Here is a 115343-nt window from a genome sequence, read left to right on the forward strand (position 1 = left end):
TAGGCGCGCGGCGAAATCTTGGAACAGCGTGGTCAGAACGGACATGGCAGGCAGGGATAGTAAAAATCCATGCTGGACGCCGCAATTTTAAAGTGATGTCAAGTGTTATTGTGAAAACATTGATAATAATTTACTGAAATGCACGCCAACTGCTAACTTGGGTGGATTGATGGACGCATTCCCTTGCCAAAAATCTTGTGCATCTCAGTATTACTCGATCATGCAACGTGGTCAGGAAGGCCGGGTACGAAGGACAATCGACTTTGATTTTCTCAGCGGTAGCCCAGTCGGGGAAAAGACCCGTAATGACTGGACCGAGCCTGTGATATCGGAAAGTACATTCAAAAGGATGGGGAAATTTCCGCTCATCTCAACGCACCAACCGGTGTCTGTCTTGTGCTTGGCGTACAGCTTCGCCGCTGCCTTTGCCGATAGTATGGTCTTGGTGGCAGACTTACCTGCTGTTGGTGTTGCTGCGATCATGATTTTCCTTTTTTGAAGTAACAGCGCCGGACGTGGCGAAGGTTGCGATTTGCTGCGAGACGGACGTGCCTGCAACGCGTGCTTTTTCCTGAAGCGCTGACCACGCGGACGGCAGCATCAGCGACTGCTGAACTTCCAGCGCCATCTATCGCTGCACATCCAAGCCGCCGGCTGCAATGGTGGGGCATCGACTTCCCCCATGCGCCGGCTGCCCCTCGCGCTACTGCACCGCAATCACGCCCTTGATCACCTTGCGCTCGGCCGCCTTGTTCCCCTGGCCCTGGTTATCGTATGCCACCATCTCAGCACCAGACATCGGATCCACCCGCCATATCTTCAAGCTGAAGTTGCCAGCGCCGTCGCCTTTCCCATTGCCTGCCTTCGCTCCCATGCTGAATTGATAGTTTCCCGCGCCATTGATCGTACCGTTGCCTGCGAATACACCCTGCATCCCGGTCGGGCGCAGTTCCTTGCTGCGGAAATTGAGCCCGCCGACTTGAAAGTCCAACTGACCGGCCACCAACACCTTCTCCCCACGGGTGACGGCAGGCGCTATAAAACTGAATGTGGCCAAGCCCGCCTGGAACGGCGCCTTTTTATTTGGCACGTGCGGCGACGTGAACGACCCCGCGCCGCCCGCAAAGCCGCGCGACTGGTCATATACGATGATCTTGCGGCTCACCGCAGCACTGTTACCAGCCAGATCGGCCACCCTGGCCGACACGGTATACATTCCCGGCGACCCAAACGTATGGCTGCCCGTTGCGCTTCCGCTGCCGTTGCGCGCCATCGTATTACCCGCGCTGTCGCCACTACCGTCACCCCACGACCAGATCACGTTGTGCCTGGCGGCCCGGTCCTCGCCCGCAAAGCTGACTGAAACGTCGAGCGGCGTGCCGACTTTTACCAGCTCGGCAGCTGCGATCGGACCCACTGCGTGGCGGCATCCACAAACGCGCTCCGGCACCAGCAACACCAGTCCGGCATTTGAAATCGCCAAGATCGCGCCCTTGTCCGAGACCGCCTGGGCCGAATGCAAGGTCAGCCCCGCCGGCGCATGCCTCAGCCGTGTGTTCAGGTCAACCAGGCCTTCTTTCGCCGTCCAGACAAAAGCGCGCCAATCGTCGTCAACCGTTGCCGCGCCGCCGACCACCTGGCCCTTATTGTTGGCGCCAATGGCGAACGAGGTTGCACCGCCAAACGTGCCGAGCATGACAATCCCAGTAGCGCGCGTCCACGTCATCGCACGCTGGGCGACGTTGGTGGAAGTGATGACGCCGGTCATGCGGCCGCTGGCCGTCATGCCTACGATCCAGTTGCCTTCGCCGCCGGCCGTGCCGATATCGCGCATGCCGCCGCCGCGCGTCCAGATGAACGCGTGCGTATTGCCATTATCGACGAAGAAATTGCCGCCAATTTGTCCGTTGGCGTCCACCCCCACCGCGTCCGAATAGCGGTTGCCAAGTGTATCGATATCAACGATGCCGGTGGCGCGCTCCCACGCAAAGGCGTGGTAGTCGTACGCTGGCGTCAACGAGTTACCCGCGATTAAGCCGTTATCATTGATTGCCCTGCCATAAGCGATGGTGTCGGCCCCGCTGGCCAGGCCGCCCAGGTCTTCCATGCCGCTGGAAAGTGTCCAGCGGAACGCGCGCGGATACGGCAGCGGATCGCCATTCGACTCGCCGGTAATTTCATCACGATTATTGATCGCCGGTTCCCATGTCGATACGGCACCAGGGAGCGCGCCGAGATCGATCATGCCGCGCCGTTTGCTCCACACAAATGATCGCACGATGCCAGCCTTGGTTTGCGAAACGCCGGTGACGTGGCCATGATCGTTCAGTCCCGTCACCCGCGCAAAATCGGCGCCGAGCGTGCTTATATCCTGGACGGTTTTTCCGTCATAAAAAAACGAGCGCAGCGGACCATCGCGGCCGTTAGCCAGCGAAAACGCCACTTGTCCGCTAGCGTTGATCAACGCTGGAGCAATGTAATCTCCATTGGCAAGATTGATGATGCGATAGGTCGTGCGTTGCAGCGCGGCATGCGCGCTGTCGGCGCCTTGCTCCAGCGCTGCGGCTTGCCGGGCAGACGCCGCAGCGGCCAGCGTCAAGCCAGCTAACAGACAGGGCAGCCACACGGCAACTGCCAATTTTTGGGACGGCGAGGGTTTAATAAAGTTCAGCATTTTTTGCTCCAAGGACGGATGGGAGAACGGCGCGCGACGCTTTTTTAATCGCGGCGCAGAAGTCCATCATCAGGTGCGGCTCGGCAGTGGAGCATGGGGGAGATCATGGGGAGTTCGTTTGACGCCAAAAGGGCGCCGTGCCTCTATCGCACGCGCATCACCAACGCCAGCCCGGTCACCCACGCCACCGAAGCCATCCACCCGGCCAACACATCGGAGGGATAATGCACACCCAGATACACCCTGGACGCTCCCACCAGCACGACAAATACGGCGCCGCAAGCAAGCGCAATCCCACGCCAGCGGGTGCTGTGCCAAAGCAGACACACTACCGCCGCAGTGACCGCCATGCTCGCCATGGAATGCCCGCTCGGAAAGCTGTAGCTAGTGTCCTGCGTTGGAAATTCGTTGTATAAATATTCCGACAATCCCCACGATGCTGCGTCAAAAATGCTCGCAAGGCCCCGGCCTTGCTCCGCTTTTGTTCCTTGCCTCATGGCGATTTAGGAACATTTATAAACAACGAACTTCCAACGCAGGACACTAGTTTCAGGCAACATCGACGTCCATAAACTTGGTCGCGCCCGCGCAAAGCTGTATTTCGCAAGCAGATTGAGCAGCGCCGCGCCCCCGGCCGCCAGCAGCCAGAACCACAATCGCAAGCGTTCGCCGCGCCTGTACAGCCAGCCTGCCACCAGCACAATGCACGGCACCAGGCCCAGCGCTGATCCGGCGCGCGTGCTCGCCACCATCACCAGGTCCAGGACCGCGCCGGCATGTGCGTGCATGAACTGCAAAATCGGACCATCGAAGAAAAAAGCGCTTTCTCGATCACGTCTTCAGCCAGCATGCCAAAGCCAAACAGCGGCACCAGCACGCACGCGAACAGCACCAGCACGCGCCTGGCTGCAAACGGCGCAATACGGGACCAGCGACTCATCGTGCATCCGCCGAGACGGCTGCAGCCCGTTGCGGCGCCATGATGATGCAAGCGATGATGAACGCGGCCAGCCAGGCCGTGGCGCTGTAGCGGCTCAGTGCCAGGCCGCCATTGCCGATCGGCTTGTCGAGGTAGTCGCCAACTGTCGCCCCCAGCGGGCGGCTCAAGATAAATGCCGCCCAGAACAGTGCGGTACGTGAAACGCCGGTCCAGAAGTACGCTGCCGCAATGGCCAGCAGCGCCGCGGCGAACACCAGCGCGCTGCCTTGATAGCCCAGGCCCAGCCCGGCGGCAGGATCGGCAAACCAGTCGCCCAGCGCGGTTCCCAGTGTTTGCGAAAACATGATCGTCACCCAGTAGAAAACTTCCGCCCTGCGCGTATCGAGGCGTTCCAGCGCGACCGATCCCAGCGACATGTGCCAGCAGGCCAGCGAAGCGAGCAGCAAAACACCCAGCGCGGCGGCGCCGCCGGCGTAGCCAATTCCCAGTGAGCGGTCGACATAATCAGCCAGCGTGGTCCCGAAGGTGGTGGTGGCCACAATGACCGTCCAGAACAGCGCCGGGTGAAAGCGCCTGGCTACGATCTGCGCCGTCACTGCCGCCAGGAACAAGGCGGCAAACACGACACTGCCAACCAGGTAGCCCAGCTTCATCGACATGGTCACAGCGTCGCCCGCGGTTTCTCCCAAAGTGGTCGCCGCGATTTTGATGAGCCAAAACATCAATGTCAGTTCCGGGACTTTGCCCAACTTGTTGCTGCTAACGCCAGGCATCTGCATCCTCCGGTAAATTTCCTTAACGCGAGGATAGCGGCTGGCTAGCCGCGCACGCTTAAGATTACGAAAATGTAATCTCCCGTTTCCCTATGCCAGCCGAATTGCGGTCACAATGCGGTATCGCTTTTTTATGCCTGCCCATGTTCCTTTCCAAGCCTCCCATGGCGTTATCGCCATGACCAAGATCCTGTTGGTGGAAGACCAGCCCACGGCCGCCGCCTACCTGGCGCAAGGCTTGCGCGAGGCGGGCATGGTCGTCGATGTCGCCCACACCGGCCCCGACGGTTTGCACCAGTTGCTGACCCAGGCCTACGACTTGGCCATTCTCGACGTCATGCTGCCCGGGTTGGACGGCTGGTCCATTCTGGCAACCGTGCGCCGCGCACACAGGCCAACCCCGGTGCTGTTTTTGAGCGCGCGCGACGACATTGAAGACCGCGTGCGCGGCCTGGAGCTGGGCGCCGAAGATTACCTGGTCAAGCCATATGCTTTCAGCGAACTGCTGGCGCGCGTTCGCGTGATCTTGCGCCGCAATGATGGCAGCGCGCAAACGCACGAAGCCTCCCGGTTTACACTGGCCGACCTCACGCTCGACCTGCTCAAGCACCGCGCCACCCGCGGCGCCGACAGGCTGGAGCTAACGCCGAAAGAGTTTGCGCTCCTGGCTTTCTTGCTGCGGCGCGCCGGCGAGGTCCAGTCGCGCACCGTGATCGCCGGCCAGGTCTGGGACATGAATTTCGAGTCGGATACCAATGTCGTCGACGTTGCCATCCGGCGCCTGCGCGCCAAGCTCGACGATCCGTATCCCGTCAAGCTGCTCCACACCGTGCGTGGCGTGGGCTATGTTCTCGATGTCCACAATTAGCCTGCTTGACGCGCGGCGCTGGTCGCTGACGGCGCGTTTGACGGTGTTTTTCGGGACCGCCATTGCCGTGATCCTGGTGTGCGTGTCGGCCATGATGTACGCCGAATTGGTGCGCCAGGTGCACGAGAAGCAAGAGGTCGAACTGCTGGAAGACGTGCACATCCAGCAAGAGGTGCTGAGCGAGCTGCAAAGGAAGGGCCGCCAGTCCGACTGGGAACATGAATGGCGCGAACAGCAGGATGAAATCGGCGAATTTACATGGCAACTGATCGGGGCGGACGGCAAACTCGTCGCCGCTTCAGGCAACGCGGCCAACCTGGCGCCGGCGTTCGCCCACGCCGCTCCGGCCAACCGCTTTTACCGGGTGAGCGTCCCCGGCGCCCAGGGCGAGCGCTACTTTCTGGTGTTCGACGCCACCGGCAGCGGCGCCGACGGCAGCAAGCTGTTGCGCGGCATACTTGACGTCGCGCAGGACGAACAAGTGCTGCGGCGCTACCTGGCCAAATTGTTCAGCGTCGTCATGCTGGCGATCGTCGTCGCGGTCCTCACCGGCTTCTTGCTGGCGCGGCGCGGCCTGGCCCCGGTGCGCGCCATCAGTGCCGAGATCGCCCGCATGAGCGCCGAGCGGCTCAGTGCCCGCATCGCACAAGATGGCTGGCCGTCCGAACTGCGCACGCTGGCCGGCAATTTCGACGAGCTGATGGGGCGCATCGAACGTTCCTTCGAACAGTTGTCGCGCTTTTCCTCTGAGCTGGCGCACGAATTTCGTTCACCGATCAATAATCTGGTGGCGGCAGCGAGCGTCACGCTGGGCCGCGCACGCTCGGCCGAGGAATATCAAACCACGCTGGCGGTGGTGGTCGAGGAGGGCGCTCGCCTGTCGCGCATGGTCTCGAGCATGCTGTTCCTGGCGCGCGCCGACAATGCCAAACAATTGGTGCAGGTCGAAGACTTGTCCACGCAAATCGAATTTCAAAAGCTGCTGGAGTTTTTCGGCATCCTGGCCGACGAGCAGGGCGTGGCGCTGGAAGCGGACGGCAGCGTGCATCTGCGGGCCGATCCGCTGCTGCTGCGCCAGGCCTTGTCGAACCTGCTGGCCAATGCCTTGCGCCACAGCGCGCGCGGCGGCAAAGTGCGCCTTTGCGCGTTCGACCGGGCCGACGCCATTCTCATCGCGGTTAGCGACAATGGTTGCGGTATCGCCCCCGCGCACCTGCCTTTCCTGTTCGACCGCTTTTACCGCGCCGACGCGGCGCGCAGTGCGACCGACAGTACCGGGCTGGGCCTGGCCGTGGTGCGTTCGATTGTCGAGCTGCACGGGGGCACGATCGAGGTCCGTAGCAGGCCGGGGGAAGGCGCCACATTCACGCTGCGGCTGCCAAAAGACGCGCCTGGCATGTCCAGATGACAGAAATGTAATCAGCCCATCCGTATTCCGTCACGGTGCACTTGTCACAATGCTGGCATTCACCGGGAGACGGACATGCAGATCAAATGCGCAATAGGAACCTTATTATTGACGGCAACGTGTTGTGGCACGGCTTTGGCGGGCAGTGGACCCTTGGGAATAGATTCCAAGCTGAACTACGACAACCAGGGAATCTGGAAACGCAGCAATCAAAAAGCGCTGGCCGGCGTGCTGATCGGGGGCGAAATAGTCGGCGCGCTGTGGGAAGGGAGCGACACGCGCCTGGGCCGCACGTTCTACCAGGCGATCGACGCCTCCATTGTCGGCGCCGTTTCGTCCGAAGTCCTCAAGCGCACTTTCAGGCGCGAGCGGCCTTCTCAGACGGACGACCCGAACGACTGGTTCAAACGCGGCGGTCGCAGTTTTCCCAGCGGCGAAGTCACGCTGGCGGCATCGGTGGTCACGCCCTTCGTGCTTGAGTACGGGCACGACCATCCCGCCGTGTATGCGCTCGAACTGATTCCCCTGTACGACGCGCAGGCGCGCATGAAAACCCACGGCCACTGGCAAACCGATGTGCTCGCCGGCTGGGCGCTCGGCACGCTGGCCGGCTATTACGCCCATTCACGCAGCGAATCGTTCACCGTCGGGTTCGTCCCGCGCGGGATCAGCGTCGGATGGAAAAGCAAGTTCTAGGAGAACGTCATCCGTCACCATGCATATTGATATGCTGAATGCCACCGCGCCCGCCAGGCCCAACAAGGTCCCGGCGGTGACGCTTGTGTTTTGGATCATCAAGCTCTTGTCGACCACGGTCGGCGAAACGGGCGCCGATTACCTTGCGGTCAACGCCGGCTTCGGGCAGTTCGTCACCGTCGCCATGATGGCCGCCGCGCTGGCCGTGGCGGCAGTGTTGCAATTTCGCGCGCGCCGTTGCATTCCGGCTGTGTATTGGCTGACGGTGATCCTGGTCAGCATTGTCGGCACGCAGATTACCGATGTGCTCACGGACAGCCTTGGTGTCAGCCTGTATGCAAGTACTGCATTTTTCGGCGTCGCATTGGCGCTGGTCTTTATAGGGTGGTACCGCTGCGAACGGACGCTGTCGATCCGCTCTATCGACAGCGTACGCCGTGAATGCTTCTATTGGTCTGCCGTCTTGTGCACCTTCGCACTCGGGACCGCAGCGGGCGACCTGGCAACCGAAGCCTGGGGATTGGGGTTCAAATTTGGCGTGCTGGCATTCGGCAGTCTGATCGGCATGGTGCTCGTGGCCTGGCATCTGGGCGCCAACGCGGTCCTGATGTTTTGGCTGGCGTATATCCTGACCCGGCCGCTGGGGGCCGCCCTGGGGGACCTGCTGACCCAGTCGCCCGACTATGGCGGCATGGGCCTGGGGTCCACACTGACCAGCGTTATTTTTCTGGCGGCGATCGTCGCTCTGGTCGCGCTTTCTCACCTGCCGGGAACGCGGGCCCAGGCAGCGTCCAACTTGCCTTTAAAGGAATTGCCATGATGTTGATATCGAAGACGTGGGGCCTGGCCGGATTGTTGCTGGCGGCGCTGATAACGCAGGCGGGGTGTTCGAAACCTGGCCAAGGCCAAGCAAGAGCACCAGTTGCCAGCGCGGCGCCGGCCACAAAACATGCATCCAGGCTAGGCGAACTCGGGCATTTTCGCGTGATCGCGGCTGACGTGGCAAAGATGGTGGAACGTGGCGATTTAGCGGCGGCAAAGGCGCGGATCAAGGATCTGGAAATTGCCTGGGACGAGGCGGAATCTGGATTGAAGCCCCGCGCGGCGGCCGACTGGCACACGCTGGACAAGGCCATCGACCAGACACTCGACGCCTTGCGCGCCGAGCCGCCCAACGCCAGCGCGTGCCGGCAAAAATCAGCTGATCTGCTGAAAGTATTCGCGCTGATGGACTGACACGGCGCGCCATTGAAGATCAAGAATCTTGCCCAGCAACCGGGGGACACGCGCCAGCGCTGACCTTCACACGATAGCGAGAAAGTCTTCGGGTTCATGCGGGTAATGGTGCCAATCCGTTCGCGCAGGTGCTTGCGCGGCCTGTTCAGCGCGCTGGACGGGATCAGCCACGATGGCCGCATAGGGCAGCTTGCACTGGCTGCGGGGCGCCAAGGTGCAAATGGCGCCGGCCGTTGTTGAAAAGCCCATCGTGCTACTTCTCGCCAAGCGCCACTGTTCCTTGCGCCGGTCCCTTGGGCATTGCCTTGCCGGACGACTGGACGTCAACAAGCGCCGGGACGCCGGAACGTGCCTTCAAGCCCGCAGCCTTGTCTGGCGCACGTTCGGCCGGGTAAAAAAACGCCGCCCAAACGACTGCAACGAAGATGCTAATAATGGGATACTTTTTCTTGGTCATGCAAAACCCTGGACCAAAGGAAGCCTTGCCTCGTGTTGAGACAATCTGAAATAACATGGTGGGAAGTCCTCACGTGGCGCCGCGCTGTGCGCCAGGATTTACCCGCGCAACGCCATCGGCATACGAACAGACAAGATTGTTTTCTAAACTGCAGCTATCGTACGATGGGCTTGGCCGCGCGCGATTCGATTAGTTGCAAGTGTTTGTATCAATAGTAACGAATCTGCTATCTTGCACGAATCGGATTGCACAGGTGCTTTCCGACGCGCGTATTCGCGTCGCATCGACGCAGGAGAGAAGCCATGGAAATGAAACGCATCAACGCAGGCAAGCTGCGCGCTATCGGATACGACCAGAAGGAACGCATGTTGCGCGTCGAACTCGACGACGGCAATGCGATCGATTACGCCGGCGTGGGACAGGAGGTGTGGCGCAAGTTGTCGACGTCAGCTTCCGCCTGGAGCTATTACCGCGACAATATTGAAGAGGAATTTTCTGGCAAGCGCGGTATCGCGAACAAGCAGCAAAACCGCGATGCACTTGACGCACTGTTCAGGTCAAGCGATACCGACGAAACGCCTTGACTGCACCAGCTTGGCACGGCCGGCGTGGCGCCAGCCGTGCGCCAACATTAGATTACGCAGGCAACGTACGAAGCGGTCGATTCAGCATCGTCGCTGACCGCACCGTCACTAAGCCGCACGCCTTTGCGCTGAGCGGCGAGCAAGCCGGCGGTGGACGACCAGGTCCGCGACAACGTCCAGCCGTGGCCCGCCATCGCGCCAGCGGCGCGCAGGTCGCTCAGTTCAAGCTCGGTGGGCATGCGCCAGCCTTTGGTGCCATTGATGGTCGTCGTGGTGCAATAGTTGTTGGCGTTTGCCCAGGTATCCACGAAGGTAACGCCCATCCACGTGCGCCCGGCGAACGTGACGGGCGTGGCGCTGGTGGCTGGTGCGGTACAGGTGTTGTTCTGACGGGTTGCCGGCGCGATGCATGCCTTCATGCTGACGGTCAGTACGGCGCTCGTGCTCGAGGCGTTATAACTGCCCATCGCTGCCTGCTGGGCCGTGATGGTGCTGGTGCCAGGGCCGACAATCGTGACCGTGTTGCCGGCGATGGTGGCCACTTCCAAGTTGCTGCTGCTAAACGTGAACGCGCCCGGGCCCTTGCTGCTCGGCGCCGTCAAGGTAAATGGGGCATCGCCTTCAGCTTTGCTTGTTGCGGGAAATGCGCCCAGGGTAGGGCCGTCTCCGCCGCCACAGGCAACCAGGAACATGGTCAGTAATAAAGCAAAGGGAAACAAGCGTTTGAAGGTCATATCGATCCATCGGTAATGAGCAGGATTGCAGACCAATATTGTCTCATGTATAAGTAAGAAAACGCAGACTGAGGAGTTGATTTTGAACATTTTTTCTTTTAGAAATACCGTCGTGCTGTCCATGCTGAGCTTGAGCGTTGGCATCAGTGCGTGCAAGCGTACCGAGCCAGCCAAACCGCCGGCCCCGCCCACCGAGGCCCCGGCGCAAGCGAACCAGCCTGCTGCGCCGCCTGCAGCCGTGCCCGCGCCTGCGGAACCGGCGATGGCGCCGGCGCCTGCCAGTGCCGCGGGCGGCAGTGCAGCCCCGACGACCGGGCATTCCAAGGGCAAGGCCAGCAGCCACTCGCAACGTGCGCCGGTGCTGCGCGCCGTTCGCAGCGCCACCCAGGCCGGGTTTGACCGGCTCGCGTTCGAGTTCGATACTGTCGGGCTCCCAGCGTGGGATGTTGCCTACGTCGACAAGCCCGTGCTCGACTGCGGCAGCGGTGAGCCGGTCAAGGTGGCGGGCGAAGCCTTTTTGCAAGTCCGCTTCACCGGAGCCCAGGCAAATGCGGGAAAAGGGGGCGTGCCGCGGCGGCGCGCGCTGGCGCAACCGAATGCGCGCGAGCTGGTGCGAACCTGCAGTTTTGAAGGGGAGGTGACCTGGGTAGTGGGCCTTGCGCGTGCCAATGCGTATACGCCGCGCATCATGACAGAGCCGTCGCGCCTGGTCATCGATATTGCTCACTGACAAGCAAAGCTAGAGTAAGACCTCTACGGCTGTGTCGGTTACCGAACGGAGCCGGCGCCCGTTCGGCTCTAATCTAATTGTTCTGTCGAGCGGCGCCAAGCCTTGGCCCGTATTCAAACAGTACCAAGGGATAGCCATGCAAACCAAAGAAACCTACATCGCCAAAATGAAACTCCAACTCGACGAGCTGGAAGTCAAAATGCATGCACTGGAAGCGAAAGCCAAAGACGCCAAAGAAGCGGCCCACGACAAGTATGTGGAAGACATGGCCAAGCTGCGCGAGCAGTCCAAGCTGGCAAAAGCCAAATTCGACGACCTGGTCGATGCCGGTGAAGACAAGTGGGACAACGTCGTCGTCGAAATGGAAAAAGTGCGCGATGCTTTTGCCCATTCGTTTAACTACTTTAAGTCGCAGCTGTAATACCCGCGCTTTAGGGAAGCACTGATTTATTCTGGCGGATGGAATCGGTCACGCAAAAAGTGCCCGGCAAGGCGCAACACTGCAGACATGCCGGGGCATAGCGAAGATTTGCAACGCAGCTGGGCGCTTTTTTCGTGCGCCGAGTCCGCCGCCATGAATTAATCAGTGCTTACTTAGCACGTCATGTGCTGAACGCCTCGCTGGAAACAGGGTGATACAAGTTTCTGTTGTGGAGTCTGGATCTTCTATATAGTCCACACTTGTATTTCACACAGAAACACCCTGTTAACGTTTTCAAGCCAGCACATGTCCAATCTTTCCTCATTTCCCCGGCTCAGCGCTGCCACTGTCGTTGCCGGCACCTGTATTCTCGCGCTGCTCCATTTCGGCCGCGATTTTCTCGAGCCGCTATCGCTGGCACTGATCCTGAGCCTCGTTATCGCGCCGCTGGTGCGCATGATCAGCAAGACCGGCATGGGGCACTTGCCCGCCACCCTGGTATCGGTGCTGCTTGCCACCATCGGCGTGATCGGCATTAGCGCCATCCTCGCTTCGCAAATGGTGTTCGTCACGGCCGACCTGCCGCAATACCGGGTCGCCATTCAATCAAAGCTGGAAAAAGTGCGGGAATTGACCGAGCGCCCATTTGCCCGGTTCGAGGCCGAACTGCGGGCGGTAACACCGGGCGTTCCCAAAACCGAGCGCGTGCCCAATCGCCCCGGCTTGAAACTGGCTGTCGGCCAGGTCCAGCCTATTCCCGTCGAAATCCACACCCCGCCATTGACCGCGTCCAAGACCTTTAGCCGCTTGCTCTCGCAGGTGCTCGGGCCGATCGGGGAGGCCGGCCTGGTGCTGGTGCTGATGATCTTCATCCTGCTCGAACACGAATCGCTGCGCGACCGCGTGGTGCGCCTGACAGGCAACGCCGATGTGGGCCGCACCATGAAGGCGCTGGCCGATGCGACCGCGGGTGTGTCGCGCTTTTTCTTTTCGCAATTCGTGGTCAACGTCATTTTTGGCTGCGTGGTCGGCGTGCTGCTCTGGGCGGCCGGCGTTCCGCACGCCATCTTGTTCGGCGCCTTGAGCGGCCTGTTGCGCTTTGTGCCGTATCTTGGTGCGCTGGTCGCCGGGGCGGCCATCGCGCTGTTTGTCGCCGCCACCGACACTGGCTGGACGCTGGCAATTTCCTGCGTGACGATTTTCATCGCCCTCGAACTGCTGGTGGCGAACGTGGTCGAACCGAAGGTGTATGGCCACAGTTCAGGCCTGTCAGCCCTCGGGGTAATGGTGTCGGCGCTGTTCTGGGGCGCGTTGTGGGGCCCGGTCGGGTTGCTGCTGTCGACGCCGCTTACGCTGTGCCTGGTCGTTGCCGGGCGCCACGTGCGCGCGCTGGAGCCCATTACCATCCTGTTTTCCGACGCGCCCAGCGTTGACGCTGCCCAGCGGTTTTATCACCGCATTTTGCTGGGCGACTCCGACGCGATCATCCGCGACGCCCATGCCTACTTGCGCAAGTTTAGTTTTGCCAGTTATTGCGACAACGTGCTGCTGCCAGGCTTGGCGCTGGGTGTCGATGAATTCGATTCGGGGAAGATTGAACAAGCGCAGCAGCAAAATATCCGCTTCGCCATTGCCGCCCTGGCCGATACCTTGATTCCGGCGGCGGGCGCTCTCAAAAAGCGTCCGAGGCGCAGGCGCGTGGCCGTGATTGATGCGAATGTCGGCGCCCATTTGCGCCATATGCGGCAATTGCAGCTGGGCAGGTGGCAGGGCTCGCTCGATGTACCGGCCCGGTCCATCGTGCTGTGCATCGGCTTGCCGACCGAGCGTGACGAGTTGCTCAACGAATTGTTCATCCTGGCGCTGCGCGAGGCCGACGTGGATGCGCGCAGCGTATCGGTTGAAGAGCCGCAGATCAGGCCGGACACCGCGCGCACCGATCTGGTGGCCACCGTCTTTGTCGCTTATCCACTGGAGGAAATGCTGGAGCAGTGGCTGGCGGTTGTGGGCCAGTGGCGCATCAGGTTGCCCGATTCGCTGTTCGTGTCGATACGTTTGCTGTCCGAAGGCAAGGACGCGAAGCAGTCGGTGGTGGAAAAGAGCGTCGACATGGTGTTGCGCACGTTCGAAGAAGGGCTGGAGTTTGTCGCGCCCGATCGGCCTGCCTGATTTGCCAATATATTTGAACGGCCGCGCTATTTGATGGCCCGGGGAAGTGCGCTAGGCAGGGCGGTTGTACTGCCGGCCGGCTATGTTGACGCGGTCAGCATCGAGCATGGCGCTCACCTGATGCACGTGGTCGATGCCCATGGCGCGACGGCGGCGACGGGGCGCATTGTGCTGCGTGCCGGCACTGCGGTGTTCGACCGCATCGGAACGCTTGCGCCTTATCGCGGCAAGGGGCTGGCCACGGCATTGATGTGCGCGCTCGACGAACTGGCAGCGCGCGCCGGGGTAACGGAGCGCTTGCTCGTTGCGACCGAGGCGGGGTGCGCTCTGTATCGCACGCTGGGCTGGCACGTCGTGTCAGCCTACTCGACGGCGGTGCTGGCCGCGCCGTAAAGCATCTGGAGCGCGCTGGTCGTCTGACCAGTCACATCTCCTCGCCATCTCCTCGCCATCTCGCGCCAGTGCGATGTATCTGCTCGCGCATTCACGGCAAAACACGTTCAACCCGCTGCCCGATACCGGCAAGCTCATGAAAAATGTCATCCAGATAGGTCACGATTTCCTCTTCTTCCAGATGACTTGGAATGACCACGTCGTTCATCCGGCCCCGCTTGCCCAGCGCGATTCGATAGACCTGCCAGCAGTTGTCCTCGCGCCTTACCTCAACTTGAAACCGGCCGTAAATATTGAATTTCATGTTGTCCGCTTCCTCATATTTCGCATCATATCCTGCAATCACCTTCCAGGCAAAAGTACGTCCGGTATTAGTTAATCCCAATTTTGGTACTTAAAAATATTGAATTGGTGCTATATTGGTATGGCGAGCTTTCTTTCTCGTCATTTTTTTCCCTTGGACAAGAGTGAGAGATGCACGCACCGGTTGACCGTCGTCTGGCTCGACCTGCTGATCCGCGCTCTGCGGGCCTTTCAACACTTTCGCTATGGAGTCACTCTTGAACAGAACCATCATCAACAGTCTCATTGTCGGCCTGCTGGGCGGCTCGCTGGTCGCCTGCGGCGGTAGCACGCCCGGCGCCGCCGCTGCAGCGCCTCAACAAGCCAAAATGCTGGCGAGCACCACCGTGTGCTACGCAGCATGGGTGGCTACTACCGCCTATACAGGCGGACAAAGCGTCAGTTACGCCGGCGTAAATTACACGGCCGCCTACTGGACGCAGGGCGACAACCCATCAACCAACAATGGCGCAACAGGCAGCGGCAAACCGTGGCTGGTGACGAGCACTTGTGGATCGACACCGACGCCGACGCCGACGCCGACGCCGACGCCGACGCCGACGCCAACGCCGACACCGACGCCGACGCCGCCCCCAACGCCAACCCCTACGCCACCGCCAGCGGGATGTGCCTTGTGGGCCGAAGGCAAAACCTATACAGCCGGGCAGGTGGTCAGCTACCTCGGCGTCTCGTACACGGCCCTGGTCACGCACACCGCCCACGTCGGCGCGAATTGGAATCCCAAGGATTCGCCAACGCTGTGGTCTGCGAGCGGGAACTGCACCACGCCAACGCCAACGCCAACGCCAACACCAACGCCAACGCCAACACCAACACCAACACCGACGCCAACGCCAACCCCGACACCAACCCCAACCGGCTTGGCCAAGCACGCCCTGGTAGGCTACTGGCACAACTTCACCAACCCAAGCGGCAACACCTATCCGATCAGCCAGGTAAGTAACGACTGGGACGTCATCGTCGTCTCCTTTGCCGACAACGCGGGCGGCGGCAATGTCAGTTTTACTGTCGATCCAGGCGCCGGCAGCGAAGCCCAATTCATCGCCGACATCAAGGCCAAGAAAGCCCAGGGCAAGAAAATTGTGTTGTCGCTCGGCGGCCAGAACGGTTCCGTCTCTGTCGGCTCCACCGCCGAAGCCACCAACTTCACCAATTCGCTCTACGCCATCATTGTCAAGTACGGGTTCGACGGCATCGACCTCGACCTTGAAAATGGCGTTGCCCAAGGCGCGGCCATCCAGACCTACCTGCCAATCGCCGTCAAGAACCTGAAAGGCAAGGTTGGCGCCGGCTTCTACCTATCCATGGCGCCGGAGTGGGTCTACGTGGAAGGCGGCTTCACCAGCTATGGTTCGATCTGGGGCGCGTACATTCCCATCATCAACGCGCTGCGCGGCGAACTGACGATCCTTCATCCCCAGTACTACAACAACGGCGACATCTACACGCCCTATGCGAGCGGCGCTTTGAAGGCCGGTTCCACCGATCAACTGGTAGCAACAGCGCGCATGTTGATCGAGGGCTTTAGCTACGGCGGCAATACCTTTGCCGGCTTGCGTCCGGACCAGGTAGGCTTTGGCGTGCCGTCCGGACCGAGTTCGGCCAACTCCGGCTTTACCACGGCCGCCAGTGTCAACAACGCGCTCACGTGCCTGACGCGCCTGCTCAATTGCGGCACCATCAAGCCGCTGAAAGCCTATCCGGATTTCCGCGGCGTGATGACCTGGTCGATCAATTGGGACAAGCACGACGGCTACAATTTTTCCGTGCCAGTGAAGACGACCTTGAAATCACTTCCCTGAGCAATCCAAAAACAGCCCGGGATCTCTGCCGGGCTTTTTATAGACAGGCAAAGTGGCCGGGCCGGCATTGGTGTGGCGCGCACTTTGGCTTACACTATCGTCACCGTTGCCACCATGGCCAGACATCCTGTCGCATTGTGAGAGCAATGGCTTGCACGAAGGGGGTAAGATGAAAAAAGTAATCTTGTTTTCCGCAGCAATCCTGATCGCCGCCAGTGGTTCGGCCTTTGCCGACCATCACCTCAAGGGTGAGGGCGGGATGAAAATGATGGACGCCAATAGCGACGGCATGATCTCCAAGGATGAATTCATGAAGCACCACGAAATGATGTGGGACAAAATGAAGAAGAACAGTGCCGGAAGCGTAGACATGAAGGACATGGAAGCGATGCACAAAGAAATGACTGCAAAGCACAAAGACATGATGAAAGACGATAAAAAGAAATAAGCGCTGGCAGCCGGGCACTGATCGACGCTGCAGGTGCCCGGCTGCTTTATTTTTCCCTTGCAGTAGCACTGGCAAGCCGTGCTCACGCGACCTGGCTGTCGAGCGACTTGATTGCGTTCCCGCCGGCTCGTCATTCCCATCCTTCAGTTCCATCAACTCACTTTCCTGCATGTACTTGACGACGGCCACGCCGCCTGTCTTGCGGCACCTGTGCATGGCGGAATGCATCCGCCGTATGAGAGTCACGGCCCGTAGGGCGGATGCAATCCGCCATGAGAGTTGCGGCAACTGTGCATGGCGGATTGGCATCCGCCCTACGAGTCACGGCCTGTAGGGCGGATGCAATCCGCCATGAAAGTTGCAGCACCTATGCATGGCGGATTGGCATCCGCCCTACGAGAGTTGATTTGAACGAGCTAAAGTGAACCTTGCTCATATACGTGGTGAGCTTGGCCGGTGCGAAGGCAAATCCGACGGTTCATTTGGCTTGCCTGATGGGCTGAGTAATATTGTCAAATATTAAATCATTTCTGTGGTGAATAGGTCGCAAAATGAAAAGTTGCAGAAATAAAATCTTAGCAAATATATACATTGGGCTATCATGTCAGAAACTTGCAACGGGTAGCCACCAAAGACAATGAACAAGAAAAAGCTGGGAATTATCGCCGCCGGCGGCGTCGTCTGTGTCACCGCGATCGCAGCCTACGCCGTCTTCGGCTGGAAGGGCATGGGCAAGGTCAGCGGCCTGCACCTGGACCTGTCCAGCCCCGACGCCATGATCGTCACCAAGAGCTTGTCGTCGCTGCCCAAGGACCTGCTGACCATTCCGCTCGCGCGCGACGTGCTGCGCGAAGATTTTTTGTTCTACTACGAGCAAAATGAAGACCGACTCGGCATCAGCGGCGCGCTGCGCCGCATCGCCTACGAACATGAACTGCTGTGGGGCGACCAGCTGATCCGCATGGTGCTCGACGAACCGGCCGACGTGGCCCTGTGGCGCGACGCCGACGGCTCGCTCAAGCACTTCGCCATTGCAGTCTCGCGCAGCAGCTTTACCCGCCTGCTCGAAGAAAGCGGCAAGATCGCGCTCAAGGACAGCCAGATGACGGTGGCCGGCAGCCTCAAGGTCGACGGCGACAAGGTGCCGGTCTACGCGCTCGCCTACGGCGCCAACCGCACGCTGCTGTTTGCCGCGCACGGCAAGCGCCTGGTGATCCTGTCGCACCCGGGCATGCTGTACAGCGGCGCCGACGGCAAGGACGCCGACAGCAAGGCCGTCGACGTCGTCGCCAACATGCTCGAAGAAGACCCCAAGAAAAACCAGGCCTTGCGCCAGCAGTTCCACCTCGACGGCCAGGCACCTAGCGGGCACAGCGTCGCCGTCAAGGCCGATTTTTTATCCTTCGGCTACCAGCCGTTTTTTGGCGCGCTGGCGGCGCTGCGCTTCGACTTCAGCAAAGGCCACTGGAGCACGCAGGCCCTGGTCGACGCGGCGCGCCTGCAAAGCGGCGGCTATGACAACAAGGCGCTGTGGCCGATGCTGCCGCATAACCCGGCCGCCTGCTTTGCGCTGCCGGCCGACTGGGCCGCGATGGCGCCGGTCTTCAAGCGCGTGGGCGACAAAGCCAACGCCGATCTGTCCAAACTGGGCGAGCAGCTGAGCGGCCCGGCCGCCGTCTGCTGGTACGGCAGCTCGCGCCTGTACACGCCGCTGATCGTGGCCACCCGCAAGCCGGGCGCCTCCGGCGACGAGCTGCTCGGTGCGCTCTACACGGCAGCGGTGGGCAACGTGGCCGCCGGCGCCGTCAGCAAGCGCGCGGGCAAGAGCGGCGAAACACTGTGGCAGCGCGCCGTGACCACCCCCATCGGCGAGCAAACGCCGACACTCGCCATCAAGGGCCAGACGGTGCTGTTTTCGCCGGACGCCGCACTGGTGGAGCTGGCGCTGGCCGTGGGCCGCAAACAGTCGCCGGCCATTGCCGACCGGCTCGACGACGCCAGCCGTACCGTCGGCCTGATTGCGCCATCGTCGCTGTCGGACCTGATCCGCAAGGAGACCTTCGACGCGCTGCCGACCAGCCGCGAACCGGTACTGCGCGCCGCCGCCGACGTGCACCTGGTGCCGCGCCTGGACGCATTGAAAAAATATCCGCCCTACCGCCTGGTGCTCAAGTCGCTGCCGAAAAGCGGCGCCGCGTGGCAGAGCGTCGAGTGGCAAGCGCTGGACCGGTGACCGGATTGACGCACCGTCGCCGCATGCTGCTGGCGCTGGCCGCTTGCGCCGCGCTGCCGCATGCACGCGCGCTGACCGGCGCGCCCGATGCCAGCGTGCGCCTGGACCAGGCGCAAACGCGCGCCTTCCAGGCCTGGATGCTGCGCATCGTCAGCGCCCAGGTCGAGCGGGGCCCGTCGCCGCGCTGGCAGCACCGCGACTGCGCCGGCCTGGTGCGCTTTGCAGTGAACGAAGCGCTCACCGTGCACGACGCCAGATGGCTGCGCGCAAACGGCATCGGCACGGACCGCCAGCTGCCGCCCGAACTGGAACTCACGCCGCTGCAGGCAACACTGCGCAACCGCTGGGTGCAGACCGGCGGCGCGGTCGGCAATTACGTCTCGGCGCTGGCGCTGGTGCACCACAACAGCCGCTTCATCGCGCGCGAACTGACGCAGGCGCAGCCGGGCGACCTGCTGTTTTTCGATCAGGGCGACGAACAACACTTGATGGTGTGGATGGGGTCGCGCATCGCGTACCACACCGGCACCGTGACATCCATCGACAACGGACTGCGCTCCGTGGGCGTTCAACAACTTAAAACCTGGAAGGACACGCGGTGGCAACCAGCGGTCGACAATCCCAACTTCGCCGGCATATTCCGGCTCGCGTTTTTATCATGAACTTGATCATGAACCCTCGTATGAACCGTATCTTCTCAAGCGTCCTGCTGCTGGCCGCACTGGTGGCGGCCATGCCGCCGGCGCACGCGCAACCGGCCCAACAGCCGCCGCCGGCGGCTGAAAAGGCATTCGCGCCCGAGCCGGCGCGCGAGCCAGACGCCAGCAATTACACGCCGTTCAAGGGCGAGCCGTTCTTCCTACTCTCGGACGCGGCCTATGGCAGCGCCGACGTGGCGCGCGTGCGCCTTGAAGTGCCAGGCCGCGACAATGCGCGCGCCGGCCTTGCCAGCTACGGCGGCGTCGACATCATGGTCTACCGCGTGCCGCAGCCGCTTGAATTTTTGAAAAAGCAGCGCAACCTGCACCGCGTCGACGTCACTGCCAACTACCAGGGCGAAGGCTTGATGAATGCCCTCTCCATGCTGTGGGACAGCTGGTGGAAAAAATCGCGTCTGGCATGGCGCCGGCTGTTTACGGCCGAAGCGCGCCTGGCCGTCACCGATGCGCAACCCGCGCTGGCGACCAATGAAGCGATCCGCCGTCCTACCGTTTTCAAGAACCAGCGCCAGTTCAAGCCGCTCAAGGGTTTTGAGCTGGTCGAGCAGTTCCGCTATCCGCTGTGGCAGGCCGAACCGATCAAGGCGCCGAAAGAAGTCAAGCTGGAAGGCTCGAGCAGCGAATGGACCGTGGCCGGCGCCGGCAATTTGATGATACCGGTCGGCAAACGCGCACCGGGCCTGTACCTGGTGGAAGCGATCATCGGCGAACACCGCGCCACCACGCTGGTTTTCGTGTCCGACACCATGGCCGTGACCAAGGTCTCGTCGCAGCAAATGCTGGTGTGGACCGCGCGCCGCGACAACGGCGCCGTGGTGCCGGGCGTGGACGTGTCGTGGACCGACGGCAGCGGCGTGTTGCAGTCGGGCCGCACGGCCGCCAACGGCGTCGCCAGCCTTGAGCGCGGCAGTCCCGAACACACCTACGTGATGGGCGAAGACAGCAAGGGCGGCGTGTTCGTGTCCGAGAATTTTTATTACGACAGCGAAATCTATAACACCAAGATCTACGCGGTGACCGACCGTCCGCTGTATCGGCCTGACGACGTCGTCAACGTCAAGTTCATCGCGCGTGAATTTACCAGCGCGCGCGTGTCGCAAAGCGCTGCGGCGTCCCCCCTGGTGCTGACCGTGTTCGACCCGAACGGCACGCCTTTGCTGACGCAAACGCTGCAACTGAACGCTGACACCGGCGCCGAGGCGCGCTTCAAGCTGCCCGCCATTGCCACCGCTGGCGGTTATGAGCTGCGCTTTACCTACCGCGAAACGCCATACGGCGCCGCCTTCCGGGTGGCCGAATATGTCAAGCCGCACTTTGAAATGAACATCGTACCGGCCAAGACCGACTTCAAGACGGGTGAAAAGGTCAAGGGACGCATCGAACTGCGCTACCCGGACGGCAAGCCGGTGGCCAACGCCAGCGTGGCGCTGACGCTGCGCGCGCAGCAAAACAGCATGGTCGAAGGTGAACTGTTTTATTCCGGCGCCTTCCCAGTCGAGATGAAGAGCGAAGAGCTCGACACCGACGGCAGCGGCAATGTGGACTTTACGCTGCCCGAGGCGAAGGAGCCGTCGCGCTACATTCTGACGGCGCTCGCCTCCGACGGCGCGGCCTTTCGCGTCAAGGGCACCAAGGAACTGCTGATCGAGCGCTCGGCCAGCCAGTATCGCCTGAGCACGCAGACGCGCTTTTCAACGCCCGGGCAGACCGTGCGCTTTAGCGTGACGCCGGAAGGCGTTCCTGGGCCAAAACCCGTGAAGTGGGAGATGATTCTTCTTGAGAAAAAGACAAAGACAGAAGGTTCTTTCGACGGCAGCAAAGCCACCTGGGACCTGCCCTTTGCCGCGCCCGGGTCATACCAGATCAGCCTGCGCGACGCCAACGGCACCATGGTTGCCTCCACCAGCCACTGGGTGGCGGGCGAGGGCTTGAAAGGCACGCCGGGCAGCATCGAGATCGTGCTTGACCGCGAACGCTATCGCGCCGGCGAAACGGCCGAAGCCTTGATCACGTTCTCGGACCCGGTGGACCAGGCTTTGCTCACGCTCGAGCGCGACAAGGTGGAGCAGGTGGGCCTGCTGGGCGGCGGCGCCGACTGGATCGTGCCCAAGCGCGTGGCGCCCAACCAGTGGCGCGTAAAAATCCCGGTCAAGGACGAGTACGGGCCGAACATCACGTTCTCGGTGGCGTACACGCGCCAGGGCGACTTCGTGTTCCAGAACGCGGGCTTGCAGATCATCGAACCGCGCATCGCGCTTACCTTCAAGACCGACAAGGAAGTCTACCAGCCGGGCGAAAAGGTCACGCTCGACGTCACCGCGCAGCTTGACGGCAAACCCGTCTCGACTCTGGTTGCGCTGGGCGTGGTGGACGAAATGATTTACGTGCTGCAGCCGGAGATTGCGCCGGACATCGGCGACTTTTTCTACCACCCGCGCCGCAACAACGTGCGCACCACGGCCAGCCTGTCGTTCATCAGCTACGACCTGGCTGCCGGGCGCACCGCCGGCGCACCGGCGCGCCACAACTACAATGAACGCGGCGTAAAAGTGCTTGAGCGCCCGCGGCGCGACAATATCGACACGGCCTTGTGGGCGCCAAGCCTGAAGACCGACGCCTCCGGCCGCGTGCAGGTCAGCTTCAAGATGCCCGATTCGCTCACGCGCTGGCGCATCACGGGGCGCGCGATGGATGCGCAGGGCCGCGTGGGCCAGCGCACCGGGTACGTGCGCTCCGAGAAGAACTTCTACGCCAAGTGGACCGCACCAACCTGGCTGCGCGCCGGCGACACGCCGCAAGCTGCCATCGCGCTGTTCAACCAGACCGCAGGCGAGCAAGACCTGGAAGTGACCTTGAGTGGCGGCGGCGTCGTGGAAACCCAGAAGACCCACGCCAGGCGCGGCGTCAATTACATCAACTTTGCATTGACGCGCGGCGGCGGACCGATGCACCTCGAAGTCAAGCGGGGCGCCGTCGTGGTCGACATGCTCGACACCCAGATCGAGTTTTTGCCGCAAGGCTGGAACAGTCCGCGCTCGCTGGAACTGCCCTTGAACGGCGCCGTCGCCGCGCTGGCCTTGCCGGCCGACGCGCGCAATATCCGCGTCGCCTTCGCGCAGGGCGGGGCCAATCACTTTGCCCGCATCGCAGACGACCTGATCGACTATCCGTATGGCGGCGTGGAGCAAACCGCCAGCCGCCTGATACCGCTGGCGCTGGCGCTGCAAAGCGTGGGCCTTGACGCCGATCCGATGCGCGACCGCCTGCAAAACGCGCTGCAGTCCGAACGCCTTCGCCTGGTATCGATGGCCGGTCCCGCCGCCGTCTTTGGCTGGTGGGGCAATGCCGCCGAAGGCAATGCCTTGATGACTGCCTACGCTTATTACGGCGACTGGTATGCGGCGCGCGCACTGGGCATTGTACTGCCGGCCGAGCACTGGCAAAACCTGCTGACCGTGTATACCAAGAATGGCATCAAGGAGCCCTTGCTGCACCGCGCACTGACGCTGTGGATGGCGCAGGAGATGGGTTTGCCGGTCAAGACGCTCGCTTCCGGCCTGGCCGACGAACTGGCAAAGATGAATTTGGCCGGCAAGAGCGCGCCGCTGGCGCCGACCAGCAGCATGCTGATGGCGCCGCAAGACGCCAACGCCAACGCGCTCACGCTGGTGCTGCTGTCGGTGGTCTCCAGCAAGGCCGAGCAGCCGCTTGCGCCCGAGCTGCAAGGCGCCGTGGCCGCCGCCGTAGCGACGCTGCAGGCCCATCCCGCGCCCATGCCGCAGGCGCTGCTGATGCTGGCCGGGCAGGCGCCCGTCACGTCAGCGGACGCCATCCTGGGCGCCGTGCGGTCCGACATGCCGACGATCGATCGCGCCATGACGCTGGTCTGGATCCAGAAAAAGCTTGCCTCGCCGCGCACCGCACGGTCGCTGGCGCTCAAACCGTCCGGTACCTGGCTTGAAAACACCAGCATGTTCGGCCAGCAGTTATGGCAGTGGCGGGGCGCCGCAGGCGGGCCAAAGCAGCTGCAACTGGCCGAAGCCGCACCAGCGGGTGCGGTGGCGACAGTGCGCTATGAAAGCAGCGTGACCGAAGTGCACGCGCTGCCGGTGCAGGTGGCGCGCCGCCTGCTGCTGCTCACGCAGGAGCCGGACGGCTACAAGGGCACGCTGGTCAAGGACGGCGACGCGCTGCGCACCGATGCGCTGTATCTGGACGAAATCACACTCACGCCGAGCGCGAAAGCCAGCTACTTCTTCGGCATGCTCGACGTGCCACTGCCGCCTGGCGCGTCGGTGGAAGCGGGCACCTGGGGCATCAAGCTGCTGGGCGAGAAAGAGTCGCTGGAACGCGCCAGCCATGCCGAACGGCGCGACGGCTATTCGGTGCCGGTGGACTCCCTGAGCGAGCCGCAGCGCGTGCGCCACCTGGTGCGCTTTTCGCAAAAGGGCAAGTACGTACTGCCGCCGGCGCGTTTTTACCGCATGTACCAGCCCGACAAAAAAGCGCTGGAAAACGAAGGCAAGACCGTGCGCAGCATGCGCGTGGAGTAAAGCGATGCGCGCTTCGCTTTTGCTGGCGCTGGCCTGGTTCGCCTGTGCCCACGCCCCCGCCGCGTGCGCGGACACGCTCGACTTGGCGTGGTGGCAGGCGGGCGCGCTGACGGCGCGGCGCATCAACGAAGACGGCAGCAGCCGCGCGCAAGCCTTTGACGGCGCCCGCCTGGTGCCGCTGGGGAGCCTGTGGAAGCTGTTCGTGTACGTGCACGCGGTGGAGCGCAAACTGCCCACGCCGGACTACACATGCACCGGCAAAGCGCCGCATGAAGAAGTGTATTGCTGCGACAAGGGCGGCAGCATCGCGCGCGACGCGGCGCTGGCGCAGTCGTGCGGCTTGTTCTTCGCGCCCGCGCGCCTGATGCTGGCGCGCCGTCCGTGGCGCGACTACTGGACCGAGCGGCTGGGCCACGCCCCGAGCGGCGAAACCGACTGGCTGGCCGACCCGGCGCGCCTGACGCCCGAGCGCCTGGTGACGCTGCGCAGCCTGCTGCAAGCGCTGGCCAGCGTGCCGGCGGCCGGCCGGGTCGAGGCGCAAGCCGCGCTGCTGCGCGTGGTGCTGGGTGCGCGCGGCGTGAGCACGGTTGGCTGGTTCGGCGCGCGCTTGCGGGTCAAGACATTTTCATGGCACGAGGCCAAGCGACCGACCGAGCGCTTTGGGGGCGCGGCCGGCTGGCTGGCCGACGGCACGCCGGTGTGGTTTGGCGGTGCGGGAACCAGCAACAGCGTCTTGCAGAAGTGGGCGCCGCGCCTGGCGGCGGTGCTGCCGGCGTCGGCGCCGGCGCGTGATGCCGGTTGCGTGCTGGTCGACTATTTTGCGCGCTATCCGCTCAAGCGCGTGGAAGCGGGCGGCGTGGCAGCTGTACCGGGTTCGCTCAACGGGCGTTACGTGGTGCAGTTTGAAAATGGCCGCAGCCTGGCGCTGTTTAGCCAGGGCGAGCTGGCGCTGGGGCGCGACGCGCACGGACGCGCCCAGGTCAGCGGCCGCTTTGGCGTGAACGAATACGTGGCGCGCGTGATTGACCGCGAAGGCAGCGCCGCCGAGCCGCAGGCGGCGCGGGCGCTGGCCGTTGCCATTCGCACCTACCTGCAGCAAAACGCGACGTGGAAGGATGGCTGCCAGCGCATTGCCGACAGCAGCGCCACGCAGCGGGTCAGTCCCAATCCGGCCACGGCCGCGGCGCGCGCGGTGGCGCAGTGGACCGATCAGCTGGTGCTGGCCGGCGTCAACGTGCGCTACCACTCGACGACGCCGGGCAAGGATACTATGGCGTGGTCAGCCGCGCTGGAGCAGGCGCGCCAGGGACGCCGCTTCGACGAGATTTTGGCCGCCGCCTATCCGCGCGCCGAACTTGGCACGCTGGGCGGCGTGGGTGCGCTGCAGTGCACGCGCCTGGCCGGCGCCGAAGCGTGGCTGGCGCGCGAGGTGCCGCGCTGGGAGCGCGCATTGCGCCGCGAAGCGGGGTATGAAACGCCGCCGCAGCTGCCCGCAGTGTGCCAGCTGGCGGCCGGGATGCCGTTCTCGGAGCAGTCGCGCAACCGGATTTTCGTGCGCGGCTTGGTGACCCGGGAAGACCGCATCACGCTGGCGCACGAATTTTTACACCTGGGCCTGCGCAACCATCCGCGCGGGCAGGACGAAACACTGGTCGAACAGCTGGCGCGCCGGCTGGTCGATGTGAACCTGGACTCGCGTCGCTGACGCCGAAAGCAATCATGAAAATACTGTTGATCCCCGCCCTGCTGCTGTCCCAATCGGCGCTGGCCCAGACCAGGATCGAGGCGCCGGTGAACGGCTGGCGCAACTCGGCCGGCCAGCAGGAGCAGTACACGCAGCGCGTGAACTATCCCGCCGCGTCGGTCAATATGCAGGACGGCCAGAGCGCAAGCGCCCAGATTCGCGGCCGCATTGCAGGAGCGGCCAAGGGCAAGCCCGGTCTGCTGATCGTGAACGGCGTGCCGATGCCGATCGAGCTCGATGAGAAGGGCCGCTACGAGCGGCCGTACGCATTCGGGCGCAATTCGAACAGCGTCGAAGTGCGCTCGCCCGACGGGCAGTCGCGCGCGCGCGGCCAGTTCATCGAGTCGTATGCGGGCAAGACGCAGGCGCGCTTGCGCGTGGTGCTGTCGTGGGACAGTCCCGGCACCGACATTGACCTGCACGTGATCGCGCCCGATGGCCAGCACGCCTGGTACGGCCAGCGCGTGATGAACAATGGCGGCGCGCTCGACGTGGACGTGACGACCGGCTATGGGCCGGAGATTTTTTCCAGTCCGGCGCCGGCCAAGGGGATGTATCACGTGTATGTGAATTATTTCGGCAGCGGCGAGACCAAGGAGCTGGTGACGATCGCGCAGGTGACGATCATCGCCAACGAGAATACGTCCAATGAACGCCAGCAGATGTTCAGGGTGCCGCTGCGGGCGGCGGGGGAGCTGACGCTGGTGAAGTCGTTCATGTATCCGTGAGAGGCAGGGCCTGGGAGGCTATTCCGTCGCGGCCCGCTGCCCCAGCCATGCATTGAGCGTGTCCTGCCCGTCCTGGTCGATATGCGCCAGCATGGACGCATACCACGCGTTAGCCTGCGCGCCACTCATGGCCGCATCCACCACCGGCGCGCTCTGGTCCAGGAACGATTCGAAGAACGGCACGCCGCGCAGCGTCAGGAAGGTTGCGTCGGTGCTGTGGGCCGCTTCATACACTTGCTTCACCCATTCCATGTAGGGCAGCGCCGCGGTCATAAAGCCTGCTTGTTTCAGTGCGCTGATGAAGTTGGTATGCAGGAGGATGGAACTCACGTCACCCGTCTCTTCATTGACCGCTTTGGCCGTTGCAAACCATCGCTCGCCTTGTGCCAGCGCGCCCGCCATGACTGTGCTCGTTGCTACCTGCAAGGCGTTGTGCGCACTGCGCTCGGTGGCGAACACCGCTTCAAAATAGGCGGCGGCCTGCGGCCACTTGGCAAGCTGCGAGCAGCTGATCGCGCACAGGCGGTTGGCGTCGGTACGCAGCGCAATATCGGCAGCGCCCGTGAAACCGCTTGCCCCTGCCAGCGCCTTTTCAAACTGGCCGGCTTGCATGGCGGCCAGTGCTGCTTCCAGTTCAACCGGGGTCGGCGCTTCCTGAACGTTGTCCACTTCGACGGCGCCGGCAATTCGGGCCTGCTGCGCGCTCGCCGGGGAAATGCGCACATGCGTCACCATTTCCTTCCAGGTGTTGTTTGGCTTGCCATCGACAAATTTCACTTTTTCTTTGCGGATCGTGAGCCATGCATCCTTGCCGCCTGGCGCCAAATAGATGCCCAGGCTGGTGTAGTGCGCCGTCCCGGTCGAATACGGCGGCAGTAACTCCAGAAAGCGATCCGGATCGGCTTCCAGCGCACGGATAAACTGCGCCGTGTCGGCGTCGGCAATCGGGCCAAAGCGGCCCGCTGGTTTTTCTTCCTTGACCCACGTCTTGCTGGTTTCGCAGAACGGCTCGCGCGCCGCACTGCGGGCCATAAAGGCCGGCAAGATGACGAACATGGCAAATTCGGCGATGGCGCCGGCGAGGTTGGCGCCCGTCCAGCGCTGCGGCGCGCTCGCGACGGCGAACAAGGCTGCCGGGTTGCCCAGGTAATCCATGGCGCTTTGCCATGCATCTTTTCCGACCGGCGCGGACAGTGCGGCCCAGAACGCCCAGTGGCAGTACCATGCAAACATGGTCAGCAATAAGGCCAGGCAAAACATCAGCACGGGATTGCGCACGTCCGCTTGTTTGCAGCGGAACACGCCGGAGCCGATCATAATCACGGTAAATATTAGCGGCGCAAAAAACCGGATGATCGCGTGAAAATGCAGCGCGCCATACGCGTACAGCCATGCGAACAGCACGGCCACCAGCGACGTCACGACAAGGCGCGGCAAGAGCGTGGGCGAAAAACGGCCGGAAGGGCGGTAGTAAAGTGAGGTCATGGGATAGCTGCTGCGCTCGGTTGGAATGGTGTCTATATTAACATTTATACAATGAACTCGATTGCCAATCGGGTGCTTTTCTCATACACTTCGGCTCGTGCTATTCATCAACTGAGTTCCCCCCATTGAAAACCCCTAAACGAATTGTCCCGCTGGTCGAAGAAGGCTTGATCGATGAGGTCATGCGTCAACTGATGAGCGGCAAGGAAGCGACCGTCTATGTCGTGCGCTGCGGCGACGATATCCGCTGCGCCAAGGTCTACAAGGAAGCGGACAAGCGCAGCTTTCACCAGGCGGTCGCTTACCAGGAAGGGCGGCGCGTGAAGAACAGCCGCCAGGCGCGGGCGATGGAGAAGGGCACCAAATACGGACGCAAGATGGCCGAGGAGGTGTGGCAAAACGCGGAAGTCGAAGCCTTGTACCGGCTGGCGGCGGCGGGCGTGCGCGTGCCGACGCCTTTCGTCTGCTTTGAGGGTGTGCTACTGATGGAACTGGTGACCGGGGCCGACGGCAATGCCGCGCCGCGCCTGAACGACGTCGAATTGACGCGCGAACTGGCGCTGGCGTATCACAAAGCCTTGCTGCGCCAGGTGGTGCTGATGCTGTGCGCCGGAGTCATCCACGGTGACTTGTCCGAATACAATATTTTGGTGGATGCGGAAGGGCCGGTCATCATCGACTTGCCGCAGGCTATCGATGCGGCCGGCAGCAGCGTTGCCGCGTCGATGCTGGATCGCGATGTAACGAATCTGGCAACGTTCTTCTCGGCCACGGTGCCGGAACTGGCAGCCAGCCAGTACGGCAAGGAGATATGGCATTTGTACGAGGCGGGTTTGCTGACGCCCGAGACGCCCTTGACGGGCATCGTCGCGCTGCCCGATGTGCCGGCCGATGTGGGCGCCGTGATGCGCGAAATTGCGCTCGCGCGCGAGGAAGAAGCCGAGCGCGTCACCTACCAGATGACGGTCGACAGTTAATTAATCTTCAGGCGGCGCGTGCGCCTGGCGAGCCGCAGCCGACCTTGACGCTGATGCGCTGGCCAGCGCGCGACAGCGAACCGTTGTAGTGACTTGCCCAGCCGATATGGTCGACCTGGCCGGCGAGCATATGGCGGGCGCGCTTGACCGAACCCATCACGCCGGTAATGCCGGAGGGCCGGACAGCGCCGACGCCATTCTGGCCGCGTGGCGACTCGGGGGCGATTTCCCGGCACTGCCCGGCATCTGCACCGGCGTTGCCGGCATCCACGTGCGCGCCGCTCGGCTGCTGGGTGCCAGGATTGCTGCCCGCGATACCGTCAACCGGTTGATTGTTTTCTGCGCCAATCGATTGCTCATGGTTTGACATGGTGGACCTCTTTGAATAAGAGCATCCATAGTAGGCCAGAGGAAACATCGGCGGAATAGGCGCAGGAGAGGGCGCGTTGTAGGACAACACGCCATGCAGCAGCTTTGCTCGCCGTTGGTTTGGCCCCTTATGCAGCCTTCAGATCCAGCGACGGTTGCGCATCTTTCACCTTGCCGCGCGGCGGCATCGGGTCGGCCACGGCAATCAGCCGCTCTGCGGGATAAGGCGCGTAGACCGCCGGGTCATTCACCAGCGCCCCTTCCAGCCAGCCCTGGTACTGATCAGGTTCCAACAGCACGAGCATGCGCTTCTCGTCACCCGGCTTGTGAAACTGGCTCATCAAGGAATGGCCGTCCGCGTTGATCGTCAGCATCGAAAACGATAGCACCGGCAAGTCGCCCGGCCCGTTGGCCTTCCACTCCCAGATCCCGGCAATGCTCAGCGGCCGCGCGTCGGCGTGGGCGATGCGCCAGCGTACCGGCTTGCCCGATTCATAATTAGGTTCGTAAAAATTTTCAGCAGGAACAATGCAAAATTGATTGCGCTTCCATGCGTTGCGAAACGATGGCTTGGTGGCCACCGTTTCGGTGCGCGCATTGTAGGTCTGGCGCGACAGCTTCATCTCGGCCCAGTGCGGCACCATGCCGAACACGGCCGGGATGCATTCCATGCTGCCTGCCACCTCGCGCGACTCGCGCAGGACAGGCGCGAGATAGCCGGGAAACGATTCGGCGGGATGGTCGAAAATGCCGCGATCGAGCCCGTAATGGTGGCTGAACGCTTCGCGTTTGCTGGGGGTATAGTTTGCGCACATGGCGCCAATTTTACCGGTTTTTGGGCACTGCACGACCATTCAAGCACTGGCGCGCAGGCGGCCAAGGACGTTGCCGGCCAAATGACCGGCCGTGGCGAAAGGGTGGCGCATGCCGTAGCCTTGGCGGCCCAGGTTTTGCGGCATGAAAAAGCGGCCGAAACGCTGCAGTGCATCCGGACTGGCAGTGCGGAAGCGGCCGTTGATGAAGGTGGTGCTGAAACCGTATTCATTGCTGAACAGGAAGACCGCGCTTGGCGAACTCATGGAGATATCGAACGAGGTGCCGATTGGCACCTGCTGATAGCCGTTGATGTAGGAAAAGCGGGCGGTGAGGGCGATGTCGGGAATGTACATGGTGAGCGGCTTGATCAGGCCGAGTTTTTCCAGCAGCCATGGCAAGCCGGGCAGGTTGGCGCATACGGCAGCGTGGTGCCTGGCAAAGGCGCCGGCGACGTCGGCCACGCTGGCCTGCGGCTCGGCCGGGAGTACTTCGCGCGGGGCGTCGCCCAAGCTTTCCCAATGGTCGACGGCGGCCTGGCTCATGCGCACGGTGCTGGCCGGGGTTGCGCTGTCGAGGTCGAGCACGTCGCGCGGCTTCATGAAGCGCACGGTCTCGGTTGAGGCCGACAGGCTCGACCATTGGCGGATGGTGTAGGCCGAATTTTGATAGTCGTTCAGGTAACTGTTTTCGATGCTGGAAAAGGCGACGAAGGAGGCAAAAGGGATTGTCAGCGCCGGCTTAAAGCACGCCATTTGCAAGCTGATGCGCGTGCGCCGGTCGGCTGCGGCGCGCCGTCGCAGGCCCGGCTCGAATGGGTTGCCGACCCAGTTGGCGTAACCGAACTGGGTAAACAGAAAGTCGATTTGCGGCGCCAGCGGCGCGATGGCGCTCTTGACGGCGCGGCAGGCGCCAGCGCTGGCGAGCGCGCAATCGTTCACGTTGAGCACGGTGCGTCCGCCCGAACGGATCAGGCAAAACGAGTTGCCGTCGGAGTAGGGAAAGACCGTGATGTCCATGCTGGCGTCAAGTTTCATGACAGCGCCGGGTGCGCATTCGATGGCGTCAAAACCATTTTTTTTGAGAAAGGCGAGTACGCGCTTGTCCTTGGTGCTTTGATACAGGATGGTGGCCTTGCCGGCGTAGTCTTGCTTGAGCTTTTTGAGAAAGGAGACGGAAAAGTGATCCGGATGTTCGTTTGAGAACCAGATATAAGTGTTCAGCTTGCGCGTGTTCAGGTCGCGCACCAGGGCGGCGTTCGAGGTGGCATTGTCGAGCAGGGTCCAGCCATGGTGGAATACCGCGCCCTCCAGCCATGGATCGACCAGCAGCAAGGTGCTGTCGTTGGCGATGTGAAAACATGCGTGGTTGAGGAAAGTTAGCGCATTGGTGGGCATGATCGCATCCGTTCGTAGAGGTGGGCAGATGGCGTGGTTCGAATCTCAGAGGGCGATGAAGCGGCCGCGGTGAAAGCCGAGCGTGCGTTGCGGATGGGAGTGGCAGGATTCGACCTCGCCGACAAAAATGACGTGCTCGGCTTCGGTGTAGCGGCTGCGGTGGCGGCATTCGAACCACGCCACGCAGCCGGGCAAGATGGGCAGGCCGCGGCGCGACAGCGCGAACGGCAGCGCCCCGAAAAGGCCAGGGTCGGCAAGAGCAAAGCGTTGCGCCAGATCGATCTGGTCGCCGGCGAGTACGTTGACGACGTAACCGTCGCCGGCGGCAATGCCGGCCATGCTGCCGGCCGCGTGCGCCAGGCTCCACAGCACCAGCGGCGGCTCGAACGAGACGGCATTGAAGGAATTGCTGGTGACCCCGATCGGCTCGCCGTCGGCCTGACGGGCGGTGATGACGGTAACGCCGGTGGCGAACTGGGACAGGGCCTGGCGAAATTGCTTGGTGGCGAACTCGGGAGCCGAGCCGCACGCCGTGGGAGCGGACATGGGAAGCCTGCATGCATGGGTGGAGTTCAATCCATACTAAAGGCGGCCCGTTTGCTGGTCTTGATTCAAAACAATCGCCCCGGCGCGTTTGCCATCGCGCGGCGCGCACTTTTTCATTGCTGTATTCACATCAACGATAAAGTCAACCGTACGCTATCTTTTCGCTTAGAATTCACAAGCTTACCCTCAACTCATAAGGCAGCAATGGTGACACCGGCAGGCCAGCGCAAGGAGACGGCCGCATGACATTGGGCGCGTCGCCGCCGGACGCGGCCGACCGCGCCGACCGCCGCCTTTTGGGCGGCTTGCTGGCGTCGCTGCTGTTGCACGCAATTGTGCTGCTACTGCAGTTCGGCGTGCCGGGCATGGGGATGTCGGGCGCGACGGCGCCACCTTCATCTTTAACAGTGCGTATTGCCGCAACCGAGCCCGTGCCCGCTCCCATGCCGCCCGAACCGTCGCCGCCCGCGCTACCCGATTCCCCGCCAGCGCCGCCAGCGTCGCCAGCCGCGACCGCGCCGGTGGCAGGCATGCGGCTGGTTGATCCGGTGCCGGCCGCCGAGCCGCTGCCAGCACCACCGGCACCACCGGCCAAGGCCAGGCCCAAGGTCAGGAAAGATGCGCCGCGTCGCGCGCGCCGCATCAGCCCGCCGTTGCCGGCGCACGATATGCTGCAGGCAGCGACCAAGGTCATTGCGCAGGACGCGACCTTGAATGAATTTACGGTCCCGCTCGTACGGCCTGAGGAAGCAGAGCAAAAAACCGTCGATATCAAAGATGCGCAACTGGGCGACGACGATGGCGACGCCCAAAGCGCCGCCGACCTGAAAGCCGAGGCCGCGCAGGCGGGACGCACCAAGGCGGAAGAAGATGCGAAAGCGGCCAGGCTGGCCGAGGAGCTAGCACGGGTGGCGGCGGCGGAGTCGGCCGCGCAGGCGGCGCAACTGGAGAAGCGCCAGGCGGCCATGGAGCAGGATGCCCGCAAGTTGCTTGAGGCGCAGCAACTGGCGCAGCAGCAAAGCGAGCAGAAGGAGCAACAGCTCAAGCAGGAGCAACAGAAGGCCGCGCAGCAGAAGAGCGAGCAGCAGAGAGCCGAACAGCAGAGAGCCGAACTGCAGAGAGCCGAGCAGTTACGCGTTGAACAGCAAAAACTGGAACAGCAGCGCGTCGAGCAACAACAGAACGAACTGCTGCGTGTGGAGCGGCAGAAAACGGAGCAACTGCGTGCAGAGCAGCAAAAGCTTGAACAGCAACGGGTCGAACAGCAGAAAGCGGAACAGTTGCATGCGGAGCAGCAGAAGATAGAACAGCAGAAGATCGAACAGCAGAAGATCGAACAGCAAAAAATTGCTCAGCAAAAGATCGAACAGCAAAAGCTCGCACAGCAACAGCTCGAACAGCAAAAGAACGCACAGCAACAGCTCGAACAACAACGTGCCGAACAGCAGAAACGGGAACAACAACGCGGCGAGCGCGAACGCGCCGAGCGGCAGGCTGCGCAGTCGGCAGGGCGCGACCGCGACGCGTTGCAGCCTGGCAGCGCCGGCACCGGCGGCCGCAATGCCGGACTCGGCGGTTCAGGCGCGACCGGTCAGATTCCCCGCAACATGCTGGGCAGCGACCTGGCTAATCGCGCGCGCGACCTGGTCAAGGGCATCGACGTGCTGAGCGGCGATCCTCCCGGGCCGCGGTCGCGCGATGGACGGCGCGTTGCGGTCGGCGCCAATGAACGCGATTTGCCACTGCGCATGTACGTGGAAAGCTGGCGCCAGAAAATCGAGCGCAATGCTTCCGTGAACGTTTCGCGCAACTGGGTTGACGAGGAAAAGAAAGATCCCCTGGTCAGCGTTGCCGTTCGCAGCGACGGCTCGGTGGAAGAGGTGACGATTATCACTTCGAGCGGACGCGCCGACATGGACGAGGCAGTGCGCCGCATTGTGCGCGTCAACGCGCGCTACTCGCCGTTCCCGCCGGCCATCGCGCAAAAATACGATGTGATCGACATTCGCCGCGTGTGGCGCTTCGACGAAGCGCTCAAGCTGATGGAAGAAGTGCGCTAGCGGGCAATCGTCCGCAGCACCGAGCTTGACTAAACGCAAAGAGCACAGCTATGCCTGAGCTCGCTACAACCCTCCCTTGCTTGCCATCGCCATGCCGGTAATAGCGGTCCCGTTCGGCACGTTCCCCATTTGATATGCGGCAAAGCCGAGCCGGTGGGCGTCCCTTACTCTGGATCAGACAGTGTTTAGATTGGCAACCATCATGAAAACTTTTTCGCGTCATCTATGTACACAGGGCGCCGCCCTGGCCTTGTGCGCCGTTCTTGCCGGTCTGGCCGGGTGCGCCAGCCATGTCGTGGGCGGCAGGTCCGGGGTGTCCGAGAATGTCGGCGGCCCGGCCACGGAGCAAATTACCGAGGAGCTGATCAAGGCCGACCAGCTACAGCGCGAAAAGCGCATCAACCAGAACATCAAGCACCTGATGGTGGGCGATCCGCCGCCCTACACCATCGACCGCGGCGACGTGTTGTCGATCGTGGTGTGGGACCACCCCGAACTGGCCGGGCAGGGCGCCGCCGCCGGCGCCAACATGGCCGACACCTCCACCCCGTCGGCGCCGGCGCCCGGCTTTGTAGTAGACCACGAAGGGCGCGTGCAGTTCCCGTTCGCTGGCGTGCTCACGCTGGCCGGGCTGACCGAGGAGCAGGCGCGCAGCCTGCTGACCAAGCGCCTGGCCAAGTACATCGCCGAGCCCAACGTCACGCTGCGGGTGCAGGCTTACCGCAGCAAGCGCGTCTACCTCGACGGCGAAGTCAAGAGTGCCGGGCTGCAAGCCATCAACGACATTCCCATGACGCTGATGGAAGCGCTCAACCGCGCCGGCGGCATGCTGCCCACGGCCGACCAGAGCCGCATTGCGCTCGACCGCGGCGACGTGCGCTACATGATCGACCTGCGCGCGCTGGTGGCCAAGGGCATCAATCCGGGCAACATTTTGCTGGCCCACGGCGACGTGGTGCGGGTTCATTCGCGCGAGGAAAGCAAGGTGTTCGTCTCGGGCGAAGTGGTCACCCCCAAGGCGCTCACGATGCACAACGGGCGCCTGACGCTCAATGAAGCGCTGGGCGAATCGGGCGGCATCAGTCCGATAACGGGCGACGCGCGCCAGGTGTATGTGGTGCGCAAGGGCATCGACGGCACCCACGTGTACCAGCTCGACGCGCGCCGCAGCGGGGCGCTGGCCATGGCCGAAGCGTTCGAGCTGCATCCCAAGGACCTGGTCTACGTGGCCGCCTCGCCACTGGCCAACTGGCAACGCAATCTCTCAATGATTTTTCCCGGCGCCCTGTCGCAGGCAATCGGCGTTTCGCGTCCCTGAAACCCAAGGAACTGACATGAACCACCCTGGCGAACCGCACCAACTGTCGAACATCCAGCACAATGTGCCGATGCTGCAAATGCCGCTGGCGGGACACCAGCAAGATGTCGAGCGTGACGGGCATGATATCGACCTCAAGGGCTACTTCAATATCCTGTACGACAGCCGCTGGCTGATCGGCACCGTCACGCTGCTGCTCACCGCCATGGCGATCGTGTATGCGCTCATCGCCAGTCCCGTGTACGAAGCGAACCTGATGATCCACGTTGAAGAGGAAAGCCCGAACGCGTCGAAAAACATTTTGTCCGAAGTGTCGTCGCTGTTCGAGACCAAAAAGGCGGCGATCGCCGAGATGGAACTGCTGCGCTCGCGCATGGTCATTTCGCATGCGGTCGACAACTTGCAGCTATTCGTCGACGTGCGTCCGCGCTATTTTCCCGTGGTGGGCTTTTGGTTTGCCAACCGTAACGCCACCGAGTTGTCCGAACCCGGCATTTTTGGCTATGGCGGTTACGTGTGGGGACCGGAACGGGCAGACGTGTCGGTGTTCGACATTCCCGAGGCATGGCTGAACCGCGAATTTACCATCACCGCGCGCGGCGACGGGCGCTATTTGCTGGGCGGCGCGGGGCTGCCAGTGATCTACGAGGGCATTGTCGGCACCACGCTCAAGGCCGCCGCGCGCGGGGGCAACATTGAATTGCGCATCGACCGGCTCGACGCGCGCAGCGGCGCCCAGTTCACGCTCAAGCGCAGCTCGCGCCTGGGCACCATCGAACGGATCCAGACGGCGATGGTCATCACCGAGCAGGGCAAGCAGTCGGGCATCATCGAAGTGCGGCTGCAAGGCGACGATGCGCAGCGCATCAACAGCCTGCTGAGCGAAATCGGGCGTGAATACATGCGCCAGAACCTGGCCCGCAAGACCGAGGAAGCGGAAAAGTCGCTCGCTTTCCTCAATGAACAGCTGCCGGCGCTCAAACGCCAGCTCGAGCAATCGGAAGAGAAATACAATAACTTTCGCAACAGCCACGGCACCATCGACATGCGCGAGGAAGCCCGCATGAGCCTGCAACAAGCGGCGTCGGCGCAAACCCGGCGCTTCGACCTGAACCAGAAAAAGACCGAGCTGCTGACGCGCTTTACCGAAGACCATCCCATCGTCATTGGCCTGGACCGCCAGCGGCGCGAAGTGGACGCCGAAATTGACAGCGTGGCCAAGCGCATCAAGACGCTGCCCGTGCTCGAGCAGGACGAGGCGCGCCTGGTGCGCGAAATCAAGGTCAATACCGACTTGTATACGGCACTGTCAAATACCGCGCAACAACTGCGCCTCATTTCCGTGGGACGCGTGAGCAATGTGCGCTTGATCGACGCGCCCATGGCGCCCGAACAAGCGCTGAAACCGAATCGCCCGCTCATTGTCGTGCTGGCGGCGGTGACGGGCATGTTCCTGGGCACGCTGATCGCGTTTTCCCGCAAGGCTTTGAGCGGCGGCATTGACGATCCGCAACGCATCGAACGCTTGCTGGGCGCGCGCGTCGTGTACGCCAGCATTCCGCACAGCAGCAACCAGGACCGCTTGCTGCGCAAGGCGCGCAATACCCCGGGCTACCTGCCGCTGCTGGCGCAAGCCTTTCCCGAGGATATCGCCATCGAAAGCTTGCGCAGCTTCCGCGCGGCGCTGATGTTCGCCATGCCGCACCTGAAAAACAATATCGTGATGTTCGCCGGGCCCGGGCGCGATATGGGCAAGTCGTTCTTGTCGGCCAATTTTGCCGCCGTGCTGGCCGCCAGCGGCAAGCGCGTGCTATTGATCGACGCCGACTTGCGCAACGGCCACTTGCACCGCTATTTTGGCGTCAGCCGCGAACAGGGCTTGACCAAGGGTATCTCCGGTTCCATGCCACTCGAACACATCATCCATCGGCGCGTGCTGGAAAACCTGGACTTCATTCCCACCGGAGCACTGCCGCCGAACCGCGCCGAGTTCCTGCAACATCTCAATTTTGCCAATTTGCTCGACGCCGTGAGCGACCAGTACGACGTGGTGGTGATCGATCCGCCGCCTATCCTGGCCGTGTCCGACGTCTTGATCATTGGTGCGCACGTGGGCGCGGTGTTTATTTTGGCGCGCGCGGGCGTGACGACCGAAGGCGAGATCACCGAATCGGTCAAGCGCCTGAACCACGCCGGCATTTCTCCGCAAGGCGTGGTGTTCAACGACACGCCGCTGCGGCTGGGGGGCTACACCTACCATTTCCAGTACGGCCACGTGCCGCAACTGGGCCACGAAGATTGAGCACGCAAACCGCGCAATCTGGATGGCAACAAGAGGTAACCTGACGTGTGTCTGGCTGCCTGCACCTGTTTGCTGGGCCTGTGCGTCGCGACGGCCGGCCAGCGCGCCGAGAACGAACTGCTGTGCGCGAACATCGAGGCGGCCATGCCGCACAGGATTGATGCGCCGGCCTCGCGCGGGCTGGACGAGCCGCCGCGCAGCCCGGCCGCCAAAGCCTCCAATTTCACCAATTTCACCAGTTTCACCAATTATTATGTCGCCCCAAATGGCTGGGACAACAATCCCGGCACGATCGAAGCGCCGTTCCAGAGCATCGCCCGGGCCGCGCGCGCAGCGTTGCCGGGCACAACGGTGTACGTTGCGCGGGGCACGTATGCCGGCGGCTTTAAAACCACCGTTAGCGGCACCGCCGATGCGCGCATCGCCTTTGTGTCAAGCACCAAGTGGGGGGCGCGTATCGTGCCGCCGGCCGTGTCGGTCAACGACACCGCCTGGGACAACCGCGGCAGCTATGTCGATATCGTCGGCTTTCAGATCGATGGCAGCGCACCGCAGGGCGGGGTCCACTGGCTGCACGGCATTTACAACGGCGGCTCGTTCGACCTGATCAAGCATAACTGGATCCACCACATCGCCAAAACCGTTCCCTGCACCGGCGCCGGTGGCTCGGCGATCGGCGTAGACAGCTATTACCGCGGCGTCGACAGCGAGGTCATCGGCAACCTGGTGCACGATATCGGTCCGCTCGGATGCCGCTTTATCCATGGCATTTACCTTTCGACATCGGGCAGGGTCGCCAACAACGTGGTGTATCGCGTGGCGGAAGGGGCAATCCACCTGTGGCACGACGCGAACAATGTGATCATCGCCAACAATACAGTGACGTCATCGCATACCGGCATCATTGTCGGCGGCGGCGACTTTTACTTTACGTCCGGCGGCAACAATCACACTGTCGTGGTCAACAACATCGTGTACGACAATGTGATGGGCATTTCGGAGCAGGGCGCCACCGGCAAGGCAAACCGCTACAGCAATAATTTAGTGTATGGAAACCCCGCCTATAACTACCGCCTGAACAATGGCCTGGTGGCGGCCAAGGATGTTGGCGCGCCGCCCGGCTTTGCGCGCTATACGCGCACGGGCACGCCGGATCTGCATCTGACCGGCGCCTCGCCGGCAATCGGCAAGGCAAGCGCGACTTATGCACCGGCGCTCGACTTTGACGGCAAGCCGCGCAATGCGGCCACCGGCTTCGATATCGGCGCTTACCAGCACTAAAGCTTACCAGCGCTAGATGATCAGTCCAAAGCGGCCAGCCGGCCTCGCGCTAGCGTTCCACTGCCGCGCGCCGGTTCGGTAGCGGCGTACTGGACAGCATGCCCTTCAGCCAGCGCCGACCCTGACAGGTGCGCGCCTCGAACAGCCGGTAAAAGCCGTAAGCAAACAGCACCATCATGGCCAGCATCGCGCAGTACATGCCCAGGTTGGCCGGGCTGTCGGGGGCCAGCTGGCGCTTGTCAAACAGGTGCACGCCCAGCCAGCCGAGCATGCCCAGCACGGGAAGATGCACCACATACAGCGTGAACGAAAAACGCGAGAAGCAATGTGCCGCGGCGCGCAGCGGTGCAAGCAAGCGCGCATCCGGATTGGGCTTGATCACGGTGCTGGACAGGAACAGCAGGAACAGCACGCTGAGCAGCAGACAGGATGGGTAAGATGCCGTGCTCAAGCCCTCATTGCTTCCCGTGAGCCGGCCAGTGACGCACAGCGTTCCCAGCGCCGCCAGCAGGACGACCCGGGTCAGGGCCGTGCATTCCAGGCGCACGCGCGAAAACCCCGCGCCCAGCAGCCAGAGGGAAAAGTACAGCACGATGGGCGAGGGCAGCCACAGCGCGGCGAGCAGCAGCAGCGCGCCCGGCAGCAGGCGCTTGCCGGCGCGCCCGGGCCGCACGCACAGCACCAGCAGCGGGAACAGCAGGTAATACCAGCTCGTGTAGGACAGGCTCCACAAGGGTGCATTATTGCCGAACGGGGGCACGCTGATGGTTTGCAAACCGGCCAGGTTGCCGGCGAACGCGGCCACCGAATAGGGATTGGCGGGCGCAAAATCGGCGTGGCGCGCCGCCAGCGTGCCGGTGACGATGCCAAAGGCGAGGATCAGCACGAAGGCGGGAATGAGCACCGTCCACAGGCGCGTGATGCGGTCTATCGCGTACAGCTTCAGGGCATCCGGCTGGTCCAGTTTGTCGAGCAGGCTGCCGCCGACCAGGTAGCCGCTGATCAGGAAAAACACCAGCGCCGCCTGGTGCGCAAAGCCGGTAAAAAATAACAATGCCTGATACCACAGTGCCGGATGGTCCAGGCTGCGCAAGCTGGGGAAAAATTCGGAGCGCAGGTGCGCAGCGGCGACCTGCAGCGCGGCCAGGCCGCGCACGGCCGCGATCAGGATGAGGTGCCAGGAATCGTTGCCGCGCTCTTTTTCAGAAAGCAGGCGCAAGCGCAGGCGCAAACGAGGCAGGGCGGCGGCGTCCATGCAAGCATCCGCTTAGTCGAGACCGAGGGGGAACAGCTGGGTGTTGCCCGACAGCACCCGCGCGGCGCCGAGCATCCAGTAACCCACGTGGGCCGATTGCATCAGCCAGGCGGAGCCGGCGAACACCAGCGCGAACCAGACCAGGGCGGCCAGCGGACGCGCCGGCGGCAGCGGCCCGGACGCGACGATGGCCGTCACGCTGACCAGGGCGCCGGTGATCCAGCCGGCCAGCGCTTCGGCGGCGCTGTGCTCCTGCCTCAAGACCAGCAGCACGGCCACCAGCGCGCCCAAGGCCAGTCCGGCTACGGCGCCGGCCGTGCGCAGGCGCGCGCCGGCGCCGTACAGCAGCAGGTAAAACAGCATCGGGAACACGGCCGCCACGCCCGCCGCGTGCCCGCTCGGCGCCTTGAACGATAGTACCGGCCAGCCGGCGCCCCAGGCCAGATAGGCGATCTTGCTCGCACCCACCAAACCAATGCCCAAAGCGAACAGCAAGGCCCACGCGGCGGCCGGGCGCTGCGCGCGCCAGGCCAGCAGCCAGGCGCCGATGGCCGCCCCGGCCGGCAGCGTGAGCGCCAGATCGCCCAGCTGCACCAGTGCCCGCCACGCCGTCATGGCAAGGTCTTTCGGCTCATCAGCGCACCAGCGTGGCCAGCGTGGTGAAAATGATGCGCACATCATTCCAGAAGCTGCGCTCGTGCACATAGCGCAGGTTGTACTTGAGCTTGGCCGGCAGGATGGTCTCGAGGTAGGCTGCTTCAGGATTCGACGAGCGGCTCAGCAGCGAGTTCTCTTCCTTGTAATAGATCGAGGCCCAGTCGGTAATGCCGGGCGCCACCGACAGCACCACCGAGCGCACCTCGGGCGGATAGCAGTCGACATAGCGCGGTACTTCGGGACGCGGTCCGACCAGGCTCATGGTGCCGGCGATGACGTTGAACAGCTGCGGAAATTCATCGAGCTTGTGACGGCGCAGGAAACGCCCGGCCGGCGTGATGCGGCGGTCGTGGCCGATGGTCAGCAGGCCGTCGTGCGCTTCGTCGAACATGGTACGGAACTTGACGATGTCGAACATGACGCCGTCCTTGCCCACCCGCGGCTGGCGAAAGAACACCGGCCCGCGCGAATCGAGCTTGATCCAGATGCCGACCAGCAAAAACAGTGGCGACAGCAGCAGCAAGCCAACCAGGGCGGCGGTAAAATCGAAGATGCGCTTAGTCATGACAGTAACTCCCTCAGGTGATCGATCGTGCGCTGCTGGTCGGCATCGCTCATTTTGGTGTACAGCGGTAACGACAACATGCTCTGGAAGGCCGCCTCGGCCACGGGGAACTGCTCCGGGCGCAGGCGGCAGCTGTCGCGCCAGATGGGCTGGCGGTGCAGCGGAATGAAGTGGACGCTGGTGCCGATGCCCCGTTCGGACAGCTTGCTGATCAGTTCATCGCGCCCGATCGGCGCCTCGTCAAGCAGGCGCACCACGTACAGGTGCCAGGCGTGGCTGCTGTCGCCGCTGCCCGTGGCCGGCAGGCGCAGCGGCAGCTCGCGCAGCGCCTCGTTGTAGCGCGCCGCCAGCAGCACGCGGCGGCGCAGGAAGGCGTCAATCTTGCGCAGTTGGGCGATGCCCATGGCCGAGGCCAGGTCGGTCAGGTTGTACTTGAAGCCGGCCGCGACCACTTCGTAAAACCAGGCCGGCGTGCGCGAGGTGTAGCGCGCGAACGCATCCTGGCTGATGCCGTGGATGCGCATGACGCGAATGCGCGCGGCCAGCGCGGCGTCGCGCGTGACGACCATGCCGCCTTCGCCGGTGGTCATGGTCTTGTTGGCGTAAAAGCTGAACACGGTCACGTCGCTGCCCAGCGTGCCCACCAGCTTGCCCTTGTACAGCGTGGGAAAGGCGTGCGCCGCGTCTTCCACCACTTTCAGGCCGTAGGTGGAAGCCAATTCGAGCAAGCCGTCCATGTCGCACGCCAGACCCGCATAATGGACCGGCAAGATGGCGCGCGTGTGCGGGCCGATGGCAGCTTCCACGGCGCGCAAGTCGACGCTGAGCGTGTCCGGGTCGGCGTCCACGAACACGGGCGTGGCGCCCAGGTAGCGCACCACTTCGGCGGTGGCCGTGAAGGTGAGGGTGGGCACGATCACTTCGTCCCCGGGCCCGATGCCGAGCGCTTCGAGCGCCAGGTGCAAGCCGGCGGTGGCCGAGTTGACCGAGATGGTTTCAACCCCGCCGCCCAGGTAGGCGGCGAAGTCTTGCTCGAACTGGCGTGTCTTGGGGCCGGTGGTGACCCAGCCCGAGCGCAGGCACTCGACGACGGCGGCAATTTCCTCGTCGCCGATGTCGGGCAGCGCGAACGGCAAAAAGGCCGGCGGCGCGCTGTTTTTGATATTGTCGTCAAGCATGGTATGTCCTTGATGGTGAGCGCCGGTTCAGGCGCAAGCTTGCAGGAAGCGGCGCCCGAGCACCGGATAGCTCAGGTTAGCCATGGCGAAGGCGCGTCCGCGCTGGCCGAGCGCGGCCCGTTCGTCCGGGCTCAGCATGAACAGGGCCAGCAGGCCGCGCGCGACCGCTGCCGGGTCTTGCGGGGCGACGGTCAGGCCGCAGCCGGCTTCAAGTACCGGGTCGTTGCCAGCCTCGACCGAATGGAGGATGGCGCAGCCGGCCATCATGTAGTCGATCAGCTTGTTGGGCGCGATGCCAAAACGGTACAGGCGCTGGCGCTGCCAGCCGATATAGGCGACGTCGAAGCATTCCAGCAGGGCCGGCACCTGCTGCTTGGGCACCGGATCGAAGAAATGCACGTTGCTCAGCTTGCGCTCGGCGGCGATTGCTTGCAGGCGCGCCTTTTCGGGGCCGCCGCCCACCAGCACAAAGGCGAACCGTTCGTCGCCCACCACGCTGGCGGCCGCCAGCAGCGTGTCGAGCGCATTGGCCACGCCGTGGGTGCCGGCATAGCCGACAATGAATTTGCCCTGGCGCCGCAGCGCGGCAAGGCGCGCGCCGGCCAAGCCAGGCAGCTGGTCGGCAACGCCCAGCCACTCGGCCGGATCGGCGCCATTGGGCACAATATGCAGCTTGTGCGGCGCCATGCCGTGCGCTTCGAGGTGCTCGCGCACCTTGGGCAGGATCGAGACGATGGCGTCGGCGTGGCGGCAGGCGTAGTTTTCGGCCGCCTGCAGCAGCATGATGAACGGGTGCCAGCTGGAATAGCCCCCCAACTCCATGGGCGAGAGCGGCCACAGGTCGTGCAGTTCGAACAGCAATCGCGCACCGGACAGGCGCGCGATGCGGTGCGCCGGCCAGATGTCGAGCGGATAGGTGGACGAAGCGATGACGACGTCGGCGTCGAACTCGCGCGCCAACTGGCGGCCCTGGCGGTACAGCTGGCTGACGAAGGCGAACATATTGAGTACGCGCGCAGCGCCATTGCCGCGATAGGCGGGGGTGGCGATCCAGCGGTACTGCACGCCGTCGATGGTTTCGTCGAGCCGCGCGCGCCCGTCCAGGTGCGGCGCCAGGGCCCGGATGTGCGACTGGGACGAGGCGATGATGCGCACCTGGTGCCCGAGCCGCACCCATTCGCGCGCCAGATAAAACGGGCGGTATTCCATGCCGTGGCGCAGCGAGCCGGCGTAATGGTTGATCAAGAGAATGTTCACGATCGCTGATCCTTTGAAAGAAGGGTTACCAGGCCAGGTCTTCGACCAGGCGGCGCACATTGCACCTGGTGCTTTCGCGCCAGTTGGTTTCCCATTGCACCGGATGGGTCAGCAGGCAAATGCAGCGATAGCGCCCGAGAGCGGCGAGCGGCGCCATCGGGTGAAAGTAGGCCGGGTACGGGCGGTCGCTGATGTACAGGTCGAATTGCGACATCAGGGCCGCGTCGTAGGTTTCGCAGGCGATGCCGCAGCGGGCCCGGAACGCCTGGTCGTCCAGGATTTCCTGGTTGACCACTTTCAGGCGCCGGTTGGCAAAGTCGCCGTGGCTGGCGACGGTGCATAGCTTGCGCGCCAGGGCTGCCTCGATGCGTTCGAGGTTCTGGCGGAACTGGGCGCGAATCAGGGGAAAGCGCACGCGCACTTCGTCCGGGTCCTTGATGTGGTGGCGCTTGGCGAAGTCGGCCACTTCTTCAAAGTGGTAGCTCGCTTCGCTGCCGTACGCTTCGATCTCGCGCATCAGGCCAATGTCGAGCGTGGAGAGGCGAAAGTAGTAGCTGGCCGTGATGCCGTGACGCGCTTCGATGGCGAACATTTTCGCTGCGGTGCGCACGTCGCTGTCGATGTCGTGCCGGTGCACCAGCGTCGGCGCGCGGCCGGCGGCGGGCGGCGGCAGCAAAAAGTCGCGCACCGACTGCTGGCGGTAGCCGGCCTCGGCGGCGGCCTGCAGCAAATGCTCGTACTGCGCCAGGCGCGAAGGCATCAGGTAATCGCTGTAAATGCGGTTGAGCAGGGTTTTCATTGGACGGAAACATGCACGCGTTGGTCGATCGTCTGGCTGATCCGCCAGGGCCGAAATTCCTTGTGACTTTTGAAACATTCCAGTCTTGACTGTAGCGAGATAATCGACCGGGCTATTGAAGCTGCATAAGGAATCGGGAATATTGTGTTTGTTTGTCATCGGTGCCGGGCACCTGCGCCAGGCACCGTCAGTCGGTCGGCAGCGGCGCCGGCGCGATGGGGCGCGCCGGAAGGGGCAGCAGCGCGCGCTTGAGCCAGCGCCGCACGCTGGCGGTCTGCGATTCGAACAGCTGGTACGACAGGTAAGAGGCCGCCAGGATGATGGCCAGCATGCCCAGGTAAAACATGAAGTGCAGCGGCCGCGCTGGCGCGAACTGGCGCAAGCCCCAGAGCGCTTCGCTCCAGTGCTGCAGCAGGCCGATCAGGGGCACATGCAAGACGTACAGGCTGAACGAAAATGCAGCGAGGAAGTTGCCGGCGCGGGTCAGCGGCCGCAGCAGCGTCGACGTGGCGGCGGCCTTGAAGCGCAGGCTCGATAGCAGCAGCAGGAAGGCCAGGCTGCACAGCATATCGGGGAGCAAGGTGGCAAGCCCGAACGTATCCATGTCGCCGGTAAGGCGGTAATACGCCCACATCGCGAGCAGCAAGGCCGACCAGCACCAGCGCAGGGCGGCCCCGCAGCTGATGGTGATGCGCGAAAACGCCACGCCAAGCAGCCAGATGGCAAAGTAGCTCATCAGCGCGAGCGGCAGCGCCGCGGCCAGCAGCAGCAAGGCCGCGCCACAGGCCAGGCGCGCTGTGCGCCGGCGCGCGCCGAACAGCATTGCCAGCAGCGGGAACATCAGGTAGTACCAGGTCTCGTTGGCCAGGCTCCACAGGGGGAAGTTGCCGCCATATTCAGGCAGCGCGATGTGCTGCAGGCCGAGCAGGTTGGCGCACAAGGTCAGTGCCGAGTACGGATTGGCGCTTGAAAAAACGATGCCTTGGGTGCTGACGGCGCCAGTGGCCAGGCCGAACAGCAGCGTCAGTGCGAAAGTGGGTAGCAAGACGGTCCACAGGCGCGTGATGCGGTCGATCGCGTAGCTGGCGATGGCGTCGCGCTGGCCGAATTTGTCGAGCAGGCTGCCGCCGACCAGCCAGCCGCTGATGACGAAAAACACCAGCACCGCGTGGTGCGCAAAACCGGTCACGAACGAAAAGCCCTGGAACCAGAGCGCGGGATCGGCCACCGTGCGCAAACCCGGGTACATGGCCGCGCGCAGGTGCGCGCAGGCGACTTCGATCGCGGCCAGGCCACGCAGCAGCGAGATCAGCACTGCATGCCAGCTGTCGTCGGCGACCTGCCCCTGTGCCTGGAAAGTGATTCGTGGCATGGTCATGGCGTTTCCTCATCGGTTGTGCCGCGCTGGGGAAGAATATCCCCCTGCGACACTAGCAACCGCACACGCCGGCTCATTGAGTGTGCGCAAAGGAAGCGGGGCGGCGGGCGAACACTGACGTTGGTCAATCCGCCCATCATGCGGAGCATGATAATCAAGCAAGTAGCTTGACCTTCCGACATCCATCTCCGGGCCCCTCTCCGGGATGCAGCCAAAGATTTTCTGCAAAGACTACATATGACCGCGAACGTGCCTGTCTTCTGGAAACATGCCGCCACGGTTCTCTCTGGCACTGTTGCCGCGCAAGCGTTGCCGCTGCTGGTCGCGCCGCTCATCACGCGCTTGTGCACGCCCGCCGACATGGGCGCCTTCAGTGTCTGGATGGGCATCGTGGCCATTGCCGCCACCGTGGCCACCTTGCGGCTGGAGGCCGCCATGATTCTCGATCACGACACGGCGGACCAGCAAACCTGTTTTGGCGTGGTGGCCTATGCATCGACCGTGCTGGCCGTGGGCCTGACCTTGTGCGCGCTACTGGCGCGCCTGTGGGACCTTCCGCAAGCGCGCGACATGAGCTGGTTCGCCCTGCTCACGCTGGGCGTGGCGGCCTGGCTGACGGCGTACACCCAGACGGTGCTGGCCTATGCCACGTCCAAGCATGCTTTTGGCAAAGCCGCGCTGGCCAAGGTGTGCGGCGCCGGCACGGTGGCGCTGGGCCAGCTCGCGCTGCTGCTCGCCGGCATCGGCGGCAATGCGCTGCTGTTGGGACAGGTGATCGGACTGGCCAGCGGTCTGGCGGCCGGCATGCTCCTGCTGGCGCCGCCGCGCGCGCGCATCAGCATCAAGCCGACGCTGGCGCAGCGCAACTACCTGCACAAGCATGCATCGTTCTGGCGCTTTTCTTTGCCGGCCGGCCTGCTCAATATCGTCGCCGGCAAGTTTCCCCTGTTCCTGATCGGCGTGAAGTACGGCTTGCCCGCCGCCGGTCTGTATGCCTTGACCGAACGGATGCTGACCGCGCCGATATCGCTGCTCGCCGCCTCCGTGCTCGAAGTGTTCAAGCGCGAGTCGGTGCACCAGTTCCAGACACTGGGCAATTGCAGGCAGGCCTTTCGCGGCACGTTCAAGGCGCTGGTCTGGCTTGGCTGCGGACCGGCCTTGCTGATCCTCGCCTTCGCACCCGATTTGTGCGCGTGGATCTTCGGCCAACCGTGGCGCGAGGCGGGCGAGTTCGCCCGCATCCTCGCGCCCCTGTACTTCATGAATTTCGTCGCCAGCCCGCTCAGCTACGTGTTTTTCGTCGCCGGAAAACAAAAGGTGGAACTGATGTGGCAAGTGGCCTTGTTCGTGACGACGATCGCGGTCTTCCTCATGCCCGTCACGCTCAAGCAAATGCTGTGGAATTACACCATGTCGTACTCGGCGCTGTACCTGGTTTATCTGTATCTCGCGTATAAATTTTCCATCAACGACGCGCTTGCCGCATGAGAAAGCCGGCGTTGGTATAGCGCACGCAACGTGCTGGTGTTGGCACCCTTACAGCGGACTTTGAATCATGCAAGCAATCAATCTGCGTCCACAGCGCTCGTCAAGAACAAAGCACGAGCAGCGCCTCGTTCAGCTTGCATTCTTGCTGCTGTTTCCGGGATTTTTTTTCTACCAGACACTCCTTGGCCTGGGCATGATCCGCGCCTACCTGGGCGGATATTTTTCCATCGTCGCGCTGGCCTTCACACTGCCGCTGGTATTCTTCTATTACATTGCGCTCAAGCGGCATCGCAATTTCGTCTCACGCTTCGACCTGGTCCACGTCATGTTCATCGGCTATGTCGTGCTCGTTCTCGTGATGAATTTCGTGGCGGGGGCAAATCCCATCATCGTGCAGCGCTACGTGCAAAGCCTGGTTTTTTGCGTCGATCTGTACATCATCTTCCGTCTGATCGATATTCACGACAAAAAATTCATTTTGATGGCGACGGCCTCGCTGGCCGTGATGTCGGCCATCACCATTCATTTTTCCATCAATGGCTTCTTTTACTTGCAAGCCTTGAACGACGCCAAGGATCCGGACAGCCTGGCCACTTATCAAGGTTTCGCGCGCTCGTACATCTATACCTTTATGATCGTCATTTCCTTGACAAAATTTACCAGCGCACGGCTTTTTCTTTACGGCTTGGCCATCACGACCTTGTTCTTGAATGGGGCGCGCACCGAGTTTTCGGCCATGCTGCTCCTGGTTCCGCTGTTGGAGTTTTATCACACGCGCCACAAACTCTATCTGACGCTCCCGCTCATTTTCGTCGCCATCCAGTTCGCCGCCAATGCCGGGGCCATCGCCGCGCTGCTGCCTGAAAACCGGACGCTGCAATTGCTCGATTTGTCGCATTCCAGTTCGGCCGTTGCGCGCGACCATTTGACCAGCAACGCCTTGCGCACCATCAGCCAAAACCCGATCTTCGGCGACTTTGCCAGCTATCCCGATGGCCACTACGCGCACAATATACTGGTGGCGTGGGTCGATTTCGGCCTCATCGGTTTTCTCGCTTTCTCGGCCATCTTGCTGTGGGCCGCATTCCGGCTGTTTAGCGATGGATTCTTCCTGAAAGCAAGGTCGGCCGAGTTCGTGCTCGCCTGCTCATTCGTCTGCGCGACCATTCTGTGGGTGGTGGCCGCCAAAAGCATTCCGGACATGAGTGTCGGTGCCGCGTTGGGCGCCTTTGCCCGGTATCGCTACGTGCGCCGCTATGCCAAACCCGGCCCGGTAAAACCAGAGGCCGTAACGTCGTACGGGGGCGGTGCGCCGCCTGGCACACCGCCCCCGCATTCCTGCACGTTGCCTTAGTAAGCGCCGATGTCCGGCGTGGCGTCGCGTCCGCTACCCTCAAAGTTGGTGCTTGGGGCATAGGCCGCCGCAGCCTTGTTCAAGGCCGGCGACGTGCCCTGCAGACGGTAGTTTCCATTGCCGTTCGCCAAGTAACTGACGAAGAGCGGATTGGCCGCGAGCGTGCCGCTGACGGCGCCCTTTACTTGCAATGCCGTCCCGCTGGCATACACCAGGTTGTTGATATAGCGGTTATTGCCGCCGACCGCGCCGCCTTCGACAATGCCATAGCTGATGTGGTCATGAATAATGTTATTGGCGACCACATTATTTTGCGAACCGCCCGCTGCGGAGCTACCGATCCAGATGCCGATCTTGGAGTGGAACATCGTATTGTTGACAATGGTCGAGCTGGTCGCGCCGCGGTATTGCAAGATACCCACGGCAGCGGCGCCCGATACCATATTGTTGGCGACCACGACGCCTGGACCGGCAATGTAGATGCCGTGGACGGAGGTGCAGGAACCGAGCATCGCCACGCCGATATTCCTGACGATATTGTTGGACACTGCTGCATCGCCGACGCTGCTTTCAACCTGGATCGCCGCGCCAACGCTACCGTTGCAGCCGCCACTGATCGTGAAATCATGGATGGCATTGTTTAAGATGGTCAGGTGAGCGCCACTTGCCAGCAAACCGACGCGTCCCGTTCCCGCGATATCGAAGCCGCTGATATCGACATAGCTGCCCTTGGAATTCCAGGCAATTCCCGTTCCCTGCATGACGATCCTGGCGCCGCCCTTGACGGTGGAGACGAACCTGATGCGGGCCGCCGCCGTGCCGCTTTTCGATGTCAGCAAGCCGACCGCGTCAGCGCCCGGCGCGGACACGTTGTAAGTGCCGGAAGCGACGTTAATGGTCGAGCCGGCAACGGCAGCTGCGTCCGCGCGCGCAATGGTCAGGAAGGGACTGGCCTGCGTGCCCGCATTGGTATCGGACCCATTGGGCGCCACATACAGGTTTGGGCCACTTGGCTGAGGCGGCGGGTTCGCCGGCGGTGGTGGTGGTGGTGGTGGTGGTGGTGGTGGCGGAGGCGGCGGATTGGTGGATGATCCATAGTTGTAGGCGCCAAGATCGATGGCCGAACCGGCGCGCGAGGCGCCGTCAAGGTCGGCCGCCGGGGCCAAGGACGTGGTGCCTTTGTCGATCGACGGCGACGTGCCCTGGACGTGATAGTTGCCCGAGCCATTGGCCTGATAGTTGACAAACATCGGGTTGCCGGTCAGCGAGCCGCTGACGGCGCCGGCAACGCGCCAATTGGTGCCGCTGGCATTGACGAGGTTGTTGACATAGCGGTTGTTGCCGCCCATTTTGCCGCCTTCGATGATGCCGTTCGCGGTGTTGTCGTGGACGATATTGTTGGCAACGTAATTGTTGGCCGAACCGGCGCTGGTGGCGCCGCCATCGCCCTGGCCGAGCAGGATCCCCATCTTGCTGCGAAAGGTTGTGTTGTTGACGATGGTCGACGAGGTCGCGCCGTGCCATTGCTGGATGGCCACTGCGGCGATGCCCGAAACGATATTGTTCGTGACCACGTTGTTGGCGTTGGCAATATAGATGCCTTGCACCGTATTGCACGAACCGATCATCGAGGCGCCGATATTGCGCACCACGTTCGCATTGATGACGACATTGCCGACCGGGCCATACGTATCGATGGCCGCGCCGCCGCCGCCATTGCAGCCGCCGCTGATGGTCAGGTCATGAATAAAATTATTGTTGATGGTCAGGTTGGCGCCGGCGGCCAGAATCCCGTGGCGGCCGGTTCCGGAGATGTCGAAGCCGTCGATATCGACATAACTTCCTTTCGAATGCCAGGTAATGCCGGTGCCGGAGACGATGATTTTCGCGCCCCATTTCACGTCTGAGACAAACCGGATCCGGGCGGCGGAGGTGCCGCTTTTGGCGGTGGTCATGCCGTAGCTGCCGGCAGCCGGGGCCGCGACGCGGTAGACGCCGGGGGCGACGTGGATGGTATAGCCGGCGCTGGCCAAGGCATCGGCGCGGGCAATGGTTTTCAGCGGCGCCGCCTGGGTGCCTGGATTGCTGTCGGAGCCGTTAGGCGAGACGTACAAGGCACCGCCGGCGAGGGCAGTCATTGTCGCTAACATTTTGGTTGGTGGCGCTTGGGCCGGCACTGCTTCGGGACTTGAGCCGCCGCCGCAGCCAGCTACCAAAGTGGCAACTACGCTGCAGAGCAAGAGTGGGGGATGGAACGGGTGTCGAACAGAAGTCATCACTTAAAGCCTCATCATTGGGAATGAGCAAGTTATGACCCGAGGAAAATATTTAAGTTCACCAATTGTTTATAATTAATTTTGCGCGTGATTAATTGACCAAAGTTATTTCTGTTACATTCGGCAGGTAAGAAATGACAAGTCACGACACAATTTTGCAACGGAAATTGCGAAGTACTGATAGTGAAAGGCAGCCCCGCCTCGCCTGTTGGGACGCGCCTCGCAGCTGAAGGGAAAGGTGAAAGGCCGTTAAGGCCAGACGGTCGCGCAGGCAACAGGCAGTGGGTCGATACAGGATGCCTATTCCAGACAAAGCGGACGGCAATGGCTCAGTGCAGTCAGCAGCGGCGAAGGGGCGCGAACTGCGCGCCCTGGGGTGAAGGCTGGGGTGAAGGCCGGGGTGAAGCGCTTGACTGCATGGCCGGAACGGCAATGGAGATGGGGGCGAACGCGAGCTCGCCAGCGCCGTACCGACTGCGACTCTAGTGCAGGTCGCGCGCCAAGCGCTGCACGATGCGCTGCGCCGCGTCCCCCGCGCCATACGGGGCCACATCGGCGCCCACGCTGCCAAGCGCGGCGCGCAGGCTGTGCAGCACGCTCGCCGCGTCGCGCGGGCTCGCGAGCCGGTTCCAGCCGGCCTCTACCAGCTCGCTCCACTCGGTCTCGTCGCGCAGCGTAACGCAAGGGACCCGGTAAAAGAAAGCTTCCTTTTGCACGCCGCCTGAATCGGTGGCGATCAGCGCCGCATGTTTTTCCAGCTGCACCATGTCCAGGTAGCCCAGCGGATCGACCACGACGGCAGCCTGGAGCAGCGCGTCGAGTTTGCCTTGTGTGGCCAGCGCGGCCCGCGTGCGCGGGTGCAGCGGACAGATGACCTGGATCTGCCCGGCAAAGGCCGTGAGCGCCTCCACAATGGCCGCCAGCCGCGCCGGGTGGCCGGTGCTTTCGGCGCGGTGCACGGTGGCTAGGCAATAGGCGCCAGGCACCACGCCATGGCGCGCCGCAAGCTCGCCGAGCATGCCGCCGTGCGCGCCGACCCGCTCGCCATGGCGCAGCGCGACGTCGAACATCACGTCGCCCACCTGCTCGATACTGCGGGGATCGACCCCTTCGCGCAGCAGGTGCGCGCCGGCCGCAACGGTGGGCGTAAACAGCCAGCGCGATACGCGGTCGGTGACGATGCGGTTGATCTCTTCCGGCATGGCCATGTTGAACGAGCGCAGCCCGGCCTCGACATGCGCCACCGGCATGTGCAGCTTGGCCGCCGCCAGCGCGCCGGCCAGCGTGGAATTGGTGTCGCCGTATACCAGTACGGCGTCCGGCCGTTCGGCCAGCAGCACTTGTTCGATGTCGACCAGCATGCGCGCCGTCATCGCACCGTGTTCGCCGCCATGGATGCCGAAGTGGTAGGCCGGCTTGGCCATGCCCAGCTCGTTAAAAAAGACGTCCGACATATTGGCGTCGAAATGCTGGCCCGTATGCACCACCACTTCGCGCAGCTGTTCGCAGTGGGCAAGGCAGGCGGAGACGGCGCTGGCCTTGATGAATTGTGGGCGCGCGCCGATCACGGTCAGAATTTTTTTAGTGCTCATCGGGTTTCCTTGCCGCTGTTGAACGGCGTTACTGGATTGAAAACTTGGCGCGATGCGGCGTAAAGCCGAGCATGGTTTTGAACTTGAGCATGCCCGGGCTGGCGCCGAAACAGGTGTCGTACATCAGGTAGCGGGCTTGGCGCGCTTCGATCAGGCGCGAGACGACCTCGGTCAGCATTAGGTGCATCACGCCATCGTTGTTGCGCAAGCCAATCAGGCGCTCGATGGCGAAGAAATTGCCGTACAGGCCAAAGTCGATGTAGCTCACCAGTTTGCCGGCCGGGTTCAGTACGCCCATATAGGAGTAATTTCTCTCTTTCGGGAAGTGCGTGACCTTTTCCCGATAGGTGGCATCCATCGGCCGGCCCTGGCGCACTTCCACCGACGTGTTGATCTCGTGAATGGCGTCTATATACTGGTTGCGGTCGATCTCGACGACCTGGTAGCCTTTTTTTCGCGCCTTCCTGGCATGGTCGGCCGCCAGGTTGCGCCCTTCGAGGGTGAGCATATACGCATCGCGGCTGTCAAAGCCGGACAAATCGACCAGCGCGGCGCCCAGCGCCTTGTTTTGAAACACCAGGTAGCGCGGATGGCGCTTGGTAAAATGCCGGTGCATTCTTGCCACGTCGGCCGGATTGAGCGCGCGTTGAAACTCCAGGCGCGCCACCGGCAGCCGGGCGATCGTCCCGGCCAGTTCAAACAGGTGCGACAGCTTGCTTGGCATGGGGAATGGCTCCATAAAAATCGGTCAGTTTCCTGGCCTGTACCGACCAGTTGTATTTTTCCAGCACCGCCTTGCGGCCGTTCTCGCCCATGCGCCGGGCGATCTCGGGATGGGTCACCAGGCGGTCAATCGCCGCCGCCAGCGCCCCGGGGTCGCAGGGGTCGATGCACACGCCGCACTCGTTGCCCTCGATGATGTCGCGCCACAGGGGAAAGTTCGACGCGATCACGGCAATGCCCGACGACATGTATTCGAACATCTTGGTCGGGTGCGCGTCCAGATGGTTGGGCAGCGGGTGGAAGGTGACGACCCCGGCAATCGAGCGCATCATCAGCGCGCGCACGCCGGCCCGGTCGAGCACGCCAAGCTGGTTGACGCGCGCCCAGCCGGGCGCCGCCTTCACCTCGGCCTCGAGGGCCGCTTCCGAAAAGGCGCCGGCCAGGTTGATGCGGGCCGCCGATTGCAGCGCGGCGCCGGCGCCGACCAGTTCGCGAATGCCGCGGATGGCGCCGATGCCGCCCACGTAGCACACTTCAGCCTGCTTGCCGGCCCAGGACGCCGGCGCGTGCAGTTCGCCCACCAGCGGGAAATTGTTGACATCGACCGTGTTCGGGTTGATTTTTAGGAAGCTGTCGCGAATGAATGGCGTAGCCGCGATGATGCCGTCAAAGCGCGCGCAGGCGTAGCGCTCGAACAGCGCATACGCCTTCGACAGCGCATGGCGCGACAGCGCGCCCAGGTAGGGCTTGCCCAGCAACTGGCGCGCGACGTCTTCGTGCGAGTCGAAGATGACGGTCTTGCCGAGGCGCTTGAGCTTGAGTCCGGCCGGTATCAGTTCCGGGTCGTGCAGGTGATAAATGTCGGCGTCCAGCGCGAGCGCCTGGGCTAGCACCCGGCCGGTGGTGGTAACGATCCGGTTCAGGCGTCCGTCAGGGCGCCCGACGTCGACAATGCGTACGCCGTCGCGCAGTTCGGGGCCTTTGCCGTCGGCCACGACCAGCAAGACATCGTAGCCATACGCGGCCAGCGTACGGCATTGCTTGATGAAGATGCGCGTGTCATTGCGCGGATGGGCGGAGGTGAGGTGGGCAATGCGGCGCATGTTCAGCTTTCGGCAATCGCCCAGGCGGACGGCGCGGCGCAGTCGCCGGGCACAGGCATGCCGGTTGCCGTCAATAGCGCAGTGGCGACCTCGTGTACGGACTGCTCGCTCAGGTAAGGGCCCATTGGCAGGCTCATCACGGTGGCGGCCTTTTCCAGCGCCACCGGACAGCGCCCGGCGTCAGTCAGGTGGGCGTAGGCCGGCTGCACATGGATCGGCACCGGGTAATGCACGGCGGTGGGAATGCCCGCCTCTTGCAGGCGAGCCTGCACTTGCTCGCGCTCGTCCACTACCACCGTATACTGCGCAAAGGCGCTGGTGCGGGCGCGCGGACGCGCCATCAAGCCCAGCTTGCCCGAGAGCAGAGCGTCGTAGGCGGCGGCGACTTTGGCGCGTTGTTCGAGCTCCCATTCAAAGCGTTCCAGCTTGGCCAGCACGATCGCGCATTGCAAGGTGTCCATCCGTCCGCCCACGCCAAGGCGGGTGTGCACATAGCGGCGCGACTGGCCATGCACGCGGATTTCGCGCATGGCGCCGGCCAGCGCATCGTCGCTGGTAAAAATGGCGCCGCCGTCGCCGTAGCACCCCAAAGGTTTGCTGGGAAAAAAGCTGGTGCAGCCGATCTGGGACAGGTTGCAGCTCTTGCGGCCCTGGTAGGTGGCGCCGAAGCTTTGCGCGGCGTCCTCGATCACCACCAGGCCGTGGCGCCAGGCGATGGCGTTGATTTCGTCCATGTCGGCCGGCAGGCCGTAGAGCGAGACGGGCATGATGGCGCGCGTGCGCGCGCTGATGCGCTCTTCGATCTGCAACGGGTCGAGATTGCAGGTGGCCGGCTCGATGTCGACGAACACGGGCGTGGCGCCCACCAGCACGATGGCTTCGGCGGTGGCGATGAACGAAAACGGCGTGGTGATGATTTCGTCGCCCGGCTTGATGCCCAGCGCCATGAGCGAAATGATCAGCGCCTCGGTCCCGGACGACACCGTGATGCAGTGGCGCGCCCCGGTAAAGGCGGCCAGCCGCTGTTCGAGTTCGGCCACTTCAGGGCCCATGATGTACTGGCCGTGATCGAGCACGGCCTGCATGCGCGCGCCGATGTCAGTGCGCAGGGCCTGGTATTGCGATTTCAGGTCGATGAATTCCATGATGGGTTCCCGGTTCGATGGCAGTCGGCGTCAGGCGGGCAGGGCAGCTTCAATGGTGCACACGCCGCCGCGCACGGTGTAGACGTCGCCCGTGTGCGCGCACGTGGCCGACCCGTCGACGCCCGGTTCGAGCGCCAGGCGTTCGCCGTGGCGGCTCATCCAGCCGCTGTGGCGCGCCGGCACGCCGGTCATCAGGGCAAAGGCCGGCACGTCGCGGTTGACCACGGCGCCGGCGCCGATAAAGGCGTACTGGCCGATGGTCACGCCGCATACGATGGTGGCGTTGGCGCCGATGGTGGCGCCGCGCTGCACCAGCGTGCGCCGGTATTCGTCCTTGCGCAATACCTCCGCGCGCGGGTTGTAGACGTTGGTAAACACCATGCTGGGGCCGCAGAACACATCGTCCTCGATGGTGACGGCGTCGAACACCGAGACATTGTTTTGAATCTTGACGCGCGCGCCGATGCGCACGTCGTTGCCGATAAAGACGTTCTGGCCCAGCGAACAGGCAGGTCCAATGACGGCGCCGGCGCACACGTGCGAGAAGTGCCAGACGCGGGTGCCTGCGCCCAGGGTGGCGCCGGCGTCGACGACGGCGCTGGCGTCGACGATGGCGCCGCTGTTGGCGCCGCTGTCAGCGGCGGTGTCGGTGTCGGGTTGCCCCATGCCGGCGGAGGCGAGCAGGTCGTGAAATGCAGAAAGGTCGGTCATGTCAGTACTCCAAAGGCAAGGCCACGCGCTTGCCGTCGCGCGCGGACATGTAGGCCGCGACTAGAATTTCGAGCGATTTGAGGCCTTCGCGCCCGTCGGTTTCGGGTTCGGCTTCGCCGCGCAGCACCTTGATCACGTTGTCGTAGTACAGCGGGTGGCCAAAGCCGTACACCGACGTGGTGGCGTAGCTGGCGTCGCGCACCAGCAGGTCGTCTTCGTGCGCAGTGGCGAACTCCCACTGCTGCACTTCGTTGACCGCCACGCCGCCAATGCGCACGCTGCCAAGTTCGCCCAGGATGGTGATCGAGCCTTCCAGATTGCGCGGGTAGGTCAGCATCGTCACATTCATGGAGCCGAGCGCACCGTTGCGCCAGCGCAGGCTGATCACGCCGGTGTCTTCGACCTCGATGTCGCGCGCCAGCGTGGCCGTGTAGGCTTGCAGGCTTTCGACCGGACCCACGATCCAGTCGATCAGGTCGACGTAGTGGCTGGCCTGGTTCATGAAGGCGCCGCCATCGTATTCCCAGGTGCCGCGCCACTTGGCGCTGTTGTAGTAGGCGTCGGGGCGGGTCCAGAACACGTTCAGGTTGACCATGTAGATGCGCCCGAAGCGCTTTTTGTCGACCGCGCTTTTGAGCAGCTGCAAGGTGGCGTTGCGCCGGTTTTGCTTGACGACGAACATGCGCACGCCGGCCGCGTCGCAGGCCGCCACCATGCGCTTGCCGTCTTCCCAGCGCGTGGCCATCGGCTTTTCGGTGATCACGTGGCGCCCGGCGGCGGCGATCTGGATCGCCTGTTCCGGGTGCAGGCCGGACGGGGTGGCGATGATGTAGGCGTCGGCGTTGCAGCGCGCGAGCATCTCGGCCAGCGTGCGGTAGGGGCGCGCGCCGGTGGACAGGGCGGCGGCCGCCAGCGCCTCCTGGTTGATGTCGCACACGCCCACCAGTTCGCAGCGGTCGGCGTGGGTGGCGATGGCGTTGAAGTGATTGGCGGCGATGCGCCCGCAGCCGACCAGGGCAAAGCGGATTTTGCGGTCAAGAACGGCGGGTGGAAAGTAGCGCATGGTGGATCCTTGGGATGAGGGCGGGTCGGAGGCGATGTGCATGGACAGAGGCATGGGCCAGGTTCAGGCTTTGACGACGTTGGGCAGCGGATCGAGGTAGACCCCGCGCGTATCCACAATCAGTTGCGCGTGGCGGGCAATGAGCTGGTAGTCGAAAGCGCTGTGGCTGGTGGCCAGCAGCACCACGTCGTAGCTGGCCAGCGTCTCGGCGGTCAAGGGCACGCTGTCGAGCGCGAAATGGTGTTCGCGCATGGCCGGGAACACCGGCACGTGCGGGTCGGAGTACTCAACCAGGGCGCCCTTGTCGCGCAAAATTTCCATCAGTTCGACCGAGGGCGACTCGCGCATGTCTTCGACATTTTTTTTGTAGGCGATGCCCAGCACCAGCACGCGCGCGCCCTTGACCGAGCGCGAACGCGCATTGAGCGCGTCGGTCAGTTTGCCGATCACCCAGTGCGGCATATCGCTGTTGATTTCGCCGGCCAGTTCAATGAAGCGGGTGTGCAGGCCGTACTGGCGCGCCTTCCAGGTCAGGTAAAACGGGTCGATCGGAATGCAGTGCCCGCCCAGGCCCGGACCGGGGTAGTAGGGCGTGAAGCCGAACGGCTTGGTGGCGGCGGCGCGGATGACTTCGTGAATGTCGATCGCCATTTTGTCGGCGATGATTTTCATCTCGTTGACCAGGCCGATATTGACGGCGCGGTGGATGTTTTCAAGCAGCTTGGTCAGCTCGGCGGCGCGCGTCGAGCTGACCGGCACCACCCGGTCGATCGCCGGGCTGTAGAGCGCAATGCCGGCCTGCAGGCAGGCTGGCGTGTCGCCCCCGCACACCTTGGGAATGGTGCGGGTGGCATAGTCGGGGTTGCCCGGGTCTTCGCGCTCGGGCGAAAACACGAGGAAGATGTCCTGGCCCACGGTAAAGCCGCGCGCTTCCAGGCGCGGGCGCAATTCTTCGTCGGTGGTGCCGGGGTAGGTGGTGCTTTCGAGCGAGAGGATCTGGCCGGCGCGCATGTGCGGCAGCAGCGCGTCAGCGGTGGCCAGCACGAACGACAGGTCCGGTTCGCGGTACACATTGAGCGGCGTGGGCACGCAGATGATGAGTGCGTCCGCTTCGGCGGCGCGCGCGAAATCGGTGGTTGCCTCAAAGCCTGCGGCGACGGCGCCGGCCACGGCGCTGGCGGCAATATGCTCGATGTAGCTGGTGCCCTGGTTCAGGCGCGCGACCTTGGCTGCATCGATGTCGATGCCGAGCACCTTGAAGCCGGCCTCGGCATAGCGCAGGCTGAGCGGCAGGCCGACATAGCCAAGGCCGATAATGCCCACCACGGCGTGCCGGGTTTCAAAGCGGTTAATAAGCCGGGTGAGGTAACTGCTGGCATGATGGTCGCGCATGATGATTATCTCCGCGTTTCGGAAAGTGATATTTAAATATTATTGGATGACGGTGTTAAATGCGCTTGAACTAAATACGGAATGGAATGATTCTGGTTAGTGCCGGGTGATTGACGGTTTTGGCCGGCAGCGAATGCGCGATGGATGGCATTTGCGGCGTATATTCCGTCACGATGGCTTTCACCATCGATTCGATCATCCCGCGGTCATTGGTATCGCAAGCCATCATCAGGAAAGTGATATAGGTTTCCAATACGCCCGCATGCAGCGCGTTTTCCTTCATGCGCATGATGCGCGGATGCTCGCTGGGGTACACCAGGCCGTCGGTCAGCAGCTCTTCGTTAAGCTTTTCGCCGGGAAACAGGCCGACGAACTTGATCTCGATGTCGCCGTCCGGCTTGGCGGGGGTGCGCTCGGTCAGGCCCGACATGACGATCATGGTGCGCGCCAGGTCGACGATTTTGATCGGCTCGCCCATGTCGAGCACGAACACGTCGCCGCCCTTGGCCATGGCGCCGGCCTGGATCACCAGTTGCGCCGCCTCGGAAATAAGCATGAAGTAGCGCGCCACCTCGGGGTGGGTGATGGTGAGCGGGCCGCCGCGGGCAATCTGGCGCTGGAACAGTGGAATGACCGAACCGGACGACCCGAGGACGTTGCCAAAACGCACCATGCAAAACGTGGTTTCCGTGGGCGCCTTGGACGCTGCCGCCTGGAAAATCAGCTCGGCGATGCGCTTGCTTGCGCCCATGATGTTAGACGGGCGCACCGCCTTGTCGCTGGAAATGAGCACGCAGGTGCTGACCTTGAACTTGGCTGCGGCCGAGGCGATGACTTGCGAGCCGAGCACATTGTTGCGCAAGCCTTCGACGATATTGGTCTCGACCAGCGGCACGTGCTTGTAGGCCGCTGCATGGTAGATGGTGTCGACCTGCTCGTCTTGCAGGATGCGTTCGACCAGCGCGGCGCTGCAGACCGAACCCAGGTGGGCGATGATGGGCAGCTCGGGGTGGCGCGCCATCAACTCTTGCTTGATGGTGTACAGCGCGAATTCGGAATGGTCGAGCAGGTGCAGCTGGGCCGGGGCGAGCGTGACGATCTGGCGGCACAGTTCGCTGCCGATGGAGCCGCCGGCGCCGGTTACCAGCACGGTCTTGCCATGCACGCAGCGGGCGAACAGGTCGATCCGGGGCGGCACCGGGGCGCGCCCCAGCAAGTCTTCGAACTTCAGTTCGCGGATCGCTTCCATGGGCGCTTTTTCGTCGGCCAAATCGAGCAGGCGGCTGAGAATTTTGGTGGTGACGCCCGCCGCCGCCATGCGCTGCATGATGTCGCGCAACCGTTCCGGCGAGACCGATGGAATGGCGATGATGATCGAGCGAATGCACAGCGAGTTGACCATTTCCACCAGGCGGTCGGTGTGAAACACGCGCAGGCCGGCGATGGTGCGCTCGTTGAGCAGGTGCTTTTCGTCAAAGAAGCACACGGGCCGGTATTCGTCGCTGTTGCGCATGGTTAACGCCAGTTGCGCGCCTTGCTCGCCGGCGCCGTAGATGGCGACGGCATGGTCGGGGGGCGGGCTCTTGCGGATATGGTTGCGCAGGAAATTGCGCACCGTCAGGCGCGATGTCACGACATAGGAAAATGCAATGAACCAGTAGATGGCCAGCGCGCTGCGGGGAAAGCGCTGATCGTTGAGCACCAGCAGCACGAAATACACGCACAGCACCGCCAGCGCCAGCGTGAGCCCGGTCACCACCAGCAAGCGCTGGTCGATGAAGCGGATCACGGCGCGGTACAAGTCGGACATGGAAAAGGCTGCCACGGTGACCGCCGCCACCACCAGGTAAGACACGAGGCCGTAATTGAATGCGAGACTCAGGTCGCCCACCCGCAGCAGCATGGCCATCAAGATGCAGAATGGCAGGGCCAGCAGGTCGACGCCGACCATCAGCGCGATTTTTGCATTGCGGTTGAGGGACACCAGGTCGGTGCAAAATTGGGCAAGGGCGGGAGCGAGTGGCGTCTGCATGGCGGTGACTATTCAGAATAAAGGTTATCTTCAATAGCTTCTTTTAAATGCCGCCGATAAATAATAATCGCGCCGGTGAAAGCAGGTGCCCGATTATGTGCGCTTAGATGGCTTATCGTTGTGTAAGTTTATTATCAGGCGCGCTTAAGGTGGTTGATTTGACAGTTATCAATGGCCGAGATAAGCATTATTTCCCCAGGGTTTTAAATCGTGATTGAATAAATACGCGCGGAAATATTATGTCGATTTAGCGTAGTGATTCGGGGTGATCGCGAAAGGCGTAGCTTTCCCCGTGCTTGAGATAGGTGATCCTGTTTTCCAGCCCGGCCGCGCGCACCGCCAGCGCAAAGTCGGCCAGTGGCGAGGTGAAGACGTCGTAATCGTTGTAATGGATGGGGATGGCGCGCGCCGGCGCGATAATGCGCAGCATGTCGGCGCCGTCCTGGCCATCCATGGTGACCTTGAGTACCTTGAGAATGCGGGTGCCGCCCAGGTGCAGCAGCGCCAGGTCGATGCCCGGATAGCGCTGCCCGATGTGCGCGATGTCGTCGTACAGCAGCGTGTCGCCACTGATATACATGCGGTAGTGCTGGCCTTGCTGCGGCCCGGCAAAGTCGAGCATGGCGCCCATGACTGCGGGCAGCAGCGCGGCCACGCCGGCGGGGCCGTGGCGAGCGGGCATGGCGGTGATGGTCAGGCGCGCGTCGCCATGGGCGACCTGGAGCGCCTCCCACGGTTGCAGTGCCACCAGGCGTTGAAAGCCCAGCGCCTGCAATTTGCCCGCCGCCTGCGCCGTGGTGACGATCACGGTGTTGCGGTCCAGCTGCTGCTGGACGAGGCGGTCGAAATGATCTTCGTGGAAGTGCGACAGCAGCACCAGGTCGATGGGCGGCAACTGCGCCAGCGTCAGCGCCGGCTCGGTCAGGCGCTCGCTGTGCAGGCCGTAGCCGAGATGTACCAGCTGGCCCTTGTGCAAGAAATTGGGGTCGGTCATGATGGTCAGGCCCAGGTAGCGGATCAGTACCGTGGCCGTGCCGATGAACTGCACCGAGCCGCCGGGCGCTGCCGCTGCCCCTATCGTTTGCGGGGCGACCGGCAAGGTGAGATGCTGGGTGGGCGCGGTGGCGGCCGCTGCGCCCGCCCCGGCCGGCGGTGCCTGGGCCAGGGCCGCGTGATCGGCCAGGCAGACAGCGATGAGTAGCACGACTGTGGCGAACAGGGCAGGTTGGCGCATCGCGGTCTCCGAGCCGGCGACAAGGGCCGGGCATGCAGGTTGGAGTCGCCTGGCGCACGACAGTTCAATATCTGCTGGGGGCTTGGCGCGCCGGAAGATGTATTTTGCGAAGGTTTGACATCGGTGGATACTGTCGCGCTGCGAAATTCATAACATCAAAGAGCGAACTGTGAAGGAAACCACCATGTCCGTTGTCGTCACGCTCGACCAGCTTGCCAGGCTCGCGCCACAGTGCAGCGCTAATTACCGCGCCGCTTTCGTCGCCGGCCAGCCGGTGCTGGCGCGCTACGGCGTCTCGGCCAGGCGTTTGCGGGTGGTTCATTTCATGGCGCAGGTGCTGCATGAATCTGGCGCGCTGACGCTGCAGTTCGAAAATTTGCGCTACAGCGCCGAAGGCCTGGTCAAAACGTGGCCGCGGCGCTTTCGCCCGCAGGGGCCGCTCGAGCCCGAGGAGTATGCAAACAACCCCGAAAAACTGGCCAATGAAGTCTATGGCGAGCGCATGGGCAACGACCGCCCGGGCGACGGTTACCTTTACCGTGGTCGCGGAATGCTGCAGCTGACTGGAAAGGACAGCTATGCGCGTGCGACCACTTTCTTACGCCAGGGCGCGGCCGACGCGCCCGACCTGACGCGCGAACCGGACGCCGTGGTGAGCGCCGCCTGGTGCCTGCACGTGGCCGCCGCCGAATGGGCCGCGCGCGGCTGCAACCAGGCGGCCGACCAGGACGACGTCGCGCGCGTTACGCAATTGATCAATGGCGGCGAGATCGGCCTGGCCGAGCGCATCATGTGGACCGCGAAAACGCGCCGGGTTTGGCGCTGAAAGCTGGTATCGACCGAGGATCCGGCTAGTTCCTGGGAACCGCCTCGGCGCTGGACGGCACCGGGCGCGGCTGCGGCGCCATCGGCGGCACCACGATATTGTCGTTCAAGCGCAAGAACTTGAATCCCGCCAGCTTCTGGCCGTTGCGCCCTTCCTTTGCGTTCTTGAGCTCGCGCTCGGCGGTGCGCTGGAAGAACGCCGTGAAGCTTTCTTCGCGCACCTGCGGCTCGGCCGAATTGAGGAAATTGCGCTGGCCGTCGGCGCTGATGACGATCAATCCCACATGCGAGACCCAGAACGCGCCGTCGCGCGTCGACACCACGTTGACCAGGTCGCCCTCGCGCAGTTGCGGCAATACCGGGGCCAGCTTGTCCTTGCCGACATACCATTCACGGCTCGTTTGCACGGGAATGTCGCGCAGCGTCTGGTGGCGCATGCGCAAAAAGCGCGCGCGGTCGACCTTGAGCTCATAGCTCATCGCATCGGCGCCGCCAAGGCTGGCGCTCACGTCCGTCACCAGCCAGTTGTTGTTCGCGTTCCAGTCCACCTCGGTGTAATGGTTGCGCGTGGCTACGCCAATCACGCCATCCTTGTAGCGGATGCGCTGCAGCATCCAGAAAAACTCTTCCCACGAGCGGCTCAGCGCCATCGCGTAGGTATGTTCGGCAAACACCACGCAATCGCTTTGCTCAAGGCTGAACATCGGCAGTGCATCGTGCAGTTCGTACGGATATTCGCCCAGCAAATTGAGCATGTACGGCTGGCCGATGTTCTGGCGGCCGATGGCGGCGATGCGCTTGCGCAGATCGGGCTCGGCCTGCGCCATATGCGCAATGTAGCGGTTCACTTCCTGCGGCGTCATTTGGTAGACCTGCTTGTGCAGCAGTTCATCGGTGGTGAGCGTGCCGGCCTTGCAGGCGGACAGGATGAAAGCAAGAAACAGCAGGGAGACAATGCGCATGGGGACATTTTCAGCAGGGATGTGGCGCCATGGTAGCTGCTGGCACAGTCCCGGACAACCGAATTTACATGCAGTTGCGAAATTTAAAGCTGGCGATGCGCGTGCGCCACGCCGCGTGTCCCGTCAGCGGCAAATACTGCTGGGTGTACCAGAAGGTGCAGCCGTCGGCCGGGTCGAGCGTTAGCGCACCGGTGGCGGCCAGCTGGCGCGCCGCGCCAAGCTGCACGCCGCTGCCATTGACGACGACTTCCTCGGATTGCATGCGGCCCGGTGGATCGCTGCGCTGGCGCCCGGTATAGCGCACGCCGGGTGGCGTGTCGGGTCCGGCTACGCCGTAGCCAAGCGCGATATTGCCGGCCCGGTCGATGCCGATGCTGCCCTGGGCGCCGTGCGCGGCGTCGGGCGCGTGGGTGCCTTGCTGGTACACGTGCACTGCGCGCAGCGGAGCGCGCAATTCGTACCAGCGCAAACCGGTGCCGCCATCGCGCTGCTGCACCGCGTGCGCCAGCAGCAGCGCGCCGCGGCCCGCGTCGTCGCCGACGTTGCCGACCCGGCCAAGGTCGCCGGCGTCGTGGCGATAGACGGCGCGCGGCATGAGCCGGTCGCCCGGCGCAAATTGCGTCAACCCGGGCCGCGGCTGGCCGATGCATGGCGCTGCGCCGACGTCGGCGCAGGCGCTCTGAAACGGCGCCACGGCAATGGCGAGCGGCTCGCCCATGCTGGCGCTGGCAAACGCAAAGCGCCACAGCAGCAATCGCGCGCCGGTACCGTCCTCTGTAAAATCGAGCGACAGAATCGGCGCCGGCGTGCCTTTCGGCGGCGCCGTCTCGCCTTCCAGGCTGGCCGCAACGGCGGGACCGAAGGCGGCGCCCGGATCCTGGCAATGGAGCGCCGCATCGCGCCCGCGCAGCAGCGCCGCGCGATCGATGCCGCAGACGCGCGGGCCGCGATAGCCGCCCTGCGCATTGTCGAACAGGCTGAAGGTAAGGTAGTAGGCGTCGGGCCACAAGGCAATGCGCGCGTCGTCGACCTGCAGTGCTGCGCCGCCCGCGCCAACCATGTTGATCGCATAGCGGTAGTAGCTGCCACCCGCGTCGGCGCTGGTCGAGACGGCGATGCACTGCACGTGCCGTCCCGGCGCGCCAGCCAGCCAGGAGAGCAGCCAGCGCTTTTCAAGCTGGTCGTACAGGACCGACGCTGCGCCGCCGCCAGGGGCCGTGCAGGCATCGGCGCCGGCGCCGGAAAACAGCGCATGCAGGTTGACGGGCCCGGATTGCAGGGCGCCGTCATGCTTGCCGTAGACCGCCATCGCCGCGCCGACCACTTGCACGTATTGCTGTTCGCCAGCCGCGCCGCTGACACCCGAGGCGCCGGCGGCGGCCGCCATGCCGTCCACATTGACCGGGGTGCCGCCGGTGCTGACGTGGGGCAGTGGCGGCGTGGCCGGTCCGACGGGATGCGCGTGCACCGGCGCGCCCGCCTGCGCCAGTTTGCGCGGCGCGTGGCGCATCTGCGCTGTCACGCTGCGCACGCTGGTGTCCGCTGCGTCCGCTGCGTCCGATGTGTTTGGAGTGTCAGGCACAGGGCCACTGGCGGACAGAGAAAACAGCGCGCCGCTGACCCCGAGCTGGCGCACCGCCGCGTCGCTGGCCACTGCAGGCGCTGCGATTGCCAGGACAATTATCACAAGCGATTGCGCAAGCTTTACCATGTTTTCTCCCGTCGTTGTAGGACAGGAGGCAGTAATCATGCCTGCATGCGCTGACGAGGAGGGCGCGTGAAAGTTAGCCGCGTCAGTGCTGGTCTTCTGCGATGTTGTAAAAAATATCGACAGCGCAAAAACAGTGTGCGCGTAGTGTGTGGCAACGTACGGTTGACTTGCGTGCGCAGCCTTATGATGAAGCCGTGTGAATGAGGAGCCGCAGAAGCAAAACCTGCGGAAAGACTTCTTCAGCAGGTTAGCCGGTCGCCTCGAGTATCGGCACCAATTTTGCAAGCCAGCGCAAGCCACCGCGATGGACCAAACTACACTGGATAAGAATGGAGGTTGTCATGGCTAGCTTTAACCATCCGCCAAAGCAGGTCGTGCGCGCTTACCTCGAACGTCGCTCACGCGACCCGAAACCGCCGCCGTCGCCCGAAGAAATTCGGCGCCAGCTTGGATGGGGCCTGGCTCCTTCCGACTTCAAAATGGCCACCAGCCGTTCTTGATGTCCAGTGCCACGTAAATAAAATCGACAACAGGAGAAACCACCATGACCAAGCGTATCGGAAATAAAGACGAAGCCCAGCAACGCGGCAAAGCGGAAAAAAAAGACATTTAGCGCACCAACATCGCGCGTGAAGCCGTCAAGCAGGCAGTGGCCAGAAGCAAATATTTCAAACAGGTGAAGAACCAGCCTGCGATGAGCGCGTAATTCTGCCTCGTCCTGGCAAAGCCCGCATCGGCAACGATGCGGGCTTTTTTGCGTCGATCGATGCCGTTTGTGCTCTGTCTGGCGGCTGTTTGGCAGCTGTCAGTGCGTCTTTCGCCGAATTGCCCGTCATTCACCGGCAGCTTTACGCCATTCGCCGAATCCCGGTTTCCCTTGCCATCCTGTCCATGTATCTTGATCCTGTTCTTTCAACAGGAGGTAGCGTGAAACCCGAAACTTCGTACGAATGGCGCAAGCAATTGATGTGGGGCGTAGTCCTGATCTGCTTTGGCCTTGGCATTTTCCTGGACCAGATGAATTTGGTCGAGTTCCGCGGCATGTGGCATTATTCGCCGCTGCTTTTGGTGGTGTTCGGCATTAACAAGATGATCGGCTATCCGACGGCCAAGCATTTCACGAGCGGCTTGTGGGAGCTGTTCATCGGCTTGTGGATCTTTGCCGTGTTTGAAAACATGTACGGCCTGACCTGGGGCAACAGCTGGCCCTTCGTGATCATCGCCAGTGGTGTGACGATGGTGCTCGAACCGATCATCAGGAAGCGCTTTGCCCCCAACGAGGAGTATGGCAATGAAAAGTGATATCAACAAGCGTGACGGCAAGCGTGACGGCAAGCGCAGCATCCCAAGCCAGGTGATCCTGGGTGCGTTCGTCATCGGCATGGGTGTGTTGTTCCTGCTCGATAATCTCGACATCTTCGACTTCCACCGCGCCGTGGCGTTCTGGCCGGCAGCCTTTATTTTGTTCGGCGTCATCAAGCTGCTCGACACTCAGTCTCCCAACGGTGCTCTGGTCGGCACGATCCTGATTGGCGTCGGTGCCGTCATGACGATCAACCGGCTCGGTTTCATGCATATCAATATGCGCGCCTTGTGGCCGTTGCTGATCATCTTCCTCGGCGCGGCCGTCATTTACAAGGCGGTGACGGGGCGGCGCATGCTGGGCATGCAGTCGAAGGACGACGACGCCACCGATGCGGTGGTGGACATCACGGCCATCCTCGGTGGATTTGACCGGCGCATCACGACGCCCGCTTTTCGCGGCGGCGAAGTAACGGCGGTGATGGGCGGCTGCATGCTCGACTTGCGCGGCTCGTCGATCGAAGGCGAAGCGGTGCTCAATGTATTCGCCCTGATGGGCGGCATCACCCTGAAGGTGCCGCCCGATTGGACGGTGGCCCTGAACGGCACGCCCATCATGGGCGGTTTTGATGAAAAGACCATCACCGCGCCGCACAACAACAAGCGCCTGGTCATCCGCGGCTACGCCATCATGGGCGGCGTGGAAGTGCGCAACTGATGCAAGCGGTGCCAGCTCTGCCAGGCCTGCAGACGGTGCACGGCGCGCAGGGGGCAGTGTCCACCCGGCGCGGCGCCGCGCTGTACCTGCTGGCGTGGCTGATGCTCGGCATCGCCTTTGCCGCTTTGGTGGTCAGTGCCACTGGCGCCGGGTGGGTCAATGGCCTGGTGTTTGCGATTCCGACGACGCTGCTCTATGGCTGCGCCGCCGGTTTCTCGTCGTACTATCTGTGCCGCGCCTATCCGCTGGCGGAAAAAAATGCCTTCGCCATCGTGCTGGTGTTTGCATTCTCGGCCATGGTGTCGGGCGCCATGTGGACCATGCTGTGCGTGCTCTGGAACAGCCTGTGGCGCGAGTTGCTGGTGCCGCTCGGGCCGGCGGCGCGCTTTACCGTGTTTGGCCTGGGCGTGATCCTGTACTGCCTGACGTCGGTCGCGCATTACCTGGTCATTGAATTTCAGCGCGCGCGCGCCGCCGAAAGGCGCGAGCTCGAATCGCAACTGGCCGCGCAAGAGGCCGAACTGCGCATGCTGCGTACGCAGATCGACCCGCACTTCCTGTTCAACAGCCTCAATTCGATCAGCGCGCTGACGTCGCAAAATCCGGCCGGCGCGCGCGAAATGACGCTGCAGCTGGCCGAATTTTTCCGGCACACGCTGGGCCTGGAGGCGCACCGCAAGGTCACGCTCGACGCCGAGGTCAAGCTGTTGATGCACTTTCTGGCGATTGAAAAAGTGCGCTTCGGCGCGCGCCTGCAGGTCACGCAAAACATCGTGGAAGGCGCCGGTGCCTGCCTGCTGCCGCCGATGATCCTGCAGCCGCTGGTGGAAAACGCGGTCAAGCATGGCATCGGCCACTTGCCCGGCGGCGGCTCCGTGCGTCTGCATGCCGAGCGGGTCGGCTCGATCCTGCATGTGCGGGTGGAGAACGACGTTGACGAAGACTTGCCGCAAGCGTCTGCGGGCAAGGGCATCGGCCTGGCGAACGTGCGCCAGCGCCTGGGGGCAATGTACGGCCATGAGGCCAGCGTCAACTGGACGCGCGAAGACAATCTGTTCAAGGTGGCGCTGGCGCTGCCCGCCGAGACCAAGGAGCTGTGAAGATGCTTGCGAAATTGCGTGTAATTGTCGTGGACGACGAAGACCTGGCGCGCGGCCTGGTACGCGAGTTCCTGGCCGCGCATGCCGACATCGAGATCGTGGCCGAATGCGCCAACGGCTTTGAAGCGGTCAAGGCAATCACCGAGTGCGATCCGGACCTGGTTTTCCTGGACATCCAGATGCCCAAGCTGAATGGCTTTGAAGTGGTGGAGCTGGCCGGACGCCGGGCGCGCTATATTTTCGTGACCGCCTACGACCAGTATGCGCTCAAGGCGTTCGAGGTGCACGCCGTCGATTATCTGCTCAAGCCGTACAGCCAGAAGCGCTTTGATGAAGCACTCGCGCATGCGCGCACCAGCCTGGGCGGCGCACCCGATCCCGTGGCCGCCGTGGTCGGCGAGGCGCTGGCGCGCAACAAGCCGCTTGACCGGATCCTGATTCGCGATGGCGCCAAGGTGCACGTGATCGGCGTCGAAAAAATCGACTATATCGAGGCCCAGGATGACTATGTGCAGATCCATGCGGAGGGCAAGGGCTACCTCAAGAACCAGCGCCTGGCCGAACTGGAAAGCGCGCTCGACGCCGGCGCATTTGTGCGCGTCCACCGCTCGTACATCCTCAATATCGGCTGCATCAGTCGCATCGAACAAGGCAAGGACAGCCACAGCGCCATCCTCAAGGACGGCACCCGCCTGCCGGTCAGCCGCAGCGGCCTGCAAAAGGTCAAGGCGCTGATCGGGTAACTTGCCACCAGCGCGGCAGCAGCGCCTGCACGTCGTCCTGGGCGAAGCGGTCGTCAATCAGATAGACCACGCCGCGGTCGTTCTCGGTGCGGATCACGCGCCCGGCCGCCTGCACCACTTTCTGGATGCCCGGGTACAGATAGGTGTAGTCGTAACCCTGCCCGAAAATGGTCTGCATGCGCTGGCGAATCTGCTCGTTGACGGGATTCATTTGCGGCAGTCCCAGCGTGGCGATAAAGGCGCCGATCAGACGCGCGCCCGGCAGGTCGATGCCTTCGCCAAAGGCGCCGCCCAGCACCGCAAAACCGATGCCGCGACTCTCAAGCGTAAAGCGGCCAAGAAAATCGTCGCGCTGCGCTTCGTTCATGCGGCGCGGTTGGTGCCAGGTCGAAATGCCCGGGAACTGCTGCGCGAACTGCGCGGCCACTTGTTCGAGGTAATCGAAGCTGCTGAAAAACGCCAGGTAATTTCCGGGCATAGCGTCGTACTGCGCCGCGATCAGGCGCGCGATGGGTGCGGCGGAACTGGCGCGGTGCTGAAAGCGGGTCGAGATGCGCTCGACGATGTGAACGGTGAGCTGTTCGGCCGCAAACGGGGACGCGATGTCGACCCATGCGCTGTTGTCTGGCAGTCCCAGCGCGTCGCCATAGTAATTCCAGGGGCTGAGCGTGGCCGAGAACAGCGCGGTCGAATGCGACAGCGCAAAGCGCGGCTTGAGAAAGGGCGCCGGCAGGATGTTACGGATGCACAAGCGCGTGTTTTTGGGGTCGACCATGCTCGCGTCGAACAGCGAGTGTTCGCCGAAAAGTTCAGCGAGCCGCGCAAAATGCATGGCGTCGAAATAAAAGCGCTGCAGGGCCGGGTCCATCGGCGCCGGGTTGTCCGACAGGTAGTCGGTGATGGTGGCGCTGGCGCCCTGCAGGGCAGCCAGCAGTTTTTCGGGCGGCGCGGGGAGCACCTCATAGGCGGCGCTGCCCGCGGCTGGCCAGTTGCGGGCGACCTTGTCGAGCGCCGTCTGCACCAGCTTGGGCGAGCCCGCGCGCGCCGCGCGCAGGGCGAGCCGGTCAAGTTCGGCCGAATACATCTGGCGCGCCCGGTTGACCAGGTTGTGCGCTTCGTCCACCAGCACCGTGATTTTCCACTGGTTGGCCAGCGTCAGGCCGTACAGCAGGGCGCCCAGGTCAAAGTAGTAGTTGTAGTCGCCCACGATCAAGTCCGACCACTTGGCCATTTCGCTGCCCAGGTAGTAGGGGCATACCTCGTGCGCCAGCGCCACGCAGCGCAGCGCGGCGCGATCGAGCATGCCGGCGGCGGCGGCGGCGCTGCGCGCGTGCGGCAGGCGGTCGTAAAAGCCCTTGGCCAGCGGGCACGCGTCGCCGTGGCAAGCCTTGTCGGGATGCTCGCACGCCTTGTCGCGCGCGACCAGTTCCAGCACCCGCAGCGGAACCGCGTCGCCCGTTAGCGAGCGCGCCGCGTCAAGCGCCAGCTTGCGCCCGGGCGTCTTGGCGGCCAGGTAAAACACTTTGTCGATCTTGTGCTGTGGCGCGGCCTTCAAGACCGGGAACAGCGTGCCGACCGTCTTGCCGATGCCGGTCGGCGCCTGCGCCATCACGCACCGTCCACTGCTGCTGGCCTTGAAGATGGTTTCGGCCAGGTCGCGCTGGCCGGGGCGAAACGCCGGATGGGGAAACTGCAGCGCGGCCAGAGCGGCGTCGCGCGCCAGGCGGTGCGCCAGCTCCTGCTCGGCCCAGGCGACGAAGCGCTCGCACAGGCCGGTGAAGAGCGCCGCCAGCGTCTGCGCGCTTGCCAGCTCGCGCAGCACGGTTTCGCTCTGGCGCCCAATGTCGAAGTACACCAGCGCCAGGTGGACCTGGTCCAGGCCGAGCTTTTGGCACAGCAAGTGGCCGTACACGCGCACCTGCGCCCAGTGCAGGTGGCGATGGTTGTCGGGCATGCTGGCCAGGTCGCCGCGAAAGGTCTTGATTTCTTCGAGCAGGTTCTGGTCCGGATCGTAGCCGTCGGCGCGCCCGCGCACCAGCAGTGGCCCGTGTTCGCCCGACAGGCTCACTTCGGTCTGATAGGTGGCGCCGCGCCGGCCGGTGACGACGGCGTGGCCGGCCATGCCTTCGAGCGCGGTGGGCGAGGGCGTAAAGCGCAAGTCCAGGTCGCCCTGTTTGGCGGTGAACTCGCACAGGGCGCGCACGGCGACGACGTAGCTCAAACCGGCGGCCCGGACCACTGAAGGTAGCACACCGAAATGGGCATCTGGTGCGCGGCGCAGTATTCGATCCAGCGCATCTGGTTGTCCTGCAGGCGGTCGCCCGGGCCTTTTACTTCAATCATGTTGTAGCGCCGCTCGGCGGGCCAGAACTGGATCAGGTCGGGAAAGCCGGTGCGGTTGGCCTTGATGTCGAGCAGGATGCGCTCGCACCATTTTTTCAGGTGCAGCGCGGGGATGCAGTCGAGCGCCATCTCGATCAGTTCGGCGCTGAGCGCTTCCCAGGTCACAAACGGCGACTGGATGCCGCATTTTTCGGCATAGGTGGCGCGGATGGCGGCGCGATAGGCGTCGGTGTCGAGTTCAGCCAAGCATGCCCGAAACGCCGCTTCGCGCCGCGGAAAAAAATCGGCGCTGAACAGGTCTGCCGGGCCGCGGTGGAAAGGGTGGAAAAATGCGCCGGGAATGGCGCTGAAGATGGCGCGCCAGCACAGCAGGCCGAACAGCGCGTTGATCAGCGCATTTTCGACATAGAAGACGGGCGCGTCGTCGCGCTGCAGATGGTCGCGCACCACGCCTTCGACCCACCACGCTTCCTGCGGCATCGGCATCGGCAGGTGCAGGTCCAGGCGCTGCACCGCCGGGTTGCGCCGCGACGGCGCTTTTTCGTGGCCAAGCCGGCGCGCCAGGCGCGGCCCGATGCGCGCGAGCTGCTGGCGTTCGGCGTCGCTCTCCGGCGCTTTTTGGGCCAGCGTGAGCAAGGTATGGGCGCGCTGGTATTGACCGTCTTTTTCCAGCACCCGGATGGCCCGGCCGCGCGCGCCGGGAAAGCGGCAGCGCGTGTACAAATCAATGGCGCCGGCCCAGTCCTTTTGCTTTTCAACGTGCTGGGCGATCTGGAACAGCAGCCGTTCGCGCCGGCTGTCGATCCAGTCATTGTCAAACGCCTCTGGCGGCAGGGAATGCAGCACGTCGTCCAGCGCCTCGCCAGCTTCGAAGCGCTCCTTGCAGCCATGCAGCGCGAGATAGTCGTCGACGTCGCCCCGATGGCGAAAACCGCGCGAGTGTGCGCTGAAGTCGACCTTTTCAAACTTGAATACACCCAGGTCGGAGAGCACGAACTCGGTCCAGTCCTGGCGCAGATTGCCAAAGAAAATGAGGCGCAAGCGGTCGCACAGGGGTTTGACAAGGATGCTGTAGACCACGTCGGTGGAGTCGCGGCACCAGTGCGAAAAGGCGCGCGCATCGTCAAACTGGGTACGCAGCGCTGCCAGCTGCTCGGCCTTGCGGGCGCCTTTTTCGTGCAACGACAGGCGGAAAACGGTAGCCAGCTCGTCTTTGAGCAGCAGGTCGAACAGTTCGTCGAGCGACATGACCGGGTCGCAGGAGACCCAGCCGGTGGGCAGCAAATGGCGCGCGGCCTCGACCGGGCAGCCGATTTCAGCGTAGTTGAGCTTGCTAGCGCGAAATAATGTGCCTTTGCGCATGACCATGCGCACGAGCAGGGCGCGCGCAGGCTGGGGCAGGGTCGCGAACAGGGCGATGAAGGCGCGCTCATCGTCAAGGAGCAGGTCGTCGTAACGCTCGGCGATCCATTCCAGCACCCGATGGAAATTATCGAGATAGTAAAACTCGTTTTCAAGCACTTTGCGCATCTGCACTACCGGACTTCTCTATTAACTGTGATTATATACAGTATAACTTCTGACCCCGGCAAAGCCCAGAAAATTCCCTCTTTTCGCGCGCGCTGTGGTTTTTGCCGGTCAAGGTTTCAACTTGTGCAATTCGGCGCAGCCGTGGTCCTTGGGCGTAACGGGCATGCAGGTTCCCTGAGCGCGCCCGGCCAGTTCCATCGCCACCGCCGGCGCCGAGGCGGGCAGGGGCGCTGGCGTGAGCAGCAAGATCGCCGCGATCAGGGCAACATCCGGATCGGGCGCAGGGATCGTCAGCGTGGGTTCCCGGGGTGCCGGTTTCATCGGCGCAGGCCTGATTTTTTTCTCGCGCTCGAGCAGGGCGGCCAGGGCGCGCCCGCGCAGTGCTGGTTTTTTAGGCGCGCCGGCGAGCCGGGTGGGCTGCCTGGCCTTGGCTTTCGCTTTCGCTTTCGGCTTGGTCGCCGGGTGCAGGCGTGTGGCCGGCGTCTGCGTCGGCAGCATGCCGGCAGTGCGCGCCTCATGCTGCAACGCTGGCGGAACGGGCGGTTCAGCCGGCGCGGCAGGCGGGGGTAAAGACGCCAGCTGGGCTTCGACCGAGTCCACGGTCTCGAGCCGGGCGGCGGCCACGATGACCTTGCCGTCCGGGGAATGATCGCTCTCCTGCGCCAGCAGGGCCAGCACTGCAAGCACTGCGGCTACGAGCAGCGCGCCCAAGGTCAGCATCGCCGTTTGCAAGCGGGTCAGTCGCGCCGGTTCTTCGCTGAACAATTGACGGCGATACGGCTTGGGCAGGCTGAAGTCTTTCTTGCTGACGGTGCGCCTGGGCTGCGGGGACCGCTTCGTTGGGGCGAGCGGAAAGGGTTTGTCGTCGGAAGCGTGCAAGTTCGACTCCTTGATTGGGAACCACGTTCCTAATTAGAAAGAAACTGCACGAGATCGCCATGATCTTTCTCTTGCTTCCTTCCGATTGTCCGCCCGGTGTCGCTTTTGTTTTCCGAAATGAAGCGTGCCGCACCGGTACATTGATCAGGCGCAATCGCCGTGCACTTTCGGGAACCAATAATAGACTTCGGACTACAACTCGAGGCCTGCCATGAATGCGAAAAAATTGCTTACGAGCCTCTCATGCGTTGCGGTGCTCGCCGCCTGCGCATCGACCACGCCGGCGCCGCCCGCGCCGCCTGCCATGGCCACCTTGCTGCAGCAAGCCGACAGCGCGCTCAAGTTGGGTCAGAGCGACGCCGCCGTCGCCACCCTGAAAATTGCTACCCGGGCTTACCCGCTGGAGAAGACTGCTTGGCTGCGCATTGCCCAGGTCAGCTTCGACTGCCACGAATACGGGGAGACCATCACGCATGCGAAAAAAGTGCTGGAGCTTGACCCGGACAACGTCGTGGCAACCAGCTTGCTGGCAGTGAGCGGCCTGCGCGTGTCGAGCAAGGCGCTGGCCGACCTGACGGTCAAAAACAGGATCGTGACGGGCGACGTGCGCGCCGAAGCCCAGAATCTGGCGACGATTTTACGCACCAGCGTTGGCGGCGAGATCATCCCGGCCGTGGAAAAAACGGATCGCAGCAAGCCGCGTGCAGGCCGCGCGCAAAAGACCATCGCTGCCTCGCAGGGGCCTCGCTCCACTACCGAGGAGGTGCTGGACCTCCTGAATCAACCGAACGTTCCGGTGAAAAAGTAATCGAATTCTCACACAACAATCACACTAGCGGGAGAAAACATGAGAGCACCAACCATAACGTACCTGGCGCAACTGCCTGCACGCAAGCGCACTACCTTGATCATGCTGTTCGTGGTCATGTGTGGCGGACTGGTGGCAGGGGGCGTACTTTCTTGAAACAGGCCATGCCGCTGGCGCGCAAAGCGCAGCGGCATGGCTTGCTGTTGATGTTGACGTCAATGTTGATGTCAATGTTAATGCTGGCGTCAATGTTGATGTTGATCTCGGCGACTGAGCTTCGCCTGCACCAGCCTATCCTGCTTTTTTCGTCCGCTTCTCGTTTGGCGCTACCTGTTTGGTTGCCTTTGCAATCTGGTCTTCGACAACCTGGACCGCCTGGCGCGTGGCCTGGGTGACTTGCTCGTAGCCCTGGAAGGCATTGTCAATCGCGGCCTTCATGATCTGCACCGCATTTTCCGAACCCGGCTTGACGTTCTTAGTCACATCATAGATGAGGGCCGACAGCGTGCTTTTCGCTTCGGCGATATGGGCGTCGGCCGCGCTCGTAAATTCGGTGTGGATGTCGTCGATAATGACCTTGAGCTGGGAGCCGTATTCAACGACTCCTTCCACGTTCGGCTGCGCGTGCGCGGCGGCCGCAGCCATGGCGGCCTTGGCATCCTTGGCCTGGCTCATTTCTTTACCTGCCGCCATCGACCCTTCCACCGAGTTTTTTGCCGTCGCCATGTTCAAGGCAACGACCTGTTCCACGCCTTCGACCGCCTTGCTGGTGAGGGCGTTAAAGGTCATCATCTGGAGTTCAAAAAGAGTCTTGGTGGCGGATGCAAATTGTTCGGGATTCGTAAACATTAACTTCTCCTCAGTTTGAATGGATGCTACGGACGACGTGTTGAATCTCTCCTCAAAGGGCAATGCTGTTCAAGGTATTATTGAGTGTACGCCAGCTTTGTGCAATGGCTATCTTTGAATGGGCCGTGTGCCTTTTCCCAGCCTGGGCCGAGCGCGGTTTGGGCGCAGACCTGCTTTCCGTCGAGCTTGCTGCGCCAGGTGTACCAGGGCGCGGGACCGGCCACCGCGCCCGCGCTGATACATGCAAGCAGGGTGAGGGCGCCAAGCGAGGAGAAAGATTTCATCATTGAAGCCGAGCATAGCCTGTTGGCGCCGCAAGTCAAGCACCGCACATGGGTGCAGATCAAGCGGGCGCCTTGGCGTCCGGCGCGACGCGCGGCAGCAGCAGCGTAAAACAGCTTCCCCGGCCAACGTCGCTGTGCAGCGCGATATGGCCGCCCAGCACGCCGCTGACGATATTGTGGGCCACGTGCAAGCCCAGGCCGGAGCCACCGGACCCTAGCCTGGTGGTAAAGAACGGATCGTACACGCGGTCGGCCAGTTCGGGCGCGATGCCAGCGCCGTCGTCGGCCACGGAGATGCTGACCTGGTCCTCACCCACCGGCCAGGCCGCAATGCGGATGGTGCCGTGCCCGTCCGGCGCAAAGGCGTGCACCAGGCAATTTTCAAACAGGTTGCTCAGCACTTGCGACAAGGGACCCGGGTAGCCGTCCATGGTCGGTGCGTTCAGTGCGGGCGCGATCGACAGTTCCACGCTGACCGGCCGCTGGCGAATCGCTATGCGCAGCGGCAAGGCGACTTCTTCAATCAGCTCCGCCACCGAAAAATCGCGCCGCTGCGACGTGGTGCGGTCCACTGCGAGCTGCTTGAAAGTGGTGACGAGCTTGGCGGCGCGGTGCAGGTTGCGTACCAGGAGGTCGCCCGCCTCGTGCGCCCGCGCGAGATAGTTTTCGAGCGTGGAGCGGCGCAGCCCGCCCGCCACGCCATCGGCCAACTGCTGCACGTGTTCGGCCATGGTGGTGGCCACCACCAGGCTGTTGCCGATCGGCGTATTGAGTTCGTGCGCAACGCCGGCCACCAGCGCGCCCAGCGCGGCCAGCTTGTCGCGCCGCACCAGTTCGTCTTGCGTGAGCGAGAGTGTCTCCAGCGCCGCCGTCAGCGCCGCCGTGCGCGCGGCCACCAGTTCCTCGAGATGTTCGCGGTGCTGGTTCAGTTCGCGCTCGCGGCGCGTGCGTTCGATGGCGATGCCGGCCAGGTGCGTGGCCACTTCGATCAGGCGCATGTCGTCCTGGTCGGGCGAGCGCACTTCGCGGTAATACATGGCGAAACTGCCCAGCACCTGTTGCTGGTCGAGGTAGATCGGGGTCGACCAGCAGGCGCGCAAACCGTAGGGCGCGGCCAATGCCCGGTAGGGCGCCCACAGCGGATCGGTCGAGATGTCGGAGACGATCACCGCTTCCTTGCGAAACATGGCCGAGCCGCAAGAGCCGACGTCAGGACCGATGGCAACGCCGTCCAGCAGCGCCATGTAGGAGGCGGGGAGGGTGGGCGCGGCGCCCGGGCGCAGCTTGATCCCGTCGTCGTCGAGCAGCATCACGCTGCAGATGACGCCGTCGGACTGGCTTTCGATGAGCAGCATCAACTGGTCCAGCGTGGCCGTCAGCGGCGCGCCGCGCGCGACCATTTCCAGCACCTGGCCCTGGCCCTTGCGCAGCTTTTCGGCCTGGTTGCGGCGCGTAACGTCGATCAGGCGCACGTGCATCAAGCGGCCACTGGGCGTGGGCATGATCACCAGGCGCAGTTCGCACTCGATCAGGCGCCCGCTGTTATGCACGAACTCGGCCTCGAACACTTGCAGCACGCCGTTGCACACGCGCGCAATAAAATGGTCCATCAATTGCTGCGAAGGGGTGCCGTCGCGCTGGACGGGAGGGCACAGGTCAATCAGGCGGCGCGCGAGCAATTCGCGCTCGGACAGGCCGAACTGCGAGCATGCCTTGGGGTTGACGTCGATCAGGCGACCGCTGTCGATGTCGAACAGGAGCACGGTGTCGGGCGAGGCCGACAGCAGGGCGTGATAATTGACCTGCAGCGACAGCGGATCGATGTCGGCATGCATGGACGACGTGGCGGCGTTGACGGGGGGCGACATTTTCACGGCCTTCTTCCTCTGGCGGGAGATGGTTCAGTGTAGACCATATGCACGCTGAATGCCGCATTGCTTTGAATCAAGCCTGCCAACGCAAAACACCGCAGCCTTTTGCAAGGACTGCGGCGCCGTGAATATTGCGAATTCATGCGGAGTTACTTCCGGTAGAGTGGTGCCCACGGAGGGACTCGAACCCCCACACCCGAAGGCACATGGACCTGAACCATGCGCGTCTACCAATTCCGCCACGTGGGCACTGATACAACAAGTCTGCTACTGACTCAAACTAAAGCGCCGCAATCGAGCGATTACGGCGAATCGATGAGCTTACTGATTGACTACTGATTGACTGCTTACTGACTGCTTACCGACTGCTGCGGAAATCTCTACCGAAATAGAGTGGTGCCCACGGAGGGACTCGAACCCCCACACCCGAAGGCACATGGACCTGAACCATGCGCGTCTACCAATTCCGCCACGTGGGCATATTCCTGCGTTTACTCACTGCAACCCGGCGTTGCCGCCGCGATCTGCTATCATACTAGCCTTTGAAGTTTTGCGCCAGACTAACTTTCGTTACTCCGCTGCTGTTTCCCCTGCCAATATGCTGCATTTTTTCCGCTGCAGATCTGGCTCGCCGCGAAAGACCAAAATTATAGCGGAACATTTTGAAATGTCAAAGCTCCGGTAAAAGAAACTTCGCAGCACGCTACGTTAGGCGAAACGCACGGGTGTCCGTTACACTACGCCTACCACCGTGTCAATAATCACCGTGTCAGTGCCCGCCAAGAAGTAGCGGGTCCACTGCCAAAAACAAATATAGAAAACGATTTGAACCAAATTACACACACCATCCCTAGCCGCGAGGATATTCTCGGCATTTTCCGTAACGCTCAGGCGCCACTTGATCTGCAAGAGATCGCGCGCACGCTCAAGGTCAAGACTGCCGCGATCGAAGTTCTCACGCGCCGCTTGAACGCCATGCAGCGCGACGGCCAGATCTTCTCCGACGACGAAGGCAACTACTCGCTGTCGCAAGACACCGGTTTTGTCGCAGGCAGGGTCAGCGCGCACCGCGACGGCTTCGGCTTCGTCATCCCCGACGAACCGGGCGAAGATCTGTTCTTGTCCGACAAAGAAATGCAGAAAGTGCTGCATGGCGACCGCGTGTTGGCCAAAGTCACCGGCACCGACCGCCGCGGGCGCCAGGAAGGCACCATCGTCGAAGTCGTCTCGCGCGCCAACACGCACGTCATCGGCCGCCTGTTAAATGAAAATGGCGTCTGGATCGTCGCCCCTGAAGACAAGCGCATCGGCCAGGACATTTTAGTGTCCGGCACACCCGGCAAGGCCAAGGCTGGCCAGATCGTCAGCGTTGAATTGTCCGAGCAGCCGTCGCGCTTCAAGCAGCCGGCCGGCAAGGTCGTTGAAGTACTTGGCGACCTGGACGACCCTGGCATGGAAATCGAAATTGCCGTGCGCAAGTTCGGCGTGCCGCATATCTTTTCAGCCGCCGCGCTCAAGAGCGCCGCCAAGCTGCCCGGCGAAGTGCGCGACGCCGACCTCGAAGACCGGGTCGACCTGCGCGACGTACCGTTGGTCACCATCGACGGCGAAGACGCGCGCGACTTCGATGACGCGGTCTATTGCGAACCGGTGGTCGTGGGCAAGGCCAACTGCTTCCGCCTGATCGTCGCCATTGCCGACGTCAGCCATTACGTCAAGCCGAACGACGCGCTCGACGTCGACGCGCTCGAGCGCAGCACATCGGTGTACTTTCCGCGCCGCGTGATCCCGATGCTGCCCGAAAAACTCTCGAACGGCCTGTGTTCGCTGAACCCGGCCGTCGACCGTCTGACGCTCGTTTGCGACGCCGTCATTTCGGACAAGGGCGAGATCAAGGCGTACCAGTTCTATCCGGCCGTGATCCATTCGGCCGCGCGCCTGACCTACAACGAAGTGGCCGACATCCTGGGCAACACCGCCGGCCCTGAAGCTGCGCGCCGTCCGGCCATCGTGCCCCATCTGCTCAATTTGTACGATGTGTACCACGCGCTGCACAAGGCGCGCCAGGAACGCGGCGCGATCGACTTTGAAACCACCGAAACCTACATCGTCTGCAATGCCCTGGGCAAGATCGAAAAGATCATCCCGCGCACCCGCAACGACGCCCACAAGGTGATCGAAGAATGCATGCTGGCCGCGAACGTGTGCGCGGCCGACCTGCTGATTCGCCACAAGCATCCGGGCACCTACCGCATCCACGCCTCGCCGACGAAGGAAAAGCTCACGCAAGTGCGCACCTTCTTGAAGCAGGTGGGCCTGGACCTGCAAGGCGGCGACAAGCCGACAGCGGGCGACTACGCCAACATGATGAAGCAGATCAAGGACCGTCCCGACGCCCAGCTACTGCAAACCATGTTGCTGCGCTCGATGCAGCAAGCGGTCTACAGCCCCGACAATATCGGCCACTTCGGCCTGGCGTACGAGGCCTATGCCCACTTCACCAGCCCGATTCGCCGCTATCCCGACCTGCTGACGCACCGCGCCATCAAGGCCATTTTGCTCGGCAAAAAATACGAGCCGAAGGGCATCGACCTGACCGCCCTCAACTCCAACGTCTCGAACGCCACGCGCAAGCAGCAGGCCAAGGACAAGGCGGCCGGCACCCAGAAAAACGAGAAGGACTTGACGATCTGGGACGCCCTGGGCGTGCACTGTTCGGCCAACGAGCGGCGCGCCGACGAAGCCTCGCGCGACGTCGAAGCCTGGCTCAAGTGCTACTTCATCAAGGACAAGCTGGGCGAGGAATTCACCGGCGTGGTGTCGGGCGTGACGACCTTCGGCATTTTCGTGCAGCTCGATGCCCTGTTTGTCGAAGGCCTGGTGCACATCACCGAACTTGGCACCGACTTTTTCCAGTACGACGATGCGCGCCACGAACTGCGCGGCGAACGCACCGGCAAGCGCTACCAGCTGACGGACCGCGTGACGGTGCAGGTGGCGCGGGTGGACCTGGAAGCGCGCAAGATCGACCTGGTGCTGGCCGGCGGCAGCGTCGCCGCCGACACCGGTGCGGGCCAGCCCAAGAGCGCCGCGCACAAGGCGCTCGACGCCAAACCGGGCAAGTCGCGCGAGCCGAAGGTCAACACCGCGGGGCGCTATGACCTCGACACCAGTGAAGCCAAGCCACGCCGCAGCAAATCGGCGTCGGCCGGCACCAAGAGCGCTTCGCGCTCAGCCAAGCCGGCAGCCAAAACCAGCAAGTCCAACAAGAATAAGCGATAAGAAGTAATGAAGAATAAAATGATTTTCGGGTTCCACGCGGTGACCTCGCGCTTGCGTCATGAAGCGTCGTCGGTGGAAGAGATTTTTGTCGACGCCACGCGCGAAGACCGGCGCATGCACGACCTGATCGCCAGCGCCAAGGGCATGGGCGTGCGCGTGATGCCGGTCGATTCGGCGCGCCTTGACAAGATCGTCGGCACCCGCCGCCACCAGGGCGTGATCGCGTTTGCCAGCCAGCTGGCGCTGGCGCGCAACCTGGACGAATTGCTCGACGCGATCGAAGGTCCGCCGATGCTGCTCATTTTGGATGGCATCACCGACCCGCACAACCTGGGCGCCTGTCTGCGCGTGGCCGACGGCGTTGGCGCACACGCAGTGATCGTGCCCAAGGACCGTGCGGTGGGCTTGAATGCGACCGTCGCCAAGGTTGCCAGCGGCGCGGCCGAAACCGTGCCGTACATTGCCGTGACCAACCTGGCGCGCACCATGCGCGACCTGAAGGACCGCGACATCTGGCTGATCGGCACCAGCGACGACGCCGACAAGGGCTTGTACCAGGCCGACTTTACCGGCCCGACTGCGCTGGTCATGGGTTCGGAAGGCGAGGGCATGCGCCGCCTGACGCGCGAGACGTGCGACATGCTGGTCAATATCCCGATGTTTGGTTCGGTCGAGAGCTTGAACGTCTCGGTGGCGTCGGGCGTCTGCCTGTACGAAGCGCGCCGCCAGCGGCTGGCCAAGGAAGGCTGACGCCGCAGGCCGATCGTGGCGCAATGCGCGCCTTGCGCTTTTGCGCCCTACGGTGTGCGACGGATTTGCCACGCGATCGCCACGAGATCGCCACGGAATTCGCCCGAATCCGGCCCGAATCCGGCCCGAATCCGGCTCGAATCTGGGCACGAACGTGCCAACGAATCTCCCACGCACCGTAGGGCGCAAAAGCGCTGCGCGCGCATTGCGCCACGCTCAGCCGGGGACCTCCTGATCGCCCCGTCGACTTTGACCCCCCGTAAGCAAGCATGGGGCGAATACGCTACCATGCCTGTATCGCAACTGTTTCCCTCCCCATCTATGTTCCCCAATCTGCGCGACGATATCAAGAGCATCATTGAGCGCGACCCCGCGGCGCGCAATGCCTGGGAAGTGTTCACCTGCTATCCGGGCTTCCAGGCCATCATGATGCATCGCTGGGCGCACGCCTGCTGGACGCGCGAACTCAAATGGATAGGCCGCTTCATTTCCTATATCGCGCGCATCATCACCGGCATCGAAATCCACCCCGGCGCCACCATCGGCCACCGGGTCTTTATCGACCATGGCTTTGGCGTGGTCATCGGCGAGACCGCCAACGTGGGCGACGACTGCACCATCTACCAGGGCGTGACGCTGGGCGGCACCTCGCTTGGCGCCGGCACCAAGCGCCACCCCACGCTCGAACGCGGCGTCATCATCGGCGCCGGCGCCAAGGTGCTCGGTTCATTTACGGTGGGCGAGTATGCCAAGGTCGGCTCGAACGCGGTTGTCATCAAGCCGGTGCCGGCCGGCGCGACGGCGGTGGGCAACCCGGCGCACATCGTCCAGAAGAATGCCGATTCGCGCAGCGCCCATTTGTTTTCGGCCTACGGCGTCACGCCCAACGGCGACGACCCGCTCTCGAAAGCCTTGCACGGCCTGATCAACCACGCCGCGCGCCAGGACGAGCAGCTCGAACGCCTGACGGCGCTGATGAAGGCGTCGGGAATAGCCTGCGCGAGCATGCCCGAATGTGATAAATTGGATTCGGTAGAGCTCAATAAACTGGTCGAGTAAGGAAGCCATGACACAAGAAACACCCGACGGCGCGCCCATCCTGGACCCGTTTGAAATCCGCGTGCTGGCCGTGCTGGCCGAGAAAGAAGCGCTCACGCCGGATAACTATCCGATGACGCTCAACGCCATCACCAACGGCTGCAATCAACTGTCTAGCCGCGACCCGGTGATGCAGCTCTCCGACGAGACGGTGCAGGAAGTGCTGCAAAGCCTGATGCAGCGAAAATACGTCAACGGCATCACGCAAGCGGGTGCGCGCGCCGCCAAGTACGAGCACCGCATGCGCATCAAATGGTCGCTTGAACAGGACAAGCTGGCCGTGCTCACCGTGCTGATGCTGCGTGGTCTGCAAACGGCCGGCGAAATCCGCACCCGCAGCGGGCGCCTGCACGACTTCAAAAGCGTCTCTGACGTCGAAACGTGCCTGCAGTTTTTGATCGACAAATACCCGCCCATCGTCGCGCGCCTGGCGCTTGCGCCCGGCACCAAGGAGCCGCGCTACGGTCAGCTGCTCGGCGGCGACGCCGCGCTGGCGCAGCAGGAAAGCGCCTTCGGCACGGCGTCGGCTTCGCCGTCGGCGCAGGGCAGTCGGGTAGGGCAGCTGGAGCAGGAAGTGGCCGCCTTGCGCGGTGAAGTTGAAGCGCTCAAGCAGCAGTTTGAATCGTTCAAACAGCAGTTCGAATAGTCACCGGCTTTCGATAGTAGGGCGCAATGCGCTGCGCTTTTGCGCCCTACTGTATTTCCGCAACCTGATCTGTGTCGTCAAGTGGGGGCGCCGTCGTAAAAGCGCGGCGTTTCAAGTCGATTAACCTTCGTCTTTCCAGCGCCGAATCCGGATCGCGGCAAAGATCATGGCCGCGCCGGCAACTGCGCCAATCATGGCTTGCGGCGTTGCCAGCGTCATCCACGACATGGTGAACACTTCGGTCATGAATGTGGCGCGGTCGCCGCCAGCGAGCGCTACTTTGTCAATGTGCGACAGCGGCAACCAGTTTCCAGGCACCAAGCCGACCAAGCCGCGGGCGACGATGTTTTCGGTGACCCAATGCGTGTCGATGCCGAAGCCAAGAATGTGCGTGGCCCACTTAAGCATGCCGACCAGCAGCAGCGGCGCACCCACGGCCCACAGGAACACTTTCGACTTGGCCCACGACGACACCATTAGCAGCCAGCCGATGGTGGGCAAGGCCCACACCAGATACACCGGCAGCAGGCCGAGCAGCTGGAGCGGCGCCAGGTAGAAGCTGGCGTTCGACAGTACGAGACCAAACATGTTGATGCCTTGCACGGCGGCGACAGTGCCCACGACCAACATGGTCAGCACCGACAGGAACACGCCCACCGCGATGGTGATCAGCGGCGCGACGACGCCGGCCGTAAGGACCTTGGACAGCACGGTCTGCGCGTCCGACACCGGCAGCGACTTCCAGAACAAAATGCTGCGGTCGCGCCGTTCGTCATGCAGGGCGCTCAGGCAATAAAAGAAAGCGACCGCGGCCAGCATGAGCAGCAGCGGCGCGGCCAGGGCCAGGTAGCTGCTGGCGGCGATGTCAGCCATTTTTTGCTTTTCAGCCGCGGGCAGGGCGTCGAAGGCGGTATGGATTGACGTCGTTTCAACGGCATTGTCCATCTTGACCGAGATGTGGCTCTTGAATTCGCCCTGCGCCGCGCCGTAGATCATTGTGCCGCTCAAGAAGCAGAACATCAGCGCCGCCGCCACGATCGGCGCCCAGAACATTGCGCCCTTGTGCTCCCAAAATTCGCGGCGCACCAGCCATTTCATCGTTTTCATGCGTAGGTTCCTTTCATGGTCGCAACGAACAGGTCGGCGACGCTTGGGTTGCGGGTTTCGCCGAGGGCGGAGAGCTGGGCACGCGACACGCCATCGAAGAGCATCACGGACTTGCCGAACACAGTGCGCTGGTCGATCGGCAACAGCGCATTGGCGGCCGTCAATTTGTCGCCCGACACCATCACTTCGGTATAGCGCTCGCTCAATTCGTCCATCGACGCCGACAGCACGATCTTGCCGTCGCGGATGAACATCAGGTCGGTGAGGATGTGTTCGATCTCCTCGACCTGGTGGGTGGTGATGACGATCGTCTTGTGTTCGTCAAAATAGTCTTCCAGCAAGTTCTGATAGAACTGCTTGCGGTACAAGATGTCCAGGCCCAGCGTCGGTTCGTCAAGCACCAAGAGCTTGGCATCGATCGCCATCACCAGCGCCAGGTGCAGTTGCACCACCATGCCCTTGGACATTTCCTTGACCTTCATCGAAGGCTTGAGCTTGGTGTTGGCCAGGTAGCGTTCAGCCTTTTTGCGGTCAAAGCGCGGATGCACGCCGGCCACGAAGTCGATGGCGTCGCCCACGCGCAGCCAGCGCGGCAGGATTGCCACGTCGGCGATGAAGCACACATCCTGCATCAGCTGGTCGCGCTGGGTGCGCGGGTCAAAGCCCAGCACCGACAGTTCGCCCTCGAACGGGATCAGCCCGAGGGCTGCCTTGAGGGTGGTGGTCTTGCCCGAACCGTTCGGTCCGATCAGACCGACGATCTTGCCGGCGGGGATCTCAAAGCTGATATTGTCGACGGCGACCGACTTGCCGTAATGCTTGCTCAAGCCCTTGGCGGAAATGACGGCGCTCATGACTGCGCTCCGCTCGCCGCGCTGCTGCGCAGCAATTGCTCGACATCGAGGCCGAGCCGGCGGATACGCTCGACCATGGCGGGCCATTCTTCGCGCACGAAACGCTCGCGTTCGCTGGACAACAGTTTTTCGCTCGCGCCTTCGGTGACGTACATGCCAATTCCCCTTCTTTTTTCTACGAGATTGTCGTCCACCAGTTCCTGGTAAGCCTTGGAAACAGTGATCGGATTGAGCTGGTACTCGGCCGCCACCTGGCGAACCGAGGGCAGGGCGTCGCCCGCTTTCAGGACACCGTCGAGCATCATGCCGATGACCCGTTCCTTGAGCTGGCGGTAAATGGGGGTGTTATCGTTCCAGCCGGTCGTCATGTCATGCGCTCCCGCTCTGGTGGTGCTGTTTGGATCATACGTCCTCCTATTGGTGGGGTATCAAAGTGGTGATGTAGTGAACTATAACACTAATATTATAGTAGTCAACACAATTTTGATATGGCTATCGATGGATTGCGGGCGCAGGGCCGGGTGGGTTACAACTGGCTGAACAGCAGCAACATGGTGAGCGCCAGAATCAACGCGCCAATGCAGCAAGCGGCGACAGCTTCCTTTCGCCTGGAAGATGCGCACTGTTCGACAGCGTAGCTATCGTAGGGAAACTCGCGCGCATACCAGACGTCGAGCGGCATGCGCAGCAACTGATCGTGAAGGCGCAGGTCGGCAACGCCAAACGCTTTTTCGCACATGGATGCATCGACACTGACAGTGGATTCCCGCTGAACCGCCGGTCCTGAACCTGCTTTTACCGGGTAAGTCACGGTAAGATCGAGCAGTTTGGGGTCCTCGCTGTCGAAGGCGGTGTTGATCACCAGTGCCTGGACCTTGATCCAGGTCCGGCGCCGTCCATAATGCCATCCACTGCCCAGCATGATAGCGGCGAACATGAGGCCTATCAGGGCCATGGCAATGACGATCGGCGCAGGAAGCCTGTCCATTACGGCGTGCTGGCGAGCACTTTGCCGTCGAGGTCGAACCGTGTGACGGCGCCGTCGCTTCCAATGGCGATCCAGCCGCCGCGCGCCGGTTCGGCATACGGCTCCCAGTCCGGCAGCACGTAACGCCGCCGTCCGCCGTGCGCGTGCAGGGCCGGGCGGTGGGTGTGGCCGTGAATGATGACGTCGCATGCGGCGGCATCGAACAGCGCATCGACGGCAGAGGGCGCCACGTCCATGATCTCGGCGCTCTTGGTGCTGTGCGCTTCCTTGCTGCCCTCGCGCATGCCGGCGATGATTGCCTTGCGCTGCGCCAGCGGCATTGCCAAAAATTGCGCCTGCCACACCGGATCGCGCACCTGGGCGCGAAACGCCAGGTACTTCACGTCCCCGGTGCACTGCGCGTCGCCGTGCACCAGCACCACCCGTTGACCGCCGATGTCGGCAACATGCGGTTCGGCCAGCAGCGTCACGCCGGTAGCGGCAGCAAATGCCGCGCCCACCAGAAAATCGCGATTGCCTGCGATCCAGTAAACGGCCACGCCGGCATCAACCACGGCGCGTATGGCTTGTGTAATTGTTTGGTGGAACGAATCAGCGAGATCGTCGTCGCCTGCCCAATATTCGAACAGGTCGCCGAGAATGTAGAGCGCCTGCGAGGCCATCGCCCGATCCTGCAGGAAGGCAAAAAATGCCGCACAGGTTTCGGGATGCGAGGTCTGCAGGTGCAGGTCGGAAATGAACAGCGCGAGCGTGCGCGCGGGCATCGTCATCGCGCAAAGGCCGGAACCGGATGCCCGCAGTGCATCAGATGACTTCGATCTTCTCGATGATGACCGGCTCTTTTGGCACGTCGGACGAGAACATGCCGCTGCGACCGGTCGGAACTTTGCGGATCTTGTCAACCACGTCGGTGCCGTCGGTCACTTTGCCGAACACGGCGTAACCCCAGCCATCCTGGCCCGGATAGTCGAGGAAGCTGTTGTCCACGGTATTGATGAAGAACTGCGCCGAGGCCGAATGCGGATCCGACGTGCGCGCCATTGCCAGCGTGTACGGCTTGTTCTTCAGGCCGTTCTTGGCTTCGTTTTCCACTTGCTGGTCAGCCGGCTTTTGCTTCAGGTCAGGGTCGAAACCGCCGCCCTGGATCATGAAGTTGCCGATCACGCGGTGGAAAATCGTATTGCTGTAGTGGCCCTTGGAAACATATTCGAGGAAGTTGGCAACCGTTTTCGGCGCTTTTTCAGCATCCAGTTCAACGGTGATATTGCCCATGTTGGTGGTAATCAGTACGGCCATGATGAGATCCTTCAGTAGAGTTTTTGTTTGATCGCTATTTTACTGCGCTTTATTACTGTTTCAGTACCGCTGGCGCCTTGACCAGCGTGGCGCCCTTGATCACGATCGGAATGACCGGCACGTTTTGCTGGCCCTTGACATCATCGACCAGCACGCCCTTGATCTTGTCGACCACATCCTGGCCCGACACGACCTTGCCGAACACCGTGTAGCCAAAGCCGTCGCGCCCCGGATAATCAAGCGCCTCGTTGTTGGCAACGTTAATGAAAAACTGCGACGTGGCCGAATGCGGATCGGCGGTGCGCGCCATGGCGAGCGAGTAGGGCACGTTCTTGAGGCCGTTCTTGGCTTCGTTCTCGACCGGCTTGTTGGTTTTCTTTTGATTGAGCTTGGCGTCCATGCCGCCGCCCTGGATCATGAAGCCGTCGATCACGCGGTGGAAAATGGTTCCCTTGTAATGGCCGCTCTTGACGTAGGTAAGAAAATTGGCGACCGTTTTCGGCGCTTTTTCCTGGTCCAGTTCGACGACGATTTCACCCATGCTGGTATTGATGGCCACTTGCGGCGGTTCGGCGGCCATGACGGCGTGGCTGAGCGTGAGGCCGCAAAATACGGTGAGGAAGCGGACGAGCAGGGGCGTGCGGACCAATTTCGAAAACATTTTCGATTCTTGCATTAGGGCTTCCTTGGTGTTGAACATTTGATATAAAGTGGCGGATCGGCTGTCAAGCCTTTTACGCAAAAATAAACCTGATCCATATGCGGCCAGTCGAGATTTTATCAATGCTATACTTTGCTCGCAACGCCCTATTCTATCCCAAAGAAGAACACGCAGAGGGCGCCAACGATCTCGAAGCAATAACCGTTTCTCCGGTGCGCGCCTATGCGGCGCTCGCGCCTGGTGATGGTATTGCCCGGGTGTGGCGCGCGCTGTCACCAGTAGAAATCCGATGAGCCAACTAAAGATTTACAACACGCTTGCGCGTGACAAGCAGGTCTTCGTTCCGATCGTACCAGGCAAGGCGGGCATGTATGTCTGCGGCATGACGGTCTACGATTACTGCCATATCGGCCACGCGCGCATGATGATGGCCTTCGACGTAATCTATCGTTGGCTCAAGGCGTCGGGCTACCAGGTCACCTACGTGCGCAACGTCACCGACATCGAAGACAAAATCATCAAGCGCGCCGTGGAAAACGGCGAGTCGATCCATGCGCTGGTGTCGCGTTTTGAAACATACATGGATGAAGACACGGCTGCACTGGGCATCCTGGCGCCCGACGTGGTCCCGCACGCCACGCAGTATGTACCGCAGATGCTGGGCATTATCGAGCTGCTCGAGCAAAAAGGGCTGGCCTATCGCGCCGCAGACGGCGACGTCAATTATTCAGTCCGCAATTTTGAAGGCTACGGCAAACTGTCGGGCAAGTCGCTCGACGACCTGCGCGCCGGCGAACGCGTGGACGTCAATACCGGCAAACGCGACCCGCTCGACTTTGTGCTCTGGAAGTCGTCCAAGGAATCAGAGCCCGATGAAGTGAAATGGGATTCCAAATGGGGCAGCGGACGTCCCGGCTGGCATATCGAATGCTCGGCCATGTCGTGCGCCACGCTGGGCGAACAATTCGACATTCACGGCGGCGGGGCTGATTTGCAGTTTCCCCACCACGAAAATGAAATCGCCCAGTCCGAAGGCGCTTTTGGCCATCCGATGGCCAATTTCTGGCTCCATAACGGCTTTGTGCGTGTCGATAACGAAAAAATGTCCAAGTCGCTGGGCAACTTTTTCACGATCCGCGACGTGCTGAAAAAGTACGATGCCGAAGTCGTCCGCTTTTTTATTTTGCGCGCCCACTATCGCAGCCCGCTCAACTATTCCGACGCCCATCTGGACGACGCCAAGGCCGCGCTCACGCGCCTGTACACGGCGCTGGTTGACGTTGAGCTGGCTGACGTCGATCTGGCCGGCATCGATGTCGCCGTCGACTGGGAAGAAGCGCATGCCATGCGTTTTCGCGAAGCGATGGACGACGACTTCAACACGCCGGTCGCGCTCGCGGCGCTGTTCGACCTGGCCACGGAACTGAACAAAAGCAAGTCGCTCGCCCATGCGCGCCAGTACAAGGCGCTGGCCGGCGTGATCGGCTTACTCGAACGCACGCCGCAGCAATTTTTACAAGGCAGCGAAGACGCTGGCGACGCCGTCCAGGCGCGCATCGACGAGCGCATCGCCGCCAAAAAAGTGAAAAATTTCGCCGCCTCCGACAAGATCCGCGCCGACTTACTGGCCGAAGACATCATCCTCGAAGACAAGCCGGACGGCACCACCACCTGGCGTCGCGCATGATGGCGCTGCACAAGGACAGCGCGGGGACCACCTCGCTGGTACTCGCAGTGCCTGCCTATTGGGAGCAAGCCAAAGCCGAACTCATGAAGCGCGACCGCATCATGAAGAAGCTGATCCCGCAATTTGGCGACCTGCATCTGGTCGGCCATGGCGACCCGTTCACCACGCTTGCGCGCTCCGTGGTCGGTCAGCAAGTGACCACCAAGGCCGCCGACGCGGCCTGGAACAAGCTGATCACCGTGTGTCCCAAAATTACGCCGGCACAGGTCATCAAGGCGGGCGCCGAGCAGCTTGGCGGCTGCGGGCTGTCCAAGCGCAAGACCGAATACATCCTCGACTTGGCCGACCATTTCAAGGCCAAGCGCGTGCATGCGAACCAATGGGCGGAAATGGATGACGAAGCCGTCATCGCCGAACTGGTGCAAATCCGCGGCATTGGGCGCTGGACAGCAGAGATGTTTTTGATATTTAATCTGTTGCGCCCGAATGTGCTGCCGCTCGACGACCCTGGCTTAATCCAAGGCATTAGCCAGAATTATTTTTCGGGCGAGCCGGTCTCGCGCAGCGATGCGCGCGAAGTCTCGGCCAACTGGGAGCCGTGGCGTACGGTCGCCACATGGTATTTGTGGCGTTCCCTCGATCCCATTTTTGTCGAATAGCTGAACGGCGGTAGAATAGTGCTTGTATCGGCCGCGCGGCGGGGCATGTCGCGGCTTGAATTTATCCGGAGATATAATGATTAAAACAACATTCCTCAATTTTGAGCAGCCAATTGCAGAGCTCGATTCGAAGATTGAAGAGCTGCGCTTCGTCCAGGACGACTCTGCGGTGGACATTTCCGAAGAGATCGATCGGCTGGCCAAAAAAAGCCAGCAGCTGACCAAAGACATCTACGCCAAGCTGACGCCTTGGCAAGTTTCCCAAATTGCCCGCCACCCGCAGCGTCCGTACACCATGGATTATGTGAATGAAATCTTCACCGATTTCCACGAACTGCACGGCGACCGTTCGTATGCGGACGATCTGTCCATCGTGGGCGGTCTGGCCCGCTTCAACGGCCAGGCTTGCATGGTCATCGGCCACCAGAAGGGGCGCGACACCAAGGAGCGCGCGCTGCGCAACTTCGGCATGCCCAAGCCGGAAGGTTACCGCAAGGCCATGCGCCTGATGAAAGTGGCTGAAAAATTCGGCCTGCCGATTTTCACCTTTGTCGACACCCCGGGTGCCTTTCCCGGCATCGACGCCGAAGAGCGCGGCCAGTCCGAAGCCATCGGCCACAACCTGTACGTGATGGCCGAACTTAAGGTGCCGCTGATCGCGACCATCATCGGCGAAGGCGGCTCGGGCGGCGCGCTGGCCATTGCCGTGGGCGACGCCGTGCTGATGCTGCAATATGCAACCTACTCCGTCATCTCGCCAGAAGGCTGCGCATCGATCCTCTGGAAAACGTCTGAGCGCGCCTCCGACGCTGCCGACGCGCTTGGCCTGACGGCCCACCGCCTCAAGGCCATGGGCTTGATCGACAAGATCATCAATGAACCGCTGGGCGGCGCCCACCGCGACCCGAAAGCCATGGCAACCATGCTCAAGCGCGCACTGGCCGACACGCTGCGCCAGTTCCAGGGCATCAAAACCAAGGACTTGATCGAGCAGCGCCATCAAAAGTTGATGAGCTACGGCAAGTTCAAAGAAACGACGCCGGCCGAAGAGTGAGCCAGCAGATCGCCGGGAACCTTCCGGCAGCATTTGCGCGGGCCTTGAGCGGCCTGCGCGACGTTTCTCCCGACCCGATCGCGATCGCCTACAGTGGCGGTCTCGATTCCTCCGCCCTGTTGCACCTGGCGCATGCCTACGGCGTGCAGCACGGCGTGCCTATGTTCGCCTTTCACGTTCACCACGGCATCAGTCCACATGCCGACGCCTGGCTCGCCCATTGCGAAGCGACCTGCGCCACGCTCGGCATCCCGTTTGAAGCGTGCCGCGTGGTGCTGGAAAAAACCAGGTCGGGCGTGGAGGCTGCTGCCCGCAAGGCACGCTACGCCGCCCTGGGCGCCATGTGCCGCGGACACGGCGTGCGCCTGATGCTCACCGCCCACCACCTCGACGACCAGGCTGAAACAGTGCTGCTGCAATTGCTGCGCGGCTCGGGCACGGCCGGTCTTTCCGGCATGGACGCGGCCAACGCCGCGCCTGAACTGCTGGGCAATCCTGATCTGGTGATGGCGCGCCCGCTGCTGCCGGTGTCGCGTGGCGCGCTTGAACATTACGTCGCCGCTCAGGCCATCGGCTACGTGGAAGACGAATCGAACACGCATCCGCGCTACGCCCGCAATGCGCTGCGGCACCAGGTGATGCCATCGCTGGCGCAAGCGTTTCCCGGTTACCAGGAGCGCTTTGCCCGCAGCGCGGCGCATGCCCAGTCGGCCCAGCGCCTGCTGACCGAACTGGCCGAGCAAGACCTGGCCGGTTGCCTGGTTGACGACTGCATCGATTGCGCCAAGCTGCGCGCGATGAGCCTGGACCGCGCTTACAACATGCTGCGCCATTGGTTTGCATTGCGCGCCATGCGCATGCCGTCCACCGCCTGGCTGACCGAAATGGTGGCCCAGCTGGTGGAGGCGCGCCACGACCGCCAAGTGCTGGTCACCCATCCCGATTGCCACATCCGGCGCCACCGCGACCTGCTGCACATCACGCCCAAGCTCGCTGACCTGGCCGGCCTGCGCGATCCGGACGATGAAGGCGTGTTCGTCAAGGAAGGCGAACTGTTCGCCTGGACGGGCGAGGCCAGCATGGCCTTTCCGGCCTACGGCGGGGTGCTCCATTTTGACCAGGGCGAGCAGGGCATGGACACCGACTGGCTGCGCGCCCAGCCGCTGCTGATCGATTTTCGCAAGGGCGGCGAGCGGCTCAAGCCGGCCGCCAACCGGCCCACCAGGCCGCTGAAATATCACTACCAGGCGTGCAACGTACCGGCCTGGGAGCGCGCGCGCCTGCCGGTCGTTTCCACCGGCAAAAGCTTGCTGTTTGCGGCGGGCATTGGCATGGATTGTCACCACTTCGGGACCGGTTCCGGTCCCTTTATCGCTCTGCGCTGGCAGACGTTCGCGGCCTGACGCCTACCTGGAAATGTAATTACCATATACCAATACGATATAGCTTTCCGATTCCCCGTGCCTTGTTTTTTTGCACCGCAGCATGTAGAGTTGAGCCCTTCTTTTTAATATTCTTGAGCGGAAACTTCTCTCTTATGGCTTTAATTGTCCACAAATATGGTGGTACGTCGATGGGATCGACCGACCGCATCAAAAACGTGGCGGCACGGGTCGCCAAGTGGCATGACGCGGGACACCAGATTATTGTTGTGCCGTCGGCCATGTCGGGCGAAACCAACCGCTTGATCGGCATGGCCAAGCAACTGATGGAGCATCCCGATCCGCGCGAACTCGACATGATTGCCGCCACCGGCGAGCAAGTGTCGGTCGGCTTGCTGTCGATGGCACTTTTGGCCATCGGCAAGAAATCGGTCTCTTACGCCGGCTGGCAAGTGCCGATTAAGACCGATTCCTCGTACACCAAGGCGCGCATCGAGTCGATCGATGACACCAAGGTCAAGGCTGACCTGGCCGAAGGCAAGATCGTCATCATCACGGGCTTTCAGGGCATCGACCAGCACGGCAATATCACCACGCTGGGCCGCGGCGGTTCGGACACCTCGGCCGTGGCGATCGCGGCCGCCATGGGGGCGCAAGAGTGCTTGATCTACACCGACGTCGACGGCGTCTACACGACCGATCCGCGCGTGGTGTCCGAAGCGCGCCGCTTGAAGACCATTACGTTTGAAGAAATGCTGGAACTGGCTTCGCTGGGCTCGAAAGTGCTGCAGAGCCGTTCCGTTGAATTTGCCGGCAATTACCGCGTGCCTACCCGCGTGTTGTCGTCGCTGACCGACCCCCTGATGCCGCTTGAAGAAGAAGCCAAGTCGGGCACCCTGATTTCGTTTGAGGAAGATACACATATGGAACAAGCCGTCATCTCCGGTATCGCGTTCAACCGCGACGAGGCCAAAATCACCGTCCTGGGCGTGCCCGACAAGCCGGGAGTGGCGTACCACATCCTGGGGCCGGTCGCCGATGCCAACATCGAAGTGGACATGATCATCCAGAACCAGTCGGTGGAAGGCAAGACCGACTTCACCTTTACCGTCACGCGCGGCGAGTACGCCAAGGCGCTGGCGATCCTGGAAGCGGGCCGCGCCGAGCTGGGCGCTGCCAGCGTCTCGGGCGACGCCAAGGTGTCCAAGGTGTCGGTGGTGGGCGTGGGCATGCGCAGCCACGTGGGCGTGGCCTCGCAGATGTTCCGCACGCTGTCGGAAGAGGGCATCAACATCCTGATGATATCGACATCCGAGATCAAGATTTCAGTGCTGATCGATGAAAAGTACATGGAATTGGCCGTGCGCGCGCTGCATAAAACCTTTGATTTGGAAAATGCATAACTTTTTTCAAAAAAGTGAGCGTGCTCCATTGACCAAACTGCCGGGTAACCGGTATCATCGCGGTCTTCTGATCTAGTTCGCTGGATAAGAAAGGAGACGTGGCCGAGTGGCCGAAGGCACATCCCTGCTAAGGATGCATACGGCTTATACCTGTATCGTGAGTTCGAATCTCACCGTCTCCGCCAGTATTAGAAAAAAAAGCTCCCTTACCGGAGCTTTTTTTTCGTCTGCTCATAGGAGAAATCTCAATAATCGTGTCCGCCGGTGTCCAGGTAGATGCGCTACAATCCAGCTAACCGACGGGGGTAGTGGCGGGGGTAGACTATGGCGACTAAAATCAACAAACTGTCGGCGCTGGCGGTACGGACACTCGATAAGCCTGGCTATCATGGAGATGGCGGCGGCCTTTTTCTGCAGGTGTCGAAGACGGGATCGAAAAGTTGGATTTTCCGGTTCGCCGTTAAGGGCAAGGAACATGAGATGGGGCTTGGTCCCGTGCATACTGTCGATCTTTCAAGTGCGCGTCAGCGCGCCAAGCAATGCAGATTGATGCTCGTCGATGGCAAAAATCCGTTAACCGAACGTCGCACCACGCAGACAGCTGCCAAAGTCGCCATATCGTTATACACAACTCTGAGCTGATCTGGCGACCCCTGAAAAATCTGTTTACATTCAAGCACTTGCGAATGTACTTGTAAACTTTCAGGAAAAGGCGTTTACTTTCGGAATTTAGGTGACGCGTTGGCTACTGAATCGAAGCACTGGGTTGCGGAAGAATTCGCTGAAATGGACCTGGGCGATGCGCGTCTGAACAAGCGCGCACGAGTACTGGTGGAAGCGTTCGCGGCCAAGCCGACAGCGAACATTCCGATGGCATGCGACGGCTGGACTGAGATGATGGCGGCCTACCGTTTCCTTGACAACGACGCGGTCACCTGGGAGGGCATCATGGCGCCGCATTGGGAGCGAACGGAACTGCGCATGAGCGCCCATCCGGTTGTGCTTTGCCTGCAAGATACTACGGAGCTCGATTTCAACGGACAGAAGGTGCGCGGTCTCGGGCCACTCAATTACGAGGCGCGCCGCGGCATGTACGTGCACCCCACGTATGCCGTGACGCCGCAGCGTGAACCACTCGGGGTATGCGATGCGTGGATGTGGGCGCGCGAGGAACGCGACGCGAACGGTGTGCGTGGCGGCCAGAAGGAAAGCGCCCGCTGGAGCGAAGGCTACGAGCGGGTCGCCGAGATGGCGGCCAGGGTGCCATCGAGCCGCTTGGTCTATGTGGCCGACCGTGAGGGCGACATGCTCGGCATGATGCAGCGCGCGAAGGCGCTGGGCACACCGGCTGACTGGCTGGTGCGCGCTAAGCACAACCGTTGTTTGCCTGATGGTGACAAGCTGTGGGAACGTACCTGCGCCGACCAGCCGTTGGGTCAGATCGTCTTCACGATGCCATCGCGGCATGGCATCAAAGAACGCAAGGTGCGCCAGGAGCTGTGGGCCGCATCGATCGAGCTGCATACTGGCAAACCGGGAGCTGTCACCGTCACGTGCGTGATCGCGCGCGAAATTGATGCACCGAAAGGCGCTAAGCCGGTTGAATGGCGCTTGCTGACAAACCGCTCCGCGCCCACGCTCGACGATGTCATCGAGCTCATTGATTGGTACCGCGCACGCTGGGACATTGAAATGTTCTTCAATGTACTAAAAAATGGATGCAAGGTCGAATCGATGCAACTGGGCAGCATCGAGGGAATCGAGCGGGCCTTGGCGCTGTATATGGTCGTCGCTTGGCGCATCGCGCACCTGATGCGCTTGGGCAGAACCTGCCCAGACCTTGATGCCAGCCTCTTCTTCAGCCCCGACGAGATTCACGGCGCCTATCTGTTGACGAACACAAAGCAGCCGGTGGCGCGACCGCCAACATTGAACGAAGTGCTGCGTTTGGTGGCGCGCCTGGGTGGCTTCATCGGCCGCAAGAGCGATGGCGAGCCAGGCGTGAAGACGATCTGGCTGGGCCTGCAAGAGGTGCGTATAGCGGCTGCAACACTGGCAGCATTAGGAGAACAATGAGTTGTGTATAACGATATGGCCTAAACTGGATCCTTTGCCCCAAGTCAGACTTGAGAAAAACGGCTACGCTTTTCAGTGGACGGGAGTTGTGCCAAATAGCAAAACCCCGGAAGTCGTCACCATGAATAGCAAATATACCGTTGCACTTGAAACAAACTCGGGCAAAACTTACCTACAATGCAGAGATCTCCGCGCCCCGAAAAATGAACAGCTCGAAAGTGGGACTTGCCAAGGTCGAATTCTATATGCTCTACCGAAAAAGTAGAAAATAACGCAAATAAAAACCTCCCACATACGAGGGCGGCATCCTTAATTGCATACGGTAGTTCGTCGAGCATTTGCTCTTAGTTGATGCGCATGAGACGCTGGCCGTGAATGCCCCATTTGCATTCGACGCCATCCGAGGTGCCGCACAACACCCATCCGGTGCCAATCTTTTGCACGGTGACACCTGATTTTAACTCGGCGGCGAGCTTTTCAGCCCACATGCTGGCCGATCCCTGGCCCTTGAAAAGTTCATTGCCTTCGAAAATCACGGTGGCGTCAAATACGGATGCGGTAAAAATTGTCATTGTTTCGGTCTGCTTGAGATAAGTGAGATGATTGTGTGCCGCGGGCGCAGTTCAAGCGGCTTGGCGAGCACAGTTTGGCGATCGGTGTCGATGCGGCACGTTTCGATACACTCTGCGACACTTGACTCAGAATTGCGTGTCACGTCCTAGCATGCTTGGGACGAACGGCACACCGGGAACACAGGGCAGGATTGTATCGCATGCTCGCGCCGCCAGTACCAAAAATGCTCCCGCAGGCCTTTCCACGCATCACGATGATTGCGGCGTCTCGCTCAGGTGCAGGAAGTAATCAAGTATGTGAAAGTGATCTTCGTAAAACTGCTCTTCCATCCCTTTCAGCTCGGCGATTGGCACCCATTCGACCAAGGCAGCGTCGTCCGCTGCTTCCACGCTCGGCAGCGAATCGCTCATCAATCTGAAGTAATGCGCATGCGTGATCGTGCGCCCGCGCTGGCTGCGATCGGGGTGATCGAACACGCGAACGTCGACCAGGGCGCCCTCCAGCGTTGATTCAAGGACGGCCAACTTGGTTTCTTCGCCCAACTCGCGAATCGCCGACTGCAAGAGCCGTTCGCGCTGCTCGACAAAACCACCCGGAACGGCCCACTGCCCCTTTCCCGGAAAGCCACCGCGCTTAATCAAAAGCACATGGTCGGCGCACGTGACCACGGCATCCACCGTCGAAAATATGGGCGCATACGGGGCCTTGCTCCATGCCGCCTTGTATTTGCAGACAAAGCGGTGCTCCTCGGCCAACCCGGCGTAAAACGGCAATGACGACCAGGATTTCAGGTATTGCCGAATCGCGACCGGGACGACTTCGTCGAGTACGTTCAACGATACATCGAGGTCCTCGGCTTCAAAATAAACGCGCCGCACATCGGTCGCGTCGATCGTGCTGCTGGCCTCTCTGGTCACCATCTGCCATTGGGGAAAATGGTTCAGGTAATAGCTGGAAGCATCCTTGAAATGCCCCACCAAAGCCACCTGGGTGGAAGCGTTAGCCTGCGCATGCGCGGCAACTGCCTTGCGCACTTCCTCGGCCCAGCGATTATCGTCGTAATAATCGCGCACGGCGACAAAGGAAACGCGCTCGCGGTCCGCGTGACTCAGGCTAGCGCCTATCATCGATGCGCGTTCCTGCCACGTGAACGGATTTTTTGCATTGCGCGCGTGGAAGGACGAACCAAGAACGATCACAACTGTCGGCGCGGTTGCCAGCGCAGTTTGCAGCAATCCCGCATGGCCGCGGTGAAAAGGCTGGAAGCGCCCGATAAGAACTGCTACATCCATTGTCTGGCTCTCTTTCATGAGTACTTTGCCGCGATCGGCATTTGCCGGCCGCTGCCAAATGCGCGCGCACGCACGCGGATAATCGGTGGCGCCTGGCGCCGTTTATATTCGTTGCGCGAGACCATGCTCAGTATGCGCCGCAGCAGCGCCGCACCATTGCTGTCAGCGCCCAGCTGGTCGACAAATGCCCCGGCCGATTGCGCTTCCTTTGGCGGCAGGCGATGGCCTTCAATGTGCCACTTGAGGATCTCGTCAAGCACCTCGTACGGCGGCAGGCTGTCGGTATCTTGCTGTCCCGGCGCCAACTCGGCGGACGGCGGCTTGGTCAGCACCGCCTCGGGAATGATCTCGCGTCCTGCATGCTCATTGATATGGCGCGACAAGGCATACACTTCGGTCTTGTACAAGTCGCCGATCAATCCCAGCCCGCCGTTGGTGTCGCCGTACAAGGTGCAATAGCCGACCGATATTTCGCTCTTGTTGCCGGTCGTGAGCAATAAGGCGCCAGATGCATTCGAATACGCCATCAAAATCGTGCCGCGTATGCGCGCCTGCAGGTTTTCCAGCGTCAGCCCTTTGAGTGGCGAATCGAAGGCGCTTTCAAAGCCGCTGCCGTATTCACCCACCAGGTCGACGATTGGATGCGTGTACAAGGCAATGCCAAGGTTCGCGCACAGCGCCACCGAATCGCTGACCGAGCCTTCACTGGAAAAAGCCGACGGCATGGTGATGGCGACGACATTGTCCTTGCCAAGCGCTTCGACCGCCAGCGCCAGCGTCAATGCCGAATCAATCCCGCCGGAAGAACCGACCACCGCCTTTTTAAAGCCGCAGCGCCGTGCATAGTCCTGCAGGCCGAGCACAATCTGGCGCCGCGTAAAATCGGCAACGCCCGCACTGTGCGCGACCGGCGCGGCGCCAACAATTTTACCGGCTTCAAAATCAATCACCTGAAAGTGTTCGACGAAAGCCGGTGCTTCAAAGGCCAGGCCCTGCGATGGCGACACGGCAAACGAGGCGCCGTCGAACACCAGCTGGTCTTGTCCGCCGACCTGGTTGACATAGACGATCGGCAGATTGTTCTGCACCGCCGCCGCGGCAAACAGTGCGTGGCGCTGTTCGCGCTTGCCGATATTGGACGGGCTGGCGTTAATACTGACGACAATATCCGGCGCCCCGGCGCGCAGCGCGGCAAACGGATTGACGGTGTAATCGCGCCCGTCGTTGTTCCAGCCATCTTCGCATATCAAAAATCCCACTTGGTAGCCAGCCACGCCGAGCATGCAAGCGCCTTCCGGCCCCGGCTCGAAATGGCGCCGCTCGTCGAAAATGCCATAGGTGGGCAACAACTGCTTGTAATATTCGGCCACGATCTCGCCGTTGCGCAGCGCCAGCAAGGCATTGAACAGCGGCTTGCCCGGCCCCGTATTGCGGCGCACGGTGCCGACGATGGCGACCAGTTGCGGGAAGCGGCGCGTAGCGTCCAGCACCGCCGTCAAGGCACGCTCGGCCTGTAGCAGGAACATGTCGTCTTCAAGCAAATCCCCCGGATAGTAGCCGCACAGGGACAATTCGGTCAACACCACCAGGTCGGCCAGCGCGTCGGCCCCCTGTTGCATGGCGTCGACAATCGCCGCAGTATTGCCTTCAAAGTCGCCAACGGTGGGATTGAGCTGGGCCAGCGCAAGTTTTAGCATGACGCGCCCTCTTCCCGGCCCGACTCGTGATGGAATACCTGGCGCAAGTAGGCGAGAAAGGTCTCGTCCTTGCACAGCGTTTTGCCAGGAGAATCGGACAGCTTGGCGACCGGCTGGCCGTTACAGCTCATCAGCTTCATAACAATATTGAGCGGTTTGACGCCGACATCATTCGACAAATTGGTGCCGATGCCAAAGCCGGTCATGGTGCGGTTCGCAAAATGGCGGTACAGCGAAAACGCCGTCGGCAAATCCAGGCCGTCCGAAAACACCAGGCGCCGCGTATGCGCGTCAAGGCGCAATTTGGCATAGTGCGCCAGCGCTTTCTCGCCCCAGATCACCGGGTCGCCCGAATCGTGGCGCAGGCCGTCAAAGAGCTTGGCGAAATACAAATCAAAATCGGCCAAAAAGGCATCCATGCCCACCACGTCCGTTAGCGCCGTACCCAGATCGCCGCGGTATTCCTGCACCCATTCTTCCAGCGCCGCTTTCTGAAAGTCGCGCAGGCGCACGCCAAAGGATTGGAAGCTTTGCAAATATTCATGCGCCATGGTCCCGATCGGCACCAGTTTGTATTTCATGGCCAGGTAGACGTTGGAGGTGCCCTTGAAATACTGCGGCACTTCGCGCGCCAGCGTGGCGACGACTTCTTCATGCCAGGCGCCGGAAAACCTGCGCCGTACGCCGAAATCGAAAAACTCGAAGGGATGGCGCGACGATGGTTCTTCGGAAAACGCGCGCAGCAGGTCAAGCTTGGCAGCGAGGCGCTTGCGGCCTTCGGCCAATGCGCTGGCCTGGTCAAAGCGCCGGAAATACAGCTCGTTGACGATATAGAGCACGTAAATTTCAAATCCCATCACGTGCACTTGCGGCCCGACTGCGCGAATGCGCAAGGTCTCGCCCTCGGTCTCGACGCTGACAAAGCGGCGCTGAAAACGGAACACCGTCAGGAAGTCGGCGAAGTCGCTTTTAATGAAGCGCAGCGAACGCAGGTAGCCGATTTCGTCGAGCGAAAAGGCCAGGCTGCACAAATGATCGAGTTCGCGCTCGACATCGGCCTTTAATTCCGACAGCGGATAGGCAGGTTCATTGCGGCACACAAAAGCATATTCGGCCTGGGCGGACGGATGCCCGTGCAGCAAGGCCTGCCACATCGTAAATTTATATAAGTCGGTTTCAAGCAGGCTGCGGACGATGGGGGTCATTGGGGTGTTTGTCATGTTGGATTAACGCTTGGCGTTTTCGATCAGTTCGGCCACCACATCGCTGGCCTGGGCGATCTGCACGCCCCGTTCGCGCATGGCGCGAATAAAACCTTGATACTGTTCATCGAAACCGGTGACTGAACTCATGCAGTCGGTAACCAGCACCAGCTTGCCCAGTTGGTTTTGGTCCCAATTCTCGACAATATGCTCGGTGGTGGCCTTGACGCAGTGGCTGCCCGCTTCGCCGGTGATATACACCTGGTCGGCATCGCTGAGCATGTCGATAAACTCGTAATTCATCTGGGTGCTGTCGTCGGCGGCGTCGGGCACTTCGGCCTGGATGGCCGAATAGTGTTCCGTGAACGGGTTGGTACCCTTGCAAATCTTGTTTACGATCCCGAGCGTACTTTCCTCCCAGCGGTTATAGGCGGCGCGCACGTCGGCGTGCACGTTATGCCCCCACGAACCCATTTCGCAGTGCGTGGGCCAGACCATCAGGTTGTAGCGGCCAGCGGACTCGAGCGCGTCGAGGTAGGCCATTACCCGCGGCAAGGCGGCGCCGTCACGCGGCGAGTATTTGCCTTGCACCACTTCAGCCTTGGTAATCTGGGTGAACGGATTGACCGGTCCCTTGGCCGAGTCCATCCAGAACGTGGGATGCGCGACGTCGATGCGGTGGTGCGAGTCGAGCGTGACGCTGATGCCCGACAAGCCCGCGCTGCCGCGGTTGATGACCTCGGCAAGCCGAAGCATGTCGGCGTGGGCGCCGGGTACCGGCAACGCGGGTGCCACGTTTTCCCCCGCCCCTGCGCTTGACGGCAAGTATTCCTTCGGCAAATCGCAGAAGTCGTTCTGCGGATCGATAATGAGGAGATGCAATTTGCGCTTCATGGCCTTGTCCTTTTAGAAACCGTAGGACAAGCATAAACCACTTATTTTGTTTTTGCAACTAAGTATGCGACAAAGTTTCAAAACAGGACCATGAAGCATGTTTGCCCGAGGGTCCCTGTGCACGAACGGAAAAATAAACGCTGCGTGGGAACCGCTCAACAAGTGAGCTTTTGCCGCAAGTTCATCGAGATGGACAGCTAGGACCGGTTGAGGAATGCCTTGAGGCCACGTGCGCGGATTGACCGGCGCACGCTTATTGTCTGAAAGTCGCTGTCAGCAACGCATGATCGCGCTGAAACGACGCCAATAAGGTCAGCGGCTGATGCGGCTAAAGTAGCTTGAGCTGGTGCTTTCGCGGGCATCCTTCATGCGGTAATCTTCCTCGGCACCAATGCCGGACCTGGCGTCGTCATTCTTGTGGCGCTCATCGCGCTCGCGCTCAACTTCGCGGTCCAGACGGGAGCTTGATGTGCTGCTAAACGTGCTGTTGGACGTGCTGTTGGACATTTTCATGGCAGTCCTCACGCAAGGTTCCTTGGCAACACACGTGTATGCATGGCCAAAGCGACATAGCTGCGGACTGTGGCGATGGCGACAACGACGACAACGAGGGATTTGGTGCAAAAAGTTTTCATGGCAAATTCATTCAGTGTTCAATAGCATCAGTATGTCCAAAGAATTGATTACCGTATGTTCGGCCGACCACATATACGGCAGCGCCGAGCAACAGCTGGCGCACTTCGCCACTCCCCATCAGATCGACACTTGCATGCCGTGATCCACCTGCGCCACGGGGCCAGCGATCACCTTGGCAAGCACCTTTCCTGCTGCCACGGCACCGGCGAGATCGTCGACCAGCGTCGTCATCGCCGTGTCCGAAGCAATGGTTATCAGGCAAATCGCGAGGTTTCTTCCGCTCTCCTTGGCCATGTACATGGCCACGTCAGCTACCTTGAGCGCGTCTTGCCACGGTTGCCCCGGCAGCAAGGGATACGACACGCCGCCCGCTGAGACCGTTACGGGGATCGACTTGCCCTCGGCCACGACCGGTGCGCTGCCGATGACCTGCAAAACGCGTTCCGCCAGCACCGCCATGCCTTCAGCCGATGTTCCCGGCAACACCAGTACAAATTCTTCGCCGCCCCAACGCACCACCACGTCATGCTGGCGCACCAGCCCCAGCAGTCGCTGCGCGATCTCGACCAGCACCGCGTCGCCGGCAGCGTGCCCGAACGTATCGTTGATGTGCTTGAAATGATCGACGTCGAGCAGCATTAACCCCACCCCGGCGCTATAGTTGCGGTCGCGCGACTTGCTGGCCAGCAGCGCCTCATGCTGGCTCATCAAGGTCACACAGTGGCGCCGGTTAAAGGCGCCCGTAAGCGGATCATGCATCGACTGGTCGCTGAGCACTGCATTGCTGTCTTCCAACACACGGTTGCGCGCCCGGGAACGCTTGATCATCAACATCAGCAATGCGCCACCGAGCGCCAGCGCCAGCGCTGCCGTCGCCCACAGCCGCTGTTGCCAGACGCGCGCGTCGACCTCGGCCTGGCGACCGCGGCTTTCGAGCGACAGGCGCAAGATTTCATTGTCCTTGCGCTCGCCAGAAAATTTTTCCTGGGCTTCGGCGATGGCTTTTTCGCGCTCGCGCAGCGTTGCTTCGTCCTTCAGTTTGACGTAGGCGTGCAAGCTCGCCAGCGCGTCCTTATGCCTTCCGGCACGCTCGTAGCCGTCGGCCAAGCCTCGGGTGGCATCCATGACGTAACTCTTGGCGCCCGCCTTGTTTAGCAAGACCAGCGCGGTTTGCAAGGATTGCACGCCCTTGTCGCTCTCGCCAAGTTCGATCTGGGACTGCCCCAGCGAAATCATCACCACGCCTTTGGCCACCGGCTTGCCCTGCTGGTCGGCCAGGGCAATCGCTTGCGTGGCCAGCTGCACTGCCTGCTTGTACGATTTCTGCTCGTAGTGATACTCCGCCAAATTAACCAGCGCGACCAGCTCGGAGTCGCCCAGTCCGGGATGCTCGCGGGTAATTTTCAGCACATCGTTCAGCGCTTGCAACTGCTTGGCATGCTCGCCCTTGAGCGAATGGATCCAGGCGCCGTTGGCACGGATGTAAGCCATCATGTAGACGTAGCCAATCCGTTCGGCCAGCGCGAACGCTTCTTTCGACAGACTTTCCGCGCGCACCAGGTCGCGCCGGCCGATGTTGGCAAGCATGAGCACGTTGAGCGTACGAACCTGCTCGGCCGGGTTGGCCGTGCTCATGGCCAGTTGCGATGCGACCAAAGCTTCTTCGATGGCGCGCGCATGCAGCCCAACCATGTCGTAGCTGCCGGCACGCACGTAGTGCACTGCTTGCATCAGATTGGCATCTGCGCTCGCGATCGCTTCAAGCTTGCCCACCAGTGCTTGCGAGGCGGCCGTATCTTGCCCGCGGATAGCCTGTTGCGCCTGGCGGACCGTTTTGTACTGGCCGCAGGGCACGCACTTTTCAACCGTTGCCATCCGCTCCAGTTCATCGAGCTCGACCTTGACCAGCGCCGCATTTTCGGCCCCAATGTAGAGCAAGGCGAGCTGATTGTGATAGCGCATGCGCAGCTCAACTGGCGCGCCGGCAAGGTCGCCGCGCACCGCCGTGAGTGCCTCGACAGCCAAGCTCGGCGAAATAAAGCCGTGCTGGCGCTGTCGCTCCAATACCTCGTTGATGGCGTTGGGCGCAGCAATGGCGGGCACTGTTATGAAGAGCAAGGCAAACAACAGCGGGTTGAACTTTGTCATGGCGGCCCTGGTAGCGCAAAGCGGGTTGCCCGCGCAGGATGAACGAGCAGTATCCTTGCCGCATAATCTGGTGTCAATCAGCAACGTGACGTGCGTTGCATGCGCGACAACTCAGCAGCAGGCAAACGGCGTATTGTTGATTCTCTTGCCGAGCTGCGCATGCGGCGCCTACACCCCGAACACCTTGAGCACCGAATCGGTCAAGCCTTCCAGCCCCCGCCCAAATACGCCCTTCCTGGCATCGGCCGGCAGCGCTTCTTCGTACACGCAAAAGCCCACCTCGCCATCGAAACGGTCGTTCAGCAGCGGTGCGCGGCCGAGCAGGTACGGCAGGAAGGTCTGGCAGCGGCTGGTGGAATACGCGGTGCTGGTGCTAAACCCCAGCGTGGCCGCCTGGCTGATCACGCGGCCATGGTCCACCGCGTCCACCCGCACCCCGCGGCAACCCTTGACGATCAGCGTCACCGGCCCGCTGAAAACCAGGTAGCGCAGCTGCAGCGTGAGCCACGCGTGCAGGCTCCCGAGGCGCCAGTAGCGCTTCATGTGCAGCGGCTGGTCGAGCCGGTGGATGACGCCCACCAGCGCGCGCGGCTGGAACACCATCGACGAGCCTTCGGGCAAAGTGAGCAGCGCGATTTCCGCCAGCGGGTCGCGCGCGGGCGAAACCACGATCGCCGCCGGCTGCGTGCTGACGATGCGGGTCAGCGCGAACAGCCCCGCCGCCAGGCAGGTAAACGGGTTGGTCCAGTCCAGCATCCAGCGCGTGCTGGACGCCACCGTCACCGCGGCGCTCTGGATGCAGGCCGACTGGATCAGCATTTCGTCGCCCTCGCGCAGCGTAACGACGGCCGACGGCGCCGAGCTGTTGCCCAGGGCCGTGGCGCGCCTGCCTCCCGCTGCGTGGATCTCCAGCAGGCCGCTGGCGTGACGGTCCACGTAAAACGGCGCCAGGCGCTCGGCCAGCGGCGCCAGCAGGTAATAAAAGACGACCTTGATGGCAACCGGCACCAGCATCAGCGAGAGCAAAATCGCGCCGGCGGTGGGCGCCACTTCGCGCACCGACTCGGCCATTCTCCCCGCCCAGTTGGCACTGGCGTAAGCCTCGCCGGCCGAGATCGCCCCGCGCAACTGGCCCATCGCCGCGTCCAGGCGCGCATCGTTGACAATGAATTGCAAGCTTGCCCTGGGCGCGCCGATGATGCTGAGCGCATTTTGCTGCAAGGCCACCGCGCTGGCGGCGGCGTTATTGGCGCGCACCAGTTCGGCCTCCTCCTGCACCAGCCGGTCGCGCATGCCAAACTCCACCGTGCCCGGCAGGTAGGAGCGCCACAGGCTGTTGACGCGGATCCGGCTTTGTGCGCGCAAGTTGTCGTTGAGCGCATCATAGGCGGCTACGTGGGCCGCGTGCAGCCGTGCCAGCGCTTGCATGGCTGCGTCCCGGTCCACGCCGGCGCGCGCTGCCGCGCGCAGCGCCACCAGGTAGTCGCGCTCCTGCGACAACAGTTCAATTTCCAGCATGCGGCGCGACTTGGCCACCAGGCCCTGCATCAGCTGGCCGCTGCCGGGCAGGCCGAACGACAGTGCTTGCGCCTCCGGCTTGGCCGAGAGCGCGGTAATCTGCTTGCCCAGCGCATCGATATGGGCGTCGAGCGCCTCGGCCGACGCCTGCCCGAGACGCTTGACGCGCGCCATCGATGCTAACTTGAGCTGTGTGCGCTCGCCGCCCAGGTGCTGTTCGCCGCCGGCTAGCAGCGCCAGGTCGCGCCGGGCCGCATCAAAGGCGCGCCACTCGCTGACGATGTAGCGGCCCGCCAGCAGCACCGTCACGATCAGGCAGAACGACAGGGCGCCGCGCACCAGGAAGCGCAGTGAGGTGCTCAGAACGCCGCTCACAGCGGCAGCGCTCTGGCCGGGCAGGTACTGTAAAAGATGGCAAAGCAAGTGCAGCGCGCCATGGGGGCGCACGGGAACGCGGCGCCCGGCGCTGCCCTGCGTCGTGGAGATCTCGGCTGCATCGCTGTCCTTTCAGGTTCGGTGCGCAATCGTAACGCATTTACTGCGTATCCTGTCGCGCCGCCGCCCTACAGCAGCCAGTCGATCGGCAGCAGCGACATCAGCTGCACGCTGCCGCGCTGCCACAGGGTGGCCCCGGGCTCGGTCTCGTGCCAGGTCTGGACCCCGGCGGAACTGCGCTCGAGCCAGCGCAGCTGGCCTTGGGGCGTGAGCTTGACCTCGTAGGCGAGTGCCAGGATCTGCTTGTCCAGCACTGCCGACATGCGCTGCGCCATCGCCGCACTGTCGATCACGAAGCCCATCTCGGTGTTCAGATCGGCCGAGCGCGGATCGAAATTGAACGAGCCGACGAACATGCGCGACTGGTCCACGGCAAAGGTCTTGGCGTGCAGGCTGGAGCCGGAACTGCCGCCCGGGCCGCCGCCGCGCTTGGGCTCACCCTTGCGCGGCCAGGTGCGTTTCAGTTCGAGCAGCGTGACGCCCGAGGCGACCAGCTGCTTGCGCCAGCGCGCATAGCCCGCGTGCACCGCCTTGACATCGGTCGCTTCCAGCGAGTTGGTCAGAATGCGCACCTTGACACCGTTTTGCGCCAGCAGCTCGAAGCGCGCCGCCCAGTTCGCACCCGGCACAAAGTACGGCGACACCAGGTCGACCTGGCGCGCCGGCTCGCCGAACTTGGCCGGCAGCTGGTAGGCCAAGCCCGCTTCGGGCGCGCCGCCCAGCACCTTTTCGGGGTCGTCGCTGACCAGTTCCACAGGCACCCATTCGAGCGGCAGCGTCTGCTGCGTCAGTTCGGCCGCAAAGGTGGACGCGCGCATCGCGTCGAGATAGGCGCGCGCGACCGGCTCGGCGGCGGCGCGCTCGTAGCGCGCGTGCAAAGCGGCCGCCGCTTCCGGCGCGACTGGCGTGAGCAAGGTGGCCGCGGGATAGGCCGAGCGGCTGTTCCAGTAGCGGTCGAAGTCCTTCTCCACCGCCGTTACCACCGCACCGACGGCCAGGATGTCGAGGTCGGCGAACAGCACCTGGCCGGTGGCGTCGAAGTATTCGTCGCCCACATTGCGCCCGCCCACGACGGTGGCCTGGCCGTCTGCCGTGAACGACTTGTTGTGCATGCGCTGGTTCAGGCGCTTGAAGTCGGCCAGCAGACCCAGCGTGCGCGCGCCGCGCAGCACGTAGGGATTGAACAGGCGCACTTCGATGTTCGGATGGGCGTCGAGCACGGCGAGCGCCGTGTCCAGGCCGGCGGTATTGTTATCGTCCAGCAGCAGGCGCACCCGCACCCCGCGCTCGGCGGCGGCGCGCAGTGCGCGCAGCATCAGCATGCCGGTCGTGTCGTTGCGCCAAATGTAATACTGGACGTCGAGGCTGCGCTCGGCCGCATCGGCCATCATGATGCGCGCCGCAAATGCGTCGCGCCCGTCGAGCAGCACATTCACACCGCTCAGAGCGCTGTGCCCAGCCGCGCGCGGGGCGATCGCGCGCCCGATGCGCGTGTTGTCGTCGTGCGCCAGCGCGCGCGAGGCCACGCGCCCATCGAGCGAGGGCAGCGCCGTACAGCCGGCCAGCACGGCGCAGCATCCGGCTGCGGCCATTGCCATGGCGGGGAGCCGGGCGCGGGATGTGGCCGGTCGCGTCGTCAAGCCATCTTCGTGTTGCTGATCCATTGCTCCGCCTACAAGTTGAACGCATTGTGCAAGCCTTGCCCGCCTTCTGCATGATTCAATAATATTAACAAATGACAACTGTTTATGTTAATGATTTATACCGCAAAAGCAAGTCTTTCGCTGCGAGGATAAACGCAAACTAAGGGCTGCGCATTGCCCCCACCAAAGTGCCCGGGCGATTGTTGGAAACGCGCCGGCATTGCCGTCGATGTCGCGCGCGTGAAGCGCTCTTCCCGCTGCCTCGTGTGCCGGCGCGCGCAGGTGTGGATGGAAAAAAAATAACGTGTGGAAACAACCGCCTCCACTTGTGATTTAGATAATATCGTCTAAAATACTGCTCACATTGCGCCCCGGCTTGCTTGATCAGCCCTTGCGCTCCCTACGCTTCTGCCGCCCCCCCCTTGCCCGCAACATACATGAAGCCAGCCCAGATCCTTGCCTCGCTCTCGCAGCTTGATCACCAAAAACGTCCGGTCACGCTGGTGGCGATCGTGTTCTTTTCGCTCGTCTGCCTCTCGCTCGGCGGCATGCAGGGCTGGAGCGTGTACAAGGCGCGCAAGGTCCAGCTCCAGGCTGCTACGCTTTCCGCGGCCAACATCACCCAAGCGCTGGGCGACCATGTCGGCCACGGCCTCGACTTGGCAGACGGCATCCTGAGCGACCTGGTGGAGCGCATGCACCTGCAGGCCGAGCTGAGCGATACGGAGTCACTCACGCGCTATCTGGCCGAACGCACCCGGCGCGCGCCCCTGCTGCAGGCGCTCGCGCTGTACGACGCCAAGGGCGCCCTCGTTCCAGGGTTGGCCAATCCAGGGTCGGCCAACCCAGACGCCACAGAAATCGTGCGCGAGCACCTCGCGCACCACGCCGCAATGGCAGACGACGCGCTGTTCATCGGGGCGCCGGCGCGCGCGCCCGGCAATGGCGCTTGGATATTGCCGCTGTCACGCCGCCTGACATTGCGTGACGGTAGCTTTGGCGGCATGGCGATGGCGACGATCCGGATCGCCTCGCTGCGCGACTTTCCCGGCCAAGTTGACATCGGCGCCCGGGGCAACATGCTGGTGGCGCTTGAATCGGGTCCAATGGTACTCTCGCGCCCCCAGAACGACCTGGACGTAGGCAAGGACATGCGCGCCAATCCCGCGTTCGTGCTGTGGCGCCAGCAAAAAGGCGAACCGGGCGACGCCATCCTGAGCGTGGGGGCCGCGGCGCAGGGCGGCGACATTATGTACAGCTATCGGCGCGTGGCCGGCTACCCGTTGATGGTGGCGCTCAGCCGCCCGACCGACGACGTACTGGCCAGCTGGTGGGACAGCGCCTACCTGTCCACGGCCGGCGTGTCGCTGCTGCTGCTCATTCAACTGTGGCTTGGCATCCGCTTGTACGGTCAGATCGCGCTGCGCGACCGCCTGGAAAAAGACAGGCGCAGCCTGCAAAAGCTGCTGGTCAAAAAGAGCCGCTCACTGCGGCGCCAAGCCTTCAAGGATGCGCTCACGGGCATTGCCAACCGGCGCCAGTTTGACGTGCGGCTCAACTGGGAATTCAATCGCGCGCTCGATGAAGGCGCGCCGCTGGCGCTGGTCATGCTGGACGTCGACCATTTTAAGAAGTACAACGACCGCTACGGACACCCGGCCGGCGATGAATGCCTCAAAGCCGTGGCCGGCTGCGTCAGCGGCGGTCGCCGCCGAAGCGACGACATGGCGGCGCGCCTGGGCGGCGAAGAGTTTGCGATCCTGCTGCCCAACACAGGGCTGCGCGGCGCGATTGCCGTGGCCGAAGCCATTCGCAAACGCGTGGCCGCGCATCAGATGACGCATGTGGCCGGTTCCTCGCACTGCGTCACGGTCAGCTGCGGCGTCCATGCGCTGGTGCCGGTGGAGGGCATGACAGCCGCCGAACTGGTCGACGCCGCGGACCGCGCCCTGTACCTTGCCAAGACGAGTGGGCGCAACCGGGTTCGCGCCGAAGGCACGATACCGCCAGCGGGCGGAAAGCGGCTGTCGCTGGTGGTGAACAAGTAAGGGCACGGGCAGCACCGGTAGTAGCAACACTGGTACTGCCAGCGCCGGCACTGCCACCGGCGTTAACGCCTGTTGCTAGTGTCCTGAGTTGTAAGTTCGTTGAATAAATATCCCGAGAATCGCCGCGATACTGCGTCAAAAATGCTCGCAAGGCCTCGGCCTTGCTCCGCTTTTGTTCCTTGTCTCTTGGCGATTTCGGAACATTTATAAGCAACGAACTTTCAACTCAGGACACTAGTGGCTGGTACCGGCCTCGGGCTGCGGCGCGATCGTACCGCGCCAGGCGCCCGTTTCCTGGCCGCGCAGTTCGATCATTTCCTTGAAATTCTTCAGGTTGCCGCGAGCCGTGGCACGCACCGCGCCCAGTGCATCGCCCACCATTTCGATCCCATTCTGGGGTTCGTAATACATTTCGAGCGTGATCCGGGTACGCGAACGCGACAGGCTGCGGAAGGTGACGCTGCCACCGTTCGGCGTGCCCGACGTGCTGCGCCACGCAATGCGCTTGTCGGGCACCTGCTCGGTGATCTCGGCATCCCATTCGATATCCTTGCCAGCGATCGAAGCGTGCCAATGCAGGCGCTTGTCGTCGAGCTGCTTGACTTCATGGACGCTGTCCATGAAGCGCGGGAACTCTTCAAACTGGGTGAACTGATCGTAAGCGACCCGCACCGGTACATTGACAGCGATGTCTTCCTCGACGCTGGATGGGGACTGGACGCCACGTGATTGCTTCATTTGCTTCGCCAGCAGAGCACCGCCCAAGGCGAGCGCGGTCAGGGTAACGATTCGATACAGCATAGTGTTCCTCCTGGTCAATCAGGTTTAAGAATGCGCAGCTTCAACAGTCAGCTCGTTGCGAGGCGGCGCAGTGTGACCCGCCCCATCGCAAGCGCTCCATTATGTACTTTATAGCAAAGTTGCACACGACGCCCGTGCGAAATAGAAACCAACACCCAGCATCTCCGTGTCGGGATTAGTAGACGTCGTAACCAATTTAACCGGACGCCCACTGTGCGCAAATAGGTGCACCCCCGCCTATCCTGTAGGACCAGTCCTTCCCATCCGGTGCATGTTAAAGAAAAGCACGGGACCGACTCGCCAGTTTTTGTGCGCGCCTTTCGCAACCCTCGGCGCGCACATCAAGTGCGTTGTCGGCGAGGGCCGCGGTATGGAAGCGGCGCGGACACTGTCGCAACAGGCCTGCTCAACTGCCGATCGTCACGCAATTGCGCCCGTTTTGCTTGGCCCGGTACAAGGCGTTGTCTGCGCGCTGCAGCAACTCGGTGAGCGAACTGACTTCGTCGCGCGACATGGTCGCCACGCCGATGCTCACGGTGATCGGAACGGCGCCAGCCTGGGTGGAGACGGGCGTTGCGGCCACCGCCGCGCGCATTCGCTCGGCAACTTCGAGCGCGCCGGCGAGGTCGCAGTCAGGCAGCACGCACAGCATCTCCTCGCCCCCGTAGCGCCCCAGCGCGTCATAGGGCCGCAACCCGGCGCCCATGCGGCGCGTCACCTCGCGCAATACCTCGTCGCCGGCCAGGGGGCCAAGCGTGTCGTTGACGTCCTTGAAATGGTCCAGGTCGCAAAAAATGATCGACACCGCATGCTGCGAGCGTCCCTGGCGCGCGACCTCCTTGTGCAGCAGGTCGATAATTGCACCGCGACTGTAAATATCGGTCAGCGCGTCGCGCGTGGCGCGGTAACGCAATTCCTGCTCCAGCTCGGCGATGCGGCGCCCGGCCCGTACCCGTACCAGCACGTCCTGCGCACTGAAAGGCTTGGCGATGTACTCGTCGGCGCCGGCGCTCATGGCCGCGACGGCGGACTCGGCTTCGGTGTGCGCGGCAAGCAAGATCATATAGACATACCGCTCCCGCACGCTGTCGCGGATCGTGCGGCAGACGTCGATCCCGTCCATCCCGCGCATCAGCGCGCCGAGAATGGCGACCAGCGGACCGTCCGGCGCGGCCAGCAGGCGCGCGGCGGCGGCGCCATCATCGGCTACCACGACCTCGTGGCCCCATTCGGTCAGCATCTCCTTTAGCAACAGGATCGAGGCGTCGTCGTCATCTGCGATCAGGATATCCATTTTCGTACTCCAAGGAAATGTCAAACCCAGCCTACCGTGTAAGATCTGTGTCTTATCTTATTGGTACGCGTTGGAAACAGCAAGTAAGTTTCTTGCTTCCCGAGCAATGTGTTCATTCGACAGCACAACGTTGCTGCGTACGCTAACGAACAGTCAGGCATGGTGTGCCGGCTTAAGCTCCATGACAAATCGCACTTGAGGAGCCACCCGTGACCATTACCCCCCTGCCCGATATCGAACCGGACCGGCTGCCGACCTCCACCAACGAGATCGCATTTGAAACGGTCTCGTTCGCGGCGAGCGTTCCCGCATCCGATCCGCAAGTCACGGCGGCCGAAGTGGCGGTGGCCGTTGAACTGGTGTCCACCGTCGGCAAACCGATCTCGCAGGTCATGGAAGCGACGCTGTGGACGGTGCACGCCGAAGATTCGATCGAGAAAGTCGAGGAGATCTTTGCCGCGCAAGGCTTGGCCTCGGCCCCGGTGGTCGGCTCGAACGGGGCCATCGTCGGCATGCTGGGCGCGCCCGAGCTGGCTGCCTTTCATGCCGAAGGCAAAAATGCGAAGGCGGTGCAGGCCTGGGAAATCAGTCGCATCAAAACGTTCGAAGTGAGCCCGACCGACACGGTCGAAGAAGTGGCCAAGCTGATGACCGAAAACAAAATTGAACATATTTCCGTGACCGAATTCGGGCGCCTGAAGGGCATTGTTTCGGCCCAGAACTTGCTGCAGGAAATTCTCAACGTGCTGCCGCATGAGGCGCCCAAGGAATAAATCGGGCGCGATGCTGACTGGCGGCACCAAATGGCGGAAAAACCCGTCATTTTTTCTGTGCGCCTATCGCTATTGTTTTACCCTTCCCCTATGTTGAGTGCATGCGGCCCGCTGGTGCCGCTTATTGAGCTGCAAGTATTGGGCTGCAAGTAATGAGCTTCAGATATTGGGATGCAGGTATTGAGCTGTAGATAAGGAGCTGCAATCTCACAGCAGGTTCATCAACTACGGGGGAACTATGATCGCCATGGATTACCGCGGCCCCTACCGCGTGCGCGCAACACAAAAACCCGACCCGGTCATCGAGCATCCGAACGACGCCATCGTGCGCGTCACGCGCTCGTGCATCTGCGGCTCCGACCTGCACCTGTACCATGGCCTGGTGCCCGACACCAGGGTCGGGACCACCTTCGGCCATGAATTTACCGGCGTCATCGAAGAACTTGGCCCATCGGTCACGTCGCTCAAGGTCGGCGACCGCGTGCTGGTGCCCTTCAATATCTTTTGCGGAGCGTGCTTTTTCTGCGATCGTGAACTCTACGGCAACTGCCACAACACCAATCCCGAGGCCAGCGCCGTGGGCGCCATCTACGGCTACTCGCACATGGCCGGCGGTTACGACGGCGGCCAGGCCGAGCTGGTGCGCGTGCCCATGGCCGACGTCGGCCCCATCCTCATTCCCGACGATATCGACGACGACGACGCCGTGATACTCACCGATGCGCTGCCCACCGGTTATCAGGCAGCCGAAATGGGCGACATCGCCGAGGGCGACACGGTCGTCGTGTTCGGCGCCGGTCCGGTCGGCATCTTCGCCGCAAAGTCAGCCTGGCTGATGGGCGCCGGGCGCGTCATCGTCGTTGACCATGTCGAGTACCGGCTCGACTTCGTGCGCAAGTTTGCGCAGTGCGAGGTCGTCAACTTCAAGGACGTGCGCGACATGGCATTGCACATCAAGAAGATGACGGACTGGCTGGGCGCCGACGTGTGCATCGACGCCGTCGGCTGCGAGGCGTCGGGCAGCGCGGCGCAAACGCT

The 115343-nt window shown here is 62.4% G+C and carries 103 protein-coding genes and 3 tRNA genes (1 of these 106 running past the window's edge); 47 read left to right on the forward strand and 59 right to left on the reverse strand.

Annotation, left to right across the window (positions count from 1 at the left end):
* Window positions 1-454: 454 nt before the first annotated feature.
* The 6 genes from ACP7BV_RS04390 to ACP7BV_RS04415 form a co-directional block, all read right to left on the reverse strand.
* The gene (locus tag ACP7BV_RS04390; protein WP_426101902.1) at window positions 455-628 is read right to left on the reverse strand and encodes a hypothetical protein; all 174 of its coding nucleotides are present in this window, start codon (window positions 626-628) and stop codon (window positions 455-457) included.
* Window positions 629-703: 75 nt separating this feature from the next.
* Entirely contained in the window at window positions 704-2674 is a 1971-nt protein-coding gene (locus tag ACP7BV_RS04395; RefSeq protein ID WP_426101904.1) for a PKD domain-containing protein, read from the reverse strand.
* A gap of 143 nt (window positions 2675-2817) precedes the next feature.
* Complete coding sequence (locus ACP7BV_RS04400) at window positions 2818-3171, reverse strand: phosphatase PAP2 family protein (protein ID WP_426101906.1); 354 nt, start codon at window positions 3169-3171, stop codon at window positions 2818-2820.
* A gap of 6 nt (window positions 3172-3177) precedes the next feature.
* Window positions 3178-3462, reverse strand: a complete 285-nt coding sequence (locus ACP7BV_RS04405; protein WP_426101908.1) for a hypothetical protein — start codon at window positions 3460-3462, stop codon at window positions 3178-3180.
* Window positions 3426-3614 (reverse strand): hypothetical protein, encoded by a 189-nt coding sequence (locus ACP7BV_RS04410; protein WP_426101910.1) that lies wholly within the window; start codon window positions 3612-3614, stop codon window positions 3426-3428. Before ACP7BV_RS04410 ends, ACP7BV_RS04405 begins: the two co-directional genes overlap by 37 nt.
* Window positions 3611-4387: a hypothetical protein gene (locus tag ACP7BV_RS04415; RefSeq protein WP_426101912.1), complete on the reverse strand. Its 777-nt coding sequence runs from the start codon at window positions 4385-4387 to the stop codon at window positions 3611-3613. Before ACP7BV_RS04415 ends, ACP7BV_RS04410 begins: the two co-directional genes overlap by 4 nt.
* A gap of 178 nt (window positions 4388-4565) precedes the next feature.
* On the opposite strand from ACP7BV_RS04415, the gene ACP7BV_RS04420 reads away from it, so the two are divergent.
* The 5 genes from ACP7BV_RS04420 (at window position 4566) to ACP7BV_RS04440 (ending at window position 8595) form a co-directional block, all read left to right on the forward strand.
* On the forward strand, window positions 4566-5255 hold the full coding sequence (locus ACP7BV_RS04420; RefSeq protein ID WP_426101914.1) for a heavy metal response regulator transcription factor: 690 nt from the start codon (window positions 4566-4568) through the stop codon (window positions 5253-5255).
* Window positions 5242-6663, forward strand: coding sequence for a heavy metal sensor histidine kinase (locus ACP7BV_RS04425; RefSeq protein WP_426101916.1), 1422 nt, complete (start codon window positions 5242-5244; stop codon window positions 6661-6663). Before ACP7BV_RS04420 ends, ACP7BV_RS04425 begins: the two co-directional genes overlap by 14 nt.
* Window positions 6664-6816: 153 nt before the next feature.
* A complete protein-coding gene (locus ACP7BV_RS04430; protein ID WP_426101918.1) occupies window positions 6817-7359 on the forward strand; it encodes a phosphatase PAP2 family protein in 543 nt (180 codons plus the stop codon).
* A gap of 31 nt (window positions 7360-7390) precedes the next feature.
* Window positions 7391-8179: a hypothetical protein gene (locus ACP7BV_RS04435; RefSeq protein WP_426101920.1), complete on the forward strand. Its 789-nt coding sequence runs from the start codon at window positions 7391-7393 to the stop codon at window positions 8177-8179.
* A complete protein-coding gene (locus ACP7BV_RS04440) occupies window positions 8176-8595 on the forward strand; it encodes a hypothetical protein (protein WP_426101922.1) in 420 nt (139 codons plus the stop codon). The genes ACP7BV_RS04435 and ACP7BV_RS04440 overlap by 4 nt, the downstream gene beginning before the upstream one ends.
* A 253-nt stretch (window positions 8596-8848) precedes the next feature.
* Here ACP7BV_RS04440 and ACP7BV_RS04445 read toward each other — a convergent pair whose 3' ends face one another.
* Window positions 8849-9109 (reverse strand): hypothetical protein, encoded by a 261-nt coding sequence (locus ACP7BV_RS04445; RefSeq protein WP_426101924.1) that lies wholly within the window; start codon window positions 9107-9109, stop codon window positions 8849-8851.
* A gap of 245 nt (window positions 9110-9354) precedes the next feature.
* Between ACP7BV_RS04445 and ACP7BV_RS04450 the strand changes: the two genes are divergently transcribed.
* On the forward strand, window positions 9355-9636 hold the full coding sequence (locus tag ACP7BV_RS04450; protein ID WP_426101926.1) for a KTSC domain-containing protein: 282 nt from the start codon (window positions 9355-9357) through the stop codon (window positions 9634-9636).
* 47 nt (window positions 9637-9683) lie between these two features.
* Here ACP7BV_RS04450 and ACP7BV_RS04455 read toward each other — a convergent pair whose 3' ends face one another.
* Window positions 9684-10370 (reverse strand): hypothetical protein, encoded by a 687-nt coding sequence (locus ACP7BV_RS04455; protein ID WP_426101928.1) that lies wholly within the window; start codon window positions 10368-10370, stop codon window positions 9684-9686.
* Between the two features lie 82 nt (window positions 10371-10452).
* Here ACP7BV_RS04455 and ACP7BV_RS04460 point away from each other — a divergent pair, with 82 nt between their 5' ends.
* The 4 genes from ACP7BV_RS04460 to ACP7BV_RS04475 all read left to right on the forward strand — a co-directional run bounded on the left by ACP7BV_RS04460 (window position 10453) and on the right by ACP7BV_RS04475 (window position 14083).
* Window positions 10453-11100 carry an AMIN-like domain-containing (lipo)protein gene (locus ACP7BV_RS04460; protein ID WP_426101930.1) on the forward strand — a complete coding sequence of 216 codons (648 nt, stop codon included), beginning with the start codon at window positions 10453-10455 and terminating at the stop codon, window positions 11098-11100.
* A gap of 136 nt (window positions 11101-11236) precedes the next feature.
* Entirely contained in the window at window positions 11237-11521 is a 285-nt protein-coding gene (locus ACP7BV_RS04465; protein ID WP_426101932.1) for a hypothetical protein, read from the forward strand.
* A 306-nt stretch (window positions 11522-11827) separates the two neighbouring features.
* Window positions 11828-13690 carry an AI-2E family transporter gene (locus ACP7BV_RS04470; protein ID WP_426101934.1) on the forward strand — a complete coding sequence of 621 codons (1863 nt, stop codon included), beginning with the start codon at window positions 11828-11830 and terminating at the stop codon, window positions 13688-13690.
* 33 nt (window positions 13691-13723) lie between these two features.
* Window positions 13724-14083, forward strand: a complete 360-nt coding sequence (locus ACP7BV_RS04475; protein ID WP_426101936.1) for a GNAT family N-acetyltransferase — start codon at window positions 13724-13726, stop codon at window positions 14081-14083.
* 91 nt (window positions 14084-14174) lie between these two features.
* Here ACP7BV_RS04475 and ACP7BV_RS04480 read toward each other — a convergent pair whose 3' ends face one another.
* A complete protein-coding gene (locus ACP7BV_RS04480; protein ID WP_426101938.1) occupies window positions 14175-14387 on the reverse strand; it encodes a DUF7661 family protein in 213 nt (70 codons plus the stop codon).
* Window positions 14388-14643: 256 nt separating this feature from the next.
* Between ACP7BV_RS04480 and ACP7BV_RS04485 the strand changes: the two genes are divergently transcribed.
* The 7 genes from ACP7BV_RS04485 (at window position 14644) to ACP7BV_RS04515 (ending at window position 26673) form a co-directional block, all read left to right on the forward strand.
* Entirely contained in the window at window positions 14644-16248 is a 1605-nt protein-coding gene (locus ACP7BV_RS04485) for a chitinase (protein ID WP_426101940.1), read from the forward strand.
* Window positions 16249-16417: 169 nt separating this feature from the next.
* Window positions 16418-16696 carry a hypothetical protein gene (locus ACP7BV_RS04490; protein WP_426101942.1) on the forward strand — a complete coding sequence of 93 codons (279 nt, stop codon included), beginning with the start codon at window positions 16418-16420 and terminating at the stop codon, window positions 16694-16696.
* 637 nt (window positions 16697-17333) lie between these two features.
* A complete protein-coding gene (locus ACP7BV_RS04495) occupies window positions 17334-18929 on the forward strand; it encodes a DUF2138 family protein (protein ID WP_426101944.1) in 1596 nt (531 codons plus the stop codon).
* Between the two features lie 23 nt (window positions 18930-18952).
* Window positions 18953-19591 carry a DUF1175 family protein gene (locus ACP7BV_RS04500; protein WP_426102331.1) on the forward strand — a complete coding sequence of 213 codons (639 nt, stop codon included), beginning with the start codon at window positions 18953-18955 and terminating at the stop codon, window positions 19589-19591.
* Between the two features lie 20 nt (window positions 19592-19611).
* Window positions 19612-24201, forward strand: a complete 4590-nt coding sequence (locus ACP7BV_RS04505; RefSeq protein WP_426101946.1) for an alpha-2-macroglobulin family protein — start codon at window positions 19612-19614, stop codon at window positions 24199-24201.
* A gap of 4 nt (window positions 24202-24205) precedes the next feature.
* Window positions 24206-25906: a DUF2300 domain-containing protein gene (locus ACP7BV_RS04510; protein ID WP_426101948.1), complete on the forward strand. Its 1701-nt coding sequence runs from the start codon at window positions 24206-24208 to the stop codon at window positions 25904-25906.
* Window positions 25907-25920: 14 nt separating this feature from the next.
* Window positions 25921-26673 carry a YfaP family protein gene (locus ACP7BV_RS04515; protein WP_426101950.1) on the forward strand — a complete coding sequence of 251 codons (753 nt, stop codon included), beginning with the start codon at window positions 25921-25923 and terminating at the stop codon, window positions 26671-26673.
* A gap of 18 nt (window positions 26674-26691) precedes the next feature.
* Here ACP7BV_RS04515 and ACP7BV_RS04520 read toward each other — a convergent pair whose 3' ends face one another.
* Complete coding sequence (locus ACP7BV_RS04520) at window positions 26692-28158, reverse strand: hypothetical protein (protein ID WP_426101952.1); 1467 nt, start codon at window positions 28156-28158, stop codon at window positions 26692-26694.
* Window positions 28159-28283: 125 nt separating this feature from the next.
* Between ACP7BV_RS04520 and ACP7BV_RS04525 the strand changes: the two genes are divergently transcribed.
* Window positions 28284-29135: a PA4780 family RIO1-like protein kinase gene (locus ACP7BV_RS04525; RefSeq protein WP_426101954.1), complete on the forward strand. Its 852-nt coding sequence runs from the start codon at window positions 28284-28286 to the stop codon at window positions 29133-29135.
* Window positions 29136-29142: 7 nt separating this feature from the next.
* Here the strand turns inward: ACP7BV_RS04525 and ACP7BV_RS04530 are convergent, their stop codons facing one another.
* From ACP7BV_RS04530 to ACP7BV_RS04545, 4 genes are all read right to left on the reverse strand, one after another.
* Window positions 29143-29505 carry a hypothetical protein gene (locus ACP7BV_RS04530; RefSeq protein WP_426101956.1) on the reverse strand — a complete coding sequence of 121 codons (363 nt, stop codon included), beginning with the start codon at window positions 29503-29505 and terminating at the stop codon, window positions 29143-29145.
* A 127-nt stretch (window positions 29506-29632) separates the two neighbouring features.
* The gene (locus ACP7BV_RS04535) at window positions 29633-30319 is read right to left on the reverse strand and encodes an SOS response-associated peptidase (protein WP_426101958.1); all 687 of its coding nucleotides are present in this window, start codon (window positions 30317-30319) and stop codon (window positions 29633-29635) included.
* Window positions 30320-30358: 39 nt separating this feature from the next.
* Window positions 30359-31714 (reverse strand): MBL fold metallo-hydrolase, encoded by a 1356-nt coding sequence (locus ACP7BV_RS04540; protein ID WP_426101960.1) that lies wholly within the window; start codon window positions 31712-31714, stop codon window positions 30359-30361.
* 45 nt (window positions 31715-31759) lie between these two features.
* A complete protein-coding gene (locus ACP7BV_RS04545; protein ID WP_426101962.1) occupies window positions 31760-32260 on the reverse strand; it encodes a flavin reductase family protein in 501 nt (166 codons plus the stop codon).
* A 242-nt stretch (window positions 32261-32502) separates the two neighbouring features.
* Between ACP7BV_RS04545 and ACP7BV_RS04550 the strand changes: the two genes are divergently transcribed.
* From ACP7BV_RS04550 to ACP7BV_RS04565, 4 genes are all read left to right on the forward strand, one after another.
* Window positions 32503-34320 carry an energy transducer TonB gene (locus ACP7BV_RS04550; protein ID WP_426101964.1) on the forward strand — a complete coding sequence of 606 codons (1818 nt, stop codon included), beginning with the start codon at window positions 32503-32505 and terminating at the stop codon, window positions 34318-34320.
* A gap of 202 nt (window positions 34321-34522) precedes the next feature.
* The gene (locus ACP7BV_RS04555) at window positions 34523-35638 is read left to right on the forward strand and encodes a polysaccharide biosynthesis/export family protein (protein WP_426101966.1); all 1116 of its coding nucleotides are present in this window, start codon (window positions 34523-34525) and stop codon (window positions 35636-35638) included.
* A gap of 16 nt (window positions 35639-35654) precedes the next feature.
* Entirely contained in the window at window positions 35655-37940 is a 2286-nt protein-coding gene (locus ACP7BV_RS04560) for a polysaccharide biosynthesis tyrosine autokinase (protein ID WP_426101968.1), read from the forward strand.
* Window positions 37941-37985: 45 nt separating this feature from the next.
* On the forward strand, window positions 37986-39221 hold the full coding sequence (locus ACP7BV_RS04565; RefSeq protein ID WP_426101970.1) for a DUF1565 domain-containing protein: 1236 nt from the start codon (window positions 37986-37988) through the stop codon (window positions 39219-39221).
* Window positions 39222-39270: 49 nt separating this feature from the next.
* Here ACP7BV_RS04565 and ACP7BV_RS04570 read toward each other — a convergent pair whose 3' ends face one another.
* The 7 genes from ACP7BV_RS04570 to ACP7BV_RS04600 all read right to left on the reverse strand — a co-directional run bounded on the left by ACP7BV_RS04570 (window position 39271) and on the right by ACP7BV_RS04600 (window position 46310).
* Window positions 39271-40476, reverse strand: coding sequence for an acyltransferase family protein (locus ACP7BV_RS04570; RefSeq protein ID WP_426101972.1), 1206 nt, complete (start codon window positions 40474-40476; stop codon window positions 39271-39273).
* Window positions 40477-40488: 12 nt separating this feature from the next.
* Entirely contained in the window at window positions 40489-41091 is a 603-nt protein-coding gene (locus ACP7BV_RS04575; RefSeq protein WP_426101974.1) for a hypothetical protein, read from the reverse strand.
* Between the two features lie 19 nt (window positions 41092-41110).
* Window positions 41111-41698, reverse strand: a complete 588-nt coding sequence (locus ACP7BV_RS04580; RefSeq protein ID WP_426101976.1) for a sugar transferase — start codon at window positions 41696-41698, stop codon at window positions 41111-41113.
* Complete coding sequence (locus ACP7BV_RS04585) at window positions 41695-42876, reverse strand: DegT/DnrJ/EryC1/StrS family aminotransferase (RefSeq protein WP_426101978.1); 1182 nt, start codon at window positions 42874-42876, stop codon at window positions 41695-41697. The genes ACP7BV_RS04580 and ACP7BV_RS04585 overlap by 4 nt, the downstream gene beginning before the upstream one ends.
* 27 nt (window positions 42877-42903) lie before the next feature.
* Complete coding sequence (locus ACP7BV_RS04590; RefSeq protein ID WP_426101980.1) at window positions 42904-44133, reverse strand: glycosyltransferase family 4 protein; 1230 nt, start codon at window positions 44131-44133, stop codon at window positions 42904-42906.
* 25 nt (window positions 44134-44158) lie between these two features.
* Window positions 44159-44932: a hypothetical protein gene (locus tag ACP7BV_RS04595; protein WP_426101981.1), complete on the reverse strand. Its 774-nt coding sequence runs from the start codon at window positions 44930-44932 to the stop codon at window positions 44159-44161.
* A 187-nt stretch (window positions 44933-45119) separates the two neighbouring features.
* A complete protein-coding gene (locus tag ACP7BV_RS04600; RefSeq protein ID WP_426101983.1) occupies window positions 45120-46310 on the reverse strand; it encodes an acyltransferase family protein in 1191 nt (396 codons plus the stop codon).
* A 237-nt stretch (window positions 46311-46547) separates the two neighbouring features.
* Between ACP7BV_RS04600 and ACP7BV_RS04605 the strand changes: the two genes are divergently transcribed.
* Both ACP7BV_RS04605 and ACP7BV_RS04610 read left to right on the forward strand, forming a co-directional pair.
* Window positions 46548-47798 (forward strand): lipopolysaccharide biosynthesis protein, encoded by a 1251-nt coding sequence (locus tag ACP7BV_RS04605; protein ID WP_426101985.1) that lies wholly within the window; start codon window positions 46548-46550, stop codon window positions 47796-47798.
* Between the two features lie 67 nt (window positions 47799-47865).
* Entirely contained in the window at window positions 47866-49152 is a 1287-nt protein-coding gene (locus ACP7BV_RS04610; protein ID WP_426101987.1) for a hypothetical protein, read from the forward strand.
* Here ACP7BV_RS04610 and ACP7BV_RS04615 read toward each other — a convergent pair.
* The 10 genes from ACP7BV_RS04615 to ACP7BV_RS04660 all read right to left on the reverse strand — a co-directional run bounded on the left by ACP7BV_RS04615 (window position 49149) and on the right by ACP7BV_RS04660 (window position 62423).
* Complete coding sequence (locus ACP7BV_RS04615) at window positions 49149-51290, reverse strand: choice-of-anchor Q domain-containing protein (protein WP_426101989.1); 2142 nt, start codon at window positions 51288-51290, stop codon at window positions 49149-49151. The genes ACP7BV_RS04610 and ACP7BV_RS04615 overlap by 4 nt on opposite strands.
* 620 nt (window positions 51291-51910) lie before the next feature.
* Window positions 51911-53020: a non-hydrolyzing UDP-N-acetylglucosamine 2-epimerase gene (wecB, locus tag ACP7BV_RS04620; RefSeq protein WP_426101991.1), complete on the reverse strand. Its 1110-nt coding sequence runs from the start codon at window positions 53018-53020 to the stop codon at window positions 51911-51913.
* A 28-nt stretch (window positions 53021-53048) separates the two neighbouring features.
* Window positions 53049-53744 (reverse strand): hypothetical protein, encoded by a 696-nt coding sequence (locus ACP7BV_RS04625; protein WP_426101993.1) that lies wholly within the window; start codon window positions 53742-53744, stop codon window positions 53049-53051.
* A complete protein-coding gene (locus ACP7BV_RS04630; protein ID WP_426101995.1) occupies window positions 53716-54846 on the reverse strand; it encodes a glycosyltransferase family 4 protein in 1131 nt (376 codons plus the stop codon). The genes ACP7BV_RS04625 and ACP7BV_RS04630 overlap by 29 nt, the downstream gene beginning before the upstream one ends.
* 2 nt (window positions 54847-54848) lie before the next feature.
* Window positions 54849-55991: a DegT/DnrJ/EryC1/StrS family aminotransferase gene (locus ACP7BV_RS04635; RefSeq protein ID WP_426101997.1), complete on the reverse strand. Its 1143-nt coding sequence runs from the start codon at window positions 55989-55991 to the stop codon at window positions 54849-54851.
* Between the two features lie 30 nt (window positions 55992-56021).
* The gene (locus ACP7BV_RS04640; protein WP_426102333.1) at window positions 56022-56657 is read right to left on the reverse strand and encodes an acyltransferase; all 636 of its coding nucleotides are present in this window, start codon (window positions 56655-56657) and stop codon (window positions 56022-56024) included.
* Window positions 56658-56703: 46 nt separating this feature from the next.
* The gene (locus ACP7BV_RS04645) at window positions 56704-57765 is read right to left on the reverse strand and encodes a Gfo/Idh/MocA family protein (protein WP_426101999.1); all 1062 of its coding nucleotides are present in this window, start codon (window positions 57763-57765) and stop codon (window positions 56704-56706) included.
* A gap of 63 nt (window positions 57766-57828) precedes the next feature.
* The gene (locus ACP7BV_RS04650; protein ID WP_426102001.1) at window positions 57829-59157 is read right to left on the reverse strand and encodes a nucleotide sugar dehydrogenase; all 1329 of its coding nucleotides are present in this window, start codon (window positions 59155-59157) and stop codon (window positions 57829-57831) included.
* A 70-nt stretch (window positions 59158-59227) separates the two neighbouring features.
* A complete protein-coding gene (locus tag ACP7BV_RS04655) occupies window positions 59228-61189 on the reverse strand; it encodes a polysaccharide biosynthesis protein (RefSeq protein ID WP_426102003.1) in 1962 nt (653 codons plus the stop codon).
* A gap of 247 nt (window positions 61190-61436) precedes the next feature.
* Entirely contained in the window at window positions 61437-62423 is a 987-nt protein-coding gene (locus ACP7BV_RS04660; RefSeq protein WP_426102005.1) for an MBL fold metallo-hydrolase, read from the reverse strand.
* Window positions 62424-62607: 184 nt separating this feature from the next.
* On the opposite strand from ACP7BV_RS04660, the gene ACP7BV_RS04665 reads away from it, so the two are divergent.
* Window positions 62608-63249, forward strand: a complete 642-nt coding sequence (locus tag ACP7BV_RS04665) for a glycoside hydrolase family 19 protein (protein ID WP_426102007.1) — start codon at window positions 62608-62610, stop codon at window positions 63247-63249.
* Between the two features lie 25 nt (window positions 63250-63274).
* Here the strand turns inward: ACP7BV_RS04665 and ACP7BV_RS04670 are convergent, their stop codons facing one another.
* Together ACP7BV_RS04670 and ACP7BV_RS04675 are read right to left on the reverse strand one after the other, a co-directional pair.
* Window positions 63275-64210 carry an N-acetylmuramoyl-L-alanine amidase-like domain-containing protein gene (locus ACP7BV_RS04670; RefSeq protein ID WP_426102009.1) on the reverse strand — a complete coding sequence of 312 codons (936 nt, stop codon included), beginning with the start codon at window positions 64208-64210 and terminating at the stop codon, window positions 63275-63277.
* 64 nt (window positions 64211-64274) lie between these two features.
* Entirely contained in the window at window positions 64275-65897 is a 1623-nt protein-coding gene (locus tag ACP7BV_RS04675) for a hypothetical protein (RefSeq protein WP_426102011.1), read from the reverse strand.
* Between the two features lie 365 nt (window positions 65898-66262).
* Between ACP7BV_RS04675 and ACP7BV_RS04680 the strand changes: the two genes are divergently transcribed.
* Entirely contained in the window at window positions 66263-66421 is a 159-nt protein-coding gene (locus tag ACP7BV_RS04680; protein WP_426102013.1) for a hypothetical protein, read from the forward strand.
* 109 nt (window positions 66422-66530) lie between these two features.
* On the opposite strand, the gene ACP7BV_RS04685 is transcribed toward ACP7BV_RS04680, so the two are convergent.
* A complete protein-coding gene (locus ACP7BV_RS04685) occupies window positions 66531-66761 on the reverse strand; it encodes a hypothetical protein (protein WP_426102015.1) in 231 nt (76 codons plus the stop codon).
* Window positions 66762-66848: 87 nt separating this feature from the next.
* Between ACP7BV_RS04685 and ACP7BV_RS04690 the strand changes: the two genes are divergently transcribed.
* Genes ACP7BV_RS04690 through ACP7BV_RS04705 form a run of 4 tightly spaced genes read left to right on the forward strand, consistent with a single transcriptional unit; the run spans window position 66849 to window position 69784 of the window.
* Window positions 66849-67223, forward strand: coding sequence for a LiaF transmembrane domain-containing protein (locus ACP7BV_RS04690; protein ID WP_426102017.1), 375 nt, complete (start codon window positions 66849-66851; stop codon window positions 67221-67223).
* On the forward strand, window positions 67213-67941 hold the full coding sequence (locus ACP7BV_RS04695) for a LiaI-LiaF-like domain-containing protein (protein ID WP_426102019.1): 729 nt from the start codon (window positions 67213-67215) through the stop codon (window positions 67939-67941). Before ACP7BV_RS04690 ends, ACP7BV_RS04695 begins: the two co-directional genes overlap by 11 nt.
* Complete coding sequence (locus ACP7BV_RS04700; RefSeq protein WP_426102021.1) at window positions 67941-69041, forward strand: sensor histidine kinase; 1101 nt, start codon at window positions 67941-67943, stop codon at window positions 69039-69041. The genes ACP7BV_RS04695 and ACP7BV_RS04700 overlap by 1 nt, the downstream gene beginning before the upstream one ends.
* A gap of 14 nt (window positions 69042-69055) precedes the next feature.
* The gene (locus tag ACP7BV_RS04705; RefSeq protein ID WP_426102335.1) at window positions 69056-69784 is read left to right on the forward strand and encodes a LytR/AlgR family response regulator transcription factor; all 729 of its coding nucleotides are present in this window, start codon (window positions 69056-69058) and stop codon (window positions 69782-69784) included.
* On the opposite strand, the gene ACP7BV_RS04710 is transcribed toward ACP7BV_RS04705, so the two are convergent.
* The 3 genes from ACP7BV_RS04710 to ACP7BV_RS04720 form a co-directional block, all read right to left on the reverse strand.
* Window positions 69765-72005, reverse strand: coding sequence for an ATP-dependent DNA helicase (locus tag ACP7BV_RS04710; RefSeq protein ID WP_426102023.1), 2241 nt, complete (start codon window positions 72003-72005; stop codon window positions 69765-69767). The two genes, ACP7BV_RS04705 and ACP7BV_RS04710, sit on opposite strands and share 20 nt — an antisense overlap.
* Window positions 72002-73657, reverse strand: coding sequence for a VRR-NUC domain-containing protein (locus ACP7BV_RS04715; protein ID WP_426102337.1), 1656 nt, complete (start codon window positions 73655-73657; stop codon window positions 72002-72004). Before ACP7BV_RS04715 ends, ACP7BV_RS04710 begins: the two co-directional genes overlap by 4 nt.
* A 108-nt stretch (window positions 73658-73765) precedes the next feature.
* Window positions 73766-74536, reverse strand: a complete 771-nt coding sequence (locus ACP7BV_RS04720; RefSeq protein WP_426102025.1) for a hypothetical protein — start codon at window positions 74534-74536, stop codon at window positions 73766-73768.
* 304 nt (window positions 74537-74840) lie between these two features.
* Between ACP7BV_RS04720 and ACP7BV_RS04725 the strand changes: the two genes are divergently transcribed.
* Window positions 74841-75344 (forward strand): hypothetical protein, encoded by a 504-nt coding sequence (locus ACP7BV_RS04725; RefSeq protein WP_426102027.1) that lies wholly within the window; start codon window positions 74841-74843, stop codon window positions 75342-75344.
* Between the two features lie 121 nt (window positions 75345-75465).
* Window positions 75466-75618, forward strand: a complete 153-nt coding sequence (locus ACP7BV_RS04730) for a hypothetical protein (protein WP_426102029.1) — start codon at window positions 75466-75468, stop codon at window positions 75616-75618.
* 17 nt (window positions 75619-75635) lie between these two features.
* On the opposite strand, the gene phaP is transcribed toward ACP7BV_RS04730, so the two are convergent.
* The 4 genes from phaP to ACP7BV_RS04750 form a co-directional block, all read right to left on the reverse strand.
* Window positions 75636-76193: a TIGR01841 family phasin gene (gene phaP / locus ACP7BV_RS04735; protein WP_426102031.1), complete on the reverse strand. Its 558-nt coding sequence runs from the start codon at window positions 76191-76193 to the stop codon at window positions 75636-75638.
* A 343-nt stretch (window positions 76194-76536) separates the two neighbouring features.
* Window positions 76537-78345, reverse strand: coding sequence for an ATP-binding protein (locus ACP7BV_RS04740; RefSeq protein ID WP_426102339.1), 1809 nt, complete (start codon window positions 78343-78345; stop codon window positions 76537-76539).
* A gap of 167 nt (window positions 78346-78512) precedes the next feature.
* Window positions 78513-78597: transfer RNA gene (locus ACP7BV_RS04745), tRNA-Leu, on the reverse strand.
* Window positions 78598-78742: 145 nt separating this feature from the next.
* Window positions 78743-78827, reverse strand: a tRNA-Leu gene (locus tag ACP7BV_RS04750).
* 346 nt (window positions 78828-79173) lie between these two features.
* On the opposite strand from ACP7BV_RS04750, the gene rnr reads away from it, so the two are divergent.
* From rnr to ACP7BV_RS04770, 4 genes are all read left to right on the forward strand, one after another.
* On the forward strand, window positions 79174-81630 hold the full coding sequence (gene rnr / locus ACP7BV_RS04755; RefSeq protein WP_426102033.1) for a ribonuclease R: 2457 nt from the start codon (window positions 79174-79176) through the stop codon (window positions 81628-81630).
* A gap of 6 nt (window positions 81631-81636) precedes the next feature.
* On the forward strand, window positions 81637-82380 hold the full coding sequence (rlmB, locus tag ACP7BV_RS04760) for a 23S rRNA (guanosine(2251)-2'-O)-methyltransferase RlmB (protein WP_426102035.1): 744 nt from the start codon (window positions 81637-81639) through the stop codon (window positions 82378-82380).
* Between the two features lie 321 nt (window positions 82381-82701).
* Window positions 82702-83439 carry a serine O-acetyltransferase gene (cysE, locus tag ACP7BV_RS04765; protein WP_426102341.1) on the forward strand — a complete coding sequence of 246 codons (738 nt, stop codon included), beginning with the start codon at window positions 82702-82704 and terminating at the stop codon, window positions 83437-83439.
* A 7-nt stretch (window positions 83440-83446) separates the two neighbouring features.
* Window positions 83447-84124 carry a YceH family protein gene (locus ACP7BV_RS04770; RefSeq protein ID WP_426102037.1) on the forward strand — a complete coding sequence of 226 codons (678 nt, stop codon included), beginning with the start codon at window positions 83447-83449 and terminating at the stop codon, window positions 84122-84124.
* A gap of 120 nt (window positions 84125-84244) precedes the next feature.
* Here ACP7BV_RS04770 and ACP7BV_RS04775 read toward each other — a convergent pair whose 3' ends face one another.
* The 7 genes from ACP7BV_RS04775 to ACP7BV_RS04805 form a co-directional block, all read right to left on the reverse strand.
* Entirely contained in the window at window positions 84245-85231 is a 987-nt protein-coding gene (locus ACP7BV_RS04775; protein WP_426102039.1) for a hypothetical protein, read from the reverse strand.
* Window positions 85228-86085, reverse strand: a complete 858-nt coding sequence (locus tag ACP7BV_RS04780; RefSeq protein WP_426102041.1) for an ABC transporter ATP-binding protein — start codon at window positions 86083-86085, stop codon at window positions 85228-85230. Before ACP7BV_RS04780 ends, ACP7BV_RS04775 begins: the two co-directional genes overlap by 4 nt.
* Entirely contained in the window at window positions 86082-86453 is a 372-nt protein-coding gene (locus tag ACP7BV_RS04785) for a GntR family transcriptional regulator (protein WP_426102043.1), read from the reverse strand. The genes ACP7BV_RS04780 and ACP7BV_RS04785 overlap by 4 nt, the downstream gene beginning before the upstream one ends.
* A 158-nt stretch (window positions 86454-86611) precedes the next feature.
* On the reverse strand, window positions 86612-87073 hold the full coding sequence (locus ACP7BV_RS04790) for a hypothetical protein (RefSeq protein ID WP_426102045.1): 462 nt from the start codon (window positions 87071-87073) through the stop codon (window positions 86612-86614).
* Window positions 87073-87837 (reverse strand): UDP-2,3-diacylglucosamine diphosphatase, encoded by a 765-nt coding sequence (locus tag ACP7BV_RS04795; RefSeq protein WP_426102343.1) that lies wholly within the window; start codon window positions 87835-87837, stop codon window positions 87073-87075. Before ACP7BV_RS04795 ends, ACP7BV_RS04790 begins: the two co-directional genes overlap by 1 nt.
* A 40-nt stretch (window positions 87838-87877) precedes the next feature.
* Window positions 87878-88369 carry a peptidylprolyl isomerase gene (locus ACP7BV_RS04800; protein WP_426102047.1) on the reverse strand — a complete coding sequence of 164 codons (492 nt, stop codon included), beginning with the start codon at window positions 88367-88369 and terminating at the stop codon, window positions 87878-87880.
* Window positions 88370-88421: 52 nt separating this feature from the next.
* A complete protein-coding gene (locus ACP7BV_RS04805) occupies window positions 88422-89030 on the reverse strand; it encodes a peptidylprolyl isomerase (protein ID WP_426102049.1) in 609 nt (202 codons plus the stop codon).
* 289 nt (window positions 89031-89319) lie between these two features.
* Between ACP7BV_RS04805 and cysS the strand changes: the two genes are divergently transcribed.
* From cysS to ACP7BV_RS04845, 8 genes are all read left to right on the forward strand, one after another.
* Complete coding sequence (gene cysS, locus ACP7BV_RS04810) at window positions 89320-90717, forward strand: cysteine--tRNA ligase (protein ID WP_426102051.1); 1398 nt, start codon at window positions 89320-89322, stop codon at window positions 90715-90717.
* Window positions 90717-91376, forward strand: coding sequence for a DNA-3-methyladenine glycosylase family protein (locus ACP7BV_RS04815; protein ID WP_426102345.1), 660 nt, complete (start codon window positions 90717-90719; stop codon window positions 91374-91376). The genes cysS and ACP7BV_RS04815 overlap by 1 nt, the downstream gene beginning before the upstream one ends.
* Window positions 91377-91452: 76 nt before the next feature.
* Window positions 91453-92430: an acetyl-CoA carboxylase carboxyltransferase subunit alpha gene (locus ACP7BV_RS04820; RefSeq protein ID WP_426102053.1), complete on the forward strand. Its 978-nt coding sequence runs from the start codon at window positions 91453-91455 to the stop codon at window positions 92428-92430.
* Window positions 92427-93833, forward strand: coding sequence for a tRNA lysidine(34) synthetase TilS (gene tilS / locus ACP7BV_RS04825; protein ID WP_426102055.1), 1407 nt, complete (start codon window positions 92427-92429; stop codon window positions 93831-93833). The genes ACP7BV_RS04820 and tilS overlap by 4 nt, the downstream gene beginning before the upstream one ends.
* Before the next feature lie 134 nt (window positions 93834-93967).
* A complete protein-coding gene (locus ACP7BV_RS04830; protein WP_426102057.1) occupies window positions 93968-95215 on the forward strand; it encodes an aspartate kinase in 1248 nt (415 codons plus the stop codon).
* Between the two features lie 92 nt (window positions 95216-95307).
* Window positions 95308-95400: transfer RNA gene (locus tag ACP7BV_RS04835), tRNA-Ser, on the forward strand.
* A gap of 139 nt (window positions 95401-95539) precedes the next feature.
* Entirely contained in the window at window positions 95540-95857 is a 318-nt protein-coding gene (locus tag ACP7BV_RS04840; RefSeq protein WP_426102059.1) for an Arm DNA-binding domain-containing protein, read from the forward strand.
* 99 nt (window positions 95858-95956) lie between these two features.
* On the forward strand, window positions 95957-97291 hold the full coding sequence (locus ACP7BV_RS04845) for an IS4 family transposase (protein WP_426102061.1): 1335 nt from the start codon (window positions 95957-95959) through the stop codon (window positions 97289-97291).
* A 344-nt stretch (window positions 97292-97635) separates the two neighbouring features.
* On the opposite strand, the gene ACP7BV_RS04850 is transcribed toward ACP7BV_RS04845, so the two are convergent.
* The 9 genes from ACP7BV_RS04850 to ACP7BV_RS04890 all read right to left on the reverse strand — a co-directional run bounded on the left by ACP7BV_RS04850 (window position 97636) and on the right by ACP7BV_RS04890 (window position 109410).
* The gene (locus ACP7BV_RS04850) at window positions 97636-97863 is read right to left on the reverse strand and encodes a hypothetical protein (RefSeq protein WP_426102063.1); all 228 of its coding nucleotides are present in this window, start codon (window positions 97861-97863) and stop codon (window positions 97636-97638) included.
* 249 nt (window positions 97864-98112) lie between these two features.
* Window positions 98113-99174, reverse strand: coding sequence for a bifunctional nicotinamide-nucleotide adenylyltransferase/Nudix hydroxylase (locus tag ACP7BV_RS04855; protein ID WP_426102065.1), 1062 nt, complete (start codon window positions 99172-99174; stop codon window positions 98113-98115).
* Complete coding sequence (locus tag ACP7BV_RS04860; RefSeq protein WP_426102067.1) at window positions 99171-100853, reverse strand: NAD+ synthase; 1683 nt, start codon at window positions 100851-100853, stop codon at window positions 99171-99173. The genes ACP7BV_RS04855 and ACP7BV_RS04860 overlap by 4 nt, the downstream gene beginning before the upstream one ends.
* The gene (pncB, locus tag ACP7BV_RS04865) at window positions 100847-102058 is read right to left on the reverse strand and encodes a nicotinate phosphoribosyltransferase (RefSeq protein ID WP_426102069.1); all 1212 of its coding nucleotides are present in this window, start codon (window positions 102056-102058) and stop codon (window positions 100847-100849) included. The genes ACP7BV_RS04860 and pncB overlap by 7 nt, the downstream gene beginning before the upstream one ends.
* Window positions 102059-102079: 21 nt before the next feature.
* Window positions 102080-102949 (reverse strand): cysteine hydrolase, encoded by an 870-nt coding sequence (locus ACP7BV_RS04870; protein WP_426102071.1) that lies wholly within the window; start codon window positions 102947-102949, stop codon window positions 102080-102082.
* A gap of 312 nt (window positions 102950-103261) precedes the next feature.
* A complete protein-coding gene (locus ACP7BV_RS04875) occupies window positions 103262-103462 on the reverse strand; it encodes a hypothetical protein (protein ID WP_426102073.1) in 201 nt (66 codons plus the stop codon).
* A gap of 240 nt (window positions 103463-103702) precedes the next feature.
* Window positions 103703-105733, reverse strand: a complete 2031-nt coding sequence (locus tag ACP7BV_RS04880; RefSeq protein WP_426102075.1) for a diguanylate cyclase — start codon at window positions 105731-105733, stop codon at window positions 103703-103705.
* 168 nt (window positions 105734-105901) lie between these two features.
* On the reverse strand, window positions 105902-107626 hold the full coding sequence (locus tag ACP7BV_RS04885) for a hypothetical protein (protein ID WP_426102077.1): 1725 nt from the start codon (window positions 107624-107626) through the stop codon (window positions 105902-105904).
* Window positions 107627-107814: 188 nt separating this feature from the next.
* Entirely contained in the window at window positions 107815-109410 is a 1596-nt protein-coding gene (locus ACP7BV_RS04890; RefSeq protein WP_426102079.1) for a phospholipase D family protein, read from the reverse strand.
* A gap of 416 nt (window positions 109411-109826) precedes the next feature.
* On the opposite strand from ACP7BV_RS04890, the gene ACP7BV_RS04895 reads away from it, so the two are divergent.
* A complete protein-coding gene (locus tag ACP7BV_RS04895; protein WP_426102081.1) occupies window positions 109827-111437 on the forward strand; it encodes a diguanylate cyclase in 1611 nt (536 codons plus the stop codon).
* Window positions 111438-111671: 234 nt separating this feature from the next.
* On the opposite strand, the gene ACP7BV_RS04900 is transcribed toward ACP7BV_RS04895, so the two are convergent.
* Together ACP7BV_RS04900 and ACP7BV_RS04905 are read right to left on the reverse strand one after the other, a co-directional pair.
* On the reverse strand, window positions 111672-112175 hold the full coding sequence (locus ACP7BV_RS04900) for an SRPBCC family protein (RefSeq protein ID WP_426102083.1): 504 nt from the start codon (window positions 112173-112175) through the stop codon (window positions 111672-111674).
* 469 nt (window positions 112176-112644) lie between these two features.
* Window positions 112645-113532, reverse strand: a complete 888-nt coding sequence (locus ACP7BV_RS04905) for a GGDEF domain-containing protein (protein WP_426102085.1) — start codon at window positions 113530-113532, stop codon at window positions 112645-112647.
* A gap of 209 nt (window positions 113533-113741) precedes the next feature.
* Here ACP7BV_RS04905 and ACP7BV_RS04910 point away from each other — a divergent pair, with 209 nt between their 5' ends.
* Together ACP7BV_RS04910 and ACP7BV_RS04915 are read left to right on the forward strand one after the other, a co-directional pair.
* A complete protein-coding gene (locus ACP7BV_RS04910; protein ID WP_426102087.1) occupies window positions 113742-114305 on the forward strand; it encodes a CBS domain-containing protein in 564 nt (187 codons plus the stop codon).
* Between the two features lie 238 nt (window positions 114306-114543).
* Window positions 114544-115343, forward strand: partial view of a zinc-dependent alcohol dehydrogenase gene (locus tag ACP7BV_RS04915; RefSeq protein ID WP_426102089.1) — the 5' portion only. The gene runs 382 nt beyond the window's last position; the window shows 800 of its 1182 coding nt (coding positions 1-800); its start codon is at window positions 114544-114546; its stop codon lies beyond the right edge, outside the window.

Source organism: Massilia sp. TSP1-1-2, from assembly GCF_049896185.1.
GTDB lineage: Bacteria > Pseudomonadota > Gammaproteobacteria > Burkholderiales > Burkholderiaceae_D > Telluria_A.

Bases quoted from the DNA above. Each gene is read 5' to 3' on its own strand.
- ACP7BV_RS04390 (WP_426101902.1), bottom strand. From the start codon at position 628: ATGGCGCTGGAAGTTCAGCAGTCGCTGATGCTGCCGTCCGCGTGGTCA.
- ACP7BV_RS04395 (WP_426101904.1), bottom strand. From the start codon at position 2,674: ATGCTGAACTTTATTAAACCCTCGCCGTCCCAAAAATTGGCAGTTGCC.
- ACP7BV_RS04400 (WP_426101906.1), bottom strand. From the start codon at position 3,171: ATGAGGCAAGGAACAAAAGCGGAGCAAGGCCGGGGCCTTGCGAGCATT.
- ACP7BV_RS04405 (WP_426101908.1), bottom strand. From the start codon at position 3,462: ATGCACGCACATGCCGGCGCGGTCCTGGACCTGGTGATGGTGGCGAGC.
- ACP7BV_RS04410 (WP_426101910.1), bottom strand. From the start codon at position 3,614: ATGAGTCGCTGGTCCCGTATTGCGCCGTTTGCAGCCAGGCGCGTGCTG.
- ACP7BV_RS04415 (WP_426101912.1), bottom strand. From the start codon at position 4,387: ATGCCTGGCGTTAGCAGCAACAAGTTGGGCAAAGTCCCGGAACTGACA.
- ACP7BV_RS04420 (WP_426101914.1), top strand. From the start codon at position 4,566: ATGACCAAGATCCTGTTGGTGGAAGACCAGCCCACGGCCGCCGCCTAC.
- ACP7BV_RS04425 (WP_426101916.1), top strand. From the start codon at position 5,242: ATGTCCACAATTAGCCTGCTTGACGCGCGGCGCTGGTCGCTGACGGCG.
- ACP7BV_RS04435 (WP_426101920.1), top strand. From the start codon at position 7,391: ATGCTGAATGCCACCGCGCCCGCCAGGCCCAACAAGGTCCCGGCGGTG.
- ACP7BV_RS04440 (WP_426101922.1), top strand. From the start codon at position 8,176: ATGATGTTGATATCGAAGACGTGGGGCCTGGCCGGATTGTTGCTGGCG.
- ACP7BV_RS04445 (WP_426101924.1), bottom strand. From the start codon at position 9,109: ATGTTATTTCAGATTGTCTCAACACGAGGCAAGGCTTCCTTTGGTCCA.
- ACP7BV_RS04450 (WP_426101926.1), top strand. From the start codon at position 9,355: ATGGAAATGAAACGCATCAACGCAGGCAAGCTGCGCGCTATCGGATAC.
- ACP7BV_RS04455 (WP_426101928.1), bottom strand. From the start codon at position 10,370: ATGACCTTCAAACGCTTGTTTCCCTTTGCTTTATTACTGACCATGTTC.
- ACP7BV_RS04465 (WP_426101932.1), top strand. From the start codon at position 11,237: ATGCAAACCAAAGAAACCTACATCGCCAAAATGAAACTCCAACTCGAC.
- ACP7BV_RS04470 (WP_426101934.1), top strand. From the start codon at position 11,828: ATGTCCAATCTTTCCTCATTTCCCCGGCTCAGCGCTGCCACTGTCGTT.
- ACP7BV_RS04475 (WP_426101936.1), top strand. From the start codon at position 13,724: ATGGCCCGGGGAAGTGCGCTAGGCAGGGCGGTTGTACTGCCGGCCGGC.
- ACP7BV_RS04480 (WP_426101938.1), bottom strand. From the start codon at position 14,387: ATGAAATTCAATATTTACGGCCGGTTTCAAGTTGAGGTAAGGCGCGAG.
- ACP7BV_RS04490 (WP_426101942.1), top strand. From the start codon at position 16,418: ATGAAAAAAGTAATCTTGTTTTCCGCAGCAATCCTGATCGCCGCCAGT.
- ACP7BV_RS04495 (WP_426101944.1), top strand. From the start codon at position 17,334: ATGAACAAGAAAAAGCTGGGAATTATCGCCGCCGGCGGCGTCGTCTGT.
- ACP7BV_RS04500 (WP_426102331.1), top strand. From the start codon at position 18,953: ATGCTGCTGGCGCTGGCCGCTTGCGCCGCGCTGCCGCATGCACGCGCG.
- ACP7BV_RS04505 (WP_426101946.1), top strand. From the start codon at position 19,612: ATGAACCGTATCTTCTCAAGCGTCCTGCTGCTGGCCGCACTGGTGGCG.
- ACP7BV_RS04510 (WP_426101948.1), top strand. From the start codon at position 24,206: ATGCGCGCTTCGCTTTTGCTGGCGCTGGCCTGGTTCGCCTGTGCCCAC.
- ACP7BV_RS04515 (WP_426101950.1), top strand. From the start codon at position 25,921: ATGAAAATACTGTTGATCCCCGCCCTGCTGCTGTCCCAATCGGCGCTG.
- ACP7BV_RS04520 (WP_426101952.1), bottom strand. From the start codon at position 28,158: ATGACCTCACTTTACTACCGCCCTTCCGGCCGTTTTTCGCCCACGCTC.
- ACP7BV_RS04530 (WP_426101956.1), bottom strand. From the start codon at position 29,505: ATGTCAAACCATGAGCAATCGATTGGCGCAGAAAACAATCAACCGGTT.
- ACP7BV_RS04535 (WP_426101958.1), bottom strand. From the start codon at position 30,319: ATGTGCGCAAACTATACCCCCAGCAAACGCGAAGCGTTCAGCCACCAT.
- ACP7BV_RS04540 (WP_426101960.1), bottom strand. From the start codon at position 31,714: ATGCCCACCAATGCGCTAACTTTCCTCAACCACGCATGTTTTCACATC.
- ACP7BV_RS04545 (WP_426101962.1), bottom strand. From the start codon at position 32,260: ATGTCCGCTCCCACGGCGTGCGGCTCGGCTCCCGAGTTCGCCACCAAG.
- ACP7BV_RS04550 (WP_426101964.1), top strand. From the start codon at position 32,503: ATGACATTGGGCGCGTCGCCGCCGGACGCGGCCGACCGCGCCGACCGC.
- ACP7BV_RS04555 (WP_426101966.1), top strand. From the start codon at position 34,523: ATGAAAACTTTTTCGCGTCATCTATGTACACAGGGCGCCGCCCTGGCC.
- ACP7BV_RS04560 (WP_426101968.1), top strand. From the start codon at position 35,655: ATGAACCACCCTGGCGAACCGCACCAACTGTCGAACATCCAGCACAAT.
- ACP7BV_RS04570 (WP_426101972.1), bottom strand. From the start codon at position 40,476: ATGGACGCCGCCGCCCTGCCTCGTTTGCGCCTGCGCTTGCGCCTGCTT.
- ACP7BV_RS04575 (WP_426101974.1), bottom strand. From the start codon at position 41,091: ATGACGGCGTGGCGGGCACTGGTGCAGCTGGGCGATCTGGCGCTCACG.
- ACP7BV_RS04580 (WP_426101976.1), bottom strand. From the start codon at position 41,698: ATGACTAAGCGCATCTTCGATTTTACCGCCGCCCTGGTTGGCTTGCTG.
- ACP7BV_RS04585 (WP_426101978.1), bottom strand. From the start codon at position 42,876: ATGCTTGACGACAATATCAAAAACAGCGCGCCGCCGGCCTTTTTGCCG.
- ACP7BV_RS04595 (WP_426101981.1), bottom strand. From the start codon at position 44,932: ATGAAAACCCTGCTCAACCGCATTTACAGCGATTACCTGATGCCTTCG.
- ACP7BV_RS04600 (WP_426101983.1), bottom strand. From the start codon at position 46,310: ATGACCATGCCACGAATCACTTTCCAGGCACAGGGGCAGGTCGCCGAC.
- ACP7BV_RS04605 (WP_426101985.1), top strand. From the start codon at position 46,548: ATGACCGCGAACGTGCCTGTCTTCTGGAAACATGCCGCCACGGTTCTC.
- ACP7BV_RS04610 (WP_426101987.1), top strand. From the start codon at position 47,866: ATGCAAGCAATCAATCTGCGTCCACAGCGCTCGTCAAGAACAAAGCAC.
- ACP7BV_RS04615 (WP_426101989.1), bottom strand. From the start codon at position 51,290: ATGACTGCCCTCGCCGGCGGTGCCTTGTACGTCTCGCCTAACGGCTCC.
- wecB (WP_426101991.1), bottom strand. From the start codon at position 53,020: ATGAGCACTAAAAAAATTCTGACCGTGATCGGCGCGCGCCCACAATTC.
- ACP7BV_RS04625 (WP_426101993.1), bottom strand. From the start codon at position 53,744: ATGCCAAGCAAGCTGTCGCACCTGTTTGAACTGGCCGGGACGATCGCC.
- ACP7BV_RS04630 (WP_426101995.1), bottom strand. From the start codon at position 54,846: ATGCGCCGCATTGCCCACCTCACCTCCGCCCATCCGCGCAATGACACG.
- ACP7BV_RS04635 (WP_426101997.1), bottom strand. From the start codon at position 55,991: ATGGAATTCATCGACCTGAAATCGCAATACCAGGCCCTGCGCACTGAC.
- ACP7BV_RS04640 (WP_426102333.1), bottom strand. From the start codon at position 56,657: ATGGGGCAACCCGACACCGACACCGCCGCTGACAGCGGCGCCAACAGC.
- ACP7BV_RS04645 (WP_426101999.1), bottom strand. From the start codon at position 57,765: ATGCGCTACTTTCCACCCGCCGTTCTTGACCGCAAAATCCGCTTTGCC.
- ACP7BV_RS04650 (WP_426102001.1), bottom strand. From the start codon at position 59,157: ATGCGCGACCATCATGCCAGCAGTTACCTCACCCGGCTTATTAACCGC.
- ACP7BV_RS04655 (WP_426102003.1), bottom strand. From the start codon at position 61,189: ATGCAGACGCCACTCGCTCCCGCCCTTGCCCAATTTTGCACCGACCTG.
- ACP7BV_RS04660 (WP_426102005.1), bottom strand. From the start codon at position 62,423: ATGCGCCAACCTGCCCTGTTCGCCACAGTCGTGCTACTCATCGCTGTC.
- ACP7BV_RS04665 (WP_426102007.1), top strand. From the start codon at position 62,608: ATGTCCGTTGTCGTCACGCTCGACCAGCTTGCCAGGCTCGCGCCACAG.
- ACP7BV_RS04670 (WP_426102009.1), bottom strand. From the start codon at position 64,210: ATGCGCATTGTCTCCCTGCTGTTTCTTGCTTTCATCCTGTCCGCCTGC.
- ACP7BV_RS04680 (WP_426102013.1), top strand. From the start codon at position 66,263: ATGGCTAGCTTTAACCATCCGCCAAAGCAGGTCGTGCGCGCTTACCTC.
- ACP7BV_RS04695 (WP_426102019.1), top strand. From the start codon at position 67,213: ATGAAAAGTGATATCAACAAGCGTGACGGCAAGCGTGACGGCAAGCGC.
- ACP7BV_RS04700 (WP_426102021.1), top strand. From the start codon at position 67,941: ATGCAAGCGGTGCCAGCTCTGCCAGGCCTGCAGACGGTGCACGGCGCG.
- ACP7BV_RS04715 (WP_426102337.1), bottom strand. From the start codon at position 73,657: ATGCGCAAAGTGCTTGAAAACGAGTTTTACTATCTCGATAATTTCCAT.
- ACP7BV_RS04725 (WP_426102027.1), top strand. From the start codon at position 74,841: ATGGCCACCTTGCTGCAGCAAGCCGACAGCGCGCTCAAGTTGGGTCAG.
- phaP (WP_426102031.1), bottom strand. From the start codon at position 76,193: ATGTTTACGAATCCCGAACAATTTGCATCCGCCACCAAGACTCTTTTT.
- ACP7BV_RS04740 (WP_426102339.1), bottom strand. From the start codon at position 78,345: ATGTCGCCCCCCGTCAACGCCGCCACGTCGTCCATGCATGCCGACATC.
- rlmB (WP_426102035.1), top strand. From the start codon at position 81,637: ATGAAGAATAAAATGATTTTCGGGTTCCACGCGGTGACCTCGCGCTTG.
- cysE (WP_426102341.1), top strand. From the start codon at position 82,702: ATGTTCCCCAATCTGCGCGACGATATCAAGAGCATCATTGAGCGCGAC.
- ACP7BV_RS04770 (WP_426102037.1), top strand. From the start codon at position 83,447: ATGACACAAGAAACACCCGACGGCGCGCCCATCCTGGACCCGTTTGAA.
- ACP7BV_RS04775 (WP_426102039.1), bottom strand. From the start codon at position 85,231: ATGAAAACGATGAAATGGCTGGTGCGCCGCGAATTTTGGGAGCACAAG.
- ACP7BV_RS04780 (WP_426102041.1), bottom strand. From the start codon at position 86,085: ATGAGCGCCGTCATTTCCGCCAAGGGCTTGAGCAAGCATTACGGCAAG.
- ACP7BV_RS04785 (WP_426102043.1), bottom strand. From the start codon at position 86,453: ATGACGACCGGCTGGAACGATAACACCCCCATTTACCGCCAGCTCAAG.
- ACP7BV_RS04790 (WP_426102045.1), bottom strand. From the start codon at position 87,073: ATGGACAGGCTTCCTGCGCCGATCGTCATTGCCATGGCCCTGATAGGC.
- ACP7BV_RS04795 (WP_426102343.1), bottom strand. From the start codon at position 87,837: ATGCCCGCGCGCACGCTCGCGCTGTTCATTTCCGACCTGCACCTGCAG.
- ACP7BV_RS04800 (WP_426102047.1), bottom strand. From the start codon at position 88,369: ATGGCCGTACTGATTACCACCAACATGGGCAATATCACCGTTGAACTG.
- ACP7BV_RS04805 (WP_426102049.1), bottom strand. From the start codon at position 89,030: ATGTTTTCGAAATTGGTCCGCACGCCCCTGCTCGTCCGCTTCCTCACC.
- cysS (WP_426102051.1), top strand. From the start codon at position 89,320: ATGAGCCAACTAAAGATTTACAACACGCTTGCGCGTGACAAGCAGGTC.
- ACP7BV_RS04815 (WP_426102345.1), top strand. From the start codon at position 90,717: ATGGCGCTGCACAAGGACAGCGCGGGGACCACCTCGCTGGTACTCGCA.
- ACP7BV_RS04820 (WP_426102053.1), top strand. From the start codon at position 91,453: ATGATTAAAACAACATTCCTCAATTTTGAGCAGCCAATTGCAGAGCTC.
- ACP7BV_RS04830 (WP_426102057.1), top strand. From the start codon at position 93,968: ATGGCTTTAATTGTCCACAAATATGGTGGTACGTCGATGGGATCGACC.
- ACP7BV_RS04840 (WP_426102059.1), top strand. From the start codon at position 95,540: ATGGCGACTAAAATCAACAAACTGTCGGCGCTGGCGGTACGGACACTC.
- ACP7BV_RS04850 (WP_426102063.1), bottom strand. From the start codon at position 97,863: ATGACAATTTTTACCGCATCCGTATTTGACGCCACCGTGATTTTCGAA.
- ACP7BV_RS04855 (WP_426102065.1), bottom strand. From the start codon at position 99,174: ATGAAAGAGAGCCAGACAATGGATGTAGCAGTTCTTATCGGGCGCTTC.
- ACP7BV_RS04860 (WP_426102067.1), bottom strand. From the start codon at position 100,853: ATGCTAAAACTTGCGCTGGCCCAGCTCAATCCCACCGTTGGCGACTTT.
- pncB (WP_426102069.1), bottom strand. From the start codon at position 102,058: ATGACCCCCATCGTCCGCAGCCTGCTTGAAACCGACTTATATAAATTT.
- ACP7BV_RS04870 (WP_426102071.1), bottom strand. From the start codon at position 102,949: ATGAAGCGCAAATTGCATCTCCTCATTATCGATCCGCAGAACGACTTC.
- ACP7BV_RS04875 (WP_426102073.1), bottom strand. From the start codon at position 103,462: ATGAAAATGTCCAACAGCACGTCCAACAGCACGTTTAGCAGCACATCA.
- ACP7BV_RS04880 (WP_426102075.1), bottom strand. From the start codon at position 105,733: ATGACAAAGTTCAACCCGCTGTTGTTTGCCTTGCTCTTCATAACAGTG.
- ACP7BV_RS04890 (WP_426102079.1), bottom strand. From the start codon at position 109,410: ATGGATCAGCAACACGAAGATGGCTTGACGACGCGACCGGCCACATCC.
- ACP7BV_RS04895 (WP_426102081.1), top strand. From the start codon at position 109,827: ATGAAGCCAGCCCAGATCCTTGCCTCGCTCTCGCAGCTTGATCACCAA.
- ACP7BV_RS04900 (WP_426102083.1), bottom strand. From the start codon at position 112,175: ATGAAGCAATCACGTGGCGTCCAGTCCCCATCCAGCGTCGAGGAAGAC.
- ACP7BV_RS04905 (WP_426102085.1), bottom strand. From the start codon at position 113,532: ATGGATATCCTGATCGCAGATGACGACGACGCCTCGATCCTGTTGCTA.